We start from the raw sequence: 111548 nt of genomic DNA on the forward strand, positions 1-111548 counted from the left end.
ATGGTACTGCAGGAGGGATCCTGTGGGAGAGTAGGACGCCGCCGGACATACATTGGTTGAGGGCCACCCCACACGGGGTGGCCCTCAGTCATTTCTGGACCTTTTCACCCGCGGTCCGCGGTAACGCGGCCGGCGCCTGTCCGGCAGACGGTGAGGTCGACTAACTCGACGGCAAGGCCCGGTCGAATGGCCGGGGTGGCACTCGCAGTCGGGTTGCTCGGTGCGGCGATGGCCTCCTGCGCGGCGAGTGCAGCGAGCGCGGCCAGTACGGCGAGTACGACAACGGGTGCGAGTTCGGTGACCGGCGCATCGACGGGCGTGGGGCGCCGCGGCGGGCGGTTGTGAGCTCTGGCGCGGGTACGGATCGATCGACGGTCTCGGCTGTGTCGGCCGACGCGAGCGGACAGCCGTACGCGCCCAACTGGTTGCCGGACGAGCTGCTCGCCTGGAGCCCGACCACCGATCCAGACGCGCCGTACAACCGCAGCACCAGTCCCCTGGCCGGCCAGGTCACCGACCGGCTGACGACAGCGAACGCGCTGGCCGGGTCGAGGTGGTCCCGGTCGGGGCCGACGGCCGGCGCGGTGCCGCAGGTCCCGACCGCCCGTGACCGGCGACCGGGCAGGTACACGCCTCCGCGTGGCTGGGCGGTAGTTCCGTCCGAACGCTCGATCCGGTTGCCGGGAAGCCGGCTGTTGGGGAGCCCGGGTCAGGACCGGTGGGTCGAGCTTCGCGATCAGGCGTGGTCGGAGACGGGCCGGCGCTCGTCCGGGTCGCTCGGCTCGTCGCACGGCTGAGCCTCCGCCGGCCAGCGGTAGACGTCGCGGGCGATCTCGAGGCGCCGGGCGCGGTAGGCCGGGGAACTGTCCGGCAGCACGTGCTCGACCGGGTGGTCGCCACGCAGCTGGGCCGGGTCCAGCCGGTCGGTGACGCTCGGCCGGACGGCCAGCGGGCGCGTCGGTCCGGGGACCGGTAGCCGGCCCAGTGCGCGGCGTACGGCGGAGGTTCCGGCCGGGCCGAGCGCCCGCATCACCCCGGCCCGGGCCTCCAGGTCGAACGCGCGCAGGCGTTCGGCTCGGCCGGCCCGGTGGCCGGTGAAGCCGCCGAGGTCGTGTAGCCGCTCCGCGGTGGCCAGGTCGCCGGTCGGCGCGGGCAGCCGCGCGCACGCCAGAGCCAGCTCGGCCCGCCGGGACGGCTCCAGCAGGAGAGCACACGCGGCGGCCACCGCCGGCGCGGTGTCGTCGGCGGCCAGCACGGCGAGCCCGTCCCGGGCTACAGCCGCGGCTCGGGTCAGCTGGTCGTCGGTGGCGGTGGCGGCGTTCGGCACCAGAACGGTCGGCACCCCGGCCGGCAGCAACTCGTGCACCGCGTTGTAGCCGGCCGCGCTCACCGCCACGTCGAACGCCGCGAGATATCGGGCCAGCGGGTAGACGCCCACGAGCTCGTGCACCCGGCCCGCCTCCGCGGGCAGCAGCCCGGACCGCGCCAGCGGTGCGCGGGTCACCGCCACCTGCCAGTCCGGGCGGTCGAGGAAGGTCCGGATCGCGGCCCGCGCGGGCGTGACCGCGTCGTTGATCGAGCCGGCGCCGAGGGTGACCAGGGCAGTCGGCCGTTCCGGGTCGAGGCCGAGCGCGGCCGCCGCCTCCGGACGCGGCAGTGGCCGGCTGCGGGGCCACACGCTGATCGGCGGGACCCGTACGGCGTTCGGTCGCCGGGCCGTGGCGCCGCGGTCGGCCTCGGCGGCCAGGTCGCCGGGCTCGACGACCAGGTCGAAGAACGGTTCGGCGGCGAGCGCCCGCCGGTTGGCGCCGGGCCGCCACATGCCGCGGCGTACCCAGACGAACGCCACGTCCGGGTGCGCGGCCCGGGCGCGGAGCAGCCCGAGGTAGGGCGCCACCCCGTCGAAGACGAAGGTGTCGGCACCGGTCTCGGCCAGCAGGGCGCCGACGCGCGCGGCGAGGTACCCGTGCCAGGAAAGGTGTGGCATCCAGTGGCGGTGGTGGCTCGGGCAGTACTCCGCCCGCAGCCCGTGCCGGGTCACGACGTGCACGGCCTGGGACAGGGAGAAGACGAGCGGCTCGGCATCCACCGTGTCCCGGAGCGCGAGCGCGACGGCGGCCTGCCGGGCCAGGTGCCCCATACCGGTGCCGTTGCTGGTGGCCAGGACGATCCGGCGCGCCGGGGCCCGCCCACCGATCGCGGAGGTGTCGCTCATCCGGTCGCGTTGGCCGCACCCGTGGAGCGTCCGGCCAGCCAGGAGGAGACGATCGCGGCGATCCGCGGGCCGGCCTGCCCGTCCCACAGCGGCGGCACCGGCCACGACGACGGGCGCCCGCGGTCGGCGATCTGCGCGAGCTCGGCCGGCAGCGTGTCCGCGCGTACCAGCCGGTTGGTGCCGTGGGTGATGGTCGCCGGGCGCTCCGTGGACGGGCGCAGAGTGAGGCAGGGTACGCCGAGCACGGTGGTCTCCTCCTGCACGCCTCCGGAGTCGGTGAGGACCGCCTCGGCGCCGCGGACGAGCGACATGAACTCGACGTACCCCAGCGGGTCCACGACCCGGATGCCCGGGTGGTCGGCGAAGCCGAGATCGAGCAACCGGGCCCGGCCGCGTGGATGCAGCGGGACCAGGATGGGCATCAGGTCGGCGCACTTGTGCATCGCCTGCACCAGCGTGAGGGCCTGTGCCTCGCTGTCGACGTTGCCGGGCCGGTGCAGGGTGGCCACGGCGTACCGGCCGTCCAGTCCGTGCGCCTCCCGTGCCGGGCCGGGGTCGAACCGATCCAGGTGGGTGAGCACCGTGTCGATCATCGGGTTTCCGACCAGGTGGATCCGGTCGTCGGGAACGCCCTCGCGGGCCAGGTGGCCGATCGCTTCCGGGCTGGTGACGAACGCGAGATCGGACAGCGCGTCGGTGACCTTGCGGTTGATCTCCTCCGGCATGGTCGGGTCGAAGCTGCGCAGACCGGCTTCCACGTGCCCGAGCGGTACGCCGATCTTCGCGCAGACCAGGGCCGCCGCCATCGTGGAGTTGACGTCGCCGTAGACGAGCACGAGCTCGGGTGGTTCGCCGGTGAACAGTTTCTCCAGGGCGACCATCACCGCGGCCGTCTGGCTCGCGTGCGAGCCCGAGCCGACGCCCAGGTTGACGTCCGGGCGGGGCAGGTCGAGCTCTTCGAAGAAGATCTCCGACATCCGGTCGTCGTAGTGCTGCCCGGTGTGCACCAGCCGCTGCTCGACTCCCAGCCCGGCGAGTGCGGCCAGGACCGGTGCGGCCTTGGGAAAGTTCGGACGGGCGCCGGTGACGTGCACGACGGTCACGGTGTTCCTCCTTGGACGTGTTCTGGGTCCTGTCCCTGGATGTGCTTCGGGAGGTGTTCCGCGGCGACCTCGAGGCCGAGCCATTCGCGCACGGCGGCGGCGAAGGCCGCCGACACCCGGGCGGGGGCCAGCCGGGCGGCCGTCGCGGCGGCGCTCGCCCGGGCCTGGGGCGTGGTGAGCACCCGGCCGGCCTCGCCGAGCGCTTCCAGCAGGCCGTCGACGCTGCCGGCCGTCGAGTTGGCGGCCGTCGAATCGACGAGCGTGCCGCCGGTGTACGCGGGATCGCCGTGCGCCGTCCTCCCGTCGTACCGCAGTGTGTGGTTCGCCTCCAGGCGCAGCCCGGGAGCCGCGTCGTCACGGACCACCGCGGGCAGCCCGAAGGTGAGCGCGAGCGCGCGGGCACCGGAGTTCAGCGAGCGGCGGTACGGCAGCACCGCGATGTCGGCCGCCCGCAGGTAGACCTGCATCTCCTCCACCGGGATCTTCCGCAGCGACGCGTGCGCCGTGGGGTGGGCCCGCAGCCGGTCCCGGAACGCCAGCGTCTCCGGCTCCGCCCCGGCCGGTCCGGCGACGAGCAGGGCGTACCGCCCGGGTTCGCGTTCACACAACCGGTCGAACGCGTCCAGCAGTTCGGTGATCCCCTTGTACGGCTGGACCCGGCCGAGCAACAGGAAGACGGTGACGCCGTCCGGCAGCCCGAGCTCGGCCCGCGCCTGGGCGCGCGGCATCCACGACGGGTAGGCGTCCTGGTAGCACGGGTGCGGGACCGACAGTTCCTTGTGCGCGGGGATGTCGAACCACGGCGCGACGAGTTCGCGGGTGCGCGGGCTCATCACGTGCACGCGCTCGGCCAGGGAGACCACACCCTGCCGCAGCCCCGCGTCCAGGTCGGGGTAGCGGGTTTCGTGCGGAAGGATGTTGTGCACCGTCCACAGCAGTCGAGCGCCGGTGTCGCACAGCTGTGCCAGTTCGTCGAGGAACGCCTTCACCCGGCCCCGGGCGTCGGTCTCGTCGGGTGCCTTGGCGAGCACGAAGTTCAGCCAGTGCAGGTGCACAACGAAGTCCACCCCGGCGCCGGCGACCATGGAGGCGACCTGCCCGGTGGTGGCGAGGTCGTACGTCGGCAGCGGCGTCAACCCGCCCGGGCGCAGCCGGGAGTAGAGCATGTCCTGGAAGGGGTTTCCACGCGCGACCGGGAAATAACCAAACAGCGCGCCGTCGGGGCGGGTCCAGTCGTGTGCGGCCAGCGCGCGGGCCGCGTCGTCGGTGGCCAGGGCGGGTTCGTGGCCGAGACGCCGGGTGATCAGCACGCCGATCCCTCCTGTGCGGCCAGCAGGTCGGCGTACGCCTGGCCGAACGCACCGGCCACCGCGTCCCAGGAACGCTCGGCGGCGACCCACTCCGCAGCACTGTCAACCAGAAATTGACGGGTGGACAGGTCGTCCATCAGCTCCGCGGCCGCGGCCGCAAGCGCACCCGGGTCGCCCGCACGGAACGCCAGCCCGCGGTGGCCTCCCACCCCTCCGGGCGTGCAGCCCACGATCTCGGTCAGCGCGGGCAGGTCGGCGACCACGACCGGAATCCGCATCGCCATCGCCTCGAACGGCTTCATCGGCGAGACCATCCGGGCCGCGCGTTCGTCCACCCGGGGCACCACGAACAGGTCGATCTGGGCGTAGTGCCCGGCCACCTCGTCGAAGGGCACGTTGCCGGTGAAGACGACGTGCTCGCCCACCTCGAGCCGCTCGGCGAGGGCTTCGAGCGCGGGTCGCCGGCCGCCGTCGCCGACCAGCAGACCGGTCACCGCGCGTCCCCGCGCCCGCAGCCTGGCCACCGCCTCGATCAGCACCTCCTGCCCCTCACGTGGGTGGGACAGGTTGCTCACGTAGCCGAGGGTGAACGTGTCCGTCAGTCCCAGCCTGCGGCGCAGGCCGAGATCACGCGGACGGGGCGCGAACCGGTCCAGGTCGACGCCGTTGGGCACCACCCGCACCTTGCCGGCGGGGATGCCGTGGCGTTCGACGATCTCGTCCCGCATCGGCGAGGACAACGTGAGTACGAGGTCGGCCTCGCGCATCATCGCGGACTCGGTGGCGAACCGGCGGCGGGGATACTCCGCGGTCTCGGCGAGGCCGGCGTCGGAGGTCCAGGTCGTCTCGAAGAAGCTGCGTACCTCGTAAAGCCACGGGATGCCGGCCCAGCGGGCGACCGCGGCGGCGGCCAGCGCGGCCTCGTATCCGCGGTGCCCGGACGAGACGTGCAGCAGCGCGGGGCGTTCGCGGGCCACGACCCCGGCCAGGGCGGCGGCGGACAGGCTGGCGTACTCGTCGTATCCGAGGTCGCGCAGGCGGCGACCGGCGTTCGGCAGCAGATGGTGGTACGTGACTCCCTCGACGACGCTGCGTTCCGGCGCGTCGGTGACGTCCACCGTGCCGGGGAAGCCGGGCTCGGTCACCCCGACGACGTCCCAGCCTCCGCGGGCGAGTGCCCGCAGCGACTCGTGTGACCTGGTGCAGAACCCGTTGTGCAGATAGGGCCTGGACTCCTTGGCGACGTAGAGCACCCGGCCCTCGTGGGCCTGGTACCCCCGCGGAGCCGGTGCGGTGACCACCGGACGCCAGCGTGGGTCGGTCTCCCGCGCCCGGCCGACCGCCCTGCGGGCCTGCCGCCAGTGCGCGGGCAGCCGGGTGCGGTCGGCCAGGGCGACGGCGTACGACCCGGCCTCGGTGACCGCGCCCCGCTTCGTCGCCACCCGGAGCCCCAGGTCGAGTGCGGCCTTGTCGCCGGGGTCGCGCCGCAACACGGCTTCGACGCGCGCCGCCGCCTCGGCGTACTCCCCGGCGCCGAGGCTCGCCCGGGCCGCGCTCAGGCCGGTCCGGGCCACGAGTGCGGTCTGCCGGCCGAGTACGGCCCGCTGGAGTTCACGCAAGCGCCGGCGGGCCTGCGGAGAGAGGCGCTGCCGGGCGAGCGCACGCCCGCGTCGGGCCAGGTCGTCCGCGAAACTCAACCTCCGCCCTCCCAGTCTCGTACGCGGTGCCGCGTCGTCGGTGTGCTCGAAAGTGTGCACAGTGCCGGGCCGGTTGCGCTCGGTGAGCGCGGACCCGGCTTGCTCACTTTGCCAAATATCGGAAGGCGCGGGCGGCGAACAGCGAGATCGGCCGGATCCGGAGCCGAATGTCACCGTCCGTGAGGGGGTTCGTCCTTCTCCGGGGCTTTCGGGCGGGGCGTGAACAGGCCCGGCTTTGCCGGACTGTTCGACGTCGGTGCTCGGCATTGGTGGTGAGTGTCCCTATGCTCCGGTCGTGGCTGACGACAGACCTCTCGGCGTCCAGCAGACGCGGCGGGTACCCGGGGAAGGCCCGGAAGGCTCCCCGGCTCCGGCCGCAGTGGGCAGCGTAGTTGTGCTGTGTGACCCGAACTGGCCCGCTGAACCGGGTGTGTGCTGTTGGCGCGCGAACGTTCATGCCGCCTTCACCGAACTCGGCCTCGACGTTCACCAGGTCGCCTGGTCGCCGCCGCCACCCGACGTCGTGGAGCCGACCACGGCGCCCACCGCGCGGGTGCCCGGCACGGCCGGGGTGGCGGTGCGGTTCGTCGGCCGGGCCGCGCGCGCCGGTGCGTACGCCGTCGCCCGGCGGACCCACACCGCGGCCCGGCGGGTGGGCCACGAGTTCGGCGTGCACGTGGCCCGGCGACGCATGGGTACGCCCACGTCGGTGGAGCCGGTGCCGGCCCGCACCTCCGGCGCCCCCGACCCCCAGCTCGCCGCCCTGGCCGGGGCCCGGCTGGTGCTCGCCGAGTCCGCCGCGGCGGCGCTGGCCGCGGTCGACTCCGGCGTACCCGGCGGCGTCGTGTGGCTGTTCGCCGTACCGCCCGAACGCGCCGCGCCGGGTGAGCCGGTGACCTGGGCCGGGCAGCTCCGGGAAGCCGCTCCGCTGGTCGGCGGAGTGGTCACGGACAGCCTGGACGCCGCGGGAGTAATGGAGCGGGTGGCCGGCCCGGTGCGCACGGTCGTCTTCCCGCCGCTGGCCGCCGACCGGCCCTGCCCGACCTGCGGTGGCCGTCGCGGCGGGCGTTCGGACGGTCGTACGGGCGCGGCGGCGGACCTCTACCCCGAGGACGTCCCCGGCCACCTCGCGTTGTGGCGGCGGCTGCTGGACGAGACCGCGGACGGCGCCGCTCCCGAGCCCACGGCGTACTCCTATCCCGTCGCCCGGCTGCGCGGCGACGCGGGCCCCTGGACCCCACCCGAGCAGGACCGCTGGGGCGGCGAACCGTGGCCGCGGACCGGAGAGCCGCACGCGGAGTGGACCGCGGCCGCGCAGGACACCGGCGCCCGGCAGCTCCTCGCCCTGCTGCCGCCGCTCGCGGACGCCGAGCCGTCCAACGGGCCGTCCACCGGGCCGTCCACCGGGCCATCCATCGGGACGAACGGCGGAAAAGTGCGGGTCCGGGTGTTCGGGCACGACATGAAGTTCATGCGCGGCCTGGCCACCAAGCTGGACCAGCGGCCGGACCTGGAGGTGGCCGTCGACGAGTGGCGTACGCCCGGTGCTCGCAACGACGGCATCACCGAGAACCTCGCCCGCTCCGGCCAGCTGCTGGTCGCCGAGTGGGCCCGGCCGAACGCGGTCTGGCTGTCCCGGACCAAGCGCCCGGATCAGCGGCTGGTCGTACGCCTGCACCGGTTCGAGATCGAGAGCGCCTACCCTCCCAAGATCCAGCTGGACGCCGTGGACGCGGTGGTCCACATCGCGCCGCACATGCGCCGGCGCATCCGGACCGAGCTCGGCTGGCCGGACGAGAAGCTGGTCTACATCCCCAACTACGTCGACCTCGCCGCGCTGGACCGGCCGAAGTACGCGGAGGCGCGGTTCACCCTCGGCATGGTCGGGATCACGCCCGGTCTGAAGCGGTTCGACCTGGCCCTGGACCTGCTGGCCGCGCTGCGCCGGGAGGACCCGCGCTTCCACCTGCTGGTGCGCAGCCGGATGGGCTGGGCGCACAAGCCGTCGTGGGAGCGGCCCGAGGAGCGCCGCGACACCCAGCGCAGTCTGGAGCGGGTGGAGAAGGACCCGCTGCTGCGCGGCGCGGTGGTGTTCGACGCGTTCGGGCAGGACATGCCCGCGTGGTACCGCAAGGTGGGCCACATCCTGTCGCTGTCGGATGTGGAGGGCTCGCACGCCGCGCTGGCCGAGGGCATGGGATCGGGCGCGGTGCCGGTGATCCGGGCCTGGGATGGTGCCGCCGAGGCGTACGGCGAGGACGCCCTGTGCGGCTCCCTGGCCGAGGCGGTGACCTGGGTGACCGAGACCGCCGACCAGGCGACCTGGGAGGAGCGGTCCGACTGGGCCAAGGCCGAGGTCGCCCGGCGCTTCGACCCCGACCAGGTCGTCGCCGCGTGGGCGGACCTGGCGCACGACCGGCTGGACCGGGCGCGGGCGCGGTTCGCGGCGTACGCCGAGGCCGGCGCCTGACGGTCCTTCGTTCGTACGACCGAGCGGCGTACGACCGAGCGGCGTACGACCGAGCGGCGTACGACCGAGCGGCGTACGACCGAACGGCGGTCAGCCGTCGGCCGCCCAGGCGGCGTCCGGGTCGGGCACCGGGATCGAGCTGACCAGCAGCCGGGAGTACTCGTGCCGCGGGTTGTCGATCACCTCCCGGGTGTCCCCGCGTTCGACGATCGACCCCCGGTAGAGGATGCAGATCTCGTCACCGACCTGGTAGGCCGTGGACAGGTCGTGGGTGATGTAGAGGAACGAGATGCCGCGCTCGTCCCGCAGTCGCAGCATGATGTCCAGGATCAGCGCCCGCAGGGACGCGTCCACCATCGACACCGGCTCGTCGGCGACGATCAGGCGGGGCTGGATGAGGTACGCCCGGGCCATCATCAGCCGCTGCCGCTGACCGCCGGACAGCTGGTGCGGGTGCTTGTCGAGCACCTCCGCGCCGCGCATCCCGACCACCCGCAGCGCGTCCTCGACGAGGTCGCGGGCCTGTGCCTTCGACGTCGCCAGCCGGAAGTGCCGCACGGCCAGGTCGAAGACGTGGCGTACGCGGTAGAAGGGGTTGTAGACCCCGAACGGGTCCTGGAAGATCGCCTGCACCTCGCGGCGGTAGGCGAGGAAGCCCTCCTTGTCGAGGGTCGACACGTCCCGCCCCCGGTGCAGCACCTGGCCGGACGTCAGCGTGGTGAAGCCCAGGATGGCGTCGGACAGGGTCGTCTTGCCGCTGCCGCTCTCCCCGGCGATGGTGGTGATGCCGGCCGGTGTCTCGTGCAGTGTCAACGACACATTGTCGAGGGCGGTGGTCCGCTCCTCGCCCTTGCCGTACACCTTCACCGCCGACCGGACCTCCAGCAGCGGCGGCACCGATGCCTGCTCGGCCGCGTGGTCGGCCGTCTGCTCTGCCCTCTGGTCAGCCGTCTGGTCAGCCATCGACCGTCACCTCCAGGTCGGACGTGGCCACCAGGTGACCGGGGGCGACCTCGACCATCGCCGGCGTCGGCCGTCTGGTGCGCAGGTCGGGCGCGCGGACGTCGCGGACCACCAGTGGCCGGCGTTCCCGGATGGACGGGATGGAGGCGATCAGGTGCCGGGTGTACGCGTGCCGCGGGTCGCGCAGGATGTCGCGTACGGAGCCGATCTCGACGATGTTCCCCGCGTACATCACCGCGATCCGGTCCACGAGCTGGGCCTGCAGCGCCATGTCGTGGCCGATCAGGATCATCGAGCTGTTCAGCCGCTTCTTCACGTCCAGCAGGGTCTGCGCGACCGCCTTCTGCACCACGACGTCGAGCGCGCTGGTGGGTTCGTCGGCGATGATCACCGCCGGGTCCAACGCGATCGCCATCGCGATGCAGACCCGCTGCTTCATCCCGCCGGACAGCTCGTGCGGGTAGAGGTCGACGACGCGTTCGGGCAGGTTGACCAGCGACAGCAGCCGGAGGAGACGTTCGCGCAGCACCTTGCGCGGCTGGCGGCCCTCGTGCGTCTCGATCGCGTCGCCAAGCTGGCGGCGTACCCGGAGCACGGGGTTCAGGGAGTTCATCGAGCCCTGCGGGATGAGGGCGATGTCGCGCCAGCGGCGGCTCCGCAGCTCCGCCTCGGACATCGCCAGCAGGTCGGTGGCGCCCAGTCGGACCGAGCCGCCCACCACCCGGCCGGGCGGCGTGGTCAGCCGCAGGATCGCCATCGCCACCGTCGACTTGCCCGACCCGGACTCGCCGACCAGCCCGAGCGTCTCCCCGCGGCCGAGGGTGAACGACACACCGTTCGCGGCCACCACGTCGCCGCCGGTCGTGCGGTAGTGCACCCGCAGGTCCGTCACCGACAGCACGGGCTCCCCGGCGCCGGGCAGGATGCTCGGGCCGGCGCTCGGCTCGGCGGCGCTCATGCCTTCGCTCCCCGCAGCCGCGGGTTGGCCACCTCGTCCAGGCCGATCGCCAGCAGGAACAGCCCGATGAAGATCACCATCAGCACCAGGGTCGGGAAGCCCCACCACCACCACATGCCGCGCAGGATCGCCGACCCGCTGATCGCGTTGGACACGGTCATGCCGAGCGTCGGGATCCGCTGCGGCCCCAGGCCGAGCGCCTCCAGGCCGACCGCCGCCAGGATGCCGCCGGAGGTCGCGCCGATGAAGCTGGCGGCGAGGTAGGGCAGCAGGTTCGGCATCATCTCCCCGAACATGATGTGCCGCGTGGGCAGCGCGGTGAGCCGGGCCATCCGGACGTATCCCTGCTCGCGCATCGACAGCACCTGCGCCCGGATCAGCCGGGTCGGCCCGGCCCAGGCGAACAACGCGACGATCAGCGCCATCGTGGTGACGTCCATCTGGCGTACGTACGCCGAGATCACCACCAGGATCGCCAGCGTCGGAATGGTGAGCGCGGTGTCGGACAGCGTACGGATCACCGTGTCCACGGCCCCGCCGCGATAGCCGGCGGCGAACCCCAGCACCGTCCCGACCAGCATGCTCGTCACGCCCACGACCAGGCCGACCTGCAGCGTCGTCGGGCCGCCCACCACCAGCAGGGCGAGCATGTCCCGGCCGCTGTTCTCGGTGCCCAGCGGATGCGCGAGCGAGCCGCCCCGCAGCCAGAACGGCGGCAGGTTGAGCGGTGAGCTGGCCGCCCGGGCGAGCGTGGTGTCCCACAGCAGCCGGCCCGCCAGCGTGAGCACCAGCACGCCCACGACCATGCCGGCGCCGGCCAGCAACTTGCGGTTGCGCCACGGCGACGTCGGCCGGCCGCCGGAGTCGGCGGGCTCGTCCGCCCGTTCCTGGATCTGGGTGACGGCGGTCGGGTCCATGGCCGGCCGTCACCTCCTCTCGTAGGAGATGCGCGGGTCGAGCAGCGGATAGACCAGGTCGATGATCAGGACAGCGGTGACCGTGGTGAGGATCAGGATGAACACGATGCCCTGCATCACGGTGTAGTCGGTGGTGGAGATCGCCTGGTAGAGCAGCGCGCCCATGCCGGGATAGCCGAAGAGGTACTCCACCAGCACGGTGCCGCCGACGATCCCGCCGATGCCGAGCACGAGCGCGGTGACCTGGGGCAGGATCGCGTTGCGGATCTCGTACCTGAAGAGGATGTCCAGCGGCCGCAGCCCCTTCGCGCGGGCCAGCGTCAGGTAGTCCTCCCCGGCGACGGTGACCATCATCCCGCGCATGCCGAGCGCCCAGAACCCCATGCTGGCCAGCACGATCGACAACGCCGGCAGGGTGCCGTGCTGCACCACGCTGTTCACGAACGCCAGGCTGATCCCGGGCGTCAGGTCGCCGCGGTAACCGCCGGAGATCGGGAACAGCCGCAGGGTGAAGACGAACACGTAGATCAGGACGATCCCCAGGATGTAGAACGGGATCGCGGTGAACGTCAGCGACACCGGCAGGAACACCCGCAACAGCCTGGGCGTGCGCCGCCACGCCATCAGCGCACCGATCACGCTGCCGGCGAGGAACGACAGTGCGGTCGCGATGACCAGCAGCCCGACCGTCCAGGGCAGCGCCCGGCCGATCATCGTGCCCACCTCCGCCGGGAACTGCGCCAGCGAGTAGCCGAAGTCGAACGTCGCCATGCTCTTGAGGTAGTGGAGGTACTGCACCGGCAGCGGGTCGTCCAGGCCGAACCTCGCCCGCCAGGCCGCGACCAGCTTGCCGCTGCCCTCGACGTAGCCCGCCTGCGAGGTGATCCGGGTGATCATCGCCTGCACCGGGTCGCCCGGCGCGAGCCGAGGAATGAAGAACATCAGCGTCGCGCTCGCCCAGATGGTGAACAGGAACATCCCTACCCGGCGGACGACGTACCCCACGCTCAGTCCGCGCACGACCGGCTCCTCATGCCTTCACCGGGCGCAGGTGGTGGATGATCTGGTGCGCGTTCGCCCAGTCCAGCGTGGGCTGGAGGTAGTCGTTCTTCTTGGTCGCCCAGCCGGTCCAGTACGTCGTGTCGAACGCGTAGAGCTTGCGGGCGTGCGCGATCGGCAGGAACGGCAGGTCACGCAGCCACGCCCGGGCGGCGGCGAGGAACGGCTCGTCCAGCGCCGGGTCGTCCAGCGGGAGGTTCGCCATCGTGTCGACGTTCTTCGTGTAGTCGGCGTTCTTCCAGCGGACCGCGTTGGAGGACGCGGCCTTGCCGACCGGGACGACCGCCTTCGCCGAGAACAGCTGCATCGAGAACCACGGCTCGGTGACCGAGCCGCAGGCGCTCCAGTCGCTCGCGGCCTCGAACTTCCCGTTGCCGAGGTTGTCGCCCCACGTGCCGATGGCGAGCTTGCGGACGGTCGCGTTGATCCCGGCCCGCTGCAGCTGCTCGCCGACCACCTCGGCGTACCGCCAGATCTCGATGAAATCGGTCGGCGCGTCGATCTGCAGCCGGAGGTCCTTGCCGCCCTTCTGGTAGTAGCCGTCGCCCTTACGGGTGTAGCCCTTCGCGGCGAGGATGCGCTTGGTCTGGTCCAGGTCGTGCTTGCCGATGGGGAACTCCTCGAACAGCCCGGCGTCCTCGATCTTCTGGACCCACCGCTGCATCGGCGGGTAGTTGGGGAAGAAGAACCTTGCCGGTGTGGTCGTGCCCTCGTAGGCGATCTTGACGATCTCGTCCCGGTCGAGGGCGTGGTTGAGCGCCCAGCGCATCTGCGGGTCGTTCCAGGGCTCGACGGCGTTGTTGACCGACAGCAGCCGGGTGCACGGGTCCGGCCAGGCGTACGGCTTGTCCGGCAGCCAGGAGATCACCTTCGGGTTGCGGGCCTTCAGGCTCTCGAACGCGCCCGCGGTGAGGTCGGCCACCGAGTCCAGCTGGTGGTCGGCGGCCCGGGCGACCCGGATGTCCTCGGTCTCGTTCACCACCCACTGCAGGCGCTCCGGCTTGGGCAGCGGCAGGAAGCCGGCCTTCGCGCCCCACCAGTCGGCGCGGCGTTCGTAGGTGAACCTCGTCGGGCTCGCCGAGGTGAGGCGGTACGGGCCGGTGAACACCGGCGAGGACTTCTTGTCGTAGTTCTTGAACGTCGTGGGGTCTTTCCCACGCCACACGTGCTCGGGCACGATCACCAGGCCGCTGTGGATCTTCACCGAGAAGTAGTCCAGCTGGAACCTCGGGTTCGGCTTGTTCAACGTGAAACGCACCGTCAGCGGGTCGACCTTCTCGACCGTCTTCACCCACTCCTGGATCGCGGCCGCGTTGTTCAGTTCCGCGCTGCCCTTGCGCAGGAGGTCGATGGTGAACACCACGTCGTCGGCGTCGTAGGCCTCACCGTCGGACCACTTGATGCCGTCCCGGAGCTTCAGCGTCCACACGGTGCTGGTGTCGTTCGGCTCGAACGACAGGCCGAGCCACGGCTCGGTCTTGCCCGTCTCGTAGTCGAGGATGAACAACGGCTCGGCCATCGCCTGGTGGAAGCCGGCGTTGTTGGTGAAGCCGGGTACGAACGGGTTCCACAGGTCCGGGCTCTGCACCCGGCCGCCGTGGTAGTCGAACACCACCGTGCGGGCCCGGGCGCTGTTGCCGCCTCCGCCGCCCGCGCCACCGCCGCCGCCGCCACCGGCTCCGCCTCCGCCGCCGGCCCCCTCGCCCTCGCAGGCGGCCAGCAGGGCGGGCAGGCCGCCGACCGCCGCCCCGGCGAGGGCGGCGCGGCGCAGGAACGTTCGCCGGGAAGACGGGCCGGCGTGGTCGGGGCCCACCTGGTCGGGTCGGACGTGGTCGGGGCCCTTGTGGTCCGGTCCTGTCGTGGGGTGCTGGGTCATCGCGGCGCCGGCCTTCCTCGTCGGGTGTCGGCCGGTGAGCCAGCCGTCACCGCCGGTTCTTCGCCGGAAAGACTGGGGGCGCGAAGATCACCGGTCAAGGGAGGGCAGCCACCCTGGCCACCCCGAGCCCGGTTTCGGCCCACGGAGACCGCCCCGGCTCAGCGTCCGGGCCGCTCGACGCCGGTTTCGGAGCGGCGACGGCAAGGTGAACGCGGCCGGGACGCGACATGGACAGATGTCACTGGTCGGGTTTGAACGGTGACGGAAACGGTAACTTTTCCCTAACTCTCCCCGGCCGGGTGCCGTTTTCCGTTTCCGGCCGGGTATCCCCAACCTAGGGTGCGGAGCGTGTCTGACCTCGCTGTCGTCGGTCTTGGATATGTCGGTCTACCCCTGGTCCGTGAGGCCTGCCGGGCGGGACTTCGAGTCGTCGGACTCGATGTTTCCCCGCGCGTGGTCGCGGGCCTGGCCGCCGGTCGTTCCCACATCGACGATCTTTCCGATGCCGACGTGACCGCCATGCTGGCCGCCGGGCTGACCGTGACCACCGACCCCGGGGAGGCGCTGGCCTCGGCGGACACCGTGGTGATCTGCGTGCCGACGCCGCTGGACGAGGACGGCGGGCCCGACCTGACGGCGGTGCGGTCGGCGGCCGCGATGGTGGCCGACCACCTGCGGCCGGGCACGCTCGTCGTGCTGGAGTCGACGACCTATCCCGGCACGACCGATGAGGTGGTGCGGCCGATCCTGGAGAAGTCCGGGCTGACCGCCGGGGTGCAGTTCGCGCTGGCGTTCTCCCCCGAGCGCATCGACCCCGGCAACCCCACCTACGGCCTGCGCAACACCCCGAAGGTGGTCGGCGGGCACACCGTGCACTGCACCGAGCGGGCCGTCGACTTCTACGGCCGGATCTGTGACCGGGTGGTGCGGGCGAAGGGCACCCGCGAGGCCGAGATGGCCAAGCTGCTGGAAAACACCTACCGTCACGTCAACATCGCCCTGGTCAACGAGATGGCGATCTTCTGCCACGAGCTCGGCATCGACCTGCGTGACGCGATCGAGGCGGCGGCCACCAAGCCGTTCGGGTTCCAGGCGTTCCACCCCGGCCCGGGCGTGGGCGGGCACTGCATCCCGATCGACCCCAACTACCTGTCGTACAAGGTCAAACGGCTGGGCTACCCGTTCCGGTTCGTGGAGCTGGCCCAGGAGATCAACCAGCGGATGCCGTCCTACGTCGCCCAGCGGGTGCAGGACCTCATCAACGACGCCGGCCGGTCCGTCCGCGGGTCCACGGTGCTGATCCTCGGCGTCACCTACAAGCCGAACATCGCCGACCAGCGCGAGTCCCCGTCACGGCCGGTCGCCCGCCGGCTGCGCCGGATGGGCACCAACCTGGTCTTCCACGACCCCTACGTCACCGAGTGGCAGGTCGACGGGGAGCCGGTGCCACGGGTGGACGACCTCGACCATGCGCTGGCCACCGCCGACCTGGCCCTGCTGCTGCAGGACCACGCCGTCTACGACGCACCCACGCTGTCGCGCGCACGGCTGTTGTTCGACACCCGCGGCCGGGTCCGCGACGGGACCGCCGAGGTGTTGTGATGCCCAACCTGCGCGTCCTCGTGTGCACGGTCGTACACCATCCGCAGGACGCGCGCATTCTTCACCGGCAGATCCGGGCCATGCTGGACGCCGGTTACTCCGTGACCTACGCCGCTCCCTTCTCGGCGTACGCCACGACGGCCTGGCCGGAGCTGACGGCGATCGACCTGCCCCGGGCACTGGGCCGGCAGCGCTCCGACGCGCTGCGCGCGGCCCGGCACGTCCTGCGGACCCACGGTGCGGACGCCGACGTGGTGCTGCTGCACGACCCCGAACTGCTGCTCGTCCTGCCCGGGCTGGACCTGCCCGGCGCGGTGGTGTGGGACGTGCACGAGGACACCGGTGCGGCGCTGGTGGCCAAGAGCTGGCTCCCCGGCGCCGTTCGGCCACTGGCCCGCGCGGGCGTGCGCATGGTCGAGGAGTGGGCCGAACGCAACCTCCGGCTGATCCTCGCCGAGCCGGGCTACCGCGGCAGGTTCCGGCGGATCCACCCGGTGGTGCCGAACACCACCTACGTGCCCGACTCCGTGGCACCGTCCGGTGCGAACCGGGTCGTCTACGTCGGTCACCTGTCGGTCGCCCGCGGCGTCGACGTGATGCTGGACGCCGCCCGGCTGCTGGCCGGCAGCGGCCTGGACATCGACGTGGTGGGACACGCCGACTCCTACTCCCGCCGGGCACTGGTGCGCGCGCAGCAGGAGGGGTTCCTGCGCTGGCACGGGTATGTTCCCAACGACAGGGCGCTGGCCCTGGTCGACGGCGCCCTGTGCGGGCTGTCGCTGCTGCGCGACCTGCCCAACTACCGGCACTCGATGCCCACCAAGGTGCTGGAGTACATGGCGCACGGCGTCCCCGTGGTCTCCACCCCGCTGCCGGCGGCGGTGTCGCTGACCGAGGTGAACAAATGCGGCCTGCTGGTCCCCTTCGACGACGCCGAGGCCACCGTGGCGGCCATCCTGCGGCTGCGCGACGACGACGAGCTGCGGGCCTCGATGGGAAAGCGCGGGCACGCGGTGGCGCGTACCGGCTACCACTGGCCGCAGACCGCCCGGGAGTTCCTGATGCGGCTGGAGGCCTGGGCGCAGGCGGCCCGGCCGCACGAGTGCATCACCCTCGGCACGCTCTGACCACCCGCGTGACCCGTGGCGCCGGCCCGCCAGGTCAGAGCAGGGCCTTGATGATCCCCAGCAGCGAGGCGAACCGCAGCAACCGGCCGACGAACCCGACCACCACGAACAACGCGAGCGGCACCCGCAGCTGTCCGGCCACCACCGAGACCACGGCGAACGGCGGGAACCCCAGCGCGGCCGACACGAGTAGCAGGAGCGCGGCCAGCCACGGGCGGCCACCGATCCGGCGCTGCCAGGTGAGGAAGGTCCGCTGCCACTTCGGCGACTCGATCTTCTGGCGTACCCACCTCCACCGCAGGGAGTTGCGGCCGATCAGGAAGTACGCCACCTTGCCCACCATCTGCCCGCCGGCCGCCGCGGCGGCGACCAGCCAGATGGACCGGCCGGTGAACGTCGCGGCCACCGCGCCGACGTACGCCTCGGCGTTGAGCAACGGGATCAGCGCCGACGCGATGCAGTAGCAGAACGTCGCGGCGAGCAGCCCCATCAGGGGGCCTGCCCCACCCGGGTGGCCGAGTCGGAGGAGCCGGCCACCTGCGGGAGCGGCAGGCCGAGCCGGTCGAGCCGGACCAGCGACCAGATCTTGACCGCGAGCAGGCACAGCGCGACCGCGGTGCACAGGGGCACGGAGTGGGTGACCACCATGAGCACCGCCACCGCCGAGGAGTTGGCGGCCTTGCCCGGCTTGGACCAGTTGGCCGCCCAGATGGGCCGGTCGACGAGGTGGAAGTAGTTGGGACTGCGCAGCGGCCAGGCCAGGAACGCCAGCGACACGAACGTGTCCACGACCGCGAACTCGAGCAGGAAGACGCCCACCGGCAGTGCCATCGCCGGCTCCAGCCAGACCAGGCCGACGTAGAACGCGCCCGCACACAGCCGGTCGCTCACGATGTCGAACACCGCGCCGATCCGGGTCTCGGTGTCGGTCAGCCGGGCCAGTGCGCCGTCGGCCATGTCGCCCACCCAGTAGACCGCCAGCGCGACCAGCAGCAGGACGAGCGACCGGTCGTACGCGGCGTACAACGCGATGCCCACCGAGACCACGGTGCGGACGAAGGTGACGACGGTGGCGCCGGTGAGCAGGCGTTCGGCCTCGGGGCGCTGCCATCCGCGTTCCGGGCGGGCCGAGGTGGTCATGGTCGCCATCAGTCCCACCCCCTCTGCGGCACAGCCCGTGACGTCGTAAGGCCCACACCATAACGGGTGATCGACCGCGGACGGCGCGTGCCGGACCGGGACGGGGAGAGGGAGCAGAGGGGAGTCAGCCCGCTTCCAGCGCCTCGACGGTCCGGCGCGCGGCCCGGCCGTCGCCGTAGGGGGTGCCGCGTCCTCCGGTCGGGGCCGGCCGGGCGGCCAGCTCCTTGACCTGGGTGAGGTGCGGGTCGAGGACGTTCCAGCCGCCGGCCAGCGTCTCGGTCCACTCGGTCTCGGTCCGTAGGGTCGTGCAGGGTACGCCCAGCAGGAACGCCTCCTTCTGCAGGCCGCCGGAGTCGGTGACCACGCCGCGGGAGCCGAGGACGGCGCGCACCATGTCGGGGTAGGCGAGCGGCGGAAGGACCCGCAGGGACGGCCGGGCCAGGTCGATGCCGTACTCCTCGCACCGCGCGACCAGCCGGGGATGGGCGAGCAGGGCGACCGGTGCGTCCAGCCCGGCGAGCGCGTCGACCACGGCGGCGAGCCGGGCCGGGTCGTCGGTGTTGTCGGCGCGGTGCACGGTCGCGACCAGGTAGCCGTCCGGCTGGTCGCCGACGGCCTCGGCGAGTTCGGCGGGCAGGGGCCTGCCGGCCACGGCGTCGCGTACGGCGAAACACACGTCGGTCATCACGTCGCCGACCAGAACCGAGCGGCCGGCCAGCCCCTCGCCGGCCAGGTGGGCCATGGCCGTGTCGGTCGGCGCGAGCAACAGGTCGGCGGCGTGGTCGGTGAGGACGCGGTTGTGCTCCTCGGGCATCCGCCGGTTGAACGACCGCAGCCCCGCCTCCAGGTGCGCGACCCGCAGGTGCTGCTTCACCGCCGACAGCGTGCCGGCCAAGGTGGAGTTGGTGTCGCCGTACACCAGCACCCAGTCCGGCTGCCGCTCGGTCAGCACCGGGTCCAGGGCGGTCAGCATCGCACCCGTCTGGGCGCCGTGGGTGCCCGAGCCCACGCCGAGATGGACGTCGGGCGCGGGGATCGCGAGGTCGGTGAAGAACACCTCCGACATCCGGGTGTCGTAGTGCTGGCCGGTGTGCACGATCACGTGCCGGTGGCCGGTCGCTGCGAAGGCGGCGGCGACCGGCGCGAGCTTGACGAACTGCGGGCGGGCGCCCACGACGCTCAGCACCGTCAGCGGGCGCCGGGTCTGGCCGGGCCGCTCGGGTTGGCCGGATTGCACGGTCACTGCGCCTCCTCGAGGTGAGCCGGCTCCAACGATCCGGAACGTTGGTGGCGCGTCACACTCCGTACCGGACTTCGCGGCAGGTTACCCTAGCCAGCGACCCGCCGGAGAACCTCGGATCCCTTCCCAGGAAGACGTGTTGCCCGTGAAGATCACCGTTGTCGGCCTGGGCAAGGTCGGCTTGCCTCTGGCCGTCCAGTTCGCCGGAAAGGGCCACAGCGTCGTCGGCGTGGACACCAACCCGCGCGTGGTGGAGTCGGTCAACGCCGCCATCGAGCCCTTTCCCGGCGAGGCGGAGTTGGAGGTACGCCTGAAGCAGGCGGTGGCCGACGGCGTGCTGACGGCCACGTCCGACTACTCCCGGGCCGTTCCGCAGGCGGAGTACGTCGTCGTGGTGGTGCCGCTCTTCGTCGACGACGACGGCCTTCCCGACTTCGGCTGGATGGACTCCGCCACCACCGCGATCGCTGCGCACCTGCGGGCGGGCACGACCGTGATCTACGAGACGACCCTGCCGGTCGGCACCTGCCGAACCCGCTGGAAGCCCGCGCTGGAGCAGGGATCGGCGCTCACCGAGGGCACCGACTTCTGGGTGGCCTTCTCACCCGAACGCGTCCTGACCGGTCGCGTTTTCGCGGATCTGCGGAAATATCCGAAACTGATCGGCGGGCTCGACCCGGCCGGAGCCGAGCGTGCGCGGGCGTTCTACGAGGCGGTGCTCGACTTCGAGCCGCGCACCGACCTGCCACGGCCCAACGGCGTCTGGGACCTGGGTTCGGCCGAGGCGGCCGAGCTCGCCAAGCTCGCCGAGACGACCTACCGCGATGTCAACATCGGGTTGGCAAACCAGTTCGCGCGGTTCGCCGAGGCCAACGGCATCGACGCGCTCGCCGTGATCGACGCGGCCAACTCCCAGCCCTACAGCCACATCCACCGCCCGGGCATCGCCGTCGGTGGGCACTGCATCCCCGTCTACCCCCGCCTGTACCTCTGGAACGACCCGGACGCCACCGTCGTCCGCGCGGCCCGCGAGGCCAACGCCGCGATGCCGGCGTACGCCGTCGACGTGCTCGCGCAGACCTACGGCGACCTGTCCGACGCGCGGGTGGCGGTGCTCGGTGCCGCCTACCGGGGCGGGGTGAAGGAGACCGCGTTCTCCGGGGTGTTCGGCACGGTCGCCGCCCTGCGCCGAAGGGGCGCCCGGGCCGTCGTGCACGACCCGCTGTACGACGACGACGAACTCTCCGCACTCGGGTTCACTCCGTACCACCTCGGCACGCCCGTCGACGCGGCGATCCTGCAGGCCGACCACCCGGACTACCGCGCGATCGGGCCGGCCGACCTGCCGGGCGTACGCGCCCTGGTCGACGGGCGTGCGGTCACCGACGAGACCCGCTGGGCCGGGGTGCCCCGCCGGGTGATCGGCGTCGCACCGGCAGCCGACCCCTCCGTGTGATCCGTGTGATCCGTGCGGGTCAGCGGGGCCAGCGCTGGTTGGCGAAGGTCTTCAGGTCCGCGTACGACCCGTTGAAGTAGTTCTTGTCGATCGGCGTCTCGGTGTACTGCCAGAAGGTGTGTCCCTTCTGCCAGCCGCCCGGCATCGGGCCGGGCTGGGGGTTGTAGCTCGCGATCCACAGCGGGTTGCGGCCGAACGCGGTGCTGTTGCCGACGCACTGCTGCCACCATGAGCCGTTGGTGTAGATGACCGGCAGCCGGCCGGTGAGCCGCTTGTACTCGTCGCTGAAGTCGCGGACGAAGTTGACGATCTCGTTCGCCGACCGGTCGTAGCAGGTCGACACCCCGACCGCCTCGCCGAACTCGATGTCGAGCTCGCCGGGCAGGGTCTTGCCGTCGGGCTTCCAGTCACCGCCGTTGGCGACGAAGAACCGCGCCTGCTCGGCGCCGCTGGACTGGTCGGGCCGGCCGAAGTGATACGTGCCGTGCAACATGCCGACCTTGGCCGATCCGTTGAACTGCTGGTCGAAGAACGGGTTCTTGTACGTCGTGCCCTCGGTCGCCTTGACGTAGGCGAACCGGAAACCCTGGTCCCGGTAGTACGGCCAGTCGACGTTGCCCTGGTGGCTGGCCACGTCGATGCCGGGAGCCCCCCGGATCAGTCCGCGCGCTTCCCACCTGGTCTCGGCCGGCTTCACCGCGGCCTTCTTCGGAGTCTTGAGCGTGGCCTTCTTCGCGGCGGCGTCCTTCGCGGCCGCGGCCTTGCGGAGTTCGGCGACTCTGCGTTCGGCGGCCTTCTTGGCCGTTGCGGACCGCCTGACCTCGCGGACCGCCGCGGCGTGCTGCTGGGAGGCGAGCCGCAGGTCGGTCACCGCCTGCTTGAGTTCGGCCACTTCGCTGGTGCCGGTCACGACTCCGTCGGAGGGTCGCAGGGGGACGGGCCTGGCCGCCGGTTGCCGTGCGACCAGGGCCTCGCCGCCGGGCCGGTAGCGGGCGAAGTAATCCGGCCCGCCGAACGACTGTGGCGACATCCGCAGCCCCGGGATACCGGCCAGGTCGCCTTCGGTCCTCGCCGCGGCCGCCCTGGCTGTCACGGATGCTGTGGCCGTCCCGGCTGTTCCTGCTGCCCGGGCCGGCCCGGAGGCCTCGGCAGAACTGGCCGAGGTGGAGGCGGCGTACGACGGTCCGGCGACCCCGAGGGTGAGCGCGGCGGAGCCGACCACGATGACGGCGCTCCGGGCCAGCGAGGAACGGCGCGAGCGGGGGTGGGACCGCTCGGCGGGGTGGCTGCGCGCGGATGCGGAAAGCCGCACTGAAAACTCCTTCGGTCGGATGCGTCGTTCGCACCGGCCACCCGATCAAAGGAGAAAACTCTCGCAGAATTTCTCGAACTCCGGCGCATCGGACGGCGATGTCGATGCCGTTGATGCGCGGACATGTCAGAGGCCGTGCTCGTTTGTGTCGGCTTTCGGCCCCCGTGGCCGTGCTGCATTGTGCGCGATTTCGGTGAGAGCTTTCAAATTCTGGTCCCGGCATGCGGAAGCGCAGAGTGGGAGTAAAGGGATTATCCCGACGATCTCGACCGGTCGTGAGCGTCGTCTGCTGTCAGGAAGTGGATCTTCCGGATTCGCGGCGAACGGACCCGAACGGCGAAAGCCCACGCGGTAAACGATCTTCGCGCGCATTTCCGCGTGTGTCGCCGCAGCCTGTTCTCGCCGCGCTTGTCTCACCCAACGGGTTTGTCGTGGACAGTAAGGGAAGATCCGCCCTGGGCATCGACGGTCACGTCTTCGGGTATCTCCTGCGACGTGAGAACGCCCACAGAGCTTCGCGGCCGCGAATCGACCGGGTGTTCTCGGGAGCGGCCCGGACAACTGTCCGAAACGTGGTCCTTTCCGCACCAATCCGACAGCCGATCTTATCGCTTCTTCGTCCGCTGAAATCGTCGCCGGGAATCCTCGGCGGACGGCTACCGCACGACGGCCACCGGAACAGGCGCGGTTCGTTTGTCGCCGATGGGAGTGCAGTGAGAAGCCAGGTGGCGCGAGGGGTGAAGCGGGCCTTCGACATCGGGTCGGCCCTCGCGGGGTTGGGCGTCCTCTCTCCGCTGATCCTCGCCATCTGGGTGGTGGTTCGCTGGCGGCTGGGCACGCCGGTGCTCTTCCGTCAGCAGCGCACCGGGATGCACGGACGGCCGTTCGCGGTCCTGAAGTTCCGCACGATGACCGACCGCCGCGACCGCTTCGGCGACCTGCTCCCCGACCACCGGAGGCTCACCCGGCTGGGCCGGCTGCTGCGCGCGCTGAGCCTGGACGAGATCCCGCAGCTGGTCAACGTCCTGCGCGGTGACATGAGCATCGTCGGCCCGCGGCCGCTGCTGCGGAAGTACGACCTCTGGTACACCCCGCACGAACGCCGCCGGTTCGACGTCCGTCCGGGCATCACCGGGCTGGCCCAGATCGCCGGCCGCAACACCGTCAGGTGGAGCGCCCGGCTGAGCCTGGACGTGGAGTACGTCGAGCGGTGCTCGCTGTGGCTGGACCTGCGGATCATCCTGGCGACGGTGAAGATGGTCTGCACCCGCGAGGGCGTCGTGGTCGACTCCCGCGCGCTGATGCCGGACCTGGACGAGGAACGCGGCGAGGCGCTGACCGACGAGCTCGTCCTGGACGCGAAGGCGCGGCGCCTGTTGCGGACCGGCTGAGCTCCCGCCGACGCGGGACCGGCTCAGCGCGCTTGCGGCCGGGCCGGGACGCCGACCACCACGGTCCGCGGGGCCACGTCCCTGGTCACCACCGCCCCCGCGCCGACGAAGGCGCCGGCGCCGACGGTCAGTCCCTGCCGCACGAACGCGTTCGAACCCACGGTGGCGCCGGCGGCGAGGTGTGCCGAGCCGGCGACGTTGGCGCCGGGCAGGACCGTGGTGACGTCGGAGAGCCGGCAGTCGTGGCCGAGGGTGGAGTTGTAGCTGATCTGCACGTGCCGGCCGAGCACGCACGAGGACGAGACGTACGCCATGGCGAGGACGACGCTGCCGGAGCCGAGGACCGTCTCCGGGCCGATCACGGCGCGGGGGTGCACGATCGTGCGGGGGTTCAGGCCGCGGCCCTCGAGTTCGGCCGACAGCCGGGCCCGCACGTCGGGGTCGGAGATCGCCACCACGAAGTCGTCGTCGACCTCGTCCGGGTGGACGACCGGCAGGCCGCGGGTCTTCTCACCGGCGAGCACATGGTCACAGAACACCACTGGCTCGGTCACCGTGCGGCCGTTTCCGAGGGCACGGTTCCCCGGAGCGCTGTCGCGGGCGGCGAGCACCGCGTCGTAGGTCTCCCGGCCGAAGCCGCCCGCTCCCACGATGAACAGCGTCATCGCATCCCTCCCGAGGTCATGCGTACTCCCCCGTCCGTTACGGTCGTGTCAGTCCGGCTGCGTGATGTCCAGGATCCGGTGATGCGGGTGGGTACCCGCAGCGCTGCAGGTACCATCGCTCCGTTCGTCCACGTTGCCGAGATTGCCGAAGTTGCTGCCCGTGGGTGGTCCGCCGGAGGACTCACCTCGACGACCACCTGGTGGTGTTATGCCCCTCGACTACCGTTTGTCCCACCTGCAGGCCCTCGAGTCCGAATCGATCCACATCATTCGTGAGGTGGCCGCCGAGTTCGAGCGGCCTGCGCTGCTGTTCTCCGGCGGCAAGGACTCCTGTGTGATGCTCCGGCTCGCCCAGAAGGCGTTCTGGCCGGCCCGCATCCCGTTCGCCCTCCTGCACGTCGACACCGGGCACAACTTCGCCGAGGTGATCGACTTCCGCGACCGGCTGGTCGCCGACCTCGGCGTACGCCTGGTGGTCGGCTCGGTGCAGGAGGCGATCGACGAGGGCCGGATCACCGAGCGTCCCGGCCAGAGCCGCAACCCGCTGCAGACGCAGGTCCTGCTGGAGACGATCGAGAAGCACAACTTCGACGCGCTCATGGGCGGGGCGCGCCGCGACGAGGAGAAGGCCCGGGCCAAGGAGCGGGTCTTCTCCTTCCGCGACGAGTTCGGCCAGTGGGACCCCAAGAACCAGCGACCCGAGCTCTGGAACATCTACAACGGCCGGATCCACCCCGGTGAGTCGATCCGGGCGTTCCCGCTGTCCAACTGGACCGAGCTGGACATCTGGCAGTACATCTCCGACGACCACGTGGACATCCCGTCCATCTACTTCGCGCACCGGCGCAAGGTGTTCGAGCGCGACGGGATGCTGCTCTCGGAGTCGGACGTCCTGCCCCGGCGGGAGGGCGAGGAGCTGCACGAGGCGACGGTGCGTTACCGCACGGTCGGCGACATCTCCTGTACGGGAGCGGTGGAGTCGACCGCGGCCACCGTGGCCGACATCATCACCGAGGTGGCCACCAGCCGGATCACCGAGCGCGGCGCGACCCGTGCCGACGACCGGGTGAGCGAGGCCTCGATGGAAGACCGCAAGCGGGAAGGTTATTTCTAGTGGATCTCCTGCGCTTCGCCACGGCGGGCAGCGTCGACGACGGCAAGAGCACCCTGATCGGGCGCCTGCTCTACGACTCCAAGGCGATCTTCGAGGACCAGTTGGAGTCCGTCGAACGCACCAGCCGCGACCGGGGGTTCGAGTACACCAACCTCGCGCTGCTGACCGACGGCCTGCGCGCCGAGCGTGAACAGGGCATCACCATCGACGTGGCGTACCGCTACTTCGCCACTCCCAACCGCAAGTTCATCATCGCCGACACCCCTGGGCACATCCAGTACACCCGCAACATGGTGACCGGCGCCTCCAACGCCGACCTCGCCCTGGTACTGGTCGACGCGCGCAACGGCCTGGTCGAGCAGACCCGCCGGCACGCGTTCCTGGTCTCGCTGCTGCGGGTGCCGCACCTGGTGGTCTGCGTCAACAAGATGGACCTGGTCGACTACGACCAGGAGGTGTACGAACGCATCCGGCAGGAGTTCCTGGGCTTCGCCACCAAGCTGTCGACTCCCGACCTTCAGGTGATCCCGATCTCCGCGCTCGCCGGTGACAACGTCGTCGAGCGGTCGACCAACATGCCGTGGTACGACGGCCCGTCGCTGCTGCACCACCTGGAGAACATCCACGTCGCCAGCGACCGCAACCTCCAGGACCCCAGGCTGCCGGTGCAGTACGTCATCCGTCCGCACTCCGACGACTACCACGACTACCGCGGGTACGCCGGTCAGGTCGTCGGCGGGGTGCTCAAGCCGGGTGACGAGGTGATGGTGCTGCCGTCGGGGATGACCTCGCGGATCAAGCGCATCGACACCGCCGACGGCCCGGTCGAGGAGGCGTTCTCGCCGATGTCGGTGACGGTGCTGCTCGAGGACGATCTCGACGTCTCCCGCGGCGACATGATCTGCCGTCCGAACAACAAGCCGACGGTCGCGCAGAACCTCAGCGCGATGGTCAGCTGGATGACCGACACGCCACTGAAGCCGGGGCAGCGGATCTACGTCAAGCACACCACCCGCACCGCGCGGGCGATCGTCAAGAAGCTGCACTACCGGCTCGACGTCAACACCCTGCACCGCGACGAGAGCGCCGACCAGTTGGGGCTCAACGAGATCGGGCGGGTCGACCTGCGGGTGGCCCAGCCGTTGTTCGTCGACGACTACGCGCGCAACCGGCAGACGGGGGGCTTCGTCCTCGTCGACGAGGCCACCAACGTCACCGTGGGCGCCGGCATGGTGATGAACGCCGACTAGATCCGCCCCGCGGGTCAGGGCCGAGCGGGTGCTTCTACGAGGCCGCGCTCGGCCCGGATTCTTCCGCGGAAGAATCGAGCGCGCCCTAGCCGACCTTGTCCCGGGCCTGGGCGAAGGCGGCGGCCGCGTGCTCGAGGTCCTCGCGGGTGTGCGCGGCCGAGACCTGCGTACGGATCCGGGCCGTCCCGTGCGGCACGACGGGGTAGGAGAACGCCGTCACGTACACACCGAGGTCCAGCAGAGCCGCCGCCATCTTCCCCGCAAGGACGGCGTCCCCGAACATCACCGGGATGATCGGGTGCTCGCCCGGGAGCACGTCGAACCCCTCGTCCTCCAGCCGCTGCCGGAAGAACGCGGTGTTGTCGCGCAGCCGCTGCCGCAGCTCGTCGGAGGAGTCCAGCAGGTCGAAGACCGCGATCGAGGCGGCCGCGATCGCCGGGGCCAGGGAGTTGGAGAAGAGGTACGGCCGGGACCGCTGCCGCAGCAGCTCGACGATCTCGGCCCGGGCGCTGGTGTAGCCGCCGCTGGCACCGCCGAGCGCCTTGCCCAGCGTGCCGGTGAGGATGTCCACCCGGTCGGCCACGCCGTGCAGTTCCGGCGTACCCCGGCCGTGCTCGCCGACGAAGCCCACCGCATGGGAGTCGTCGACCATCACCAGCGCACCGTAGGTGTCGGCGAGGTCGCAGATCTCCCGCAGCGGCGCGAGGTAGCCGTCCATGGAGAAGACGCCGTCGGTGGCGACCATCTTGAACCGCGCGTCCGAGGCGTCCTTCAGCTGCGCCTCGAGGTCGGCCATGTCGCGGTTGCGGTAGCGGAACCGGCGGGCCTTGCACAGGCGTACGCCGTCGATGATGCTCGCGTGGTTGAGGGCGTCGGAGATGATCGCGTCCTCCGGGCCGAGCAGCGTCTCGAACAGCCCCGCGTTGGCGTCGAAGCAGGAGCTGTAGAGGATCGTGTCGTCGGTGCCGAGGAACGCCGAGATGCGGTTCTCCAGCCGCTTGTGCAGCTCCTGGGTCCCGCAGATGAACCGCACCGACGCCATCCCGAAGCCCCACTCGTCCAGGCCCGCCTTCGCCGCGGCGATGAGGTCGGGGTGGTCGGCGAGCCCGAGGTAGTTGTTGGCGCACAGGTTGAGGACCCGCTGGCCGCCGGCGACGCCGACGTTGGCGTTCTGCGGCGTGGTGAGCGGGCGCTCGTCCTTGGCGAGCCCGGCCGCCCGGATCTCCGCGAGCTGGGTCCGCAGGTGTTCGCGCATCGTGTCGGCCATGTCAGCCACGTCCGTCCTTCCGGGGTCAGCTCCCCGCCGGTGGGTCCTGTCTCCAGTCGAGGATCACTTTGCCGCAGTTGCCGTCGCGCAGGGTCGCGAAGGCCTGTTCGTACTCGGTGACCGGGAACCGGTGGGTGACCACCGGTGAGATGTCCAGGCCCTCCTCGACCAGCACCGACATCGCGTACCACGTCTCGTACATCTGCCGGCCGTAGATGCCCTGGATGGTCAGCATGGAGAGTACGACCCGGCTCCAGTCGATGCTGATCGGCCCGGACGCCAGCCCGAGGACCGCGATCCGGCCGCCGTGGGACATCGAGTCGACCATGGACGGGAGTGCGCTCGGGTGCCCGGACATCTCCAGCCCGACGTCGAAGCCCTCCTTCATGCCGAGCTCGGCCTGAACCTGCGGGAGGGTGGTACGGGAGACGTCGACGGCCGCGGTGACGCCCACCTCGCGGGCGAGATCGAGGCGGTACGGGTTGACGTCGGTGATCACCACGTGGCGCGCGCCGGCGTGCCGGACGACGGCCGCCGCCATCAGGCCGATCGGGCCGGCGCCGGTGATCAGGACGTCCTCGTTGACCACCGGGAACGCCAGCGCGGTGTGCACGGCGTTGCCGAACGGGTCGAAGATCGTGGCCACGTCGAGGTTGATGTCGGCCGGGTGCTTCCACAGGTTGCCGGCCGGCAGGGTGAGGCGGTCGGCGAACGCGCCGGCCCGGGAGATCCCCACCCCCTGGGTGTGCGCGCACAGGTGCCGCCGGCCGGCCATGCAGTTGCGGCAGCGACCGCACACCAGGTGACCCTCGCCGCTCACCAGATCACCGACGGCCACCCGGTCCACTCCGGCGCCGACCTCGATCACCCGGCCGACGAACTCGTGCCCCACCACCAGGGGGACGGGCACGTGGGTACGGGCCCAGTCGTCCCAGTTCAGGATGTGCTGATCGGTGCCGCAGATGCCGGTCTGGAGAATCTGCACGAGCGCCTCGCCGGTACCCGGCTCGGGTTCGGGGACCTCCTCCAGCCACAGTCCGGGCTCGGCCTTGGCCTTCACGAGCGCGCGCATCGCATGTCTCCGCTGCTGGTGGGTCGTCCCGGTGTGGTGGCCGGGGCCGGTCGCTGTCGGGCCGCGGCCGGGGTCGCCGGTCGGGCCCACCGGTCAGGGCCGCCGCCCGACCAGAGCGATCAGTTGGTCCTGAATGTCGTCGGAGGCGGTACGGACCGGCGGCGCGAGCATACTGCTGCCCTCCCACTGGGGTACCCGCACCGAGGCGTACTCCCAGACGTGCCGCACCGCGCGGGGGTCCAGCCGGTCGTCCAGGCCGGCGCCCCGAGCGAGATCCCAGGCGTGCACCACGAGGTCGGTCAGCATCTGCTCGGCGTACTCCTGCGCCGGGGCGTCGCCGAACGACAGGTGGACGGTGTCGTCGTCCCTCGCCTGCTCCCACGCCGCCAGCGAGGCGGTGATGGCGGCGTCCCAGGCGGCGACAGGGTCCTCGCCCAGGACGTCCCCGTCGTAGCGGTCGCCCACCTGCTCGACGGTCTCGCCGCGAAGCAGGTGCGGCGCCCACAGGTGTTCGGCGACCAGATGGTTGACCAGGTCGTGCACCGACCATTCCGTGCAGGGGGTGGGCGCGGTCCAGCCGTCGGGGGGTACGCCGTGCACCCGGGCGCCGAATTCGCGGGCCGCCGTGGGGATCAGAGTCCGGGCGGAACCTTGGGTCATCGTCATCGAAGCGACCTCCCGGTGACGCTGGCGGGTCGGACGACTAACTGATAGCGTTCGAACATGCTTTCGAATGCCTCTCGCGTGTCGTCGGGCGGGCTCGACGAGATCGACGCGGTAGCCCTCGGCCAGGCCGGCCTGCAGGCTCTGGCGCTCGCCGGCACGGCAATCCTCGCACGCTATGTGACCACCGAAAGTGACGCTGACGGAATGGCCGAACTCGAAGGGGTGGTTCCGCGCCCACAGTGGACCATCCTGATGCGGGCGATCAGCGCGTTCTCCGAGCCGGCGCCGGCCGACGGTGCGGGCCCGGGAGAGTTCGGGGAGTCCGACCCGGGCGACCGGCAGGCGGCGGCGCTCACCGCCATGTGCCGGCGCGCCCGGACCACGCTGACCAGGGAGCACCAGATGGCGCCCCGGCGCAACCAGGGCCTGTCCTGATGCGGGTTCACTCGCCGTCCGTGCCGCCGTTCGGGCCGGACCCGGTCCACCCGGCCGGGTGCACGCCACCCGGGATCGGGGCGCCGAGGTCGTACGGCTGCCGGCTGTACACGAACGTCGCGATGTCCAGGTGGGTCACCCGCCCGTCCGGACCACGGCCCACCCGCAGCGTCTCCCCGGCGTAGTAGCCGTCCAGGCCGGTCCAGGTGCCGTCGGCGTTCGGCCGGAACCGCGAGGCTCGGCCGCCCTCGCCGAGGGGGCGCAGGTCGAGCATCCCGTCCCGCCCGGCACGCAGGGCCGACGCCATCGGGCCCCAGTACCACGGCCCCACCAGGTCCAGCGTCCCCTCGGGCAGTTCCGGCACCGGCGTCCACTCCGGCGCCATCCGCGGCTCGCGCGTCTCCACCACGTCGATCAGGTCCGCCACCAGGCCGAGCGGCCGCAGGCCCGAGGTCGTGTTGGCCAGGCAGACGCCGCCGAGGTTCTGGTCGACGTCGACGTACAACCCGGCGAGGAAGCCCGGCATCGAGCCGCCGTGGCCGACGAGGGTGCGCTCACCGACCCGCAGCACCTGCCAGCCGAGGCCGTAGCCCGCGGTCCAGGTCGGCGCCTGCTCCACCGCGTGCGGCTCGCGCATCTCCGCCAGCGTGTCCGGGCTGAGCACGCCGCCGGTGTCCCCGGCCACGAACGCCGCCCACCGGGCCAGGTCCGCGACCGTCGACCACAGCTGCCCGGCCGGTGCCATCGCGCCCGCGTCGTGGTCGGGTTCGGGGAGTACGACGTCCGCCCACGGGTGGACGGCGAACCCGGAGGCGTGCGGTTGCTGCGGTGAGTACGTCGTACGGCGGAGCTCCAGCGGCTCCAGCACCTCGGTCCGCAGCGCCTCCCACCACGAGCAGCCGCGGTGCCGGGCGACGACCTCGCCGAGCACGCCGAAGCCGAGATTGGAGTAGTGGTAGCGGCGGCCGGCCCGGTGCCTCGCGGTCCCGCCGTCCAGCGTCTCCGCGAGCCCGGGCCACTCCGCTCCCGGCGTGCGCTCCCACCAGGGCCCGTTCGTCTCCGCCTGCAGGCCGGACACGTGGGCGAGCAACTGCGCCAGGGTGCGGTCGCCGAACGGCGTACCCGGCACGTGCCGGTCGAGCGGGTCGGCGAAGTCCAGCCGCCCCTCGTCGCGCAGCCGGGCAACGAGCACGGCGGTGAACGTCTTGCTGATCGACCCGATCCGCGACTGCGTGTCGGCGTCCGGGCGGCTGCCGCCCACCCGGCCGCGCCCGCCGCTCCAGGCGAGCATTCCGTCACGCATCACGCCTGCGGTGAGGGCGGGGATCCGGCCGGCGGACTGCTCCTGGGCGACCCGGCGCAGCAGCTCCGCTCCGGTCTCCGGCCGTACCGGCCCCGGCTGCCCTGATTGCCCTGACTGCCCGGTTGGGACGGACTCGAGAACTCGACGCTGTGGCATCCGCCCAGGTTATGGCGGCCGGACGTACGCCCCGCGCGGGCCGCTCGGGAGGCCTGGTTACACTCGAACCGTGCCGGGCGGCGACGGACTGCTCTCATTCGACCTTCATCCCGACGACAAGACCCCCAAGGATGCCTGTGGCGTCTTCGGGGTCTGGGCGCCCGGGGAGGAGGTCGCGAAGCTTACCTATTTCGGGCTCTACGCCCTGCAGCACCGCGGCCAGGAATCAGCGGGCATCGCGGTCAGCAACGGGCAGCAGGTGCTCGTCTACAAGGACATGGGCCTGGTCTCCCAGGTGTTCGACGAGGCGATCCTCGAGTCGCTCGTCGGGCACCTCGCGGTCGGCCACTGCCGTTACTCCACGACCGGTGCGAGCGTGTGGGCCAACGCCCAGCCGACGTTCCGGTCGACGAGCGCGGGCGGGCTGGCCCTGGCCCACAACGGGAACCTCACCAACAGCGCCGACCTGGTCGAACTCGCCGCGAAACGGGCGGCCGAGGCCGATCTCGCCGAGTCGCCGGGTGACCGGAGCTCGACCAACGACACCACCCTGATCACCCGGCTGCTCGCCACCTACCCCGACCGCTCGCTGCTGGACGCGGCGCAGGCGGTGTGCGCGGAGCTGCGGGGTGCCTTCTCGCTGGTGTTCATGGACGAGGAGACGCTGTACGCCGCCCGCGACCCGCAGGGCATCCGCCCGCTGGTGATCGGCCGGCTGGGAGCCGGCTGGGTGGTGGCCAGCGAGAACGCCGCCCTGGACATCGTGGGTGCCGAGTTCGTACGCGAGGTGGAGCCGGGCGAGCTGGTCGCGCTGGACGGCGACGGCGTACGCACCCGGCGGTTCGCCCCGGCCGAGCCCAAGGGCTGCCTGTTCGAGTTCGTCTACCTCTCCCGCCCCGACACCAAGATCTCCGGCCGCTCGGTGCACGAGACCCGGGTCGAGGTCGGACGCCGCCTCGCCAGGGACTTCCCGGTCGAGGCCGACCTGGTGATCCCGGTGCCGGAGTCGGCGACGCCGGGCGCCATCGGGTACGCCGAGGAGAGCGGCATCCCCTACGGCCACGGCCTGGTCAAGAACAGCTACGTCGGCCGCACCTTCATCCAGCCCAGCCAGACGCTGCGCCAGCTCGGCATCCGGCTCAAGTACAACCCGCTGCGCGAGGTCATCGAGGGCAGGCGCCTGGTGATGGTGGACGACTCGATCGTGCGCGGCAACACCCAGCGGGCCCTCGTCCGGATGCTCCGTGAGGCCGGTGCCGCCGAGGTGCACGTCCGGATCGCCAGCCCCCCGGTGAAGTGGCCCTGCTTCTACGGCATCGACTTCGCCTCCCCCAAGGAGCTGATCGCGGCCGAGCAGACCGTGGACGAGATCTGCGCGTCGATCGGCGCGGACTCCATCGGCTTCATCTCCCTGGACTCGTTGACCGAGGCGAGCGGCGTGCCCGCCGACCGGTTGTGCCGGGCCTGCTTCGACGGCAGCTACCCGGTGCCGATCCCCGAGGCGGCCAGCCGGCACGGCAAGTTCCAGCTCGAGGTCGTCGGCCCGCCCGCGGGCAACTGACGCGAGCCGTCCGCCCACGTCTCGTACGTGAGCCGCATCCACCGAAAGGACACCGACCAGTGACCCAGTCCGCAGAATCCGACCGCGGGCAGACCTCGGGGGCTTCCTACGCCGCGGCCGGTGTCGACATCGAGGCCGGTGACCGCGCCGTCAGCCTGATGCGTACCTGGGTGGAGAAGACCCGGCGACCGGAGGTCGTCGGCGGGGTGGGCGGCTTCGCCGGGCTCTTCGACGCCTCGGCGCTGCGCAACTACCGGCGGCCGCTGCTGGCGACCTCCACCGACGGGGTGGGTACGAAGGTCGCGATCGCCCAGGCCCTGGACAAGCACGACACGATCGGCTTCGACCTGGTGGGCATGCTGGTCGACGACCTGGTGGTGTGCGGTGCCGAGCCGCTGTTCCTGACCGACTACATCGCCTGCGGCAAGGTCGTGCCCGAACGCATCGCGGCCATCGTCAAGGGCATCGCCGAGGCCTGCGTGCACGCCGGCTGTGCCCTGGTGGGCGGGGAGACCGCCGAGCACCCGGGCCTGCTGTCGCCGGGGGAGTACGACGTGGCCGGCGCGACCACCGGGGTGGTGGAGGCCGACGAACTCCTCGGCCCGGACCGCGTACGCACCGGCGACGTCGTGGTGGCGATGGCCTCGTCCGGACTGCACTCCAACGGCTACTCGCTGGTCCGGCACGTGCTCGCGGCGGCCGGCCGCAACCTGTCCGAGCACGTGGACGACCTGGGCCGCACGCTCGGGGAGGAACTCCTGGAGCCGACCCGCGTCTACGCCAAGGACTGCCTGGCGCTCAACCGCGAGGTCGACGTACACGCGATGTCCCACATCACCGGTGGCGGGCTGGCGGCGAACGTCGCCCGGGTGCTGCCGGCGGACGTGGACGTCGAGATCGACCGTTCGACGTGGACTCCGCCGCGGATCTGCACCCTGGTCGGGGAGTGGGGCCAGGTCGAGCAGTCCGAACTCGAGCGGACGCTCAACATGGGTGTGGGCATGGTTGCCCTGGTGAACGCAGACGACGCCGATGCCGCGGTCGGCGTACTTGCCAACCGCGGCATCCACGCGTGGATCGCCGGGAGAGTGCTCGCAGGCGAGGGTTCAGCGCATCTCACGGGCAGCCACGGACAGAGCTGACCGCACATGAAGTCGGCCGCGGTCAGCGGCGACGTGCGATGCGATAGTCCTCGTCGGCCCCGTCTTCGTCAGGCTCGTCGGGGTCGTCCTGTTCGCCACGAACGTTGCCGTTCGCGCCCTCACGACTCGACAGCTCTCGCTGCAGCGCTTCGAGGTCGGTGTCGTGGGTGCGGTACTTCAGCTCCCGGGCGACCTTCGTCTGCTTGGCCTTAGCACGGCCGCGCCCCATGGGTCGACCCCCTCGCACAACATAAACCGGGGCAACACGTCATAGACGTGTGCCCTCGGGCTCACGGTCTCATCTGCTCGTGGGTCAACGGTACCGGCATGTGCCCGGATCGTGCACCTGGGGTGGGTCCGATCATCCCGCGACACCCGGCGACGGCCCGGCGACGGCCCGGCGGGCGGATGCCCGAACCAGGAGAATCCGCGCGCGGCCCCTGCCCGGGCGCCGACCCGGTGCCGCCCGGGCACGGCCCTCGGGTTGCCCGCCTTCCGGCCCCCAACAGGGTCGGAGCGGGCTCTGACGTGATCCTCAGCGCCTCGTGGGCGGCGTTCGCGGGCGTGGGCGCGGCTCTCACGGCCCGACCGCGGGCCCGCTCGGGCGAAACGCAACTGTCGCGGTCGTCCCGGTGAAGAGCGGCGGCCGATGAACTCGGCTGTCCGGTTTCGGGCACGCCCGGACCCGCCGAGAAGCCGTCGGACAGTCCTCGTGGAGTGCGTGCCGGGTCCTCCTGAGGGTCCTCCTGAGGGTCCTCGCGGAGTCCTCGCCGAGTCCACCTGAGTCGCCGCGGAGTCGCCGACGGATGGTCGGGGTGACGAAGTCCGGGATCGGGCACGTCCGTCCGGCCGCCGGAATCGCACCGAACCCTCCCGGCATGGTGCGATAGGTCTGGTCAACGAGACCGACGACCCAACGACACCGGACGGGACGGGCGACCAGCGGATGACCCAGCGCAGGGTGCTGCTCACCGGAGCAGCAGGCAACGTGTCCCGGCTCCTGCTACCCGGCCTCGCCGGCTACCCGCTCCGGTTGACCGACCGGCCGGACCGGGCCGACTCCATCCCGGCCAACTCCGCCGGTACGGCACCGGTGGGAACCGACGCCGCACCGGCCGCCGATCCGGGCTCGGTGGAGGTACGACCGGGTGACCTGGCCGATCCGGCCTTCGTGGCCGACGTGGTCGCCGGCATGGACACCGTCGTGCACCTGGCCGCAGACCCCAGCCCGCGGGCGTCCTGGGAGGACCTGCGCGGCCCGAACTTCGACGTGGTGGCGTCTGTCCTGGAGGCGGCGCTGGCGGCTGGGGTGCGCCGGGTGGTGCTGGCCAGTTCGGTGCACGCGATGGGCGCCTACGTCCGGCGTGGCGAGGTGCCGATCGATCCGGCCTGGCCGCCGTCGCCGTGCTGCCTGTACGGCGCGAGCAAGGCGTTCACCGAGGCGATCGGGCGTACGTACGCCTACCGCACGGACCTGTCGGTGGTGTGCCTGCGGTTCGGGGGCGTCCAGCCCCGGCCGGGCTCGGTCGGCGGACTGCCGTCCTGGATCGGGCCGGAGGACCTGCGGGCACTGGTGGTCGGCGCGGTCGAGGCCGACGCCTCGAAGGTGCCGTTCGGCGTCTACCACGGGATCTCCGCCAACACCCGCCGCGAGTGGGACACCGGGAACGCCACGGCCGACCTCGGCTACGCGCCGGCCCTGGACTCCGAGGCGTTCGCCGACTCGGTGAACCCCGACGAGGAACGCGGCCTGTGCGCGGTCGGCCCACTGCCCTAGCCGTAGCCGTAGCCGTAGCCGTAGCCGACAAGCTTCGCACCACCAGATCCCCGTGAGGCCCGTAGCCGACACACCGGCGTCTCGGCGTTACGTCCTCGCGGTTCCGCCGGCCGGCGACCTTCGACCGCCGGCCACCTCTCGTAGGAGGAAACGTGAGCGAGCAGGGAAAGATCCGCGTCCTCGTCTGGTCCGAGCACACCGCCCCCAAGGAGTGGTACCCGCACGACATCAACGGCGCGGTCGCCGACGGTCTGCGCCAGGACAAGGACCAGGGATTCCAGGTGAGCACGGCCGAGCTCACCGACCCCGACCAGGGCGTCTCGGAGGAGGTGCTCGCGCAGACCGACGTACTGGCCTGGTGGGGACACCTCCTGCACGGGCACGTGCGCGACGCGACGGTCGACCGGATCGAGCGGCACGTCAAGGAACGCGGCATGGGCTTCCTCGCCCTGCACTCCTCGCACATGGCCAAGCCGTTCACCCGGCTGATCGGTGACGACGGCCGGATCGGCGGCGTGAAGCACGACGCCGGCCCGGAGTCGATCAAGGTGCTGGCTCCGGAGCACCCGATCGCCGCCGGGGTGAGCGACTTCGCCATCGACGACGAGGAGATGTACGACGAGGAGTTCGGCTGCGGCAAGCCGGACACCGTGGTGTTCCACTCGACCTTCCCCGGCGGGCACGAGTTCCGGTCCGGGTGCGCCTACACGGTCGGCAACGGGCGGGTGTTCTACTTCCGGCCGGGCCACGAGGAGAACCCCACGTACTACCGCGACGACGTACGCCACATCATTCGCAACGCCGCCCGTTGGGTGGCCGGCCGCTCCTGATCCCGTTCCGGGACAGCCGCGCGGAACGACAGAACATCACCCGACCGCGGGTCCGGCCAGGTGCCGGGCCCGCGGTCGGGTCGCGCGCGGGTGCTCGGGCCGGTCAGCTCAGCCAGAGCGGGCGGTGGCGGCCCGCGTCGGCCATCCGGCGTTCGGCCAGCCGGTCGGCCGCGACCACGGGGGGTACGCCTTCGGCGTCGGCCACCTGCAGAACGTCCCGGGTGGTGTCGAGGATCCGGGCGGCCCGGGCCCTGGCCCGCTCGAAGTCGAAGCCGTGCAGCTCGTCGGCCACCTGGATCAGGCCGCCCGCGTTGACGAGATAGTCCGGCGCGTAGAGGATGCCGCGGTCCTGCAGAAGCTTCTCGATGCCGGGGTGGGCGAGCTGGTTGTTGGCGCCACCGCAGACGATGCCGGCCCGCAGCCGGGGCACGGTGGTCTCGTCCAGCGCACCGCCCAGTGCACAGGGTGAGTAGACGTCGACGTCGGCGTCGACCAGCGCCATGGTGTCGGTCACCACGTCGACCTGGGGGTGCTCCTGGCGTACCCGGTGCACGGCGGCATTGCTGACGTCGGTGATCACGGCCTCGCCGCCGTCGGCGAGCACGTGGTCGACCAGGTGCCGGCCGACCTTGCCGACCCCGGAGACGCCCACGCGGCGGCCGCGCAGGGTGGGCGTACCCCACCGGTGTTCGGCACAGGCGCGCATGGCCTGGAACACGCCGAACGCGGTGAGGACGGAGGAGTCGCCGGCGCCGCCCTGCTCGACGGTGCGGCCGGTGACGTGGCGGGACTCCCGGGCGATCACGTCCATGTCGGGCGAATACGTGCCGACGTCGCAGGCGGTGATGTACCGGCCGCCGAGGGACTCCACGAACCGGCCGTACGCACGAAGGAGCGGCTCGGTCTTGTCCCGGTCGGGGTCACCGATGATCACGGCCTTCCCGCCGCCGAGGGCGAGTCCGGCCAGTGCGGCCTTGTAGGCCATCGCGGTGGAGAGGTTGAGGGCGTCGGCCACGGCCGCGTCCTCGCTGGGGTACGGGTGGAACCTGGTGCCGCCGAGGGCCGGCCCGAGGGCCGTGGAGGAGATCGCGATGATCGCCCGCAGCCCGCTCGTCTCGTCGGCGCAGAAGACCAGCTGCTCGTGGCCGGGGTGCCGGCCGAAAAACTCCGTCACGTTGGTGACTCCTCGCTGAGCGTGCCCGCAGGGGTGGGGCGGGCGTCCGGCTCCACCTTAGAGCGATAACGGCTGCTCAGGATCTCACTGGACAGGTGCCGCGAACGAACGGAGAGGTGCACGATGGGAGCATGCGGACTTCGGTCGTCACGCCGTACTGCTGCTACCTGCGGGTTTATGAGCCGCTGCCCGCCTTCCCGGCGCGGGAGCGGACCTCGTGGGAAGCGCAGGTGCGGGTGCCCGACCGTCCGGAAACGTCGTCTTTGGCCGTGGCCGAGCAACGGGAGTCGCTCGCCGCGTTGTTACCAATGCTGCCACCTGGTGCCGTGTCGCACGCGCGTCGCGCTTATGCGATGGAGGTGGAGGGCAACCTCCTGCTGTGTCCGGACGAATCCGCCCTTCGGGTTCGCCAGGCACTTGGTGATCTCATGATGTCGTTGCCTGAGCCCGTGTTGCGGGTCCTGCTGCCCGCGGGCGGACTGGACCGTGTCGACTTCGACGCGCTCGGTGAGGATGTGTGCCCACCGGACGCCGAACCGCACATCTTGACCGCGCGCTGGCACGTTCCGCTCGCTTGGTTCGTCATCTTTGGTGATGAGGACCGCAGTATCGGGATGGATCCCGTGGAGCTTCGCTACCGCGCACCCATGGTGGAGGCGCGCCGCCGGCTCAGCCGCGCCCACCGGCTGCTGACCCGGGCCCGCCCGGACTGGGAGATGGAGCCGCTTCGCACACTCGGCCGCTGGATCGAGTCGTTCCATCCGCACAGCTGGGTGGAGCTGGACTACGGCGGCCTCGTGCGGTTGATGGGTTCGGAGCGGGTGACCGCGGACCGCTCCGCCAGTGATGTGGCCGCTGCCCTCCAGGCGGTGGCGAAGGGTGACGACGAGGAGGCGAGAACGATCTACCACCGCCTACGGAAACAGTGGTGGGAGATGCGCGAAAAAGAGCGCGCATCGTGAAACACCGGAACAGGTCCGGAAATTCTGGGAAAACTGGGCGGAACGACCGGATTCGGGTTACGGTGAGTCACGCGAGGAGAGGGGTGGACTGGGACCACTACGTCACGTGGGGGATGCATAACGCGGCGTGACAAAAGTGGTGCTTGTCCTGACACAAGCCCCTGTCCTCGATGAGGGATTCGATGCACCATGGAGGGTGCGGGACGGACGAATGTCCGATTCTCGTGGAGGAGGCCGCTCATGACGACACGTACGCCGGAGACCGAGTCTCTGCTGACGCCGGCAGAGGTCGCGGCCATGTTCAGGGTCGACCCCAAGACAGTGACCCGGTGGGCTAAGGCAGGCAAGCTCAGCTCGATCCGGACACTTGGGGGACACCGGCGTTACCGTGAGTCCGAGGTGCGAGCGCTGCTGGCCGGGGTTCTCCCCGAACAGCGCGGGGGAGCCGAGAGCCGCTGAGAAGGTGGTTGTCACACGCTCGGACACGCAGGTACTGCGAGGTGGCGGTCCATCCCGATGAGGGAGGGGCCGCCACTTCTTCTTGTGTGTACGAGCTTGTTCGTGTGTGCGGAAAGTTTCGGCCGCGTCCGCGCCGGCCTCGGTCTGCCGGCCTTCTGCCGGGCCCTCGACGGATCGCCGGATCTCAGCGGCCCCCGGGGCAAACCGTCACGCTGAGTGAACGCCGGGCAGGTCTGCGGGTCCGCTGTCAGGGTCCGGCCAGATCGTTGCGGATTCGCGATTGGCGGTGCCCAGGGGCGTCCGGCAGGCTGACGAAGCTGACCGTCGAGGTGCCGGGGGGCGGAAGGGGCGGGCTGTGCGTGAACGCGGACCGGCGGCCCGCTGGGCCGGCGCGGCCATGGTCGCCATGGTGCTGGTTCTCCTTGCCGCCGGCGCGGTCGGCCTCGGCTGGCAGGACCGGGTCTCCCTGAACTCCCAGCAGATCTCGGCGAGGACGATCGTCGGGATCTTCGGGGTGGTGCTGGGCCTGGGGCTGGCGCTGTTCGTCGCGGCGCTGATCCTCGGCCCGTCACTGCGTCGTAAGGACCGGCCGCAGCGGACCAGCGGGGCCAGCATGGCGATCGGTTTCCTGGTCATGCTGGTGATCGTGCTGGGACTGTTCGCGTTCCGTGACCAGATCCAGGATGTTCTGCACGGCCACGGCGCCAAGCCCACCACCCCGCCCACCGTGCCACCGGTCGGCGCCGGGGCCGCCACTCCCGCGCCCGGGTCGCAGCAGGGCGCTCGCCCCAGCTGGAACTGGCCGATCGCCGTCGCCGCCGGGTTCGTCGTCGGGCTGGTCGCGCTCGCACTGGCCCTGGTCGTCCGCCGCCAGGACCCGCAAGTGCGGGAGGCCGAGGCCGAACCGTCGGCGGCGGAGGTGCACGCGGTGGTCGCCGCCGGCCGGGCCGCGCTGGCCGACCTGGACGAGCCGCGGGCGGCCGTGATCGGTGCGTACGCCGCGATGGAGGAGGCGCTGGCCCGCACGGGTGTGGCCCGCGCCGCTGCCGACACCCCGAGCGGCCTGCTCCGGCGGGCGGTGGACTCCGGGCTGTTCAGCTCCGCGGGCGCCGCGGCGGCGGAGGAGCTCACCGAGCTGTTCCGGCAGGCCCGCTACACCCGGCGCGAGCTCAACCCGCAGGTGCGCATCCGCGCGGTGGAGGTACTCGGCCGGCTGGAGAACGAACTCCGCGTGGCGGCGACCCGGGACGAGGCGGCCAGGGACGAGGCGGACAGGTGAGGCAGCTTCGCCCGATCCTGGTCGTCCTGCTGCTCGGCGCGACCCTCACCCAGCGCCTGCAGGGACTGCTGCTCGGCCTCACCATCCTGGCCGTGTCCGAGGTGGTCGGGGCGTTGCTGCGGCTGCAGGGCCCCGAACGCGTGCGCCGCCGTCCGTTGTGGGACTGGGTGCGGCGGCTGCCGTTTCCGAGGCGCCGTCGCCGGAGGTCGGCCGCGTCGTTCTCGGCGTACGACCGGATCGTCGCCGACATCGGCTGGGCGAGGTTCTCCCGGCGCGACTTCGACGTCGGGCTGCGCGAACGGCTGCTGGCCGCCGCCTCGGTACGGCTGGCCGACGGGCACGGAGTCGACCTGTCCGCGAACCCCGAGGCCGCCCGCGGGCTGCTGGGTGAGGAGGCCTGGGAGTTACTGGGACCGGGGCGGCCGGCGTCGACCGACCGGACCGCGCCCGGCCCCGACCTGCCGACGCTGGACCGGCTGGTCGGCACCCTCGAACGCCTTCGCCCCGCGGCAAGTACTGAGGCGAATACCGGGGCCAGTACCGGGCCGAGTACAGAAACGAACCCCGCGACCGGTCAGGGTGACCGGCCGGAAAGGAGCGCCCGACCGTGACGACACCGCAGAACCCCTCGGCCGCACAGAACCCGGCGACCACGCCCGACGCGTCGACCGCGCCCGGTTCCCAGGGCCTGCCGGCGCTCAGCCCGGAGCAGACCCGGGAACGCGCGCTGGCCGTCCTGGCCGAGATGGAACGCGTGATCGTCGGCAAGCGCGGCCCGCTCACCCTCGTCCTGCTCGGCATCCTCGCCGACGGCCACGTGCTGCTGGAGGACCTGCCCGGCCTGGGCAAGACGCTGCTGGCCCGGTCGTTCGCCCGGACGCTCGGCCTGCGGTTCACCCGGGTGCAGTTCACACCCGACCTGCTGCCCCAGGACCTCACAGGCGCGTCGATCTACCACCAGAAGACCGGTGAGTTCGCGTTCCAGCAGGGCCCGGTCTTCACCCAGTTGCTGCTCGCCGACGAGATCAACCGCACGCCGCCGAAGACGCAGGCCGCGCTGCTGGAGGCGATGGAGGAGCGGCAGGTTTCCGCCGACGGGGTGACCCGCGCGCTGCCCGCGCCGTTCGTGGTGCTGGCGACGGAGAACCCGATCGAGTACGAGGGCACCTATCCGCTGCCGGAGGCGCAGCTGGACCGGTTCGTCCTGCGTACCCGGCTCGGCTACCTCACCGCCGAACTGGAGGCGGACATGGTGCGCCGACGCCTGGACCGGGGCGCCGAGCGGCCGGTACCCAACCAGGTCGTGGAGCCGGCCGAGCTGCTGGCCATGAGCGCGTCGCTGGAGCAGGTGGAGGTGCACGACGACGTGCTGGCGTACGTCGTGGCGCTGGTGCAGGCCACCCGAGAGCACCCGAAGGCGCAGGTGGGCGCCAGCCCGCGCGGCACCCTGGCGGTCACCCAGCTGGCCCGGGGCGCGGCGGTGCTGGCCGGCCGCGACTACGTCACGCCCGAGGACGTGCAGCAGGTGGCCGTCGCCGCGCTCGGGCACCGCCTCGTGCTGCGGCCGGAGCTGTGGGTACGCCGGGTGTCCGGCGAGGACGTGATCACCGAACTGCTCGGCCGGGTGCCGACGCCGAGCACCCGGATCTTCGACCGCTCCGGCGTCGCCCGGTGACCACGGCTGCCACCCCGCCGCCAACTGCGACGGGCCCGACTCGGCCGGCGTCGCCGTTGCCCGGGGTCGAGGTCACGCCGATCTGGCGGCTGAGCAGGCTGGCGATCCGGATGGCGGTGTTCGGCGCGCTGGCGCTGGTGGCCGGCATCGTCGCCGCCCGCCCCGAACCCGTCCTGGTCGCCGCGCCCTGCCTGGTTGCCCTGGTCGTCGCGCTGCGCCGCCCGCGCCCGGAGACGGTCCGGGTGGAGGCGGCGCTCTCGGAGCCGCGCAGCTTCGAGGACGAGGACGTCGAGGTGCACGTCGTGGTGCGCGCGGAGGAGGTGCTCGGCGAGATCGGGCTCGACCTGGCGCTGCCGCCGACGTTCGAGGTCGAGGGTGAGCGGGCCTGCCGGGAGTTCGAGGTGCGGAGCATGTCGCACACCTGGACGGTCCGGGCGCGGCGGTGGGGGCGCTGGCGGGCGGGGCCGCTGCGGCTACGGGTACGCAGCCGCGGGTGGGCTTACGTCGGGACCGCCACGCTGTCCCTGGCCGAGCTCACGGTCTTTCCGCCGCCCTCGGCGGCCCGCGAGGTCGCCGTACCTCCCACGCTGCTGGCCCGGGTGGGCAGCCACGTCGCCAGGCGCGCCGGCCCCGGGGTGGAGTTCGCGGGAATCCGTACGTACGCACCCGGCGATCCGGTGCGGCGCGTCAACTGGCCGGTGAGCACCCGGCGCGGTGAGTTGTTCGTCAACGAGTACGCCGCCGAGCGGGCCGCGGACGTGGTGGCGGTCGTGGACACCACCGTGGACCTCGGGCCGTTCGGGCGGTCCTCCCTCGACCTCGCGGTGCGCGGGGCGGCCACCGTGGTGCAGGCGTACCTGCGCTACGCCGACCGGGTGGGGGTTGTCACGCTCGGCGGTGCGCTGCGGTGGCTGACCCCCGACGTCGGCACCCGGCAGTACTACCGCATCGTGGAAACCCTGCTCGCGTCCCGCGTGGACGAGAGCTACCTCGAGCCCGAGCTCGCCCACTTCCCGCCCCAGGCCCTGCCGCCGCGCGCGCTGGCGTTCGTGTTCACCCCGCTGGTCGACCCGCGCGCCGCCGAGGCCGTACGCGACCTGCGCGAACGCGGCCACCCGGTGATCGTCGTCGACGTGCTGTCCACCGAACCCGAACCCTCGCCCCGCGAACCCGACAGCGAGCTGGCACTGCGGGTCTGGCGGCTGGAACGCGAGGTCCTCCTGCACGGTCTGGTGGAGATGGGGGTGACCGTGCTGGCCTGGGACGAGGAGGTCGGCATCGCCTTGGACCGGGTCCGGCTGGAGCCGCTGCTGGGAGGTGCGCGATGAGGATCGGTCCGCTCGCCGCGGCGGTGGCGGCCGGCGCGTGCGTGCTGGGGTTCGTGGTGGTCCTGCTGGAGGTGCTGCCGCCGTCGGCGCTGGTCTGGGTCGGGCTGCCCACGGCGGTGGCGCTGTGCCTGGGATACGCGGGCGTGGTCGGGGCCTGCGTCCGGGGACGGGCCCCGGGGCTCGGCGGCCTGGCCGACCTCGGGCTGGGTGCGTTCGGCACGGTCGGGCTGGCCCTGGCCGCGCTCGGGGTCATGCTGTCGGCCGACAGCGGGCGGCTGCCGGTGCCCACCGCCGCGGTGCTGGGGCTGCTGGCGCCGGCGTACCTCGTGCTGGTGGAACTGGCCCAGTCGCTGGCAGGGGAGGAGGGCTGGCAGCCGGAAGGCACCCGGGCCTCGGGGTCGGGCGCGAGCACGGCCTGGCTGTCCGGCTGGGTGCGCACCCTCACCCCGCTGCTCGCCGCCGGGCTCGCCGCCGCGGTGGTGCTGTCCGTCGTGGTCGTACTCCCGCTCCCGCCGGCCGCCTGGCTGGTGGTGACCGCCCCGGCGATCCTGGCCGTCGCGGTCATGCTCGTCCTGCCGCGCCACTCCCGCCGCTGAACGGGACCCGGCCCGGCGCGTTCCTCGCGTCGGACCGGGATTCAGGGACGCGGTCAGGCCAGGGTCAGGCGGGGTGGGTCGCGGAGCTCGCGCCGGGCGTGGTCGCGCCGTACCGCCGGATCTCCTGCTCCAGCTCGAGCGGGCGGATGCCGTCCTTGCGACCGGCGAGGGTGGCCTCGTCGAGCAGGGCGGCCGGGACGAACCACGCCACCTCGAACTCGATGCCGTCCGGGTCGCGGCCGTACAGGCTCTTGCTGGTGCTGTGGTCGCTGGCCCCGACCAGCGCGCCGGCGGCGACCAGCCGGCCCCGCACGGCGTCGAGCTCGGCGAGCGTGTCGACCTCCCACGCGAGGTGGTAGAGGCCGACCGTGGACCGGCCGGCCTGGGAGGCGCCGGCCTGCGCGCCGATCTCGAACAGGCCGAGGTCGTGGTCGTTGGCCGAGCCCGCCGCCTGCAGGAACGCCGCGCCGGTGAAGCCCTCCGGGGTCATGTCGACGCGCCGGAAGCCGAGCACGTCGGAGTAGAACGCCACGCTGCGGTCCACGTTCCGCACGTACAGCACGGCGTGGTTGAGCCGGGTGATCGGCATGCCGACCGTCCTCCCTGGAACGAGCCAGTTAGTTGAACCAGCCAGTTAGTTGAACTTTTGATTACCGCAACCGTAACAGAAGACCGTCAAGCGTTCAACCAGTTCGGAGTACGATGGGGGCCGTGACGGACACCAGGTGGCTCGACGACGGTCAGCAGCGGGTCTGGCGGGACTTCCTCGCCGCGACCCGGCTGTTCTTCGAGCGCCTCGACCAGGAGCTGCAGGCCGAGTCGGGGATGCCGCACGCGTACTACGAGATCCTCGTCCGGCTGTCGGAGCATCCGGACCGGGAGATGCGGATGAGCGAGCTGGCCGACGTGCTCGGCTCTTCCCGCAGCCGGCTCTCCCACGCCGTCGCCCGGCTGGAGGAACGCGGCTGGGTGCGGCGCCGGGCCTGCGCCACCGACCGGCGCGGATACCTCGCCGCACTGACCGACGACGGCTTCGCCGCGCTCGAGGCCGCCGCCCCGGGGCACGTGGAGGGCGTACGCCGGCATCTGTTCGACCAGCTCAGCGACGACCAGGTGGCCGAGCTCGGCACGATCAGCGCCACCCTCGCCCGCCACCTGGAAGCCGGTCGCGAGAGCGCGTCCCGGCGGGCCCGCGAGTCGGGCGCGGAGCCGGCGTAGGGAAGGCCCCGGACAGGCATGGCCTAGGGTGCTCGGCGTGGCCTCGACGTACAAGCTGGTGATCTTCGACTGCGACGGCGTGCTCGTCGACAGTGAGCCCCTCGCCCTCCGGGTCGACACCGAACTCTTCGCCGAACTCGGCTGGCCGCTGTCCAGCGAGGAGATCGCGCGGCGGTTCGTGGGCCGGACCACCGACTACATGATGGGCGAGCTGGCCGCGCACCTCGGCGGGCCGGTGCCCGAGGACGTCCACGCCAGGTTCACCGCGCGCTACCGCGAGGTGCTCGCCGCCGAACTCCGCCCGGTCGAGGGGATCATCGAGGCGCTCGACCGGATCACCGGCCTCACCTGCGTCGCCTCCAGTGGCAGCCACGAGAAGATGCGGTTCACCCTGGGCCTCACCGGACTGTACGAACGCTTCGACGGCCGCATCTTCAGCGCCACCGAGGTCGCGCACGGCAAGCCCGCTCCCGACCTGTTCCTGCACGCGGCGCACACGCTCGGCGTCGACCCGGGTGACTGCGCGGTGATCGAGGACAGCGAGTACGGCGTATTGGCCGCGCGGGCGGCCGGGATGACGGCGTACGGTTATGTCGGCGGTGGGATCATCCCCGCCGAACGGCTCGCCGGCCCCGGCACCACGTTGTTCGACGACATGCGCGAGCTTCCGGGGCTGCTCGGGGAGGAGTGACCCGGCGATGTCACTGGTCGGCCGGAAGGGTTCTGGCGCGCAGGCCCGGTTGGCCGACGCCCAGGCGGGCACGGCCCGCCTGCAGGGCTGACGGAGGGCCGTCATCGGTCGGCGCGGACGATCGCGGCGAGCTGGGTCCGCGAGGTGACGCCGAGCTTCGGATAGGCCTTGTAGAGGTGGTATCCGACGGTACGCGGGCTCAGGAACAGCCGGGCCGCGATGTCGCGGTTGGAGCTCCCCTCCGCGGCCAGCCGGACGATCTGCAGCTCCTGCGGTGTGAGGGTGGCCAACAGGTCCGGGTCCTGGCCGGCCTGCGGGCCGCTCGGCCCGGTGGGCACGGTCGGTGCTCCGGCAGCTCGCAGCTCGGCCCGGGCGCGGGCCGCCCACGGGTCGGCGGCCAGATGCTCGAACGCGGTGAGCGCGGCTGCGAGTTGGGCGCGCGCGTCGGCCGGGCGGTGGGCCCGGCGCAGCCACTCGCCGTACAGCAGCCTGGTGCGCGCGGCCTCCCACTGCTTCGCAGACGACTCGTGCAGCTCGAGCGCCGCGGCGAAGTTCGCCTCCGCCTCGTCGTCGGACGCCACCAGTGCCCGGCACCGGCGGACGAGAGCGTCGACCCAGGGCTGGCGTACCCACGAAGCCCATTCGGTCAACCGGGCAAGGGGTTCGGCTGCCCGCTCCGGTGCGGCGAGGCGAACGGCCGCCTCCACCAGGTCGGGTGCGCTGCGGGTCGCGGGAATCTGGTGCCGGGCAGGACCGCGTGCGAGCGTCTCGAGCCGGGTCAGGCTCGCCTCGGTGCGACCGGTCGCGAGGTCGTACGTCGCCAGCGCCCACCGGGTCCACGACGGGCCGGGTGAGGAGTCGCCGGCGGTAGCGGCGCGCACGGCGTCGACGAGTTCCCGTAGGTGTGCTTCGTCGCCGCGCACGGCGGCGAGATAGGCGCGGACGCCGCCGAAGTGGCTCACCGCGTGTGCCTGGCCGGTGTCGGCGCCGATCCGCATCGCCTCGTCCAGCCGGGCGGCGGCGTCGCGGTGCCGGCCGAGGAAGAGTTCGGCCTCGCCGAGGGAGCCGAGCGCGCCGGCGAGCCAGCCGATCCGGCCCTGCGCCCGAACCTGGTCGACGGAGGACGCGAACACGTCGTACGCCAGGTCGTCCTGGGCGAGGATCCAGGCCGAGCCGCCGATCATCACCGTGGTGCCGGGATCGCCGGTGCCGAACCGCCCGAGCGCCTCGGCGACGATCGCCGGCCGGGGACCGTCGTCCCTTTCGCCGGCGGGGTCCTCGGCTCCGCTGGCCAGCCGGGCCAGCAGGATCATCAGTGGCAGGATCGCCCGGTGCGGATGGCCGGCGGGCAGCCGTACGTCGCGCAGGCGGTCGGCCGTCGAGCGGCTCAGGTCACGGTCGCCGGTGAACCACGCGACGTACATCGCCTGCATCACCAGCCAGGCGGCCAGCGGCTGGTCGTGCGGGGCCACCGCGGCGGCTCCGTCGAGCAGGACGCGGTGTGCGGCGGGAAAGGCGCCGGCCCAGAAGTGGGTGTTCGCGCGGACCAGCGCGAGCCGGGCGTGTTCGGTCGAACGACCTCCGTCCTGGCCGTGCTCGGCGTCCTGGTCGGCAGGAGTGTTCGGGACCCGGTCGGCGAGAGCGAGCGCCCGGGCGAAGTCGCCGGACTGGGCGGCGGCCTCGGCGGCCAGCAGCATCCGCCGGGCGCGGTCGTGCGCGGTGGTGCTCGAGCGGGCGGCGCGTTCGTACGCCGTCGCGGCGGCAGCGTCCCCACCGCGCTCGGCCGCACGGGTCGCGGTGGCCTCGAGCTCGGCGGCGACCTGCTCGTCGGGGCCGGTGCTCGCCAGCGCGAGGTGCCAGGCTCGGCGGTCGCGGTCGGCGGGTTCGCCGAACGCCGCGGCCAGCGCCCGGTGCGCCTTCAGCCGCAGCCCGAGCGGAGCCCCTTCGTACACTGCCGCGCGTACCAACTGGTGACGGAACCGGACCGTGCCGGCGTCGGCGACCACCAGCCCGGCGGACTCGGCGTCGGCCAGGTCCTCCAGCCCGGCGCCGAGTTCGCCTGCCGCCCGGAGCACGACGTCGAGGTGGCCGGCCTCCTCGGCCGCGGCGACCAGCAGCGCGAGCTGCGTCCTCGGCGGGAGCCGGCGTACCTGCCCGTCGAAGGCGACCCGCAGGCGTTCGGTCAGCGGGAGCGCGCCCGGCCGGATCGCCTCTCCGGGCGGCGCGGCGGCGAGCGCGGCGGGTAGCTCGGCCAGCGCCAGCGGATTGCCGTACGCCTCGGCGAGTACACGGGCGCGCACCTGGGTTGTCAAGCGCTCCTTGACAGGGTGGGCGTCGAGCAGGGCGTTCGCTGCATCGGAGTCGAGGCCTTCGAGGCGAAGCTCGGCGACCCCGGCCGGGGGGAACGCGTCCGCCGCGTCCCGGGCGGCGACCACCAGGGCCACGCCCTCGGCGTCCAACCGGCGGGCGGCGAACGACAACGCGTCCGCCGACGCCTGGTCCAGCCACTGCGCGTCGTCGACGAGGCAGACGGCGCCGCCGTCCTCGGCAACCTCCGACAGCAGGGACAAGACGCCGAGCCCGACGAGGAACCGGTCGCCTCCCGCCGGGGCCTCCGACAACCCGAACGCGGCGGCGAGCGCGCTCGCCTGGGGGGGTGCGAGTGCGCCGATCCGGTCCAGTGCCGGGTGCAGCAGCAGGTGGAGGCCGGCGTACGGCAACGTCGCCTCCGCCTCGATCCCGGCGCCGCGCAGGACGCGCAACCCCGCGGCGCGCGCCCGTTCGGCCACGTCGTCGAGCAGCGCGGTCTTGCCGATGCCCGGCTCGCCCCGCAGGACCAGCACGCCGCTGCGGCCCGCGCTGGCGCCCTTGACCAGGGCGGCCAGGCGTTCCTGCTCGCTCGCCCTGCCGTACAACACCGCTGCACGGTACCCGGGTGATCCGCATCAGTCATGCGCCGGTCATGCGCCGGTCGCGCGGCGGACCAGTCATTCGACAGATGCCGCGTACACCCCGGGATTCCTAACGTGTGAGGCACAACGACAACGCACCACACACTTCACGAACGGCTGAAAGCCAGTAGGAGGTCACCACCATGAGCGACTTCACCGAACTCGTCGAGCGCTACATCGCCACCTGGAACGAGACCGACCCGGCCGCACGCCGGGCAGGTGTCGAGGCGGTCCTCGCCGAGGACGGCACCTACACCGACCCGCTGGTCGACGTGGCCGGGCACGACGCGTTCGACGCGACGATCGCCGCGGTGCAGGCGCAGTTCCCGGGCCTTGAGTTCCGGCTCGGCGGCGGCGTCGACACCCACCACGACATCGCGCGGTTCACCTGGGAGCTGGGGCTGGCCGGCGGCGAGGCGCTGGTGGTCGGGTTCGACGTCGCGGTACGCGGCGAGGACGGGCGGATCCGGGCGGTGCTCGGGTTCCTGGACAAGGTGCCCGCCGGCGCCTGAGGTCCCGGGCCGCTGATCCCTCCGTTCGGTACGAGTTCCGGCCGGGCGCCGTACGCCCGCCACCCGAATGGTTTGACCTGAACCAAGGTTGAGCCAGCAGGGTGGCGGGCGTGGGCGCGTTCCGACCCGGAGCGCTCGTGGACGGAGGAGGAGACGTGGATCGGATGTGGGCGATACGGGTGAGGGCGTTCGGCGGGCCGGAGGTCCTGGCGCCGGAACGGGTGCCCGCACCGGTTGCCGGGCCGGGCCAGGTGGTCGTCGGGGTCGAGGTGGCGGACACCGGCTTCGTCGAGACCCAGATCCGCCGCGGTGCCTGGCAGAACTACTTCCCGATCGAGCTCCCGTGGGTGCCCGGCAACGCGGTGGCCGGCCGGGTGCTCGCGGTCGGTGCGGACGTGGACCCGGCTTGGGTCGGCCGTCGCGTGGCCACCGCGACGGCCGAATGGGGCGGGTACGCCGAACAGGCACTGGCTCCTGTCGAGACGCTGATCGCGGTGGCCGACGACCTGGAGACGACCGTCGCGGCCGCGCTGCTGCACGATGGGGTCACCGCGCTCGGGGTGTTCGAACCGGCCGCGCCCGCGCCGGGGGAGACCGTGCTGGTCACCGCCGCCGCTGGCGGGATGGGCGTACTCCTGGTCCAGTTGGCCCGGTCGGCCGGCGCCCGGGTGATCGGGGCGGCGCGAGTCTCGGCCAAGCTGGACCACCTGCGCACCTACGGCATCGACGTGGTCGACTACGGCCGACCCGACTGGGCGGCGCGGGTCCGGGCGCTGGCCGGGCCGCGCGGTGTGGACGTCACCTTCGACGGTGCCGGCGGCGACATCGGGCGGGCGGCGTTCGAGCTGACCGCGGAAGGGGGGGCGCATGTCCGCCCACGGTGCGCCCGGCGGCGCCTTCGCCACCGTCGATCCGCACGAGGCCGAGCGCCGCGGGGTGAAGCTGCGCGGCATCACCGACGTGCAGTTCGCGCCGGTGGAGGCGGCCCGGCTGGCCGGCCGGGCACTGGAGCTGGCGGCCGCCGGCCGGATCGCGCCGGTGATCGGGGCGAGGTTCCCGTTGGCGCGCGCGGCCGACGCGCACGCGGCGATCGAGGCGCGGACGGTCGTGGGCAAGACGCTGTTGACAGTCGGCTGAAGGCTTCGCCGGGTCAAGAGTTCACCGCTGTACGACGTACTCGGGCGGGGGAGGGAGCCCGCCGCTCCCTCCCCCGCCCTTCCTTCCCCCCGGCGCCGGCTCGTCCGCGACGGCTCCGGCAGCCGTCATGATGTGCGGACGTGACCGACGCGTCCTGGCGGGATCGGCCGGGCAGCTGCCCGACGGCTGAGGTCCGGTCTCAGCCGAGCGCGCTGCCGGCCCTCCATTGCGACCAGGAGAGGTTCCAGTCGCCGTAGCCGTTGGTGAGTTCCATCCGCGGCCCGGCGGGGTTGTGCACCTCGACCGGATCGCCGATGCGGGTGTGGTGGAACAGCCAGTCGGAGTCCTCGAGGTTCATGCCGACGCAGCCGTGGCTGACGTTGGAGTTGCCCTGGGACCCGGTGGACCATTCGGCGGTGTGCAGGAACTCACCGCTCACCGTGACCCGGATCGCGTACTGCGAGAGCAGGCTGTAGCTCTCCGGAACGTTGATCATCTCGTTGGTGAAGACGTAGTCGGTCTGCTTGTCGATGATCACCTTGATGCCCTGCCGGGTTTCCCAGCCGGGCTTGCCGCCGGTGACCGCGATGGTGCGCTCGAGCTTTCCGTCGACGTACGCCCGCGCGTGGTGGTCCACCAGGTCGACCTTGGTGACCACGGAGTTGCCGATCTCGAAGTTGCGGGTGAGGTTCGCCGTACCCCACACGTCCGCACCGGCGTTCACCTTGTCCAGGTCGGCGGACAGCGTCACCTTGGTGTGGGCCGGCCAGTACGCCTTTGGCCGGTAGTGGATCTCGGAGGGGCTGATCCAGTGCCAGGCGCCCACGACCGGCCTGGAGGCCTTCACCTGCAGGCGCTTCTCCACCGCGGCGCGGTCGCGTACGGCCGTGGAGAACCGTACGGCGATCGGCATGGCCACGCCGACCTCGGCGCCCTCGCGCGGCATGACGTCGGTGCCCAGCGTCTTCGTCGGCTCGGTGGTACTGAACGTCCGGGACGTCTGCGAACTCTTCCCGTCGCTGTTGACCGCCTGTGCCTGCACGCTGTAGACCTCGGTCGGCACGAGCGCGCCGGTGGCCGTCCACGTCGTTCGCGCGGGGTTCAGCGCACCCGTCAGCGCCCGCCCGTAGTGGTCGGTCACCCGGACCCGGGTGAGCATGCCTCCGGATGCCACCACCTTGACCGGGGTGTGCAGACCGACCGCCACCGCGTTGTCGAGCGGGTTGGTGGCGATCCGGGCCAGTGGCGCCGAGCCGCGCTGGTCCTTTTCCCCGCCGGACCCCGTGCAACCCGCGGCCAGGGCGGTGCACGTCGCGAGCACGAGAATTCCGAGGCCGCGAACTCCGATCCTGCTGCCGTTACCGCGGCCGTCTTTCCGTCCGCGAGGACGGGTGAATTCGGCAGATCCGGTGAATTCGGCGGACCCGGTGAATTCGGGCGAACCGGAGCGTTGTGTCGGTGTCGAACCGCTGGTCTGCGCCGGATGTGCCGGGCGCCCTCGTCGTAGGACCATCTCGACCCCCTGTACCGGCAGGCTTCGGGCGAGGTATGGACTTCCTTCAGCAGGGCCTCGGCGCTGAGGTGGTGCACCTGTCTTGGGGAAGGTCATCGCTGTGGTGCCACACAAAGATTACCCAACGACAGAGGTCGGCAACTGGCAGTGAGAGTTTTTCGTCGCGCGGTGGCGTCACCCGCTCACCGGCCCTTCGAAATGTCGGTGACAAAGAGGGTCGGATCCTGTTCGGGGATATCGAAGAATAGGAGGGAAATGCGTGGCGTCATTCCTCTCGCTGTGACCCGAATGCCCGCCAACTCGAAAAATGCGCGCCGGCCGGGCGAAGTGGTCGGATAGCATCCCGCGCATGCCCGGTGATCACGGCGGCTCCGTTCCGCCCGTTCGCTATCGCTCCCCCGACGAGGACAGCGCCCGCTGGCTGGACTTCGCGTTCCGGCCCGGCGACATCGTGATCAGCACCCGCTCCAAGAGCGGTACGACCTGGATGCAGATGATCTGCGCGTTGCTGGTCTTCCACACCCCCGACCTGCCCGCTCCGCTGGCCGCGCTGTCACCGTGGGTGGACTGGCTGGCCGAGCCCGCCGACGATATGTTCGCCAGGCTCGCGGCGCAGCGGCACCGGCGGTTCGTGAAGACCCACACGCCGCTGGACGGTGTGGTGCTCGACCCGCGGGCGACGTACGTCGTGGTCGCCCGGCACCCGCTGGACATGGCGGTCTCGCTCTACCACCAAAGTGCCAACATCGACCGCGACCGGCTGCGGGAGCTCACCGGCCGGCCCGCCCCCGCGCCATCTCCTGGGTCGTCTCCCGAGCCCGCCCGGCCGCCCCGGCCACGGCCGGCACTGCGGGAGTGGCTGCTGTCGTGGGCCGCGAGCAGGGCCGACCCCCGGGAGGAGATGGACTCCCTGCCCGGGGTGGTGTGCCACCTGTCCGACGCGTGGGCACGCCGCGACGAACCGAACGTCGTCCTCGTTCACTACGACGACCTGTCCGCCGACCTGGCGGGGCAGATGCGCCGGCTCGCGGACGTTCTCCGGATCGAGGTGCCCGACCGGACGTGGCCGGCGCTCGTCGAGGCGGCGACGTTCGACCACATGCGGGCCCGCGCCGACGAGCTCACCCCCAACCCGGCCGGCGTCCTGAAGGACAACGCGGCGTTCTTCCGCCGCGGCCGGTCCGGTGCGGGCCGGGAGGTTCTCGGTGAGGACGAGTGGGCCACCTACCGGGCACGTACGCGGGCGATGGTGCCGGCCGACCTGTGGGAGTGGCTGCACCGGGAGCCGGCGGCGGGGTGACTCGCAGCGTCCGCCCGGACGCGGGCGTCAGTCGCGGTGGACGTTCGTCAGGTTCTGTGTCGTCACGTGAACCGGGCCGGCGCACCGGGCCGCCAGGCCAGCCCGTGGTCGATCCGGATCCGCATCGACGGATGGATGTCGAGGGACGGCAACTCGCTCACCGGCACCCAGCGGGCCTCACTGGTCTCGCCCGGCTGCGGCCGTAGCGAACCACCGACCGGCTCCGCCCGGAAACAGACGCTGAACTGCTGGCGTACCTCGCCGTCGTCGTACCGCATCACGTGCCTCGGGTCGGTATACACGCCGACCAGCCCGGTGACCGAGACGTCGAGTCCGGTCTCCTCCGCGGTCTCGCGTACGGCAGCGTGCATGGCGGACTCGCCGCGGTCGACACCGCCACCGGGCAGTGCCCACCTGTCGTTGTCCACCTTGTGGATCAGCAGCAGGTGCGCTTCATCGGTGACGACAGCGGTGACCGACGGGACGATGCCGGTGGGAAACGGCGCGTTCGGGTCGTCCCAGAAGTCGACGCGTGCCACGGGCGGCCTCCCGCTCTCGTTTGCCGGCACTCGTTGTCCGGCACTCGTTGCCGTGCTGTCGAGCCAAGCTCTCCCGACCGATGAGTTCCGGCCGGTATGCCGGTCCACACCGCAGAGCGTTTCACGCCGCTCACTGACTCACCCGCTGCGCCGCCACACCCGTTGCACCGCGTCGTCCGAGCCAGTGCCCCAACCCTTCCACATCGCTTACCTGCAAGGAGTTTCCCATGCACTCGAAGACCGTTCCGGCCGGGACGAACAGACTGTCCGCAGCGTTGGCGGCCGTGCTCGCGACGCTCGCGCTGCTGGCCGCGTCGGCTGGGGTCGTCGTCGGACCGGCGACGACCGCCCGCGCCGACGACCGATCACCGAACGACGGCCGGCACCAGCCGGTCACGCGCTGGACCGCGGCGTGGGCCGCCGCCGTGCACCACCCGTTCCTGATGCCGGACGTCTTCGGGCCCAACTGGTCGGAGGAGGGGTTCGCCGACCAGACGGTGCGTCAGGTCGTCCGGGTCACCACCGGCGGCGCACGCCTTCGGGTCCGGCTGTCCAACCGCTTCGGCACAGCGCCGCTGCGGGTCGCCGGCGTCACCGTCGCCAGGGCGGGCGACGGAGCGGCGGTCCGGCCAGGGAGTCTGCGCCCGGTGACGTTCGGCGGCCGGACGAGCACGACGATTCCGGCCGGCAAGGACCTCGCCTCCGACCCGGTGCGGCTGCCGACGCGGGCGCTGCAGCGGCTCGCGGTGACGACGTACTTCGCCCAGCCGACGGGCACCACGACGTTCCACGAGGGCGGGCTGACCACCACCTACCGCGCAGCCGGTGACCAGCGCTTCGCCATCGCGGGCGGGCCGTTCGGTGGCGAGACCACCCACTCGTACTACTTCCTCACCGGAGTGGACGTCACCCGTGGAGCCGGTCGCCAGGTCGGCACCGTGGTGGCCTTCGGCGACTCCATCACCGACGGCGCCTACTCCACCGCGAACTCCGACAACCGCTACCCGGACGAGCTCGCCGAGCGCCTGGTGGCCGCCGGGCGACGGCTCGGGGTCGTCAACCTCGGCATCAACGGCAACAAGGTCCTCGGCGAGTCGACCTGTTTCGGCGAGCGGGGAGTCACGCGGTTCGGCCGGGACGCACTCGGCCAGCCTGGCGTCCGCACCGTGATCGTGCTCGAGGGCATCAACGACATCGGTGCCGGTGGGCTGCCGGACTTCGGCTGCGGCGCCTCGCCGAAGGTCACCACCGAACAGCTCATCGCCGGCCACCGCGCCATGATCGCGGCCGCGCACGCCCGTGGGGTCAAGATCCTGGGGGCGACGCTCACTCCGGTGAAGGGCAACAAGTACGGCTACGACACCCCGGAGAACGAACGCATCCGTGACGAGGTGAACCACTGGATCCGGACCAGCGGAGAGTACGACGGGGTGGTCGACTTCGACCGTGCGGTCGCCGACCCGGACGACCCGGACGCGTACCTGCCCGCCTACGACGGCGGCGACGCCCTGCACCCCAACGACGCGGGCATGCGGGCGATGGCCGAGGCGATCGACCTGGCCGATCTCTGAACCGATCTCCGAGCCGAGTTTCCGGACCCTGAACGGGCGCGGGTCCCGGGCGCCGTCGATCGGCACCCGGGACCCGCGCTCTACGTCGGCCCGCTCAGCGGGCCCCGCTCGTCATCAGGCGGTTCGTCAGGCGCGGGGGCCGTTCCAGTCGACGAGCTGGACGATCACGCCGTTGGGGTCGCGTACCTGGAAGGCGCGCTCACCCCACTCCTCGGCGGTCAGCGGCATGGTGATCGTCACGCCCTCCGCCTGCAGCCGGGCGAGTTCGCCCTCCAGGTCCTCGACCACGAAGGCCAGGATGATCCCGCCGGCGTGATCATCCTGCTGGTCGTCGGGCAGGGTCTCCAGCCCGCGCCGCAGGAAGATGACGTTCATGCCGGCGTCCTCCCGGCTCAGCGAGACGAATCCGGGTGCGGCCATCTCCTCCACGAAGCCGAAGTGCCTGGTGAGAAACGCGCCGGCTGCCGACACGTCGTCGACGTTCAGCGACACGGCGGACGAGGTGATCTTCACGGGACTCCCTGTGGCGCTTGTGCGATCGCTGTGCTGTACGTCGTACATGGTACGGCGTACATCGTACGATGCGCAAGAATGATTCCCGTGCCGATCGAACGCAGCAGCGCCGGCGACCCCGCCCGCACCCTCGCCCTGTTGTGGCGGGACCCCTCCGTGGTGCCGCGCCGGGGCCCCGCGCGCGGCCTGAGCCTGGACACGGTGGTCGACGCCGCTACCGAACTCGCCGACGAGGAGGGCCTGGCCGCGGTGACCATGCGCCGGGTGGCCGAGGCGGTCGGCGTCGCGCCGATGACGCTCTACACCTACGTCCAGGGCAAGGCGGAGTTGCTCGACCTGATGCTGGACGCGACGTACGCCCGGATGCGCCGCGCCGACACCGGCGGCGAGCCGTGGCGACGGCGGCTCACCGCGGTGGCGGAGGAGAACCGCGCGCTGTACGACGCACACCCGTGGGCGGCCCGCGTCTCCACTCTCCGGCCGCCGCTGGGACCCGGGCTGGTCGCGAAGTACGAGCACGAGCTCGCTGCCTTCGACGGGCTCGGGCTCACCGACGTCGACCGGGACGACTGCCTGACGTACCTCCTGGCGTTCGTCCAGGCCAACGCCCGGGCCCGGATCGAGGCCCGCGCCGCGGCGGCGGACAGTGCGATGAACGACGAGCAGTGGTGGGCGGCCGCGGGCCCCCTGCTGGCCAGGGTGCTCGACCCGCAGACCTACCCGCTGGCCACCCGGGTCGGTTCGGCCGCGGGTGCGGCACACGGCAGCGCGCACGACCCCGACCACGCGTTCACGTTCGGCCTGGAACGGGTCCTCGACGGTCTGGCCGTGGTCGTCGACCACCAGGCGAAGGAGCCGGAAGAGCCGAGCCGACCGGAACGGTCCAGACGGTCGCGCTGACCGGTGCCCGCCGCGGGGTGGAGACCTTAGGCGCCGATGCGCTCGGAGAGCTCCAGGAGCCGGTTCGCGAATCCCCACTCGTTGTCGTACCACGCGAAGATCTTGACCTGGTCGCCGACGACCTGGGTGAGGGGTGCGTCGAAGATCGCCGAGTGGGGGTTGCCCACGATGTCGGCGGAAACGAGCGGCGCCTCCGAGTAGGCAAGGTAGGGCGACAGTCCGGGGGTCGCCGCCGCCGCGCGGAAGGCCTCGTTGACCTCGTCCACGGTCGCGGTCCGCGTGAGCCTGGCGGTGAGGTCGGTGATGGAGCCGACGGGCACGGGCACCCGTAGCGCGAGGCCGGTGAGCTTGCCGTCGAGTTCGGGGATGATCCGGCCGATCGTGCGCGCGGCGCCGGAGGAGGTCGGGATGGTGGACAGGCCGGCCGCGCGGGCGCGCCGGAGATCGCTGTGCGGGGCGTCGTGGAGGCGCTGGTCGCTGGTGTAGGCGTGGATGGTCGTCATGAGCCCGGACTCGATGCCGAACGCCTCGTGCAGCACCTTCGCCATCGGGGCCAGGCAGTTGGTGGTGCAGGAACCGTTCGAGAACACGTCCCCCGACACGTCGAGCGCGTCGTCGTTGACTCCGAGCACGACCGCCGGAACCTCGCCGTCGGCCGGGGCGGAGATGAGGACCTTGCGCGCTCCCGCGGTCAGGTGCCGGCGGGCGCCGGCCGAGTCGGTGAACCGGCCAGTGGACTCGACGACGACGTCGACCTGCTCCTCACCCCAGGGGATGTCGGCCGGCTCGCGTTCTGAGGTGACGCGGATGCGCGCGCCGTCGACGACAATCGCGTCCTCGTCGGTCTTCACGCCGTCGAGGTGCCCGGCCAGCGAGTCCCACTCCAGAAGTGAGGCGAGAGTGGCGGCGTCGGCGATGTCGTTGATCGCGACGATCTCGACATCCACCTCGCTGCGCAGGGCGGCCCGCAGGTAGCTGCGGCCGATGCGGCCGAAGCCGTTGATTCCGATCCGAACGGTCATGGGGTCTGTCTCCTTCTCGGGTTGGTCAGGTCAGTGGCCGGAGTCGCCGGGCTCGTCGGCGTCGGCGTCGGCTGCGACGGCGGCTGCGTGTGCGGCGTCGAGTAGACGAACGGCTCCGCGGACGGCGGCGTCCATCGGTCCCTGCTCGCCCTTCGCGCGGGCGAGTACGTAGCCGCCCTGGAGGACCGCGGCCAGCGTCCGGGCGAGCTCGGCGGGGACTGTGTCCGCCGGGAGTTCTCCGGCTGTGACCGCCGCCGCGATCGCCTGCTCCCAGCGGCCGAGCATCGTGTCGAACGCGTCCGCGACGATCGCGAGGAGCTCCGGGTCGGCGACGACCTGCGGGTCCTGCGTCATCCGGCCGACCCGGCATCCCCGGGTCCCCGGCCGCGGCCGCGAGAGGTAGCTCTTGATCCGCTCCAGCGGGGAGCCTTCTCCCTCGAGGACCGAGGACTCGCCCGCCATCTCACCCGTGACTGCCGACAGCACCTCGACCGCCAGCGCGTGCTTGCCGCTGAAGTGGTGGTACATGCTGCCCTGGCCGACCCCGGCGCGTGCCATCACGTCGCGCGGGCTCGTCGCGGCATAGCCACGCTCCCACAGCAGGTCCGCCATCGCGCTCGTCAACTGGTCACGTGAGCTCATGCGGCCACTGTAACAACTAGTATGTACGCAACGCCATGAGCCCGCGGCGACGCGGGCTGAGTCGACGCCCAGGCCGTGTCCTAGCCTGACCTGGTGGAGGATCCTCGCCACGAACTCCGTGCCGACTGCGCGCGCTGCTTCGCCCTGTGCTGCGTCGTGCCGGCGTTCGCGGCGTCGGCGGACTTCGCCATCGACAAGCCCGCCCGGACGCCCTGCCCCCACCTGGAGCAGGACTTCCGCTGCGGCATTCACGACCAGTTGCGGCCCCGGGGTTTCCCCGGCTGTACGGCGTTCGACTGCCTCGGCGCGGGCCAGCAGGTGGCGCAGGTGACTTTCGGCGGCCGTGACTGGCGTGCGCATCCGGACACCGCGCAGCCGATGTTCGATGCGTTCGTGGTGATGCGGCAGCTGCAGGAGTTCCGCTGGTATCTCACCGAGGCGCTCGCGCTGGCCGAGGAGCTTGCGCTGACCGGTGAGCCGGCGGCAGCCGAGACGGCCCAGGAGAGCGAACCGAGCAAGCGTCAGTGGGAGTCGGTCTCCGCCACGGCCCGCGCCCTGCGCGAGGAACTCCTCGAGGTGTACGACCGGACCGAACGCCACACCCACGCAGATGCCGGCACCCTGCGTCAACTCGACCTTGACGCACACCGGTCCGCTGTCAACCCGCTGCTGCGGCGTACCAGCGAACTCGTCCGGGCGCAGTCGCCGGCATCCGCACGCCGGGTGGGCACGGCCGATCCGGCGGAACGACGTGAGCCTGGGCGGGGTCGTGGGCGAGGCAGGCGTTCGCGTGCTGCCGGGCCGGGCCGGGCGGACACGCACCGACGTCGTGGGGACCTGCGCGGAGCCGAACTCCCCGGGGCGGACCTGCTGGGTGCGGATCTGCGAGACGCCGACCTACGCGCCGCGGACCTGCGCGGCGGCTACCTCATCGGTGCCGACCTGCGCGGGGCGAACCTCGCCCGGGCGGACCTGATCGGCGCCGATCTGCGGGCGGCCGACCTGCGCGGAGCGCATCTGGGCGAGGCGTTGTTCCTCACCCGCACCCAGCTCGCGGCGGCCAACGGCGACAGTGAAACCGAGGTGCCGCCGTGGTTCACTCCGCCTGCTCACTGGCTGCGCTGACCGCCGCGCCGGCAGCGTCGGTCCCGCCGGTCCCGCCGGTCCCGCCGCTCTCACCGGTCCCGCCGGTCGTGGCCGCCGCGCGCCGCTGACGTGCGTACGCGAACGGCACGGCCACCAGCAACGCCACCGAGACCACCGCCAGTACGGCCATCAGCGGGTTGAACCACACCGGGACGATCTCCTGGCCCCGGCACACCGTGCTGAGTGGCAGCAGTTCGGAGGAGTCGGGGAAGACCCGCGCGCCCATGGTGAAGTAGCAGGTCTTGTCGGGGAAGAGTCCCGGCGAGTACCTCAGCGCGCCGAAGGTGTACGCCTCGATCGTCCCCACCGACACCAGCGTCGCCAGCCAGCCGAGCGAGGAGGCGGCGGCGAGGCCGGGCCGATCAGCGCGGTCGCGGTCCCCGGCGCGGTCCCCGGCGCGGCTGCCCCCGGCGCGGCTGTCCTCCACCCGGAGCCGGGCCAGGCGCACCACCCGGGTGACCAGCACTCCCGCGGCGACGAAGCAGACGGCCGGTCCGCCGACGGCCAGCGCCAGCAGCCCGACCAGAACGACCGCCTTGAACACGCCTACCCTCCGGCCCGCGCGTCGGCCCCGGCCACGCCCATCCCGGTCGCGCCGACCGGCGGCGTACCCGCGCCGCGCCGGGCACCGGACCAGGCGACGACCGTCGCGAGTACGCCCGCGGACAGCGACACGAAGAACCCGGCGCTCGCCCCGTGGCCGTCGATCACCCGCCCGGCGACGGCGCTGCCGAGGGCGATCCCGCCGACCAGCGCGCTCGTGGACCAGGTGATGCCCTCACTGAGCCGGCTGACGGGAACGGTCTCCTCGACCCGCGCGACACTCGCGATCATCGTCGGCGAGATCGTCAGCCCGGTGAAGAACACGATCGGCGCCAGCAGTCCCAGGTGCGAGACGAACGGCAACGGCACCATCGCCGCGGTGATGGCCGCCGCGCCGATCCGGAACCGTGTCAACGGCGGCTTGCGCAGGGTCCGGCTGCCGAGGACCGCCGCGGAGAGCATCGAACCCGTCGCGGTGATGCCGAGCAGGACACCGGACCACGCCCGGGCGTCGGCCTGGGTGGCCAGGGCGATGACAGAGATGTCGAACGCGCCGAAGAGGATGCCGATCCCCACGCTCGCCCCGACCACGGGGAACAACGCCGGCCAGCCCAGCGGCGCCGCTGCCGTACCGCTTCCGCCGCGACCGTGGGCGGGCGGCTCGGTGTCGCGGAGCGCGGCCAGCAGCAAGGTGCCGGCCAGGCCGCAGGCCAGGGCGACCAGGAGACCGGCGTTCGGGCTGATCCCGGTGGCGAGGAACGTCACCACCGGCGGCCCGATCATGAACAGCAGTTCGTCGGCGACCGCCTCCAGCGCGAAGGCGGTCTGCAGCTTCGGCCCCCGCCCGAGCAGATGGCTCCACCGCGCGCGGACGTAGGAGCCGATCGACGGCGAGGTCGCCCCTGCCACCCCGGCCAGCACGACCGGCACCACGAGCGGCGCGTCCACCTCGACCGCGACCACCAGCCCGCCCAGCGCGGCCCCGTTCAGCCCCGCGATCGCGGGCAGGGTCCGGTGCTGGCCGTGCCGGTCGACCAGGCGGGCCTGCATCGGTGAGCAGACGGCCCGTAACACGACGAAGGCCGCGGACACCACGCCCGCCAGGCCGTACGAACCGGTTCTGGCCGAGACCAGGATGACCAGGCCCAGCGACACCATCGAGATCGGCAGCCGGGCGAGCAGTCCGCTGGCCGAGAACCTCAGGGCGCCGGGTTGGCGAAGCAGACCGCGATAGGGGGCGAACACACCCTCGACACTAGATCCCGCTTCGCGCGGAGCGTGCCCAGGTTGGCGACCTATGTTGGACGGTGGCGCGGGGGTGGCGCGCCACCGTGACGGCGGGGGCCAGGTCGCGACGAGTGGGCTCCCGGACCGAGCCGGTCGGCGGAAGCCGGCCCGGAGCGAAGGGGATGAACGCCTGCATGTGTGGCATCACCGGCTGGGTGGACTTCGAGCGCGATCTGAACCACGAGCGTGCGGTGCTGGCCGCGATGACCGCGACCATGACCTGCCGGGGACCCGACGCCGAGGGGATGTGGACCGACGCGCACGTCGCGCTCGGGCACCGCCGGCTCTCGGTCATCGACCTCCAGGGCGGCCGGCAGCCGATGGCGGCCGAGAGCGGCGGGGACGAGGACCCGGGGGCGCCGGGCGGTGGAAAACCGGGCGGTGAAACGCCGGCGGCCGTCCTCACCTACAGCGGCGAGGTCTACAACTTCCGCGAACTCCGCGAGGAGCTGGCCGCGGCCGGACACCGGTTCCGTACCCGCAGCGACACCGAGGTCGTCCTGCACGCCTACCTGCAGTGGGGCGAGGACCTCGCCGCCCACCTCAACGGCATGTTCGCGTTCGCCGTGTGGGACACCCGGACCGAGCGTTTGCTGCTCGTACGCGATCGGATGGGCGTCAAGCCGCTGTACTACTACCCGACGCCGCACGGCGTGCTGTTCGGTTCGGAGCCGAAGGCGATCCTCGCCAACCCGGCCGCGAGGCGGGTGCTGGACGCGGACGGGATGCGGGAGTTGCTGTCGTTCGTGAAGACGCCCGAGCGCTCGCCGTTCGCCGGGATCCACGAGGTACGCCCGGGGTCGGTGGTCCGGATCGACCGAGCCGGCCTGCACAAGCGGCGCTACTGGCAGCTCGAGGCGCGCGAACACCCCGACGACCTGGACACCACCATCGCGACGGTGCGTGAGCTGCTGGACGACATCGTCACCCGCCAGCTGATCTCCGACGTTCCGCTGTGCACCCTGCTGTCCGGCGGGCTGGACTCCTCGGTGATCACCGCGCTGGCGGCGAAGGGGCTGGCGGAGCGGGGTGCCGGGCCGGTCCGGTCGTTCGCCGTCGACTTCGTGGGCCAGACCGAGCGGTTCGAGGCCGACGCCATGCGGGACACTCCGGACGCGCCGTACGTGCACGAACTCGCCAAGCACGTGGCCGCCGACCACAGCGACATCGTGCTGGACACCCGGGACCTGATGGACCGTGGTGTGCGGTCGGCCGTCCAGCGGGCGAACGACGCCCCCAACGGCATGGGTGACATGTTCACCTCGCTCTACCTGCTGTTCAGGGCGATCCGCGAGCACTCGACGGTGGCGCTGTCCGGTGAGTCGGCGGACGAGGTGTTCGGCGGCTACCCGTGGTTCCACGACCCGGAGGCGGTGCACGCGGACACGTTCCCCTGGCTGGCGATGTTCGGGCGCGCGGGTGGGGAACGGCTGGGGGTGCTTGACCCCGGGCTGACCAGGGCGCTGGACCTGCGGGCCTACCGCGCCGACTCCTACCGCCAGGCGCTGGCGGAGGTGCCCAGGCTGCCCGGCGAGGAGGGGCTGGAACGCCGGATGCGAGAGGTCAGCTACTTCCACCTCACCCGGTTCGTGCAGTACCTGCTCGACCGCAAGGACCGGATGAGCATGGCAAGCGGCCTGGAGGTGCGGGTGCCGTTCTGCGACCACCGGCTGGTGGAGTACGTCTTCAACGCGCCGTGGGCGATGAAGACCTACGACGGACGGGAGAAGAGCCTGCTCCGGGCGGCCACCGTCGACCTGCTGCCGGGGTCGATCTCCGCCCGGCGCAAGAGCCCGTACCCCTCGACCCAGGACCCGGCCTACGAGCGGGCGCTGCACGAGGAGTTCGGCAAACTGCTCGCCCGGCCGGACGCGCCGGTGCTGCCGCTGATCGACCGGAAGCAGGCCGACGGCATCCTCACCGAGTCGGTCGGGTCGGTGAGTTCGGAGTTCAGCCGGCGGGCGGTCGAACTCGTGCTGGGCCTCGACCAGTGGCTGGAGGAGTACGAGGTGGAACTCGACCTGCCCAGCTGAGATTGCCTGCCGTGGTCGCCTGCGGGGCCGCCTGCCCGGCTTCCCGGGCTGGGCCGCCGGCGGTCAGGCGGGCGCGGCGTAGCAGTGGACGGTGACCGCCCGGCCGGCTCCCCACACCTGCTCCACGCTCCCCAGCCGGAGCCAACCCAGCCGCTCGTAGAGAGCGACCGCGGACCGGTCGGAGTCGACCACGTCGAGGACCGGACGCAGGCCGTGTGCCCGGGCGTACTCGACCGCCCGGGTCACCAGGCTCGTCCCGACACCTTTGCCGCGCGCGCCAGGGTCGGTGGCCAGCCGGCCGAGGACGACGGGCCGCGGGCCTCGATCGCGGTCGCCGGCGTCCCGCTCGCGGTCGCCGGCCTCCCGCTCGCGGAGCAGGTCCGGAGCAACGTCCCCGGGGCCGCACCGGGACAACCCGACGTGGCCAACGACCTGCCCGTCCAGGAGTGCGACCCAGGCCGCGAGCCGTGCCGGGCCGACCAGCCAGTCGACCGGCTGCTCGGGCCAGATCAGCGGGTAGCCGTCGCGTTCGTGCACCTCGGCGAGCAGGCGTACGCAGCCGGGCAGGTCGGCGTCCTCCCGCGGGCGTACGAGGACCCGGCCGTCGGGGGCTGGAGCGTCGTTCACGTCCCATCCAACCTTCCGCGCACTTCCGCGCACCGCCGGGTCCTGCACCGGGCCGGGTCGCCGCCGACCGCTCGCGGCCGGTCCCCGCACTACCAGGACGCAAGCTCGCGCGCGTGCCATCATGCGGCATCACTGAAGGGGGGGATCATGGACGACCTCAGCGACTCCGACGACTTCCTGCCGTCCGCGGTCGAGGACCACCTGCGCGCACGGATGGATGAGCACCACATCCCGGCCCTGGGGCTCGCCGTCGTCCGCGACGGCACGCCGCTGGCCAGGGCGTACGGCACCGCCAACCTGGAGTGGGACGTCCCCGCGACGACCGGTACGGCGTTCCAGCTCGCGTCGGTGACGAAGCTGCTGACCGCCACCCTGCTGATGCTGGTGGTCGAGGACGGAACGCTGCGGCTGGACGCTCCGGTGGGGGAGTACCTCCCCGATGCGCCGTCGGGCTGGGGAGAGGTCACCGTACGCCGGCTGACGTCTCACACCTCGGGCCTGAGCGACGACGTGGGCAGTCCGAGCTCGGTCGAGGAGGCGGTGCAGGCGGCGTTCGAGCGGCCGCTGGAGTACGAGCCGGGCACGCAGGTGCGGTACGGCCTGTCGGACTACGTGGTTCTGGCGTACGTCCTGCAGGCCGTGACCGGGCGGCCCTTCCCCGACCTGCTGCGCGAACGCCTCACCGAACCCCTCGGCATGACCTCCACCCGGTTCGACAACGCGCTGGACGACGGAACGGCCCGCGTCAGCGACGTCATCCCCCGGCGCGCGACCGTCTACGACGTACGCGACGACCGCCGGCAGGTGTACTCCTTCCTCTTCCCCGCCTGGACCTACGCGGCCGGCGGGCTCTACTCCTCACCCGCCGACCTCGCCACCTGGGCAGCGGCGCTGCGAGGTGGTGAGCTGCTCTCCCCGGCCTCGGTGCGGGAGATGTGGACGCCGGAACGGCTGCGGGACGGTTCGGCCGGGCCGTTCGGAGTCGGCTGGATCGTCGACCAGCGCCACGGGATGCCAGCAGTGGGCCACAGCGGCGGCCCCGCGCTGGCCGACGTGATGCACCTGGTCGACGACGACCTGACCGTGGCCGTGCTGACGAACCAGCAGAACCTCCGGCCCTACCTCGCCGGTGAGGTCCTCGACCTGCTGCGCTCGGCCGGCTAGCGGGAGCCGGCCGGGGGAAGTTCGGGCTGGGGAGAGCCGCGCGGGAAAGATCGAGACCGGGCAGCCTCGTACGGTTTCGGCTCGCTGCGTCGGGTAGCGGTTCCCCATACAGTCGTCCGAGCAACGACTGCGAGCAACGACTGCTCCGACACCACGGTCCAACCATGACCGGTCGTACCACGCGGCACACGAGTTCGCCGGTGCGACGGTCCAGCCGAAGGATGAGGGATGACGACACACGCTGGTGGCAACGGCGCGTCCGGCAGGGACGCGCCTCCGGCGGACGCGGAGGAGAAGCCCGACAGTCCGCTCGACCTGAAGTCGCCGACCCGGAAGTTCATCCTCAAGAACACCTTCCGGGAGTTCCTCGACGACGAGTGCACCGACCTCGCGGCGGGACTGACGTACTACGCCATCCTCTCCCTCTTCCCCGCCATCCTGGCCCTGGTGTCCATCCTCGGCCTGGTCGGGCAGAGCAAGCAGACCACCTCGATGCTGATGGACATCCTGCGTGGCCTCGGCGCCGACAAGGCCGTCAGCACCATCCAGCCCGTGGTGGAGCAACTCACCCGCAGCCAGTCGGCGGGATTCGCCCTGGTCATCGGCCTGGCGGTGGCGTTCTGGTCCGCGTCGGGTTACGTCAACGCGTTCAGCCGGGCGATGAACCGCGTGTACGAGGTCGAGGAGGGCCGGCCGATCTGGAAGCTGCGCCCGGTGATGCTCGGCATCACGGCGCTGGTGCTCGTCCTGGTGGCGATCACCGCGGTCGGTCTGGTGATCAGCGGGCCGCTGGCGAAGACGATCGGCGGAGTGATCGGGCTCAGTGATGTCGCGGTCACCGTGTGGAGCATCGCCAAGTGGCCGGTGATGCTGTTCATCGTCATCTTCATCGTCGCGGTGCTCTACCACCTCACGCCCAACATCAAGCAGCCGAAGTTCCGCTGGCTGAGCATCGGCGCCGTCGTCGCCATCGTCACCTGGGTGGTCGTCTCGGTGGCGTTCGGCTTCTACGTCGCCAACTTCGGCAACTACAACAAGACCTACGGCTCGCTCGGCGGCGTCATCGTCTTCCTGCTGTGGATCTGGCTGACCAACCTGGCGTTGCTGTTCGGCGCGGAGCTGGACGCGGAGATGGAGCGCGGCCGGGAGCTGCAGGCCGGTCTTCCCGCCGAGGAGGAGATCCAGCTGCCGCCTCGCGACACCACCAAGATCGACAAGGATGCGAAGAAGGAGGAGAAGGCGATCGACGAGGCGCGCGAACTCCGCGAGGAGGCGGCCGCGTCCGACGAGACGTGACCGGGTGACGCCACATCGTCAGGTCAACGGTGACCTCCGACCGGGTGCTGCGGGTCCTTCCGATCCGGATGAGACCGTGAGGACGACCGCACCCGTGAGGAGGATCGGCGAAATCTCATGCAACTGACCGCTGCCGCCGCTGCCATCAGCACTGCCGTGCCCGACCCGTTGCACACCCTCCTCGTGCTGGGCTGCACCGCGGTAGGGGCGCTCCTGGTGACGCTGCTCACCGGCAGGATCACCGCTCGTCTGGCCCGCTCGGAGAGCCGGCCCTTCTGGGGACGGCTGCGCAACCGCTGTCATCGCCCGTGGACGGTGACGCTGCTGTCGGTGGCCCTGCTGGCCGCCCAGCCGAGCGCGGGCCTGCGCGGTCAGTTGGACGACGACGTACGGCACCTGCTGGTGATCATCACCATCGCAGCGGTGTCCTGGCTGGCCACCGCTGTGCTCTTCCTCGCCGAGGACGCCGCCCTGCGCCACATCCGGGTCGACGTGACCGACAACCGCCGGGCGCGTAAGGTGCAGACGCAGTTGACCGCGCTGCGACGGTTGACCGCCGTGGTGGTGACCCTGGTGGCCGCGTCCGCGATCTTCATGACGTTCGACGCGCTGCGCACCTACGGCGCGTCGATCCTGGCGTCCGCCGGTGTCGCCGGCGTGATCGCCGGTCTGGCCGCGCAGACGACCCTGGCGAACGTGTTCGCGGGCCTGCAGCTGGTTTTCACCGACGCGCTGCGAATCGACGACGTGGTGGTGGTCGAGGAGGAGTGGGGCCGGGTCGAGGAACTCACCCTCACGTACGTGGTGGTCAACCTGTGGGACGAGCGGCGGCTGGTGTTGCCGGCGACGTACTTCACCACCACGCCGTTCCAGAACTGGACCCGCTCGGAGTCCCGCGTCATCGGCGCGGTCGTCTTCTATCTCGACCACAGCACGCCGGTTCCCGAACTCCGTGCGGAGACCCAGCGGATCATCGCGAAGAACCCGCTGTGGGACCGGCGCGAGTGGACCCTGCAGGTCGTCGACACGACCGAACACTCGATCGTCGTCCGGGTGCTCGCCTCCGCGGCGGACTCCGCCTCGGCCTGGGACCTGCGCTGTGACGTGCGCGAGCACCTGCTCGGGTGGCTTCGGGACAACCACCCGAACTCCCTGCCCCGGCTGCGGACCGAGCGGTCCGGCCCTGGCGGTCCGGGCGGCTCCGGTGGCGCGGGTGACTCAGGCCCGCTCGTGGTCGGCGAGGACTTCTTCGACCACGTGCAGGTTGCCCGCCGCTAGCGGCCCGCCCTGCTCGACGTCCCGGGCAAGGCCGAGCAGCGCCTTCCACAGCGCCCACCCGCGGGCACGGGCCCAGGTGCCGGCGTCCTGCGCAACCGTACGGCGGAAGGCCTCCCGGCTCGGTCCGTCGAACATCGTCCACGCGATCACCAGGTCGCAGGAGGGGTCGCCGACGCCGCAGGTGCCGAAGTCGATGACGGCGGCCAGCCTCCCGTCGCGGACCAGCAGGTTGCCTTGTGCGACGTCGCCGTGGAACCACACCGGATCGCCTCGCCACTCGACGGCGAGTGCGGCGTCCCAGACGGCCGCGGCCCGGTCGGTGTCGAGGTGGCCGGTGAGCGTGCGCAGGCAGGCCCGGGTCTCGTCGTCGTAGTACGCGGGCGGAGCGCCGCGGTGGAAGCTGTGCGCTCCGGCCGCCGGCCCGCCGGTCGCGTCGACCCGCTGCAGGGCGAGGAGGAACTGCGCCACCGAGGTCGCGAACCCTGCCAGGTCGGCGATCCGGTCCGGACGAGCGGTGGCTCCGTCCAGCCACCGGCGGATCGACCAGGGATGCGGGTAACCCTCGCCCGGCCCGCCCAGCGCCACCGACACCGGGATCGGAACGGGCAGGTGCGGAGCCAGCACACTCAACCAGCGGTGCTCCTTCTCCACCGCCGGGACGTATCCCGGCGCCGTGGGCAGGCGCACCGTCAACTCGTCGCCGAGGCGGTATGTGCGGTTGTCCCACCCGTCCACCTCGACCGGGGTCACCGGGAGTTCGCTCCACTGCGGGAACTGCGCGGCGAGCAGTCGCTTCACCAGGTTCGTGTCGATGCCGGCGCGACCGTCGAGATGGGTGTCCGAAAGCACCCGGGAAGTGTTCCAGCGCCGCCGACGGCGGGCAACACGTTTGCCGTACGTAGGCACAGTCGCCGTACAGGAACCGACGGGCACCTACGGCCGCTGAACGTTCTGGTGCGGATCCACCCACTCGGGCGGGATGTATTCGGGGTGCCCGTGGCTGCCCATTCGGACCTGCCAGCCTCGGTGGTGGACGAAGGTGTGGTGGGTTTTGCACAGGAGGACTCCGTTGTCGAGGTCGGTCGGCCCGAAGTTGTCCCAGGGGTTCATGTGGTGGGCGATGCAGCGGCGTTCGGGGACTTGGCATTCGGGGAAGTGGCAGTGGCTGCCGTCGCGGACGGCGAGGGCGCGGCGTTGTGCTTCGGTGAAGAAGCGGTCGGCCATGCCGACGTCGAGGACTTCGCCGTTGCCGCCGAGGACGACGGGGATGATGTTGGCGTCGCAGGCCATCCTGCGGATGGTGGCGACGGAGATGGGTTCTCCGCGTAGGCCGAGGATCCTGGCTGATCCGCCGCCTCCGCATTTGCTGCAGCCGTCGTGCGGGTCGATGCGGCCGGCGGGGTCGTTGGGGTCATCGGGGTCGCTGGGTTCGTGGGCAGCCTCCGGTCCCGCCGCACCCTCGGGCAGTTCGGTGTCGGCGTCGTCTTGTGCCCCGAGGTCCCAGTCCTCGGGTCCGGTATCTGTTTCCGGGTCGGCTCCGAGACCCGTTCCAGCTTCCCTTCCGGCGTCGGGGTCAGTTCCGGTATCGGGGCGGGTTCCGGTTGCGGTGTTCGGTTGTGGGTGCTGGCCGGGTTCTCGCGGTTCGGGTATCCGGTCCGCGAGGCTCGTTGTATCCGGTGGTGGTTTCTCCTTGTCCGGTTGACTATTGCGGCTACTCGTCGTCCTCTGGCCGCCGGGACGACCACGGTCCTCGGCGTCGGCCGCCTCGGTCGGTTCGCGCGGGTCTGTCGTCTCGCCCGGGTCGGCGTCCGTGTGTGGGTCGCTGGTGTCGGCTGGCCGGGTTGTCTCGCCGGGGCCGTCCGCCAGGTCCGGATCGACGACCCCTTCGTCAACGCCGGGTTGCGCCGTAGCCCCCGCGGTGGCGTTGGCGCTCGCACCGGGCGCCGCCGCGGGCGTGACGTTGTCGCTCGGCTCGGCGTTGTCGCTCGGCTCGGCATTGTTGCCGGGCTCGGTGCCGCCGGTGCCTCCGGTGCCGTCGGTCTTCTTGGTGGGGTTGGAGCCGGCAGGCTTGGTCTCTGCGGTGCCGCAGCGGCTCGTGCCCGATCCGGCCTGTGCCGGCCCGGGCTCTCCCGCCTCAGAATCCTTGGTGTGCTTGGAGGTGTTGCTCTCGGCGGCTCTGCGCTTGGTCTTTCGTTGGGCTTGGCGTTTAGCGTCGGGGGTTTGGCAGCCGCACGGCATGGGGCGGACGGTGTTGAGGTCGTCGATGGTGCCGTACCCGACGCCGTTCATCAGGTTCTGCAGATCGATCAGGACGGTGACGCAGTCCCGTCCTCGGCCGCGGTTGGGCGAGGCTTCCCATTCAGCCCACCTGGCGACCAACTCCGCGAACGCGTCGCCACGCTTTTGGTCCAGGGGACGGTCGTCGGGCTCGGGACGGGTGTCACGGGCGACCAGCGCCTCGATGATTTTGCGGAGTTGTTCCATCTCCAGCACCGGCAGTTTGATCACCACGGTTTCCGACCCGGGGATCCCGTTCGGCGCGTATTTCAGGGAGCGGGAGCGTTCTGCGGCGCGTTCGGCGTCGTCGAGTTCCTTGCCCAGCCGGCGTTCGGATTCCTCCGGCGCCAGGTAGTGCAGCAACGCCCGGCCCAGCAGGCGCACGTCGTCGGGGTTACGCCGCTTCGACTCCTCGATCAGGTACTCCTCGGCCTGGACGCGCTGTTCGAGGCTGACCCACTTGGGCAGGTCCTTGATCGCAGCGGCGATCACCTGCGCATGCCGGAACGACAGCTCCCCACGCGCCAGCGCACGGGCGGTCAGGGTGATGGTGCGGTCCAGATCCCGGGACAGTGCGACGGTGGCGTAGGAGTCCTTCTTCCCCATCCGCTGGGAGTTGCGCAGCCAAGCCGCCGTGGTCGCCGCACCGGTCGTCTTGCCGATGTCGCAGGCCTCGGCCTGGCGAACCAAGGACAGTGTCAGCGCGTCGAAGCGGGAGTCCTCGACCCCGAGTTCGCCGATCAGCGCCCCCATCTGGGCGGCTTCCACCGAGGTGGTCGGGGTGGACAGGGCCTCGTCGAGTCCGGCGCGGATGGTGGCGATCGCAGCCCTCAACCGGGCAGCGGCGCCACTGCCGCCTGCGCCGGGAAGATCCTGCGTCGTCGAATACATGTTCGAACTCTACAGGCTGCAACCGACAGAAAACACGTTGTCCACAAGGCGCCCCCGAAGAAACGCCGATCGGCTACCTGTGGACAAAAACCTGGCACCGGCCGAGCGGCGAAAACACCCGGTGCACCGTCAGCCGCGAACTTCTTCGTCCGTACGGTCCCAGATTCGACCGGTGGCCCAGGCGTACTCCCACGCCTGGATGTCCGGCGGCTCGATGCCCAGGCCGGTGAGGATCGCGCAGACCTGTTCGCGGTGGTGGTTGGCGTGGTTGAGAGCCTGGGCGATGAAGACGCCGGCGCGACACGCACGTAGACCGTCGTCGACGATCACGACGCGTTCGACATCGATCGGTGCGGCGAGTACGCCTTCCCAGACCTGCTCGGCGTCGGTCGCCCAGCCGGCGAGCGTCGCGAGGTCGACCCTGCCCTCGGTGCCGTTCCCGCCACTGTCGACTCCGTTCGGAGGGCGATCGACCCATCCGAGCTCGCGTCCAGCCAGCCGTCGTACGTAACTGCCGTCGCAGGTCACGATGTGATGCAGGGTGGCGAGAATGCCGCCGAAGGTGCCGACCCCAGTTGCCTGCACCAGTTGGTCCTCGGTGAGGTTCTGTGCCTGGCAGAAGGCGATCAGTTGCCTCGTCGCCCACGTGTTGTGACGTACCGCGTCGAACAGGATCTCGTTCACGATCGCTCCCGGTGTCTGCGGTGGAGCGCGTGGCCACAGCCACGCGCCGGACGGGTGCGCGGATGGTACTTCGCCACCCGCGTTGATCTCCTCTGCTTTTCCACCTTGACCACCGGTCGGCCAGGGCCTACTGCTGAGGGCGTACGACCGACAAGGAGGGCCTGATGGGGCTCGACCCGAACTACCCTGCCGTCACGATGAACGACCCGAACGGACACGTGCCGGTCTACAACCAGGACCACATGGTCATCGGCACTCTCGGCCCCACTCCCTACGAGTCGCCTTCGGTCAACGTCACCTGCCGGCTCAAGAAGTGGGACGACGCGTACTGGTACCGCCTGCTGAACCCCGACGGGTGGCCTCTCCCGGCGACGAGCGCGTACGTGTCCGCCGACGAGACGCACGACCTCAACCCGGGCCAGCCCTATCCGATCCCCGATTGTTCCGACGGCAGCTGCCTGTCCACCGTCCGACGGTTCGTTGGGCTGGTGCTGGCTGCACTCGGTGCGGTCACCGGCGCGGGCGTCCTCTGGCGTCGTCGTCGCCGCTCCACAGGTCGAGGAAGCGGCTGAGCGTCGGCTGGTACGCACTGCCGGCGGGCGCGCCGTAGCCGACGACGAGGGCCTGTTCCCTCACCCGGCCGGGGTCATACCAGTAGTCACCGAGACCGTTCAACGCGATGCCGAGGCTTCGTGCCCGCGCCAGGACGTCGGATTCGGTACGTCCCAGGTCGAGGGGGACCACCGCGTGCAGGCCGGCGGCGATCCCCGTCGGTGGCGGCCCGCCGCGTTCTCGCAGACCGGCGACGAGCAGGTCGCGGCGTCGGCGGTAGGACTGGCGCAGGAGCCGCAGATGGCGGTCGAGGTCCCCGCGTTCGATGAGGTCGGCGAGGACGAGTTGGTCCAGTACGCCGCTGCCACGGTCGGCCAGGGACTTGGCCTCGCCCAGCGGCTCGACGAGCCAACCGGGCAGAGCGAGCCAGCCGAGGCGGAGCGCCGGGGAAAGAGTCTTGCTCGCCGTACCGACGTAGACGACCCGGTCCGGGTCGAGGGCCTGTACCGCGCCCACCGGCTGGCGGTCGTACCGGAACTCGCCGTCGTAGTCGTCCTCGACGACGATCGCGCCGGTACGCCCGGCCCAGTCGACCAGCCGGGTCCGGCGAGCCGGCGCGAGCGTGACCCCGAGCGGGTACTGGTGAGCCGGTGTGGTGACCACCGCGGCGACGTCGAGTCCGCGCAGGACGTCGACCCGCAGCCCGTCGTCGTCGCACGGAACCGCGACGACCCGCAGCCCGGCCGCCTCGGCGATACGGCGGTAGCGCGGGGCGCACGGATCCTCCATCGCCACCGCCTTTGCGCCACGGCTGCGCAGCACCCGGCAGAGCAGGTCGAGCGCCTGGGTGTAGCCGCTGCACACGAGCATCCGGTCCGGTCGGGTTCTCACCTCGCGGGCACGGCCGAGGTAGCCGGCGAGCGCACGCCGCAGGTGGAGGTGCCCGAACGGATCGCCGTACCCGAACGCCCCGGTCGCCGCGCCCCGCAGCACCCGCCGGGTCGCCGCCGCCCACGCCTGACGCGGGAAACTCGCCGGATCGGGCCAGCCGGCGCGCAGGTCCCAGCGTTCGGTGGGTACGGGGTCGCCGCCCGCCTCCTCCGAGGCGAGGACGTCCGGACGCCACCGCACCCGAGTGGGCGCTCCCTGCCGGGCGGCGAGGTATCCCTCGGCCGTCAGTTGTGCGTACGCCGCCGTCACCGTGCCGCGCGCGACCTCCAGGTCCGCGGCCAGCGTCCGGGTCGACGGCAACGACGTGCCGACCCGCAGCCTTCCGGACCTGATCGCCTCCCGCAGCGCGGCCTCCAGCCCGTGCCTCAGCCCCTGGGAACGGTCGAGGTGCAGGACCAGATCCAGGCTCGGGCCGCCGTCGGACGGCGGCCGCGCCTGCGTACTGGACCACTCGGTTGACATCGAACTGGAGCATATCCGTGAGCCAATCCAGGCTTAGCGTTGTGGCGTGACCAGCCATCGCGACCCGATCAGCTCGACGAGCCGGACGAGACTTCGCCGCAAGCCGGACAGAGGCCGCTTCGACCGGGCGAGCATCGAACGCATCCTCGACGAGGGATTCGTCTGCCACGTCGGTGTGGTGGACGTCCAGACGCCCCGGGTGATCCCGACCTGCTATGGCCGGGCCGCCGATCTCCTGTACCTGCATGGTTCGACCGGGAGCACGCTGCTCCGTGCTCTCGCCGCCGGGACCCCCCTGTGCGTCACCGTCACCCTTGTCGACGGCCTCGTGCTCGCGCGCACCCAGCGCACCCATTCGGTCAACTACCGTTCGGTGGTGATCTACGGGCAAGCCAGGCTTGTCAGCGACCCGAACGAGAAGGCACGTGGGCTCGCCGCCATCGTCGAGCACGTCGTACCCGGCCGGGCCGCAGACGTACGGCCGCCCAACCGCCGGGAGCTCGCCGAAACCCACGTCCTGGCGATCGGGATCGACGAGGCGTCCGCCAAGGTACGCAGCGGCCCACCACTGGACGGCCTGGAAGATCTCGAACTGCCCGTGTGGGCAGGGGAACTGCCGCTGCGCACCGTTGCCGATGAGCCGGTGCCGGACCCGTCCACACCTGCAGTCCTGCGGGCCGGTCCGCCTGTCTATGTCCGTGACTATCGCCGGCCCGGAGGATGATGCCGGCCCGCCGCGGCCCGCCCGTCGCGGTCGGGACCTGTCGGCGGCCTCCGTAGAATCCGACGGATGGACTCCCTCCCCGACGTGCAGACCGAATCGCCGCTGGCGGTGCTCCGGCGAATCTTCGGCTACGACACCTTCCGGGGCGAGCAGCGGGAGATCATCGAGCACGTCGTCGCCGGTGGGGACGCTCTCGTGTTGATGCCCACCGGCGGGGGCAAGTCCCTGTGCTACCAGATTCCGGCGCTGGTGCGGTCAGGTGTCGCCGTCGTCGTCTCACCGTTGATCGCGTTGATGCAGGACCAGGTTGACGCGTTGACAGCGGTCGGGGCGCGGGCCGGTTTCCTCAACTCGACGCAGGGCCTGGCCGAACGTCGCCGGGTCGAGGCGGCGTTCGTCGCCGGCGAGCTCGACCTGCTCTACCTGGCGCCCGAGGCACTGGGCAGTCGGGCGACGGTCAACCTGCTCGACCGTGGCGCCATCGGGTTGTTCGCCATCGACGAGGCGCACTGCGTGGCGCAGTGGGGGCACGACTTCCGCCCCGACTACCTGGCGCTGTCCATGCTGCACGAGCGCTGGCCCGACGTACCCCGGATCGCCCTGACCGCCACCGCGACCACCGCGACCGCCGCCGAGATCGCCACCCGGCTGGACCTGACGGCGGCCCGGCACTTCGTGGCCAGCTTCGACCGGCCCAACATCCAGTACCGCATCGTGCCGAAGCGGGAGCCGCGTAAGCAGTTGCTCGACCTGCTGCGCACCGAGCACCCAGGGGACGCCGGCATCGTGTACTGCCTGTCCCGCGCGTCCGTCGACAAGACCGCCGAGTTCCTGGTGCGCAACGGCGTCACCGCGTTGCCCTACCACGCGGGCCTGGACGCGGCCACCCGCGCCACCAACCAGCAGCGGTTCCTGCGCGAGGACGGTCTGGTGATGGTGGCCACCATCGCCTTCGGGATGGGCATCGACAAGCCCGACGTACGCTTCGTCGCCCATCTCGACCTGCCCAAGTCCGTCGAGGGCTACTACCAGGAGACCGGCCGCGCCGGCCGGGACGGGCTGCCGTCCACCGCCTGGCTGGCCTACGGTCTCCAGGACGTCGTCCAGCAGCGCAAGATGATCGAGTCCTCCGACGGCGATCCGGCCCGCCGGCGGGTGCTTGCCGCCCACCTGGACGCCATGCTCGCGCTCTGTGAGACCGTCGACTGCCGCCGGGTCCAACTACTGCGTTACTTCGGCCAGGACGGCTCGCCGTGCGGCAACTGCGACACCTGCCTCACCCCGCCGGAGTCCTGGGACGGCACCGTCCCGGCGCAGAAACTGCTGTCGACCGTCCTGCGGTTGCAGCGCGAGCGCAACCAGAAGTTCGGTGCCGGGCAGTCCATCGACATTCTGCTCGGCCGGCACACCGACAAGGTCAAACAGTACGACCACGACTCGCTCACCGTGTTCGGCATCGGCGGCGAGCTGTCCGAGGCCGGATGGCGTGGCGTGGTGCGGCAACTGCTCGCCCAGGGACTGCTCGCGGTCGAGGGCGACTACGGCACGCTGGTGCTCACTCCTGGCAGCGCCGAGGTACTGAGCCGCCGTCGTACGGTGTTGATGCGACGTGAGCCCGAGCGGCCGACGTCCCCTTCCCGGGCGGCGAGGGCCCGGTCCGCGGGCACCGCGGCCGTCGAGTTGCCCGCCGACGCCGAGCCGGTGTTCGAGCGGCTCCGCGCCTGGCGGGCGGCCGCCGCCAAGGAGCAGGGAGTCCCGGCGTACGTGGTGTTCCACGACGCGACACTGCGGCAGATCGCCGCCGATCCGCCGACGACGCTGGCTGACCTGTCCCAGGTCAGCGGGGTGGGAGAGAACAAGCTGGCGAAGTACGGCGAGCAACTCCTCGCCGTCCTCACCGGCTGACCGTGCCTGCTGCCGACGGGCAGAACGGGGTCGGGAATCCGTCGTCAGCCGACCTTCGGCACAGCACGCAGGCCGAAGTGGGCGTACACCGATCCGTCCTCCAGCGTCGAGAACGCCACCGGTGTCCACGACCTCGCGTCCGCCTGCCGGGTGAGGAACAGGTCCTTCTCCACCGGCACCAGGACGTACTCCTCGACCGGTTGGTCGACCACCTCCGCCAGCGCGTCGGTGGCACTGACCCTGGCCACCAGGCCGCGGTCCTCCACGGTGAGCTCGACCCGGCGGCCGACGGTGGCGTACGTCCCGGCGTACGCGGTGAGGTCGAGGTCGACGGGCACGTCGGGTGGCGTCGGCCGCGGCGGCAGCGCGAGATCGCAGAACTCCGCGAGCAGCCCGTCGAACAGCTCCTGGTAGAGGTCCTCGGCCCGGCCGCCGTTGGTGAGCAGGGCGATCGCCACCCCGGCGTCCGGCACCACCCGCAGGAACGACGACTGCCCGATCGTCCCGCCGTCGTGGCCGAACGCCCGGCGCCCGTTCCAGTCGTACAGCGCCCAGCCGAGACCCCAGCCCGCCGCGGTCGAGCCGCGGTGCAGGAGCACCGAGCGGGTGCGCATCGCGGCGACCGAGGCGTCGGTGAGCACCTCCCGGCCGTTCACACCGAGCCCGCCGTCCAGGTGCACCCTGGCCATGCCGACCACGTCCCGGGCCGTCGCGCACAGGGTGCTCCCGGCCGGTGCGGTGGAAGGGGGCAGCTGCCACCGGGCGACGAGGGTGGGTGGCCGGTCGCCGTCGACGTCGTGGCCGTACGCCACTCGGAACCGCAACGCGTCCTCGGGCAGTGACACGGTCTCGTGCAGCCCGGCCGGCTCGAGCAGCCGGGTCCGCAGCGCCTCCCGCCAGGGCTGGCCGGTGAGGCGTTCGACGATCCGGCCGGCCAGCACGAACCCGGTGTTGCAGTACGACATGAGCGCACCGACCGGGTGGACGAGCCCGAGGTCGGCGCAGGTCTCGGCGTACTTCGCGACCGCGTCGTCGCCCCTGCCGGTGTCGACGAAGTGGTCGCCTGGAATGCCGCTGGTGTGGGTGAGCAGGTGACGGACCGTGATTCTGCTGAGCGCGTCGGCGTCGGCCAGCCGCAGCTCGGGCAGAACGGTCGCGACCAGTTGGTCGAGGTCGAGCAGATGTTCGTCGACCAGCCGCATCACCAGCGTGGTGGTGAAGATCTTGGTGATGGACCCGATCTGGAAGACCGAGGCAGGGGTGGCCGTCACACCTGCCTCGACGTTCAGGGTGCCGGAGGCCGCGGTCGACACGTCACCGTCGGCGAGAACGGCGAGCGACGCCCCGGGAACTCCGTGTCGGCGCACCAGCTCGTCCAGGCGTTGCTGCCACTCCACGAAACGTCTACCGGGCATGGGGCACTCCATTCGGTCGACAGATGAGGAAAGCGTAATAAATGAAGAGGGTCTGCTTCAGCCGCTCAAAGAACTCCAGATGCGGACGTTCGCCGATGAGGGTCGCGCCGCGTTGCAACCGGGGTCACGCACAACGACACGGGCGGCAGGGGAGGAAAAGGACCTTGAGGCCAGGGACGTTCGACTACTCCGAATGGGGACATCGGTAGCAGCCCGGACGGAGGGATCAGCGGGACCCTCTATGGACCTAGTTCACGTCTGGCAGAAAGAGGGCGTCATGTCCGCCGAAGGCGCATCCGGGCAGAGGCGTCCCCATGATCGCGCGTGAACTCGACGCGACCGAACGCGAACTTCTCGTCCGCGCCGCGATCCTGGCACCGAGTGCGGACGAGGTCCGGCCGTGGCGGTTCGGCGTCGACGGCGACACCGTCGACGTGAACCTGGATGCCGGCGGGCAGTCCGACGGTCACTTCGCAGGCTCCGGCTCCGGTTCCGGCTCAGGCAGACGGCGGGTGATGGTCGGCGTCGGTGCGGCGCTGTTCAACCTCAGGGTCGCGGCGGCGGCGCTGGCGCGGGGGACGACCACGAGGCTGCTTCCTGACCCGGGCCGGCCGGAGCTGCTCGCGCAGGTGCGGGTCTGGCCCGGGCCGGGCACGGAAGTCTGCCTGGCCGGGCTTCTCCTCCATCTGTACCGACCACGGCCGGGCCGGCGTTCGTACGCCGACCGCCCGATCCCGCCCGCGATCCGGCGGGAGCTGGAACGCGCGGCGGCCACGGAGGGAGCGACCCTGAGCTGGGCGGACGACGGACACCGCGAGAGGCCGTGGGGCCCGGCCGGGTACGGCTGCCAGGACGGCGTACTGGCCGGTAGTCCGTATCAACCGTCGTACGAGGACCACTGGACGCGGGCGGTTCTGACCACGTCCGCCACGTCGAGCACAGCAAACGCCGGCCCGCGCGACTGGCTGGTCGCGGGGCAGGCGCTGCAGAGGGTGTTGCTGGTGGCAGCCCGGCACGGACTGTCGGGTTCGGCGTTCGGTGAACTCGGCGGCTTCGACGAGCTCGGCGGGTTCGGCGGGTTCGGAGGGTTCGGCGACCTTGGCGAGTCGGCGGGCTGGCAGGGCACGTTCGGACTGTCACACCGACCGTGTACCGGCGGGCCCGCTCACGTCGGACTGCGGCTCGGTTGGGGACCGTCGATCACGCGTACGACAACCCGCCCACTCGCGGACTTCGTGGCCGACGACCTGTGCTCGTGAGCGACCTCAGCTCAGGCCCTTCCCGGCCGCCCACTGCTTCGCGACCTCCCACAGCTGGGCGTCGTCGACCGCGGTGCCGGGACCGGGATCGGGGCCCGGGTCCGGGCCGGGGTCGGGGGTGACGAGGGCCCAGGTCGGAACGGTGACGTCACCGTCCTGGGACAACAGCCACTTCAGGTCGTCGGACTTCAGGTAGCCGATCCCGTCGACGCCCCAACTCGTGCTCCAGGAGTTGGTGAGGGTGTAGGTGCCGGTGTCCACGTCCAGGCCGTTCACCACGAGCTCGTGACCACCGGCGATCCCGGAGGAGCGGTCGACCGGGATCAGCCCCTCGGAGTCGGGCTCGAACATGCTGTTCATCCACACGATGCCGATCATCACCGGCGCCGTTTGCAGCGCGGCGTTCATCGCGTCCAGGCTGAACGCGTGTTGGTACGACGTGGCCAGCCCGAGCGCCTTCAGCGCCTTGGCCACACCGAGTCCGGACGATCCGGTGTCGTCGGGCGGGTAACTGCCGGAGAACTCGTCCAGCCGTGTCGCCAGCGAGTACAGGCGTACGGCGAAGTCCTCGTTCAGAGGGTACGAACCCGCGGTGAACGTCCCCTGCGACGCGGCGGCGGCTGCGGCGGTGATGTCGACCTTCACCAGGCCCTGCCGCGCGGTGGAGTCGGTGCCGAGGAGGCCGGTGCCGGCGTTTCCCGTGCACGACCCCAGGGTCCCCTGGTCCAGGATGTCGATGCGACGGCCCCAGTGGACGGTCTTGATGGCGGAGCGGGGGAGGACACCGACTGCGAAGGCCAGCGATCGTTCGTCGTGCTCGACGTTGCGGCCGAGCCGGGGATCCTGGCGGTCGTACTCGTAGAGGTCCATCAGAGCCTGCCTTCCACGGATGTGCGGGGAAGCGGAAGTTGTGGCGTCAAACGGTGAACTACAGGAACGGACCCAGATACAACGATGTCAGGGTACGTCCGAAACCGCGCCCGGTCGCCGGTTCGACCCAAATCCGCCACCCGTCACAGCCGCCGGAGGGGTGGTCAGGCGAAGTACACGCGGTGGTCGAGGAACGCGTCCACGTCTGGGTGCCGGCCACCCTCGCAGAGCAGCATCCAGAAGCGGCAGTACGTCCGGACCTCCTGCATGGGTGGCAGCGGCAGGACCGACTCGTACCCCCGACGGAAGTCCTCCGGGCGGGTCAGGCACATCTCCGCCACGGCCAGCTCCAGCTCGCGCGGGCCCACGACATAGGAGTCGAGGTCGACCACGCCGGCCAACGTGCCGTCGCGATAGACGAACTGGTTGCCCGAGATGTCGGGCATGATCGGCGCCACGTGCCCGGAGAAGACGTCCGGGTCCATCGCCTTCGCATGGCGTTCGAACCACGCGCCGACCTCCGGCTGATGCGACCAGAACCGCGAGATCATGCGCTGCATGCTCGCGTTGCTGCGAGTCACGAACTCGACCGGGTCGAAGGCCTGCTCCGTAAGCGTTCCGTACCTGTCGTAGGTGCGCAGGTGCAGGCGGGCGACGTACTCCCCGAGACGTTCGTTCACCGGCCCGGAGTCCGGGAAGTCGTCCGGCTCCCACGCCGTCCCGTCCACCCAGGTGAGGATGTACGCCGGTCTGTCGCCGACCGTGGTGGAGGCGACCGGACGTGGCGCCTGGAGCAACCCGTCCTCGTCGACGGCGTGGAGGATCGGGTCGACGTTCAGCAGCTGGGTGCCGTACCGGAGCCCGAAAACGTCCTGTAGGTGCTGCCAGAACGGCGACAGGGCCGAGGCACGTAACCGCGGGACACGCAGCGAGTACGACGCGCCGGAGGTCGTCCGCAGCCGATAGAGGAAGTTGGAGCTCCTCGCCATCAGGTCGACGGAGGTGACGGTTTCGCCGAGAGCTGCCTCGGCGCTCTTCCGCACCAGCTCTTCGGTGGGCTCCGTCATGCGGTCAGGTCCTCTCTCTCGCCGACGGCCACAATCGCTCGATTGTCGCCGATGCCTTGTCCCCGTTGTATTCTCGGTCCCGTGCCGCACAGGTAGCGGCCTCCAGCCCGTACGAAGCGCCCTTGTGTGCGCTCTCCTTTGGAGGTCCGCTCATGTCGTCCATTCAGGTGCGCCCGTTCCGCCGCAGCGATCGCGACCAGCTCACTGCCCTGGTCAATCGCCACATCCAGGCGGTGATCCCGGGTATGTCGGTGTCGGCCAACACCGTGCTGAGCCAACTCGAGCGCGAGCCGGATGAACTGGTCGTCGACCCGTGGGTCGCCGAGCGCCGCACGCTGGTCGCGGTCCAACACGACCGGCTGGTCGCCGCGGCTCACCTGCTCCGCTACGGCGACACCGAGCCGGTTGGAGAGGGCTACCGCGGCCTCGGCGAGATCCGCTGGTTGGTCTGCCGGCCGCCGGACTTCCCGTGGAACGACGCCGAGCCCGTGGGTGACGCGCTCGCGGCTGCCAGCCACCAGCAGTTCGACGCGTGGCGGGTTCGTCGGCTCACCTGCTCCGCTACGGCGACACCGAGCCGGTTGGAGAGGGCTACCGCGGCCTCGGCGAGATCCGCTGGTTGGTCTGCCGGCCGCCGGACTTCCCGTGGAACGACGCCGAGCCCGCGGGTGACGCGCTCGCGGCTGCCAGCCACCAGCAGCTCGACGCGTGGCGGGTTCGTCGGCGGTCCGCCGACGGAGGGCTGCCCGCGCCGGGTGTCTACGGAGTCCCGGAGCAGTGGCCGCACGTGCGCGGGATCTACGAGCGCGCCGGCTTCACGTACGACGGGCAGCACACCGAGGTGGTTCTGCTCGTGCGCGTCGAGGAGCTGCCCAGGGCGGGTGAGCCGCCGATCCCCGGACTTGCCCTACGCCGATCACTGGGCATCAACGGCACCCGCTTCTCCGCCCACCTCGGCGACCTGCGCGTGGGCTACATCGAGGTCGAGAACCTCGCCGACGCCGGACGGGTGGCCCGGCACGACGGCTGGGCCGACATCGGAAACCTGCACATCCTGGAGGACTACCAGCGGCGCGGGGTCGCGACGTGGTTGTTCGCCCTCGTCGCGGACTGGCTCCGGATGGCGAACGTCGACCGGTTGCTGGAGTACGCCCTCTCGACCGCCGACGCCGAACTCGCGCTGTTCCGCAAACTCGGCTTCGTCGAACTCACCCGAACCGACCGCGGGTTCACCGCCCACCGCTGATCGAGGCGTTCGTGTCCTCGGGGTCAGCGGGCTGCCATCGCTCATGGCTGTGCTGGTCGCGCTGTTCGCGTCCAAGATCATGCTCGTCGGCTTCGAGTTCCGCCAGGCTTACCTCGAGGATGCGGGGATCGTGGATCCTGTGTGAACGGAAGTGACGCGATCCGGGCCTCGTGCACGCTGTCCCGCCGCGGACGATCCGCCGGGGAACTGATACCGAAGGGGAGACTCGATGACCGGCAAGAACATCATGTGTTTCGGTGATTCCCTCACCTGGGGCTGGGTGCCGGTGGCGGAGGGCGCACCGTCGTGGCGGTACCCGCGCGAGGTGCGGTGGACGGGGGTGCTGGCCGATCGGCTCGGCGACGGCTACCACGTCGTGGAGGAGGGGCTGAGCGCGCGCACCACGACGGCCGACGACCCGGCCGACCCGCGGCTCAACGGTTCGACGTACCTCCCGTCCGCGCTGGCCAGCCACCTGCCGCTCGATCTGGTCATCGTGATGCTCGGTACGAACGACACGAAGTCCTACCTGCGGCGCACGCCGAACGAGATCGCGACCGGCATGTCTCTCCTGCTGTCCCAGATCCTCACCTCGGCCGGTGGGGTCGGGACCGCCTATCCCGCGCCGAAGGTCCTGCTGGTCTCCCCGCCGCCGCTGGCCGAAATGGGCCACCCGTGGTTCGAGGTGATCTTCGAGGGCGGCCGGGAGAAGACGATCGAGCTTGCCAGGAAGTACGAGGCGCTGGCGAGCTTCCTGAACATCCCGTTCTTCGATGCGGGCTCGGTCATCAGTACGGACGGTGTGGACGGGATCCACTTCACCGAGGACAACAACCGCGTGCTCGGCGAGGCCATGGCCGGCGAGGTGCGACGCATCCTCGGCGACTGAGCGTCGGCGGCTTACCCAGTGGTGGCTGGCGGGTCAGGCGAGCGGGGTGTCGTCCAAGGCTTCCGCGACGTCGCCGGGGGTGTCGTAGATGGCCACGGCCCCGGCCCGCTCGAGCTCGTCGTCCCCGAACCCGCCGGAGCGGACGGCGATCGCCGGCATCCCGGCCTTCTTGGCCGCCTCGATGTCCCAAACCGAGTCACCAACCATCACGCTCTTCGCGTCCGACGGCGCTCCGAGCTTCTTCAGCGCGACCTGCAGCAGGTCCGGTGCCGGCTTGGAAGCTTCGACATCCGCACTGGTGGTGTAGTCGTCGATGATGTCCCGGGCGTCCAGTTTGTCGATGAAGGCGTCCGCCTGGCTCTGCTGAGCGGAGCTGGCCAGCACCAGCCGGTGACCGCGGTTCTTGATGGCCACGAGCAGGTCGCGGGCACCGGGCAACGGGGCCATCTCCTCGATCATCGCGGCGACCTCCTTGGCCTGCTGCTCCCGGGCCCGGTCGCCCACCCGGCGCTCGAGATCCTCCCCGCCCACAGCTGTGACCACCTGGTCCCCGCCCATGCCGATCAGCCGGTGCAACTGCCACACCGGACGGATCTCGCCCACCGACCGGAGTGCTCGGTACCAGGCGAGCGCGTGCTGGTAGTTGGAGTCGATGAGTGTCCCGTCGATGTCGAGGACGGCGATGATGGAGTCGGTCACACCTGACGGCTACCCGCCCTGCCCGTGCCCAACCGCATGGTCTCGGCAGGCACTCGGAGGAACTCCCGCTACCCTGCCTGCGTCGGCCGGGGCACGCCGTGACTGCCGGGAACGGATGTCGAGATGACGAGGACGCGGGCAACACCTGCGGCGAAGGGGGCGGCGGACGCGCCGCCCGTCGCCTCTCTGGCGCATCGAGCGCTGCTGGAGCACGCGGCTGGATACCGGCCGTTCCGCGGCGGTGGACTGTTCGAACGGATCGGTGGGCAACCGACGGTTGACAGGCTGGTCGACATTCTCTACGACGGGTTCGAGGGTGACGAGGCCCTCCGGCCTCTGTTCCCGCGGGACCTTGCCGATGGACGAGCGATGCAGAAGCTGTTCTTCGCCGAGTGGTTGGGCGGTCCGCGGCGCTACAGCGAGGAGGCCTACGGCAGCCTGCACCACAAGCACGAGAGTGTCCCGATCACGCGTGCCGCTGCCGGCCGGTGGCTCTGGCACTTCCGGCAGGCGGTGCGCGTCACGATCGCCGCGGAGGACGACCAACGGACGATTCTCGACCAGGCCCACTCACTGGCGCTGGCGCTCGTCAACCGCTCCTCGCCGAAGAGTGACCAGCGTCAAGATCATGTTGCGCTGCACGGTGTCGGTGGACGAGTCGTCAAGCGGGCAACGACTCTTGCTCGTCGTGGTGACGTCGCCGGAGTCGAGACGGTGTTGGCGGAGGAGCCGGACCTGTTGCTTCCCACGTACGCCGCGGCGATCATGCAGGAAGCCGCGCTTGCCGGGCGTGCAGATGTCGTCCGGTCGCTCCTGCGCCACGGGGTCGGGGCCGACATACCCTTTCGCCTTCCGGTGGGCCTCGTCGGTCGTGCGTACGAACGAGTGGTGTTCGCGACACCGTTGTGTGCGGCGCGGCTGAAGCGCAGGGCGGCGGTCGAGTCCCTGCTCCTCGAAGCCGGCGCCAAGGAGGACGTCTTCACTGCTGCGTTCCTCGCTGATGTTCCTTCTCTGGTACGGATGCTCGCTGCGGAGCCGAGTCTCGCGCAGGCACCCGATCCGGCGGTCGACGTCCTGGACATCACCCCCGTTGATCATGCGGTCGCCGGTGGCCAGGTCGAGACTCTACGAGTGCTCGTTGACCGAGCGACGGACGGGTTGGGCGGCGGAGTCCGCGCCCTGCGAGGTGCCGCCGAGCGCGGGAGCGTGCCGATGGTCGAACTCCTGCTGGAACGCGGCGCGGACGCGACTCGGATCGGCACGGGGCGCTGGGTGCTGCATCCCGTACTCGCTCCGCTGCTCGCCGGTCACGGGGCGTCGATAGGTTCCTCGGGGGCGTGGATCGGTGCAAGCTGTACGGGGAACCAGGGCCGCAAGGACGATCCGGACTATGTACGAGCTCTGCTGCGCTATGGCGCTCGCGTCGACGACCGCCGGACCGGCGAGCCTGGTCGTACCAGCGGAGTGGAGGCGCTGAACGCCACGGCTCTGCACTACGCAGCCAAGGCGGGCTTCCGGAAGACGATCGAGGTGCTGCTGGAACACGGCGCCGATCCTCGCGCTCAGGACAGCCGCGGCCGGACGCCGCTCGACTGGCTGGAGGAAGCGGCACCATCCGTCGACAGGGCAGGCGTCCGGGACCTCCTCACCCGCGGATCGTGAAGCGTGCCGGAGGCCGCCCAGTTGACGGTCTACAAGGATGGAATGAAGGTCCCCTGTCACGGACGGCCGAGCGCCAGATATCGCTCGTCGGAGATCTCGCGTCCCCAGAACACCGGATCGTCGAGCCGCTGGACGTGGACCGACTGACATTGCGTGCGCAGCAACGTCTCGCACTCTTCTGCCGTGATGCCACCGCCGGTCTCCCACCTGCCCTCGACCAGTACGAGCCGGCCACCTGGGCGGAGTAGTTCGACCCAGCGTGCGAGCGCGGTGGCAGGGTCGGGGAGTGCCCACAGCACGTGCCGCGTGAGGACGACGTCGAAAGAGTGCGGCTGGTGAGGTGGTCGAGCCGCGTCACCCTGGTCGAACCTGACGTCGACGCCGGCCGCGGAAGCCTTGGCTCTGGCCGCCTCCACCATCTGCTCGGCAAGATCGACACCGGAAACGCGATAACCGGCCTCGGCGAGGAGCACCGACAAGCTACCGGTCCCACAACCGAGGTCAAGCACGTCCGCGGGGCTCGGCGGTAGGGCGTCAAGGAGAAGATCCTGCCAGGCGCGGCGTACGAGAGGGTCGCGAAGACCGTGGTCGGGCTCCTCGTCGAACCTCGGAGCGAACGCGTTCCAGTACTCACGCATGTCGGCGGTCATGGAGCGCATCCTGCCAGGGCCCACCCCCACGTCGCCTCCACCGTGCGGGCTGAGCCTACCGTTCATCGACGAACGCCTCGACGGTGAGCGCGACCGAACTGCCGAGCACACGCGGGCGGACCTCTACCGGGGAAGCCTCGACCGCAACGGAAATCAGATCGCCATCGCCGTGGGCGCGGTGGCAAGCTCGGCCGAGGGCGCCGTCGTGGTGCACTGCCTGTCCGGTGTCGACCATACGGGGCGGGCTTGGTGGACACTGTGCGGATGATCGTTTGGCTGAACGGGCCCTTTGGCGCGGGCAAGACGACTATCTTCGATGCGCTGGGCGCGGAGGGCGTCGAGGTCAGGCACTTCGTGCTGGACGCCGTACCCGACGAGTTCGTACGGCGCATCGAGAACGACACCGAACTCCGGCAGGCAAAGGAGTGGCGGCTGCAGCGGTTGGCGGACTACCAGGCCGCGTTGCCGTGGCTGCGCGACTCGGCAAGTGTCGTGGACACCAACCACAAGACACCCGTCGACGTAGCTGCGGAGATCGCGGGATGCCTCGAAAACTGTTAGCTGCAAACGAAGTCGGCGGCTAGCGTTGCGCCGGTGGAATTCGTTGTGACGCTCGACTGCCTCGACACCGAAGCGATGGCCGGTTTCTGGGAGGCGGCCCTTTCCCCGCTGGCGTACCGGCGTGCATTCGATGCTCCGCCGTACCTGAGCCTGGTGTCCGAAGAAGGCCCGACCCTCCTCCTCCAGGCGGTGCCGGAGCCCAAGAGCACCAAGAACCGGATGCACCTCGACCTCGGTGTGCAGGACCTGGAACCGGAGGTCGACCGCATCGTTGGCCTGGGCGCCAGTACGGTCGCGACGGACATGACCGAACACGGCTTCCGGTGGGCGGTGCTCGCCGACCCGGAGGGCAACGAGTTCTGCGTGTTCGTCAAGCCGTCCAGAGGTTGAGCGCGGTGTCGGTGATCGCGTCGTGAGTGGCGCGGTCGCCGATCGACAGGTGCCAGGACGCCGCCTGGACGCCGAGCGCGAACAGCCACCTCCGGGTCCGCTCGCGGTCGAGGCCCAGCCGGTCGGCCAGCGCGTCGGCCCGGGCGGAAGTAACAGCGCCGTCCATGTCGTGCTGAAGGAACAACGCGGCGTCGTACGACGGATCACCCACCAAGCCATGCGGATCGATGGCCAGCCAGCCGCGCTGTGACAACACGACGTTGCGCCGGTGGAAGTCGCCGTGCAGCAGGACGGACCGATCCGAGGACGCCGGCAGCGCACCGAACAGCCGTGCTACCTCCCGATAGGTGCCGGTGTCCACGACGTTTCCGAACTGCTCGGCTCGTTCATCCATCAGGCGGGCACGCTTCGCTGCTGCCGTGTCCAGGGACTCCAGCCGGTCGGGCTCGACCAGGCCGGACAGATCGGCGGCCCACAGTTGCGGCAGCACCGTCGCCGCGACGTCGTCCGCTGCGGCCGGCGAGAGATGCTCCGCGTGCGTGCCGGGTACGCAGCACTCCATCAACGTGGCCCGGATCGCCTCGTCGTGGGCGAACAGGCGTACGGCTCCCCGACCCGCCCACGCCTTCAGGGCGGTGACGCGGTCACTGGTGACGGGCATCGGCACGGTGATCTGGAGCACCCCAAGCTCGCCGTCCCCGAGCCGCACGGGAGCGGTCCAGCTGGAGTCGCCGCCGGGCTCGAACGCGGGCAGCAGGGTGAGGTCCCACCTGCGTGCGCAGGTCGCGATCAGCCGGGGGAGTTCGTCCAGCCAGGCGGCGCCTGCCGGGTAGTACGCCCGAATCCTCTCCGCGAGGCCGACCGGGACGAGACGGGTGGCGTCGCCTGCTCGGGCGCCGTCGGCGACCTCTGTGTGCGTGGCCTCGGTCACGGGGCTCCCCATTTCTGGCCGACCGGATCAGGGGAAGTATGCCGGAGCGCGGTCAGTTCGGGAGGCGTTCGGCGAACGTTCTGCGGGCGTGGACGCGTTCGATGGCGCCGAGGGTGAGGCGCTCGGACTCCTCGATGTCCACGCCGAGCTCGGCCAGGGTGGTGAGAGGTCGGCGGGTGTAGTGCTCTCCCTGCAGGGGAACGCTCGCCAGCTCCACCGTACGTTGCGCCGCACGGAACCACCAGGTGGACGAGACCACGTGGTCGGCCAGCAGGAGATTCCCGTCCGGTCGAAGCACCCGCAGCGCCTCGACGAGGGCGGCGCGTTCGTCGGGTACGCAGCACAGGGAGAACGTGGCGACCACGGTGTCGAACGTCTCGGTGGGGAACGGAAGTGCGCCCGCGTCGGCGCGGTGGAACGCGACGGTGCGCCCAACCTCGTCGGCCCGGTGTCGTGCGGCGTCCAGCATGGCCGGGCTCCAGTCGACCGCTGTCAACTCCACCTTGCGGGGATAGTGCCGCAGATTGGCCCCCGTACCTATGGCGATCTCCAGCGTGGATCCGCGGGCGCGGCCACAGACCCAACGGCGGCTGTCGGCGAGGTAACGGCGTTCCACGCCGGCCGTCTTCGTGTCGTACGTGGGTGCGCGACGGTCCCAGTAGCCGACGAGCCGGCGGGAGGAACGGCTCACGAGGCCGCGGCCTTCGCCGTGCCGGCACCGGTCGTGCCGTCGCAGGATCCGCCGGCGATCCGGGCCAGTGCCGACTTCACGTCCGCGAGCCGGTCGTCGCCGAGCGCGTCGACCCAGCGGGACTCCAGGTCCGCGAAGTACTTCGTCGCGACCTCGGCGGCCCGCATGCCACGGTCGGCGTAGACGACGACGCGCCCCCGGCCGTCGGTCGGGTCGGGCACCCGGCGCACATAGTCGTGGCGTTCGAGGTAGCTGACGAGTTCGCCCATCGCCTGCGGCGTCATCCCGGCGCGCCGGGCCAGCGTGGTGGGCCGGGTGCCACCGCAGTCCATGAACCGGAAGACGTTCAGGCAGTGGGTGGGCCGCAGGTCGTCGTAGCCGGACTCCACGAGGTGCCGGACCAGGTCGTCCATGAGCCGCGCGAACGCCTGGGCGATGAGCTGCGGCAGGGACGGCGCCGGGGTTGTGTCTTCTGCTGGCATTTCTTAAGCTTACCTTCTAAGGCTTCCTGAGTACATCCGGAGGGTGAGGACGTGAGGCCGTCGTGAACGTAGGCAAGATCGCGCGGATGCTGGTGGGTGCGGTCCTGGTCGCCCTGGGCGCCCTGTGGGTGCTGCAGGGCGCCGACCTCGTACGCATCAAACCCGTGCTGTGTGTCGCCGACTGTCAACCGCTGGTTGGCGGATCGCCTGTATGGCTCGCCGTCGGCGTGGTCGCGTTCCTCGCCGGTCTCGCGTTGCTGACCGTGCACCGGCGGCGGGGCCGCCTCGGGCGGGGTCAGGAGTAGAGGCAGAACGGGTGGCCCGCGGGGTCGAGCATCACGCGAACGTTGTCCTGCGGCTGGAAGTCCGCGACGACCGCGTGCTCCACCGCCGCCTCGAGGTCCTGCACCTCGATGTCGAGGTGCGACATCATCTGCTGTTGACCCGGCGCGCTCGGCCACACCGGTGGCACATGGTCGGGCTCGCGCTGGATGGCGAGATACGCCACGCCCTCACCGGGATAGAGCGTCACCCAGTTCGGCTCGTCCCCCTTGATCTCCCAGCCCAGCACGTTGGCGTAGAAGGTGCCCAGCACCTGGGGATCGGGCGCGCCCAGCACGACACCCCAGTAGTCACCCCTCGTCGCCGGATCGGCCGACGGGTCGGGCGTGGCACGTCCGCGCAGCATGCCGGCAAGCAGACCACCCGCGACCGCGGACGGTCAAGAGGTCGCGGTGAGGGAAGCCCGGGCGTCAAGCCCGTCCTGCGGGGTCGGCTGGTTCGGAGGCGCTACCGTCGGACGGGTGACAACAGTCGAGATCGCCGTCGCCAGCCCGGCCGACCGTGACCGCGTGCTCGGTTCGCTGGTCGCCGCGTTTCCGGAGGACCCGGTCCTGCGGTACCTCTTTCCCGACGAGGACACCTACCCGGCCTACGCGGCGGCGTTCTTCGGGGACCTCTTCGACCGGCGAGTTCACAGCCGGACGATCTGGACGGTCGCCGACGGCGCCTCGGTCGCGATGTGGGAGCCACCCTCGACCGCAACCGGCCCGGCCGACCCTGCCGCCTCGCCCGGCGACGGGCTCGACACACGGTTGCCCGCCGAGGTGTGGGCTCGCGTCCGCGCCTACGACGAGGCCGTGCACGGCGCGCTGCCGACCTCGCCGTTCTGGTATCTGGGCGTCCTGGGCACCCACCCCGACAGCGCGGGGCGGGGCTTCGGGCACGCCGTCATGAACGCCGGGCTTCGCCGTGCCGCCGCCGACGGCCTCCCGGCGGTGCTGGAGACCAGCAACCCCGCCAACGTCGAGTTGTACCGCCGCGCCGGCTGGCAGGTGACGCGAACCGTCGACGCGCCCCTGCCCATCTGGGTCATGACCCAACTACCGCGCTGAGGTCCCCCGCGTCAGCTCCCCGCGTCCGCGGCCGGGAAGACCGTGAGCCGCAGGAGAGTGTTGCCGTACGGCACGAGCTCGATCCGTTCGGTCTCCTCCGCCAGGCGCTCGGCAAGGGTGTCCGGCGCGGGCAGCGGCGGGGTCAGGGTGAACCGGCCCTCGACCTCGCGCTCGACCATGCGGAACCGGCCGTTCTCGAACGACGGCAGCAGGCGGCTCACCCGTTCGGTCTCGACCAGAGCCCAGTCACGGACGCGGCGGGCCGGCACGCTGACCCGTACGGCCGGAGCGTCGACGTCCAGCGGGAACGCGTCGTTGTCGTCGGTGTTCGTCCACACCACCTCGGCGGCGTCGGCAAGGTTCCTCTCGTCGACCGCCAGCGCGTACGCCCACTCACTTTCCGGCACCAGCTTGTACGCGGGGAATTCGGGCAGCCGGTGCTGCGGTCCGGACAGCCGGAACTCCACCGGCGTCTGCTCCCAGTCGTCCTCGGTGTCGACCGTGAGGGTGGTGGAGACCGGCAGACTCAGGGTCAGCGGGCCGAGTTCGAGGCTGATCCCGCCGTCTGCCCAGCGCCTCGACGTCAACGGGAACGGCAACTTCACCTCGACCCGGTCACCTGGCTGCCACTCGCGGTCGATCCGGCAGAGGGTGCCCGGGGTGGGAGTCTGGTCGACCGGCTCACCGGCGACGGTGACAACCGGTTCTTGACACCACTTGGGGATGCGCACCGTGAAGGTGAAGCGGGCGGGACGTTGCGGGGTCACCGTGAAGGTGACGCCCTGCTCGAAGGGGTACCTCGTCTGCGCCTCGATCGTCACCGGGGTCCCGGCAAGTGACACCTCGATCCGGCTCGGGCCGAACAACGCGGCCACGATCTCGTCGTCGTCGCCTGGGCCGCGCATCCACATACGCTCGACGTAGTTCGGCAGCGCCCGCTGCACGTTGCCGGTACAGCACTGCACGGGGTGACCCGGACGGAACGACATCCGGTTGTCACCGCGCGACATCGGGTTGTGGTTGCTGGCGTTGGTGGCGACCACCTGGTTGGTGCAGGAGAAGTACTGCAAGGCGGTGAAGTCCTTCGTCACCGCGCCGGGAAGCGCGTTGAAGACAACGCGTTCGAGCCGGTCGGCGTAGCGCGGGTCTCCGGTGATCTGCAGCAGGTGCCCGAGCGACCAGGTGTGGTCGGAGATGGTGCAGGTCTCGTGGGACTCCAGCGGTCCGTTGCCGCTCATCGCCTCAGCGCCGGAGTGAAGTCCGTCGGCCAGCAGGTGATCGCGTTCGACCTTGGCGTACGCGTGCACCGTCGCGTCCAGGTTGTCGCGGTCACCGGTCGCTGCGTACATCAGCGCGCCGAGCTTGGCGAGTTCGTTGAAGCTCACCCCGTGCGTGGTGACCGGCCGGTCCGAACGCATCCCGGTCAGGGTGAAGTCGCGGCCGTGCTCGCTGTCCTGGGCGTTGAACCGCGCGTACAGGTCGGTCGCCTGCTCCAGCAGGTCGGGCTCACCGGTCTCGGCGTACAGCGCGAGCAGGATCTCCACCCCGGACACATCGCGCGCGAAGCCCATCGGATGCGGCGTACTGCGGTAGTGGCGGACAAGTGCGTCGAGCAGCCGCCGGTCACCGGTGAGGGCGTACTGCGTCAGGACGGCGCGGAAGAAGACGAGGTACGCCCACCGGTGGCGGTCGCGGAACATCTCCGGGCCGATGAAGCCGTCCGGTGCCGCGTTCGCGATCGCGCCCTCGACCTGCGCCACCGCGAGCTTGCGTACCGACTCGTCCCCGGCGAGGAATCCTGCCTTGAGCGCGCCGTCCACCCAGTACGCCGTCTGTTCGTACGGCCACCAGGCCATCGCCGGGTCGGCCACGTCGGGCAGCCGGGACGGGTCGTCCCAGAACGTGTGATCCAGCGGATAGCCGCTGGCCTGCGGGTGCCCGGTGATCCCGGCGCACTGGCGCCGGAGGAACTCCAGCAGCCAGCCCCGCGGACGGACCTGGGCCAGCCGAACCGGCTCGTACCGGGCGTGTGGCAGTGCGGCCATCGCAGGCTCCCGAACGTGGTCAAGGGGGTGGCGATCTCCGCCAGTCTCCCAGAGTGCCGTCACAGGTAGGTGCTGACCGGTGTCCACGAGGTCAGGACCGGCCAGAACCCGGTCGGCAGGTAACCCGATGGAAGGAGCGGCTTTCATGTCCGTGGCGCATCTCGTGGTCACCCTCGCGACAGCCGTCTGGGTGGGCTTCTCCGCACTCTCCGTCTTCGTCCGTGCGAAGTGGGTGGTAGGGCCGCTCGCGGAGTACGGCGTTCCACGGTCCTGGTGGCCGTGGCTGGGTACGGCGAAGGCGGCGGGATCCGTCGGGCTCGTGGTCGGGCTGTTCGTTCCGTTCGTCGGTGTGGCGGCGGCCGTGGGCCTGGTTCTCTACTTCACCGGGGCGGTGATCACGGTCCTGCGGGCCCGCTCGTACGCGCACGTCCCGTTCCCGTTGCTGTATCTCGCCCCGGTCGTGGCCGTGCTGGCACTGGGCCCGGGGAGCTGAGCGGCCCGTGAACGCCCTGCTCGGGTCGCCGCCTACGAGCCGTAGGTCAGGTCGGAGCACGGGTTGTCCGCGGCCGTGCGGGTCTGGGTCGCCGGTAGCGACCGGTGGGCGGAGCGCACGCCGGCCGCCTTCGTGGATGCCGGCCGGTAGTCGGTGCCGAGTACGAGGTCGACTCCCTTCCCGGTGATCGGCTGCAGTGGGGCGTGGGGGACGACCGCGGCGAGTGCACTCGCGTCGGCCCTCCGTCCCGGGCCGTACTCGATCAGGGTGGTGCCGTGGTCCTGTGACCGCGCGTTGGTGGTCCGGGTGACCCTGAAGCCGGCCGCTCGGAGCCGACCGGCCGCACCGGCGGCGAGGCCTGAAGTCCTGGTGCCGTTGAAGACGGAGATCGCGATGCCGTGCCCGGTGTTCGTGGTGCGGTGGGCGCTGCCGGCACCCACAGGTTGGTCGGCCCGCAGCGCGAACCACAGATCCTCGGCGTCCGGATAGACCAGCCGAAGGTGGGAACCTTCGAACCGCCACGGCACCGTGACGAACCTGATGTCGTGCAAGCCGAGGTTGCGCATCGACATGGCGAAGCCGAGCAGCTTCGTCGCCGACCCCAGACCGGGATCGACGGTGAGGGCCTTGGTGGCCGCATCCGCCAGCGGTGCCAGCCTGGTGGGGTCGAACCCGGTCGCGTGGATCTTCGCGGCAAGGCTGGACAGAAACGCCTGCTGGCGTTTGATCCGGCCGATGTCGGATCCGTCGCCGATGCCATGGCGGACCCGCACGTAGTCCAGTGCCGTACGTCCCGAGACGGTCTGCATGCCCCTGCCGAGAACCAGGTTGCCGCGACGACCGAGGTTCGGGTTCAGGTCGCCTGCGTACACCTTGTTGGGGACGCAGACGCGTACCCCGCCGACCGCCTTGGTGAGGGCGGCGAACCCTTCGAAGTTGACGACGATCGTGTGGTCGACACGCATCCCGATCAGCTTCTCGACGGTGTTCTGGGTGCACGCCGGGTTGCCGGCGGCAGTGAGCCCCATCGTGAACGCGGCGTTGAACATCGTCCGGGACTGCGGTGCGGACCACGTGCCGTCGGGTAGGCGGCATCGTGGAATGTCGACGAGGGTGTCCCGCGGAATCGACACCGCCACCGCGTGCCGGTGATCGGCGTACACGTGCACCAGAACGGCCGTGTCCGAGCGCCCGATCGCGGCACCTCCGCCGCCGAGGGTGCGGTTTCGGACGCCTGTGCGCGAGTCGGACCCGAGCACCAGCACGTTCTCCGGTGTGCCGCCGGCGGTGTTCGCCTTCAGTGGTGGCGGTCGGTGGGTGGCGATGCCGCTGGCATCGAAGGTGCTGACGTTCCCGCTCAACCGCGACAGGGCGAATCCGGTGACCACGGCGATGATCACCAGTACGGCCGCGAGCACCAACGCGGTCAGACGTAGGGCCCGGCTTCGTCGGTGTGAACGATATGGAGGTTGTGGACGGAACGAGTGATCTCCCTGCGCGCCATCACTCATGCCCTGGTCCTTTCGCCTACGCCTCCTGCTTCCCGGCCGCCCGACAGGTCGCCCGCTCGGGGGGATGCCGGGAAGGCGCGCAGCCTACAAGCTTTCTGCGTGCCGCCTTCGTCCCGGCAACGGGTCGAGGGCACCCGACGTGATCGCGCCGGGTGCGCGCCGTGGCAATCTATGTGGCGATGTTGTGGGTCTCCTGTGCGTCGTGGGCGACAGCACCTGTGAACTTCACAAAGAGCCGGCAAACGAAGGGCAATTTCCTCGCCGACGACCAGTGACGAGATCGCCGGCCACTACGACCGGGAGGTTCTGGGAACGATCCCACAACCGTGACGGGTCAGGGCGTGGGCGCGTCGTCGAGCAGACGGGCCAGGGTGCGTAGAGCCATGGTGCTCATCGCCGGATTGGTGTGCTGGTAGTACCACCCGGCACCCATCGCCTGCTCGAACGCCCACGCCTTGCCGCGTTCCCACTCCAGGTCGTCGCAGCCGAGTTCGCGACGCAGAACCTCCCGCGGACCGGCCTCGAGCAGGTGCCAGGCGCCGACCAGTTCCAGGGCCGGGTCGGCGGGGCCCAGACCGCCCACGTCGAGGACGCCGGCGAGCCTGCCGTCCGCGACGAGGACGTTGCCGGGAATGAGGTCGCCGTGGCTGATCACGTCCGGGACGTCGCCGCGGGGCAGGTCCCGCCATTCGGCCCACAACCGGCGAAGCCGTGGGACGTCGAGCAGGTGCTCGCTCTCCCGGAAGCAGGTCTCGATCCACTCCTCGTGGTCGGAAATCGTGCCGCCGCGTCCGGAGCCGCCGAACGTGCGACCGCGTACGTCGATCGTGCGTACATCGCGGATGAACTCGACCAGGTCGTGGGCGAAGGGCTCCGACGCCGAAGGGTCGGCCTCGGTGGCGATGACTCCGGGAACCCAGGTCTGGACCGCCCACGGCATCGGATAGCCGAAACCTGGTTCACCGAGGCCGAGCGGCTCGGGGGTGGGGAAGCGGGTCCGTCCCAGTAGTTCGCGGGCCGCGTCGGCCTCGCTCTCCAACCAGCGCCGCGCCTCCTCGGTTTCCTTCGGCTGCAACGGAAACCGCGCGGTCAACCGTTCGCCGAGGCGAAAGATGGCGTTGACGGTACCTGTCGAGGCGAGCTGCCGGATGGGCAGGTCCCCCCACTGCGGGAACTGGCTGCGAACGAGTTCGGAGACGACGTGCGGCGAGATGGTGAGCTGGTCGGTATGCATCTGCACGCGTGGAGGATGCCGTTCGCCGCCGTACGGCCGCAAGCTCGTTTACGGCACCGGTTGCGTATTGACCAAACGGCCAATACTGTTGGCCGCATGGTCAATAGGGTGCCGGCCGGACGCGCCCAGCCCGCGGTGGCGTCCGCACTGATCGGGATCTACGCCGTGCTCGCACTGAGCACGGTCGCGGCGCTCGTTGTCCTCTCCGAGGCGGCGCCGGCGCGGGCGACGCAGGAAGCCTGGAGCCACGCGGTGATCGTGGCGGTCTTCGCCGTGGTGCTGCTGCTGCGGTGGCGCGCCGCGCGCCGGGGCAGTGACCGCGCCTTCCGCGCGGTCCGGATCATCGCCGGTGTGCTGCTCGCGGCGAACCTCGTCGAGGCATGTCTGCCCGTCTTCCCCGGCTGGATGCGGGTCGAGATGGTGGTCATCGCCGCGGTGATGCTGACCGTCTTCGTCGCCCTGGCCCGCCATGCACGTAAGCGCTGAGCGGGTGACTTGCTCGCCGGCGCAGTCTGGCCCAGGGTGGACCCCGTGACGTCCACCCGCGGCCCGCGCCGGCGACTGAGTGAGGACACCAGGCGGGGCCAGATCGTCCAGGCCACCGTGAAGGTGGTCGCCGAACGCGGCTACGGCAATGCCTCGCTCTCGGCGATCGCCGAGCAGGCGGGAGTCTCCAAGGGCCTGGTCTCGCACTACTTCACCGACCGGGACACCCTGATGGAGCACACCGCACGCGCCACTCTGGTGGAGTTGCGGAGGACCGTCGTCGACGGCCTCGACCTGTCCGACCCGGTACCCGAGATCCTTCGGGCCGCGATCCGCCGCGTCGCGCATCTGCGTGCCACCCACGCGCCCCAACTCGATGCCATCGAGCAGATCGTGCTCAACCTCCGCGACCCCGACGGGACGCCCCGCATCGGCATCGACGCGTACGAGGAGACCTACCAGGGGCAGGAACAGCTGTTCCGGCGGGGACAACGCGAGGGGGACCTGCGTGCGTTCGACACCCGCGTCATGGCCGTCACCTACCAGAGCGCGGTCGACGCGATGCTCGGCCAGCTCGCGGCCGACCCGAAGGCGGATCCGGATCAGTACGCCGACCACCTGACCGACATCATCCTGGCGGCCATCCGTGCCTGAGCTTTCGACTGTGGACGTCGGCGAGGTGCGTCTCGCCTACCGTGTCAGCGGCGACCCGGAGTCCCCGCCACTGGTCTTGTTGCACGGCGTCGGGTCCGACGGGTCCAGCTGGGACCCGGTGGTGCCGGGCCTCGCCGCGGACTGGCGGGTGTACGTACCCGACCTTCGTGGGTTCGGCCGCAGCGACTGGCCGGGCCGTTACTCGTTCGAGCTGATGGCAGCCGACGTGCTCGGCTTCCTGGACGCACTCGACCTGGACCGGGCGGTGCTCGTCGGTCACTCGATGGGTGGAGTCGTCTGCTACCTGCTGGCCCAGGACCACCCGGACCGGGTGAGCGCTCTCGTCCTGGTGGAGACGCCGCCACCGCTGCCGCAGCGTCGTCCCGAACCGCGGCGGCCGGACGGGCCGCTCGGGTTCGACTGGCCGGTACGCCCCGCCATCGTCGGACAGGTCAACCGTCCGGACCCGCGCTGGTGGGAGCGGCTCGCCGAGATCGGTGCGCCCGCGCTGGTGGTCGCCGGAGGACCCACGAGCCCGTTCTCCCAGGAGGAGATCGAGGCGATGGCGGCACGGCTGCCGGCCGGTGAGTTCGTGACGGTCGCCGTCGGCCACGGGGTGCACAAGGAGGCGCCGGAGGAGTTCCTCGCAGTGGTACGCCGCTTCCTGGCCGGCGTAGGAGTTCGGTGAGGTCCCTCGCCCGGGGGAGGGAACTCCTGCGACCGGGCGACGGCGTGACCGGCCTCTCCACGCAGGATGGGAGCCATGCGTACCGCGACGTGTGTGGCCCGGAACGGGACCTTCGAGCCGCGGCCGGGAGTCCTCGGCCCGAGGGACGGGCGGCGACCTCCGCGATGGGCTGTGCGTACGGCGCACCTGATCACGGTGATCCTCCTCCCGTCCGGGCTGTGGCGCGTGGCCGTGGCCCTCGGGCTCTCGATGGGCATCAGCAACGCCGCCGGCGTCGACGCCTCCCTGGGATTCGTGCCCGGCTGGCAGGCGGTCGCCATCCTCGGGCTCACGGCGCTGTCGGAGGGAGTCGGCCTGTTGTCGCTGGGGCTGGTCCGGCCGTGGGGCGAGGTGTTCCCGCGATGGATGCCGTTGATCGGTGGCCGTCGCGTCCCGCCCTTGGGGGCCACGGTTCTGGCGGCCACGGGTGCGGTCGCACTGACGGCGATCTGGACCTTCGCCACCGTGAACTTCTTCGTTCTCACGGTGTTCGGCCCGCCTGGAAAGGGTTTCGCGTTCGTCAACGGCTGGTGGGAAGCTCTACTCATCGCGTGCTACCTGCCCCTCCTGCTGTGGGGGCCGCTGCTGTTCGCTCTCACCTGGGCCTACTACCGCCGCAGGTACCATGACTGATCACCACGTGACAACCACGTCTTGACGGGAGACCTCGCCGTGCCCCACTTCTCCACCACCGACGGAACCCGCCTCGCGTACGAGGACTACGGATCAGGTTCGCCGATCCTCTTCATCGCCGGTTGGTCGCTGTCGGCGGACATGTGGGAGTACCAACTGCCCCACTTCGTCGAGGAGGGCTACCGATGTGTCCTGCTCGACCGTCGCGGGCACGCCCGGTCCGATCGGCCTTCGACGGGGTACGACCTGGACACGCTCAGCGCCGACATCGCCGCCCTGCTGGAGCATCTCGATCTGCGCGAGGTGACGCTGGTCGCGCACTCCTTCGGCGGAGTCGAGGTGGCGCACTACCTCGGTGCGTACGGCACGGAGCGGGTCAGCCGGACGGTGTTTCTGGCGGCGTGCCTGCCGTCGATGCGCCGCAGCGAGGCGAACCCGGAAGGACTGCCGCAGGAGGCGATCGACGCCACCATGGCGGGCCTGCGCGCGGACCGGCCGCGGTGGCTCTACAACGGCAGCCAGGCCTACTTCGCCACGCAGTTCGGCAACACGGTCATGCCCGGGATGATCGAGGACACGATCCGGCAGATCATGAACACCGCGCCGATGGCATCCCTGTGGGTGCAGCAGGCCAACCTGGAGGCCGCTCACGAGGACGAGCTCGCCAAGCTGGACATCCCGGTGCTCGTCCTGCACGGCGCGGCCGACGCGTCGGCGCCGGTGCACTTCACCGGGCGGCGCACTGCCGCGATCGTTCCCAACAGCGTCTACCGCGAGTACCCCACGGCCGGCCACGGGCTCTACGTCACCCACGCGGACGCGGTCAACGCCGACATCCTGAGCTTCATCCGTACCGGCGGACTCTCCGAGGACTAAGGTCTGCCGGGCGTTTTCCGACGCGGACCACGGCGTACCGTCAACCGGGGTTCGAGCCGCCGAAGACGATGCAGAACGGATGACCCACCGGGTCGACGAAGACCCGGAACCCCGACTCGCGCTTCGCCGGCACGCGCCGGGCACCGAGCGCGAGGAGTTGCTGCTCGGCCACGTCGGCGTCGCTCACCCGGACGTCGAGGTGCATCTGCTGCGGATGGTCCGGATCCGGCCAGCGCGGCGGAACCCACTGCTCGGCTCGCTGGAACGCCACCTGTCGCATGCCGGGCTCCGAACCGATCACGACCCAGTCCTCGCTGTCCTCGTTCACCCGCATCCCGAGGATCCGGCAGTAGAAGTCCGCGAGAGCGCGCGGGTCGGGGCAGTCGATGACCGTCTTCTCGAATCGTCCGATCATCGGCGCAGTATGCACCCGTCAGAAGTCGATGCGCATGACGGCGCGGTTCTTGGTGGGCCTGCTCACCTCGGCCATTCCGGCGGCCGCAAAGGTTGCCCGGGTGCCGAGATGGCTGGGCTCGGTGAGGTGAGGATAGGCCTCCAGCGCGCGGGCGCCGCGGCGGCGGGCGAAGTCGACGGCAGCGCCGGCGAGTGCCAGGCTGATTCCGCGGCGGCGGAAGCCTGCCCGGGTGAGGAGACAGGTCACCGCCCAGACGCTGTCGTCGTTCTTGTCCTCGGTCCGGCCAACCCAGGGGATCGGAACGTTGCGGAGCAAGCGTGGGTTGGCAGAGCGCGGATCGACAGCGCACCAGCCCACGGGTTCGCCGTCGAGGTAGGCGACCAGCCCACTCGTGGCCGGAGCGTTCGGGTGACCGCCGGCGGTCTGCTCGCGAAGGCGCGCGGCGAGGCGCTCTGGTCCGAGGTTTGCCCACGTCTCCTTGGGCAGCATCTTGTACCGCTGGCACCAGCACCTGGACGGATCTCCGCTCGATCCGAAGATCGCTTCCAGGTCCTGCCAGGACGCCTCGTTCGCCGGGACGATCGTGAGTTGGTCGTCGGTGACCCGCGGTCCCCTGGGGCCACCCGGACGGGCGGAGGGTGCGGCCGGCCTGCGTGGCGCTTCCGTCCTGCGCTGCCGTCGGCCGGTCGGCTGATCGACGGTGGTGAGCCGGACCGTCACCGCGTCACCGATGCCGAGCCCCAGCGGCTTGCGTACGGCGTCCTTGAGCGGGAGGACGTAGCCGCCGTCCTTGGGCCACAGCGACGTCGACCACTCGGTGGAGTCGATGCGCGCCCGGACCGGGAGCATCCCCCATCCGTAGCTCGCGTCCGGTGAGGACCCGTGCAAGGAGAGGCTTTCCTCCTTCGGCACGGTGACGAAGTAGTACGGCGCCGGGCCGCGCCACTCCCAGATCTCGCCGCTGACCTCAAGATCCATCTCCGCTGCCTCTCCGGTCGCCGCTCCGGCCGCATCCCGCGTGGCGTCGAGTATCGCGCACCGGAACGGTCCGAAGCGATGAGTTCGGGCGGCGCGGGCGGTCGAAGGCACGAGACGGTCGTCGACCGACGGGCAGTCGATCTTGTTCCCGTGGAGCTGTAAGGAGCGGCACCGATGACGAAACCCACGACCGCACCGATCCGGCTCTACATGTCGATGTCCCTGGACGGCTTCGTCGCCGGTGTCGACGACCGGCCCGGCCAGGAACTCGGCCGCGGCGGCGGACGGTTGTTCAACTGGCTGGACGACCGGATGTCCCCCGGCGTGAACGGACAGATCTACGACGAGGCGCTCGCGACCGGGGCGTTGATCTCCGGGCGGCGTACGTTCGAGCTCGCTGGTCGCTGGAACGGCGACCATCACGACGGCGTTCCCATCCACGTGCTCACCCATCACGTCGACGAGGGGGACGAACCACCGGGCACGGTGAAGTTCCACACCGACGTCGTTGCCTGCGCCACCGAGGCCCGTGCCTCCGCGGGCGACCGCGCGGTCATGGTGCACGGTGCCGGTGCGGCGCAGGCGTTGTTGCGGGCCGGTCAGCTCGACGAACTGGAGATCCACCTCGTTCCGGTCCTGCTGGGCGCGGGCCGCCGGCTGTTCGGGCCGATGGACGGCAGCGTCGAACTCCAGCTCGTCCGGCAGCTGGAAGGCGCAGACGCGACGCACCTGCGCTTCCGCGTCCTACGCTAGATCGAGCGTCGGGCCAGGATGCGTCACACGTCGCGTCTCGGCCACCGGCGACGACGGATCGCAGGCGAAAGTGGCTTGCTCGGGCTCGTCATACGGATGAGGCTAGGCAGATCGTCATATCCGTGTGAATGCGCGTTCCCAGGTCGTCGGCGACGGACGAGGAGAGCAGATGAGCTACGGACAGGACATGTTGTCACTGACGCTGCGGCGACGCGACGACGGCGGAGAACCGGCGACATCGACGGCGGAGGTGTCCGCTTCCCAGACCGCGCTGGTGCTCTGCGACGTCTGGGATCACCACTGGAGCCGGGGTGCGGCCGAGCGTGTCGACCTGCTGGCGCCGGTCATCGACCAGGTAGCCCGCCACCTGCGAGGCGCCGGCGTACTGATCGTGCACGCGCCGTCGGACACCCTGGACTTCTACGCCGCACACCCGGCACGTCAACGGGTGCTCGACGTCCGGACCGTGGAGCCGCCGGACGCACCGGCCCTCCCGGAACCACCGCTTCCGATCGACGACTCCGACGGCGGTTCGGACACCGGCGAGACCTCGTGGTCCCCGGTCTGGACCCGCCAGCACCCTGCCATCGCGGTCGAGGACGAGGACGCCATCTCCGACGACGGCGGTGAGATCTACAGCCTGCTCCGCCAGGAGAAGCGTGATGTCGTTCTGGTCGCGGGGGTACACACCAACATGTGTGTGCTGCGCCGGTCGTTCGGGCTGAGAAACCTGGTGCGGTGGGGCCTGTCGCCGGTTCTGCTGAGGGACCTGACCGACGCGATGTACAACCCCGCCATGCCGCCGTACGTCAGCCACCAACGCGGGACCGAACTCGTGGTGGAGCACATCGAACGCCACCTGTGTCCGACGGCGCTCGGTGCCGATCTGCTTCCACAGGCCTGACGAGCCGAGCCGGAGAGGATCGCATGGCCTTGGCGACACTGACCACGACGTACGTATGTGAGGTGAGCCGGGTTTCCGCGCGTTGATGGAGCGCTGGCGGGAGCAGGCCGAGACCGTGGTGCGGCTCCCGCACCGGCCGATCCACCCCGACGCGCACGTGCACAATTATGTGATCGCCGTCCTGACGGTCAGAGCAGGAACGCCTTGTCCAGCGCGGAGCAGCACGTGTCGACGATGAGCCGGGTGACGACGTAGGGATCGGCGTTCGCGTTCGGGCGACGGTCCTCGATGTAGCCCTGCTTGTCGACCTCGACCTGCCACGGAATGCGGACGGAGGCGCCGCGGTCGGAAACGCCGTAGTTGTACTCGTTCCACGGAGCGGTCTCGTGGGCGCCGGTGAGGCGAGCCTCGATCCCCGCGCCGTACTGCTGGATGTGCTCGCGCGGCTTGTCGTCGCGGCCGAGAGCCTCGCAGGCCTCGATGATCGCGTCGTATCCCGAGCGCATCGCCTTGGTGGAGAAGTTGGTGTGCGCACCCGCGCCGTTCCAGTCTCCCTTGGCGGGCTTGGGATCCAGCGTGGCGGAGATGCCGAAGTCCTCGGCCGTGCGGTACAGCAGCCAGCGCGCGATCCACAACTGGTCGGCGACGTCCAGCGGGTTCAGCGGGCCGACCTGGAACTCCCACTGGCCGGGCATGACCTCCGCGTTGATGCCGGAGATCGTCAGGCCCGCGGCGAGGCAGTTGTCGAGGTGCTTCTCGACGATCTCCCGGCCGAAGATCTCATCCGCCCCCACGCCGCAGTAGTAGCCTCCCTGCGGAGCCGGGTATCCGGCCTCGGGAAAGCCGAGAGGGCGGGAACCCTGGAAGAAGGTGTACTCCTGCTCGATGCCGAAGAGCGGCTCCTGGTCCGCGAACTGCTCGGCGACCGGACGTAGCAGCGAACGCGTGTTGGACCGGTGCGGCGTGTCGTCGACCGTGAAGACCTCGCAGAGGACGAGAACGTCGCTGCCGCCGCGGATGGGATCGGGGTACGTGGCGACCGGCTTGAGTACGAGGTCGGAGAATCGGCCGGTGGCCTGGTTGGTGCTCGAACCGTCGAAGCCCCACGTGCCGGGCTTCTCGCCGTCGCCGACGATCTTTGTCTTCGAACGCAGCTTGGCGGTCGGCTCCGTACCGTCGATCCAGATGTACTCAGCCTTGTAACTCACGGGGCACCATCCTCGGGGCGCGCGGAATCTCGCGGGGAACTCGGTCACCTCAGCGTCACAACGCGCGGTTTCGCACCCGTTGCCCCTGTGTTACGCGGGTATGAACCAGTTGGCCGAGTCCGCGGTCCACGGGGGACCGACGGCTTATCCGGTTGACGGCTGCGGCCGGGCTGACAAGTGTCTGTCCCATGCTGTCCGAGGAGCAGATCTCCGCCTTTGTCCGCGACGGCTTCGTTCGGGTGCCGGCGGCTGTCTCGCTTTCGACCGTCGAGGCGTGTGTCGACGTGATCTGGGACCGGCTCGCCGAGCGCGGTCGCTCGCGTGAGGACCGGTCAACCTGGTCGTCGCCGGTCGTACGCGTCGACTGCCCCGAAGGCGGGAGCGACGGTGCGCCGTTCGCCGCAGCCGGAACCTCGACGGTTCTGTGGGAGGCGTACGACCAACTGATCGGGCCGGACCGCTGGTGGAAGCGCCAGGGCGTCGGCGGCACCGTCCCCGTCCGCTTTCCCTCCAACGAGGATCCCCGCGACACCGGATGGCACGTGGAAGGAAGTTTCCCGGTGGGTGACGCGTGGCACACCAACCTGCGCAGCCGAGACCGCGGGTTGCTCGCGCTCTTCCTCTTCACCGACGTGGGGCCCGACGACGCGCCGACCCGGGTCCGCGTCGGTTCCCACGCGGACGCGGCGCGCGTGCTCGCCCGGCGAGGCGACGAGGGCTTCGGCGGGGTGGAGTTGGGCACACTGGTGCAGCGGGCAAGTGCGGACCGGCCACTCGCCCATGCCACCGGATCGGCCGGGGACGTCTACCTGTGCCACCCGTTCCTGGTTCACGCGGCCTCCTGGCCGCACCGCGGGACGACGCCGCGCATCATGGCGCAACCCGGCGTTGCGCTGCTGGGATCGTTCCCACTCACCGACCGCGAGGGTGCCTACCCGGTGGAGGCCGCCATCCTGGACGCCATCGACGGGATCACGTAGGGCAGTCACTCGCGGGACGCGGAGGCCTCCTGTGTACGGAAGTCGAAGTCCTCCCGAGCGTTCTCGATGTCGTCCATGTGCTCGCGCCGCCGGGAGTCAGCGTGTTGGCACCGGCGGCCCGTAGGAGAGGTCCTCGCACGCGTCGTCGGCGGCGGTGCGCGGCCGGACCGCCGGGACGGAGGTGGGCGGCGTCTCGGCCCTGGTCGTACGGGCCGCGTAGTCGCGGCCGAGGACGAGGTTCACGTCCGTGCCGTCCCCCTCGCTCGGGCCGCTCGTCGGCAGCAGCCGAGCGTGGGGGAACAGCGCGGCAAGGGCGAACGCGGCGGCCTGCGAGCCGGGAGCGTAGGTGATCGTGGTGGTGGCGACATCGGCTGTCCCGGCGTCGACCACGTCGCCGACGGTGAACCCGACCGTCTGCAGTTGAGTCGCGGCGGCCCGGGCGAGGCGCGGAATGCCGGTGCCGTTGTAGACGGCGACCTGCGTGCCCAGGCCGGGCCCCGGGGCGCGGTTGTTGCTCACCCCTCCTGCCGGGGCGCGCGGAGCTGTCAAGGGGCGGTTGCCACCGGAGGGTTGCTCTCCACCCGACGGTGCGACGGCGCCCACCGGGCGGTCGGCTCGTAGCGCTGCCCACACCCGGCCGGCGGCCGGCCGGACGAACGCGACCTTCGTCCGGCCGGCGTAACGGGACGGCACGGTGACGAACTCGATGTCGTGCAGCCTCAGGTGGCGTAGGGACATGGCGAAACCGATCAGCTTCGGCGCGGATCCGAGTGCGGGGTCGACCGTGAGAGCTCTGGTGGCCGCTTCGGCAAGTGGCGCCAGCGTCCTGGGATCGATGCCAGACCCGCGGATCTTCCTGGCCAGGGCGGCGAGGAACGCCTGCTGGCGTTTGATCCGGCCGATGTCGGAGCCGTCGCCGATGCCGTGGCGAAGACGTACGTAGTCGAGGGCGCGGCGTCCGGACACGGTCTGCATGCCCTTGGCGAACAGCAGGCTGCCCCGGTCAGGAAGATAGGGGTTCAGGTCGCCGGCGTACACGTCGTTGGGCACGCACACCCGGACCCCGCCGACCGCCTCCGTGATCGCGGCGAAGCCCTCGAAGTCCACGACGACCGTGTGGTCGATGCGAAGACCGGTCAGCTTCTCCACGGTGTTCTGGGTACACGCCGGGTTGCCCTCGGCAGTTGATCCGGTGTTGAACGCGGCGTTGAACATCGCCTGCCGGCGTGGTGCCGCCCAACCGCCGTCCGGCAGCCGGCACCGGGGAATGTCGACCAGGGCGTCGCGCGGGATCGAGACCGCGACGGCACGCCTGCGGTCGGCGTACACGTGCACCACGATCGCGGTGTCGGAGCGGCCCGCCGCCTGGGTGCCGCCGGCAAGCCGGTCGTTCCCCCCGGCCCGTGAGTCCGAGCCGATCAGCAACAGGTTCACCGGAGTGGCCCCGGCTCGGCCGGGTTTGGCCGGCGGCGGGCGATCGGTGTCGATTCCCCGTCCGTCGAAGGTCCGGAGGTTGTCGCTCAGCCGGGTCACGACCGCACGGGCCGCCGCGCCGGCTGCGACCATCACCATCACGAGCACCAGCCCGACCAGGCAGCGGCGCCGCCGGCGGGTGCTGGCGGAGCGGTACTCCCGCGCGACGCCGCCGGACATCCCCGAACCCCCGTACCGTCGCGATCGTTCCGCCCGATTCACGCTTCCTGGACCGGGCCCTGCTGACAGGGTCGCATCGTCGCCGAGGTGTCGTGCATCTATGCGTGCATCGCCTTCCCGCACAGGGGTGAACGTGCAGGACCTGCCGCCGGACCCGCCCGGGACAGGGCCGTTCGGCAGTCGTTCGACGCACTCCCGGGGGACACTGGGCGGGTGGTCCTGGGCGATCCGAAGGCGGCGTACGAGCGGCTGCGAGCCGCGCACCTGCACGTCGTGCGCGCCTCGCTCGCCGATCATGTGGCGCGGCTGGCGTGGCCACGCGAGCGCATCGATCTCTACCGGACCGAACGGCTGCGGTCGCTGCTCGGTGTCGCCCGCGAGCGTTCGGCCTTCCATGCCGCTCGGATCGGTGACCTCGATCCGGCCACGGTCACCGTCGAGGATCTCGCCCGCCTGCCGGTGATGCTCAAGCAGGACGTTACAGACGAGTGGGACCGGATCGTCACCGTGCCCGACATCGACCTTGCCGGTGCGGAACGGGTCCTTGCCGACCAGCCGTGGTTCTCCTACACGCCCACGGGCCTGCAGGTGTTCAGCTCGGGTGGCTCCAGCGGTGTGCGCGGGGTGTACGTGTGGGACTGGGACCAGTTCGCCACCTTGGCCTGTCTCGCCTGGCGGTGGCAGACCCGAGCCGAGCATCCGTCGGGCACTGGCGGGGGAGGCGGTCAAGCGCGGCTTGCGGTGCTCGAGGCCGGCGAACCACCCCATGCCAGCACGCCGCTGTTCGACGTCGCCACCCTGCCGTGGATGGAGACGTTCGTGGTCCCCGCGGCGGCGCCGTTCGAGCAGGTACTGCACGCGGTGGCGCAGGTGCGGCCGACACATCTGGTGGGCTATGCGTCGGTGGTCGGACGCCTCGCCCGGGCAGTGGTCGCAGGGGAGCTCGACATCCGCCCCGTACGGGTGAGCACGAACTCCGAACCACTCGGCGAGGAGGACCGCGAGGCGATCGACGCCGCCTGGGGCGCACCCCTCCACAACCTCTGGGGATCCACCGAGATCGGTGTCCAGGCGGTCGGTTGCGGTCTGGGCGAGGGCCTGCACATCAGCGAGGACGAGGTGATCCTCGAACGCGTGGACGCTGCCGGGAAGCCCGTCGGGCCGGACGAGCCGGCCGTCCGCACGCTGGCCACCGGCCTCGCCGGCCGCACATTTCCCTTCATCCGTTACGACCTCGGCGACGAGGTCACGCTGCTGCCCGGACGGTGCGAGTGCGGGAGCGCGATGCGCCGGGTCGCCGACATCGCCGGCCGCCGCGACGACGACTTCCGTTACGGCGAGCAGTTGGTCCCGGCAGCCGCGTTCCGGCACGTGCTGGGCACCGATCCGCGCATCTCGGAGTACCAGGTACGCCAGACTGCAACGGGCGCGGACGTGCTGGTGGTCGGATCGCCCGACGTGACGGCCGTGGTCACGGCGCTGGGCGAGTCACTGCGGCCGTACGGCATCCCTGCCGCCACGATCACGGTGCACGCCGTCGAGGAGATCCCGCGCACCGCCGCGACCGGAAAGCTCAGGCGGTTCGTCGGCCGCCGGCGGTCGACCGGGTAGCCGGGGCTCCTGGCCGCTCGGTGCGTACGGCGTCAACCTCCGCTTGCGAGCTCGGCCGGCAGCGGCCGGGCGTGCAGGACGGTGAGGGCGGAGACCGCGCGGGTGAGAGCGACGTACAGCCGGTTCAGCCCTCGTGGCTCGGCGTCGACGATCGTCGCGGGCTCGACCACGACCACACCGTCGAACTCCAGGCCCTTGGCCAGCGAGGCGGGCACGCACACGAGCCGGAAGTGTTCCAGGGCGTTCTCGGTGTCGCCGAGCATGGCCGGTGTCAACCCGGACTTGTCGAGGGCCGATCGCGTCGGGTCGGCGCGGAGGTGGTCGAAGATCCTCCTGATCTCCCCGTCGGCGGCGATGACACCGATCGAGCCCGCGCGGCCACCCTCCTCGTCGATCCGCAGGCAGGCGTGGAGGACGTCCTCGGCAGCCACTGCCGACCCGGCGGTCGCGGTGATCTCGAGTCCGCCCGCGGCTCGCCGGAGGCTGACCGGCTTGGCGAGGTCCGGCTGCAGTGACGGGAGGAGTCTCGCGGCGTACTCGATGATGGCAGCCGGGACCCGGAAGCCCCGGGTGAGCTCCACGATCTCGCTCGCCTCGCCGGAGCCGAGTTCGGCCAGGACGCTCTGCCAGGAGGTGGAGGCGTACGGCGTGGTGGCCTGGGCCAGGTCGCCGAGCACGGTGGCCGTACGGCACCGCCGGCCGAGCGCCCGAAGCTGCATGGCGGACAGGTCCTGCGCCTCGTCCACGACCAGGTGGCCGCGGCGGGGTTCGCGTTCGAGGAGTTCGCCCAGCTCGTCGAGGAGGACCAGGTCCGCCTCGGACCAGCGGGCCGACTTCACCGAGCGGTACGGCTTGCGCCAGAGCAGTGCCTTCCGCTCCTCCGGGGTGAGGTCGTCGCCGGCCGCCTCGGCGAGGAAGTCGGCGTCCGACAGCAGCCGGTGCAGTACCTGCTCCGGCGTACGCTGCGGCCAGACCTGGTTGAGAATCTTCCGGACCGGGGCCGACCTGGCCACCGCGTTCTGGGTGCGGTCGTCCGGGGTCCCACCGCGTTGTTCCATCCGCAGCAGCACCGCGTGCGCCAGCCGTTGTGCGAGCGTGGTGCGGCCGGGGGCATAGCGGGTGGCGGTCTCCACCACACCCGCGGCGATCTCGCGCACTTCGTAGTCGGGCACCCGGAAGCGGTTCGCGCCCTTGCTGTAGACCAGCGCCTCGATCTCGTCCCCGACCTCCACACCCGACCACAGTGCGCGCCGTAGCACGGCCGCCATCCGGGCGTCGCCCTTCACGGTGACCGTGACGGTCTCCTCCTCACCTTCGGCGATCGGATGGTCGGGGTAGTAGCGCCGGATCAGGTCCGGGAACGTGAGCTGCTGGACGAAGACCTCGCCGAGCGCCGGCAGCACGTGCCGGATGTACTGCAGGAACGAGCGGTTCGGTCCGATGATCGCGATCCCGCCGTCACGGGCCAGCCGGGTGCGTTCGGCGTAGAGCAGGTAGGCGACCCGGTGCAGGCCGACCGCCGTCTTGCCGGTGCCCGGCGCTCCCTGCACGCAGATCGTGGTGTCCAGCGGCGCCCTGACGAGTACGTCCTGGTCGGGCTGGATGGTGGCCACGATGTCGCGCATCGGTCCCGACCGCGGCCGCTCGATCTCCGCGGTCACCAGCTCGGAGAAGCCCTCCGCCGCGCCGGCCTGCGCGCTGCTCACCGGCTCGTCCTCGTACGCCGTCACGTCCACGAAGCCCTCGGGCCCGGGCTCGTGGGCGAAGCCGTGCCGGCGGCGGACCAGCACCTGCTGGGGATCGGCGGGCCCGGCCCGGTAGAACGGCATCGCGACCCGGGCGCGCCAGTCGATCACCAGCGGTGTGCCGTCGGGTTCGCGGATGTGGCGGCGGCCGATGTAGATCCGGTCGACCTCACCGTCGGGGCTCGGTACGCGGCCGGCGTGGTCGGCGTGGTCGAACACCGCGCCCGGCTCACAGTCCAGTCGCCCGAAGAACAACGGGATCTTCGGCAGGTCGAGCAGAACCTCGGCGCGGTGCTCCCGCGACCACTCGTAGAACTTGTTGTCCCAGTAGCTGTCGGTGCCGGAGTTGACGATGACCGGCGTCTCGGTGTCGACCACCTCGCCGTGCATGCGTTCCAGGGCGGCCCGGGCCACTCGCAGGTGCGCGCGTTCGGCGGCCAGTTCCGGGTCTACGGCGGGGTCGGACGGAGCAGGGAATTCGGGGGATTCGGACGGGGCAGCGACGTTCGACGAGGCGGAGGGGGTGGACGGGGCAGGGGCCATGAAGGAGCCTCCACGATGGTTGTCAGGCACTCGTCAGCAGTGGGCGCGGGCCCCCGCTCCAGGGCCGCCCTCGAAGGGGCGGCGCAACCGGCTCGGTTCGGTCCCTGCTCTCCGGCACTACTGTCCGTACGACAAGCCATCGCACGCTACCAGCGCGCCCCGGCGAGCGGAAGCCGTTTTCCCGCTCGTGGCCGCCCGGCCGGGATTCCGGGGTGACCGGGCTCGTGCCGTGCGCCTAATCTGCCCGATGGCAGCCCGGCACCTGCGAAGGTGCCCCAGGGTATGACCCCGCCCGGCGAGATTTGGTGGGCCAGCTCTGCGCCTCGCGCATTGACGCTGCCCGGTCCGAACCCTCAGCGAAATCTCGAAAGCGGTGCCACCCGTGACATCGATTCACGCCTCCCCCGACCGACCCGCGGTGATCTCGGCAGCCGGGCTCACCAAGACCTACACCTTCCACGACCAGGGCGCCGGGCTGGCCGGCGCGGTCCGCAGCCTCGTCCGGCGCAGGTACCAGACGCGCCTCGCTGTGGACGGCATCGACTTCACGATCGGACGCGGCGAGGTCGTCGGCCTGCTCGGGCCGAACGGCGCCGGCAAGACCACGACGCTGAAGATGCTGTCCGGTCTGCTCTACCCGACCTCCGGTGAGCTGGAGGTTCTCGGGCACACACCGTCCCGGCGCCGCCCGGACTACCTCCGCCGGATCGCGCTGGTGATGGGCCAGAAGACGATGCTGTGGTGGGACGTTCCGGCGATGGAGAGCCTGCTGCTGCACAAGGAGATGTACGACCTGTCCGCGGCGGAGTTCGGCCGCAACGTCGACGAACTGGCCGACCTGCTCGAGGTGCGCGACCTGCTGAACGTCCAGGTACGCAAGGTCTCCCTCGGCGAACGGATGAAGCTCGAACTCATGGCCGCACTCGTCCACCGGCCGGAGATCCTCTTCCTGGACGAGCCGACGATCGGCCTGGACGTGGTGGCCAAGGCCCGTGTCCGGGCGTTCCTCGCCGAGGT

The 111548-nt window shown here is 71.1% G+C and carries 107 protein-coding genes and 1 pseudogene (1 of these 108 running past the window's edge); 55 read left to right on the forward strand and 53 right to left on the reverse strand.

The annotated features are described in order from the left end of the window. Positions 1 to 736: 736 nt before the first annotated feature. The 4 genes from ABZV93_RS21390 to ABZV93_RS21405 are packed head-to-tail and all read right to left on the reverse strand — an operon-like array spanning position 737 to position 6325. Positions 737 to 2215 carry a glycosyltransferase gene (locus tag ABZV93_RS21390; protein WP_354938871.1) on the reverse strand — a complete coding sequence of 493 codons (1479 nt, stop codon included), beginning with the start codon at positions 2213 to 2215 and terminating at the stop codon, positions 737 to 739. Next, entirely contained in the window at positions 2212 to 3318 is a 1107-nt protein-coding gene (wecB, locus tag ABZV93_RS21395; RefSeq protein WP_354938873.1) for a UDP-N-acetylglucosamine 2-epimerase (non-hydrolyzing), read from the reverse strand. The genes ABZV93_RS21390 and wecB (ABZV93_RS21395) overlap by 4 nt, the downstream gene beginning before the upstream one ends. Next, on the reverse strand, positions 3315 to 4628 hold the full coding sequence (locus ABZV93_RS21400; RefSeq protein WP_354938875.1) for a glycosyltransferase: 1314 nt from the start codon (positions 4626 to 4628) through the stop codon (positions 3315 to 3317). The genes wecB (ABZV93_RS21395) and ABZV93_RS21400 overlap by 4 nt, the downstream gene beginning before the upstream one ends. After that, a complete protein-coding gene (locus ABZV93_RS21405; RefSeq protein ID WP_354938877.1) occupies positions 4622 to 6325 on the reverse strand; it encodes a glycosyltransferase family 4 protein in 1704 nt (567 codons plus the stop codon). The genes ABZV93_RS21400 and ABZV93_RS21405 overlap by 7 nt, the downstream gene beginning before the upstream one ends. A gap of 430 nt (positions 6326 to 6755) precedes the next feature. Here ABZV93_RS21405 and ABZV93_RS21410 point away from each other — a divergent pair, with 430 nt between their 5' ends. After that, a complete protein-coding gene (locus ABZV93_RS21410; RefSeq protein ID WP_354938879.1) occupies positions 6756 to 8795 on the forward strand; it encodes a hypothetical protein in 2040 nt (679 codons plus the stop codon). A 90-nt stretch (positions 8796 to 8885) separates the two neighbouring features. On the opposite strand, the gene ABZV93_RS21415 is transcribed toward ABZV93_RS21410, so the two are convergent. From ABZV93_RS21415 to ABZV93_RS21435, 5 genes are read right to left on the reverse strand one after another with little or no spacing between them, the layout of a single operon-like run. Further along, positions 8886 to 9758, reverse strand: a complete 873-nt coding sequence (locus ABZV93_RS21415; protein WP_354938881.1) for an ABC transporter ATP-binding protein — start codon at positions 9756 to 9758, stop codon at positions 8886 to 8888. After that, positions 9751 to 10716, reverse strand: coding sequence for an ABC transporter ATP-binding protein (locus tag ABZV93_RS21420; protein WP_354938883.1), 966 nt, complete (start codon positions 10714 to 10716; stop codon positions 9751 to 9753). The genes ABZV93_RS21415 and ABZV93_RS21420 overlap by 8 nt, the downstream gene beginning before the upstream one ends. Then, on the reverse strand, positions 10713 to 11633 hold the full coding sequence (locus ABZV93_RS21425; RefSeq protein WP_354938885.1) for an ABC transporter permease: 921 nt from the start codon (positions 11631 to 11633) through the stop codon (positions 10713 to 10715). Before ABZV93_RS21425 ends, ABZV93_RS21420 begins: the two co-directional genes overlap by 4 nt. A gap of 9 nt (positions 11634 to 11642) precedes the next feature. Next, positions 11643 to 12653 (reverse strand): ABC transporter permease, encoded by a 1011-nt coding sequence (locus tag ABZV93_RS21430; protein WP_354938887.1) that lies wholly within the window; start codon positions 12651 to 12653, stop codon positions 11643 to 11645. A gap of 10 nt (positions 12654 to 12663) precedes the next feature. Then, positions 12664 to 14568, reverse strand: a complete 1905-nt coding sequence (locus ABZV93_RS21435; protein WP_354938889.1) for an ABC transporter substrate-binding protein — start codon at positions 14566 to 14568, stop codon at positions 12664 to 12666. 348 nt (positions 14569 to 14916) lie between these two features. On the opposite strand from ABZV93_RS21435, the gene ABZV93_RS21440 reads away from it, so the two are divergent. Together ABZV93_RS21440 and ABZV93_RS21445 are read left to right on the forward strand one after the other, a co-directional pair. Continuing rightward, positions 14917 to 16170 carry a nucleotide sugar dehydrogenase gene (locus ABZV93_RS21440; RefSeq protein WP_354938891.1) on the forward strand — a complete coding sequence of 418 codons (1254 nt, stop codon included), beginning with the start codon at positions 14917 to 14919 and terminating at the stop codon, positions 16168 to 16170. Further along, positions 16170 to 17297 carry a glycosyltransferase family 4 protein gene (locus ABZV93_RS21445; RefSeq protein WP_354938893.1) on the forward strand — a complete coding sequence of 376 codons (1128 nt, stop codon included), beginning with the start codon at positions 16170 to 16172 and terminating at the stop codon, positions 17295 to 17297. The genes ABZV93_RS21440 and ABZV93_RS21445 overlap by 1 nt, the downstream gene beginning before the upstream one ends. 34 nt (positions 17298 to 17331) lie before the next feature. On the opposite strand, the gene ABZV93_RS21450 is transcribed toward ABZV93_RS21445, so the two are convergent. The 3 genes from ABZV93_RS21450 to wecB (ABZV93_RS21460) all read right to left on the reverse strand — a co-directional run bounded on the left by ABZV93_RS21450 (position 17332) and on the right by wecB (ABZV93_RS21460) (position 19629). Further along, on the reverse strand, positions 17332 to 17787 hold the full coding sequence (locus ABZV93_RS21450; RefSeq protein ID WP_354938895.1) for a VTT domain-containing protein: 456 nt from the start codon (positions 17785 to 17787) through the stop codon (positions 17332 to 17334). Then, positions 17787 to 18446, reverse strand: a complete 660-nt coding sequence (locus ABZV93_RS21455; protein ID WP_354938897.1) for a CDP-alcohol phosphatidyltransferase family protein — start codon at positions 18444 to 18446, stop codon at positions 17787 to 17789. The genes ABZV93_RS21450 and ABZV93_RS21455 overlap by 1 nt, the downstream gene beginning before the upstream one ends. Positions 18447 to 18561: 115 nt before the next feature. Next, positions 18562 to 19629, reverse strand: coding sequence for a UDP-N-acetylglucosamine 2-epimerase (non-hydrolyzing) (wecB, locus tag ABZV93_RS21460; protein ID WP_354939276.1), 1068 nt, complete (start codon positions 19627 to 19629; stop codon positions 18562 to 18564). 193 nt (positions 19630 to 19822) lie between these two features. On the opposite strand from wecB (ABZV93_RS21460), the gene ABZV93_RS21465 reads away from it, so the two are divergent. After that, a complete protein-coding gene (locus ABZV93_RS21465) occupies positions 19823 to 21133 on the forward strand; it encodes a nucleotide sugar dehydrogenase (RefSeq protein ID WP_354938899.1) in 1311 nt (436 codons plus the stop codon). A gap of 19 nt (positions 21134 to 21152) precedes the next feature. Here the strand turns inward: ABZV93_RS21465 and ABZV93_RS21470 are convergent, their stop codons facing one another. Continuing rightward, positions 21153 to 22445, reverse strand: coding sequence for a GH25 family lysozyme (locus ABZV93_RS21470; RefSeq protein ID WP_354938901.1), 1293 nt, complete (start codon positions 22443 to 22445; stop codon positions 21153 to 21155). Positions 22446 to 23170: 725 nt separating this feature from the next. On the opposite strand from ABZV93_RS21470, the gene ABZV93_RS21475 reads away from it, so the two are divergent. After that, positions 23171 to 23836: a sugar transferase gene (locus ABZV93_RS21475; protein ID WP_354938903.1), complete on the forward strand. Its 666-nt coding sequence runs from the start codon at positions 23171 to 23173 to the stop codon at positions 23834 to 23836. A gap of 23 nt (positions 23837 to 23859) precedes the next feature. Here ABZV93_RS21475 and ABZV93_RS21480 read toward each other — a convergent pair whose 3' ends face one another. Then, on the reverse strand, positions 23860 to 24501 hold the full coding sequence (locus ABZV93_RS21480; protein ID WP_354938904.1) for a hypothetical protein: 642 nt from the start codon (positions 24499 to 24501) through the stop codon (positions 23860 to 23862). A gap of 208 nt (positions 24502 to 24709) precedes the next feature. On the opposite strand from ABZV93_RS21480, the gene cysD reads away from it, so the two are divergent. Both cysD and cysN read left to right on the forward strand, forming a co-directional pair. Next, entirely contained in the window at positions 24710 to 25615 is a 906-nt protein-coding gene (gene cysD, locus ABZV93_RS21485; protein WP_354938905.1) for a sulfate adenylyltransferase subunit CysD, read from the forward strand. After that, the gene (gene cysN, locus ABZV93_RS21490; RefSeq protein ID WP_354938907.1) at positions 25615 to 26865 is read left to right on the forward strand and encodes a sulfate adenylyltransferase subunit CysN; all 1251 of its coding nucleotides are present in this window, start codon (positions 25615 to 25617) and stop codon (positions 26863 to 26865) included. The genes cysD and cysN overlap by 1 nt, the downstream gene beginning before the upstream one ends. Positions 26866 to 26950: 85 nt before the next feature. On the opposite strand, the gene ABZV93_RS21495 is transcribed toward cysN, so the two are convergent. The 3 genes from ABZV93_RS21495 to ABZV93_RS21505 all read right to left on the reverse strand — a co-directional run bounded on the left by ABZV93_RS21495 (position 26951) and on the right by ABZV93_RS21505 (position 29870). Next, complete coding sequence (locus tag ABZV93_RS21495) at positions 26951 to 28120, reverse strand: glycine C-acetyltransferase (RefSeq protein WP_354939277.1); 1170 nt, start codon at positions 28118 to 28120, stop codon at positions 26951 to 26953. A 37-nt stretch (positions 28121 to 28157) separates the two neighbouring features. Further along, positions 28158 to 29204 carry an L-threonine 3-dehydrogenase gene (tdh, locus tag ABZV93_RS21500; RefSeq protein ID WP_354938909.1) on the reverse strand — a complete coding sequence of 349 codons (1047 nt, stop codon included), beginning with the start codon at positions 29202 to 29204 and terminating at the stop codon, positions 28158 to 28160. Between the two features lie 93 nt (positions 29205 to 29297). Further along, positions 29298 to 29870, reverse strand: a complete 573-nt coding sequence (locus ABZV93_RS21505) for a TIGR03086 family metal-binding protein (protein ID WP_354938911.1) — start codon at positions 29868 to 29870, stop codon at positions 29298 to 29300. A gap of 57 nt (positions 29871 to 29927) precedes the next feature. On the opposite strand from ABZV93_RS21505, the gene ABZV93_RS21510 reads away from it, so the two are divergent. Further along, complete coding sequence (locus ABZV93_RS21510) at positions 29928 to 30305, forward strand: hypothetical protein (protein WP_354938913.1); 378 nt, start codon at positions 29928 to 29930, stop codon at positions 30303 to 30305. A 7-nt stretch (positions 30306 to 30312) separates the two neighbouring features. Here ABZV93_RS21510 and ABZV93_RS21515 read toward each other — a convergent pair whose 3' ends face one another. Further along, complete coding sequence (locus tag ABZV93_RS21515; RefSeq protein ID WP_354938915.1) at positions 30313 to 31764, reverse strand: serine hydrolase domain-containing protein; 1452 nt, start codon at positions 31762 to 31764, stop codon at positions 30313 to 30315. 70 nt (positions 31765 to 31834) lie between these two features. Here ABZV93_RS21515 and purF point away from each other — a divergent pair, with 70 nt between their 5' ends. Together purF and purM are read left to right on the forward strand one after the other, a co-directional pair. Then, positions 31835 to 33325, forward strand: a complete 1491-nt coding sequence (gene purF / locus ABZV93_RS21520; RefSeq protein WP_354938917.1) for an amidophosphoribosyltransferase — start codon at positions 31835 to 31837, stop codon at positions 33323 to 33325. Positions 33326 to 33384: 59 nt separating this feature from the next. Beyond that, positions 33385 to 34467, forward strand: coding sequence for a phosphoribosylformylglycinamidine cyclo-ligase (purM, locus tag ABZV93_RS21525; RefSeq protein ID WP_354938919.1), 1083 nt, complete (start codon positions 33385 to 33387; stop codon positions 34465 to 34467). 22 nt (positions 34468 to 34489) lie between these two features. Here purM and ABZV93_RS21530 read toward each other — a convergent pair whose 3' ends face one another. Further along, complete coding sequence (locus ABZV93_RS21530) at positions 34490 to 34696, reverse strand: DUF3073 domain-containing protein (protein WP_354938921.1); 207 nt, start codon at positions 34694 to 34696, stop codon at positions 34490 to 34492. Positions 34697 to 35413: 717 nt separating this feature from the next. On the opposite strand from ABZV93_RS21530, the gene ABZV93_RS21535 reads away from it, so the two are divergent. Continuing rightward, on the forward strand, positions 35414 to 36244 hold the full coding sequence (locus tag ABZV93_RS21535; RefSeq protein ID WP_354938923.1) for an NAD(P)-dependent oxidoreductase: 831 nt from the start codon (positions 35414 to 35416) through the stop codon (positions 36242 to 36244). Between the two features lie 152 nt (positions 36245 to 36396). Further along, complete coding sequence (locus ABZV93_RS21540; protein ID WP_354938925.1) at positions 36397 to 37074, forward strand: ThuA domain-containing protein; 678 nt, start codon at positions 36397 to 36399, stop codon at positions 37072 to 37074. A 103-nt stretch (positions 37075 to 37177) separates the two neighbouring features. Here the strand turns inward: ABZV93_RS21540 and ABZV93_RS21545 are convergent, their stop codons facing one another. Further along, positions 37178 to 38248: a Glu/Leu/Phe/Val dehydrogenase dimerization domain-containing protein gene (locus tag ABZV93_RS21545; protein WP_354938927.1), complete on the reverse strand. Its 1071-nt coding sequence runs from the start codon at positions 38246 to 38248 to the stop codon at positions 37178 to 37180. Positions 38249 to 38379: 131 nt separating this feature from the next. On the opposite strand from ABZV93_RS21545, the gene ABZV93_RS21550 reads away from it, so the two are divergent. The 7 genes from ABZV93_RS21550 to ABZV93_RS21580 all read left to right on the forward strand — a co-directional run bounded on the left by ABZV93_RS21550 (position 38380) and on the right by ABZV93_RS21580 (position 44547). After that, positions 38380 to 39210 carry a hypothetical protein gene (locus ABZV93_RS21550; protein WP_354938929.1) on the forward strand — a complete coding sequence of 277 codons (831 nt, stop codon included), beginning with the start codon at positions 38380 to 38382 and terminating at the stop codon, positions 39208 to 39210. Positions 39211 to 39450: 240 nt separating this feature from the next. After that, a complete protein-coding gene (locus tag ABZV93_RS21555) occupies positions 39451 to 39669 on the forward strand; it encodes a BldC family transcriptional regulator (protein ID WP_092651690.1) in 219 nt (72 codons plus the stop codon). Between the two features lie 355 nt (positions 39670 to 40024). Next, on the forward strand, positions 40025 to 40948 hold the full coding sequence (locus tag ABZV93_RS21560; protein ID WP_354938931.1) for a DUF4129 domain-containing protein: 924 nt from the start codon (positions 40025 to 40027) through the stop codon (positions 40946 to 40948). Next, the gene (locus ABZV93_RS21565; RefSeq protein ID WP_354938933.1) at positions 40945 to 41559 is read left to right on the forward strand and encodes a hypothetical protein; all 615 of its coding nucleotides are present in this window, start codon (positions 40945 to 40947) and stop codon (positions 41557 to 41559) included. The genes ABZV93_RS21560 and ABZV93_RS21565 overlap by 4 nt, the downstream gene beginning before the upstream one ends. After that, on the forward strand, positions 41556 to 42623 hold the full coding sequence (locus ABZV93_RS21570; RefSeq protein ID WP_354938935.1) for a MoxR family ATPase: 1068 nt from the start codon (positions 41556 to 41558) through the stop codon (positions 42621 to 42623). The genes ABZV93_RS21565 and ABZV93_RS21570 overlap by 4 nt, the downstream gene beginning before the upstream one ends. Positions 42624 to 42679: 56 nt before the next feature. Beyond that, positions 42680 to 43951: a DUF58 domain-containing protein gene (locus tag ABZV93_RS21575; RefSeq protein ID WP_354938937.1), complete on the forward strand. Its 1272-nt coding sequence runs from the start codon at positions 42680 to 42682 to the stop codon at positions 43949 to 43951. Beyond that, entirely contained in the window at positions 43948 to 44547 is a 600-nt protein-coding gene (locus tag ABZV93_RS21580; protein ID WP_354938939.1) for a hypothetical protein, read from the forward strand. The genes ABZV93_RS21575 and ABZV93_RS21580 overlap by 4 nt, the downstream gene beginning before the upstream one ends. 64 nt (positions 44548 to 44611) lie before the next feature. On the opposite strand, the gene ABZV93_RS21585 is transcribed toward ABZV93_RS21580, so the two are convergent. Next, entirely contained in the window at positions 44612 to 45136 is a 525-nt protein-coding gene (locus ABZV93_RS21585; protein ID WP_354938941.1) for a VOC family protein, read from the reverse strand. Between the two features lie 122 nt (positions 45137 to 45258). Between ABZV93_RS21585 and ABZV93_RS21590 the strand changes: the two genes are divergently transcribed. Together ABZV93_RS21590 and ABZV93_RS21595 are read left to right on the forward strand one after the other, a co-directional pair. Continuing rightward, positions 45259 to 45765 (forward strand): MarR family transcriptional regulator, encoded by a 507-nt coding sequence (locus tag ABZV93_RS21590; RefSeq protein WP_354938943.1) that lies wholly within the window; start codon positions 45259 to 45261, stop codon positions 45763 to 45765. A gap of 37 nt (positions 45766 to 45802) precedes the next feature. Next, a complete protein-coding gene (locus tag ABZV93_RS21595; protein WP_354938945.1) occupies positions 45803 to 46456 on the forward strand; it encodes an HAD family hydrolase in 654 nt (217 codons plus the stop codon). 101 nt (positions 46457 to 46557) lie between these two features. Here ABZV93_RS21595 and ABZV93_RS21600 read toward each other — a convergent pair whose 3' ends face one another. After that, entirely contained in the window at positions 46558 to 49374 is a 2817-nt protein-coding gene (locus ABZV93_RS21600; RefSeq protein WP_354938947.1) for a LuxR family transcriptional regulator, read from the reverse strand. A gap of 176 nt (positions 49375 to 49550) precedes the next feature. Here ABZV93_RS21600 and ABZV93_RS21605 point away from each other — a divergent pair, with 176 nt between their 5' ends. Next, the gene (locus ABZV93_RS21605; protein ID WP_354938949.1) at positions 49551 to 49919 is read left to right on the forward strand and encodes a nuclear transport factor 2 family protein; all 369 of its coding nucleotides are present in this window, start codon (positions 49551 to 49553) and stop codon (positions 49917 to 49919) included. Positions 49920 to 50241: 322 nt separating this feature from the next. Here ABZV93_RS21605 and ABZV93_RS21610 read toward each other — a convergent pair whose 3' ends face one another. Next, entirely contained in the window at positions 50242 to 50616 is a 375-nt protein-coding gene (locus ABZV93_RS21610; RefSeq protein ID WP_354938951.1) for a hypothetical protein, read from the reverse strand. Between ABZV93_RS21610 and ABZV93_RS21615 the strand changes: the two are divergent. Continuing rightward, positions 50543 to 50725: pseudogene (locus ABZV93_RS21615) on the forward strand (zinc-binding dehydrogenase); the annotation flags it as partial. The gene ABZV93_RS21610 and the pseudogene ABZV93_RS21615 sit on opposite strands and share 74 nt — an antisense overlap. Positions 50726 to 50786: 61 nt before the next feature. Further along, positions 50787 to 51056 (forward strand): zinc-binding dehydrogenase, encoded by a 270-nt coding sequence (locus ABZV93_RS21620; RefSeq protein ID WP_354938953.1) that lies wholly within the window; start codon positions 50787 to 50789, stop codon positions 51054 to 51056. Between the two features lie 199 nt (positions 51057 to 51255). On the opposite strand, the gene ABZV93_RS21625 is transcribed toward ABZV93_RS21620, so the two are convergent. Continuing rightward, entirely contained in the window at positions 51256 to 52377 is a 1122-nt protein-coding gene (locus tag ABZV93_RS21625) for an Ig-like domain-containing protein (protein ID WP_354938955.1), read from the reverse strand. Positions 52378 to 52918: 541 nt separating this feature from the next. Here ABZV93_RS21625 and ABZV93_RS21630 point away from each other — a divergent pair. Further along, the gene (locus tag ABZV93_RS21630; RefSeq protein WP_354938957.1) at positions 52919 to 53869 is read left to right on the forward strand and encodes a sulfotransferase domain-containing protein; all 951 of its coding nucleotides are present in this window, start codon (positions 52919 to 52921) and stop codon (positions 53867 to 53869) included. Between the two features lie 62 nt (positions 53870 to 53931). Here ABZV93_RS21630 and ABZV93_RS21635 read toward each other — a convergent pair whose 3' ends face one another. Next, on the reverse strand, positions 53932 to 54408 hold the full coding sequence (locus ABZV93_RS21635; protein WP_354938959.1) for an NUDIX domain-containing protein: 477 nt from the start codon (positions 54406 to 54408) through the stop codon (positions 53932 to 53934). Positions 54409 to 54635: 227 nt separating this feature from the next. On the opposite strand from ABZV93_RS21635, the gene ABZV93_RS21640 reads away from it, so the two are divergent. Beyond that, the gene (locus ABZV93_RS21640) at positions 54636 to 55979 is read left to right on the forward strand and encodes an SGNH/GDSL hydrolase family protein (RefSeq protein ID WP_354938961.1); all 1344 of its coding nucleotides are present in this window, start codon (positions 54636 to 54638) and stop codon (positions 55977 to 55979) included. A gap of 126 nt (positions 55980 to 56105) precedes the next feature. Here ABZV93_RS21640 and ABZV93_RS21645 read toward each other — a convergent pair whose 3' ends face one another. Then, positions 56106 to 56492, reverse strand: a complete 387-nt coding sequence (locus tag ABZV93_RS21645; RefSeq protein WP_354938963.1) for a VOC family protein — start codon at positions 56490 to 56492, stop codon at positions 56106 to 56108. Positions 56493 to 56570: 78 nt separating this feature from the next. Here ABZV93_RS21645 and ABZV93_RS21650 point away from each other — a divergent pair, with 78 nt between their 5' ends. After that, on the forward strand, positions 56571 to 57392 hold the full coding sequence (locus ABZV93_RS21650) for a TetR/AcrR family transcriptional regulator (RefSeq protein ID WP_354938965.1): 822 nt from the start codon (positions 56571 to 56573) through the stop codon (positions 57390 to 57392). 26 nt (positions 57393 to 57418) lie between these two features. Here ABZV93_RS21650 and gap read toward each other — a convergent pair whose 3' ends face one another. After that, entirely contained in the window at positions 57419 to 58414 is a 996-nt protein-coding gene (gene gap, locus ABZV93_RS21655; RefSeq protein WP_354938967.1) for a type I glyceraldehyde-3-phosphate dehydrogenase, read from the reverse strand. Between the two features lie 30 nt (positions 58415 to 58444). Beyond that, positions 58445 to 59056: a TetR/AcrR family transcriptional regulator gene (locus ABZV93_RS21660; RefSeq protein WP_354938969.1), complete on the reverse strand. Its 612-nt coding sequence runs from the start codon at positions 59054 to 59056 to the stop codon at positions 58445 to 58447. Between the two features lie 93 nt (positions 59057 to 59149). Between ABZV93_RS21660 and ABZV93_RS21665 the strand changes: the two genes are divergently transcribed. Further along, a complete protein-coding gene (locus ABZV93_RS21665) occupies positions 59150 to 60181 on the forward strand; it encodes a pentapeptide repeat-containing protein (protein ID WP_354938971.1) in 1032 nt (343 codons plus the stop codon). Here ABZV93_RS21665 and ABZV93_RS21670 read toward each other — a convergent pair. Continuing rightward, the gene (locus ABZV93_RS21670) at positions 60153 to 60746 is read right to left on the reverse strand and encodes a hypothetical protein (RefSeq protein WP_354938973.1); all 594 of its coding nucleotides are present in this window, start codon (positions 60744 to 60746) and stop codon (positions 60153 to 60155) included. The two genes, ABZV93_RS21665 and ABZV93_RS21670, sit on opposite strands and share 29 nt — an antisense overlap. A gap of 2 nt (positions 60747 to 60748) precedes the next feature. Continuing rightward, entirely contained in the window at positions 60749 to 61990 is a 1242-nt protein-coding gene (locus ABZV93_RS21675; protein ID WP_354938975.1) for an MFS transporter, read from the reverse strand. 176 nt (positions 61991 to 62166) lie between these two features. Here ABZV93_RS21675 and asnB point away from each other — a divergent pair, with 176 nt between their 5' ends. Next, positions 62167 to 64065 carry an asparagine synthase (glutamine-hydrolyzing) gene (asnB, locus tag ABZV93_RS21680; RefSeq protein WP_354938976.1) on the forward strand — a complete coding sequence of 633 codons (1899 nt, stop codon included), beginning with the start codon at positions 62167 to 62169 and terminating at the stop codon, positions 64063 to 64065. Positions 64066 to 64128: 63 nt separating this feature from the next. Here asnB and ABZV93_RS21685 read toward each other — a convergent pair whose 3' ends face one another. Beyond that, a complete protein-coding gene (locus ABZV93_RS21685; RefSeq protein WP_354938978.1) occupies positions 64129 to 64692 on the reverse strand; it encodes a GNAT family N-acetyltransferase in 564 nt (187 codons plus the stop codon). Between the two features lie 147 nt (positions 64693 to 64839). Here ABZV93_RS21685 and ABZV93_RS21690 point away from each other — a divergent pair, with 147 nt between their 5' ends. The 3 genes from ABZV93_RS21690 to ABZV93_RS21700 all read left to right on the forward strand — a co-directional run bounded on the left by ABZV93_RS21690 (position 64840) and on the right by ABZV93_RS21700 (position 68430). Then, on the forward strand, positions 64840 to 65856 hold the full coding sequence (locus ABZV93_RS21690; protein ID WP_354938980.1) for a serine hydrolase domain-containing protein: 1017 nt from the start codon (positions 64840 to 64842) through the stop codon (positions 65854 to 65856). Between the two features lie 228 nt (positions 65857 to 66084). Continuing rightward, positions 66085 to 67152, forward strand: a complete 1068-nt coding sequence (locus ABZV93_RS21695) for a YihY/virulence factor BrkB family protein (protein WP_354938982.1) — start codon at positions 66085 to 66087, stop codon at positions 67150 to 67152. A 117-nt stretch (positions 67153 to 67269) separates the two neighbouring features. Further along, positions 67270 to 68430: a mechanosensitive ion channel domain-containing protein gene (locus tag ABZV93_RS21700; RefSeq protein ID WP_354938984.1), complete on the forward strand. Its 1161-nt coding sequence runs from the start codon at positions 67270 to 67272 to the stop codon at positions 68428 to 68430. Here ABZV93_RS21700 and ABZV93_RS21705 read toward each other — a convergent pair. From ABZV93_RS21705 to ABZV93_RS21715, 3 genes are all read right to left on the reverse strand, one after another. Next, entirely contained in the window at positions 68371 to 69279 is a 909-nt protein-coding gene (locus tag ABZV93_RS21705; protein WP_354938986.1) for an aminoglycoside phosphotransferase family protein, read from the reverse strand. The two genes, ABZV93_RS21700 and ABZV93_RS21705, sit on opposite strands and share 60 nt — an antisense overlap. 84 nt (positions 69280 to 69363) lie before the next feature. Next, on the reverse strand, positions 69364 to 71598 hold the full coding sequence (locus ABZV93_RS21710) for a DUF222 domain-containing protein (RefSeq protein WP_354938988.1): 2235 nt from the start codon (positions 71596 to 71598) through the stop codon (positions 69364 to 69366). A gap of 129 nt (positions 71599 to 71727) precedes the next feature. Next, positions 71728 to 72282 carry a DinB family protein gene (locus ABZV93_RS21715; protein ID WP_354938990.1) on the reverse strand — a complete coding sequence of 185 codons (555 nt, stop codon included), beginning with the start codon at positions 72280 to 72282 and terminating at the stop codon, positions 71728 to 71730. 164 nt (positions 72283 to 72446) lie between these two features. Here ABZV93_RS21715 and ABZV93_RS21720 point away from each other — a divergent pair, with 164 nt between their 5' ends. Then, positions 72447 to 72854, forward strand: coding sequence for a hypothetical protein (locus ABZV93_RS21720; RefSeq protein ID WP_354938992.1), 408 nt, complete (start codon positions 72447 to 72449; stop codon positions 72852 to 72854). Here ABZV93_RS21720 and ABZV93_RS21725 read toward each other — a convergent pair. Then, positions 72793 to 74247 (reverse strand): PLP-dependent aminotransferase family protein, encoded by a 1455-nt coding sequence (locus tag ABZV93_RS21725; protein ID WP_354938994.1) that lies wholly within the window; start codon positions 74245 to 74247, stop codon positions 72793 to 72795. The genes ABZV93_RS21720 and ABZV93_RS21725 overlap by 62 nt on opposite strands. Before the next feature lie 46 nt (positions 74248 to 74293). Here ABZV93_RS21725 and ABZV93_RS21730 point away from each other — a divergent pair, with 46 nt between their 5' ends. Together ABZV93_RS21730 and recQ are read left to right on the forward strand one after the other, a co-directional pair. After that, on the forward strand, positions 74294 to 74971 hold the full coding sequence (locus tag ABZV93_RS21730) for a pyridoxamine 5'-phosphate oxidase family protein (protein WP_354938996.1): 678 nt from the start codon (positions 74294 to 74296) through the stop codon (positions 74969 to 74971). Positions 74972 to 75037: 66 nt separating this feature from the next. After that, positions 75038 to 76876: a DNA helicase RecQ gene (gene recQ / locus ABZV93_RS21735; protein WP_354938998.1), complete on the forward strand. Its 1839-nt coding sequence runs from the start codon at positions 75038 to 75040 to the stop codon at positions 76874 to 76876. 44 nt (positions 76877 to 76920) lie between these two features. Here recQ and ABZV93_RS21740 read toward each other — a convergent pair whose 3' ends face one another. After that, positions 76921 to 78291 carry a serine hydrolase gene (locus ABZV93_RS21740; protein ID WP_354939000.1) on the reverse strand — a complete coding sequence of 457 codons (1371 nt, stop codon included), beginning with the start codon at positions 78289 to 78291 and terminating at the stop codon, positions 76921 to 76923. A gap of 314 nt (positions 78292 to 78605) precedes the next feature. Here ABZV93_RS21740 and ABZV93_RS21745 point away from each other — a divergent pair, with 314 nt between their 5' ends. Beyond that, positions 78606 to 79550, forward strand: a complete 945-nt coding sequence (locus tag ABZV93_RS21745) for a hypothetical protein (RefSeq protein ID WP_354939002.1) — start codon at positions 78606 to 78608, stop codon at positions 79548 to 79550. 6 nt (positions 79551 to 79556) lie between these two features. Here the strand turns inward: ABZV93_RS21745 and ABZV93_RS21750 are convergent, their stop codons facing one another. The 3 genes from ABZV93_RS21750 to ABZV93_RS21760 all read right to left on the reverse strand — a co-directional run bounded on the left by ABZV93_RS21750 (position 79557) and on the right by ABZV93_RS21760 (position 82005). Beyond that, positions 79557 to 80420, reverse strand: a complete 864-nt coding sequence (locus ABZV93_RS21750; protein ID WP_354939004.1) for a hypothetical protein — start codon at positions 80418 to 80420, stop codon at positions 79557 to 79559. Between the two features lie 164 nt (positions 80421 to 80584). After that, complete coding sequence (locus tag ABZV93_RS21755) at positions 80585 to 81487, reverse strand: phosphotransferase (RefSeq protein ID WP_354939006.1); 903 nt, start codon at positions 81485 to 81487, stop codon at positions 80585 to 80587. Further along, complete coding sequence (locus ABZV93_RS21760) at positions 81484 to 82005, reverse strand: hypothetical protein (RefSeq protein WP_354939008.1); 522 nt, start codon at positions 82003 to 82005, stop codon at positions 81484 to 81486. Before ABZV93_RS21760 ends, ABZV93_RS21755 begins: the two co-directional genes overlap by 4 nt. A 14-nt stretch (positions 82006 to 82019) precedes the next feature. Between ABZV93_RS21760 and ABZV93_RS21765 the strand changes: the two genes are divergently transcribed. Together ABZV93_RS21765 and ABZV93_RS21770 are read left to right on the forward strand one after the other, a co-directional pair. After that, positions 82020 to 82733: a GNAT family N-acetyltransferase gene (locus ABZV93_RS21765; RefSeq protein ID WP_354939010.1), complete on the forward strand. Its 714-nt coding sequence runs from the start codon at positions 82020 to 82022 to the stop codon at positions 82731 to 82733. 229 nt (positions 82734 to 82962) lie between these two features. Continuing rightward, a complete protein-coding gene (locus tag ABZV93_RS21770) occupies positions 82963 to 83622 on the forward strand; it encodes an SGNH/GDSL hydrolase family protein (protein WP_354939012.1) in 660 nt (219 codons plus the stop codon). A 33-nt stretch (positions 83623 to 83655) separates the two neighbouring features. Here ABZV93_RS21770 and ABZV93_RS21775 read toward each other — a convergent pair whose 3' ends face one another. After that, the gene (locus ABZV93_RS21775) at positions 83656 to 84321 is read right to left on the reverse strand and encodes an HAD family hydrolase (protein ID WP_354939014.1); all 666 of its coding nucleotides are present in this window, start codon (positions 84319 to 84321) and stop codon (positions 83656 to 83658) included. Positions 84322 to 84444: 123 nt separating this feature from the next. Here ABZV93_RS21775 and ABZV93_RS21780 point away from each other — a divergent pair, with 123 nt between their 5' ends. Further along, positions 84445 to 85983, forward strand: a complete 1539-nt coding sequence (locus tag ABZV93_RS21780; RefSeq protein WP_354939016.1) for an ankyrin repeat domain-containing protein — start codon at positions 84445 to 84447, stop codon at positions 85981 to 85983. Between the two features lie 56 nt (positions 85984 to 86039). Here ABZV93_RS21780 and ABZV93_RS21785 read toward each other — a convergent pair whose 3' ends face one another. Further along, positions 86040 to 86633 carry a class I SAM-dependent methyltransferase gene (locus tag ABZV93_RS21785; RefSeq protein WP_354939018.1) on the reverse strand — a complete coding sequence of 198 codons (594 nt, stop codon included), beginning with the start codon at positions 86631 to 86633 and terminating at the stop codon, positions 86040 to 86042. Between ABZV93_RS21785 and ABZV93_RS21790 the strand changes: the two genes are divergently transcribed. From ABZV93_RS21790 to ABZV93_RS21800, 3 genes are read left to right on the forward strand one after another with little or no spacing between them, the layout of a single operon-like run. After that, complete coding sequence (locus ABZV93_RS21790) at positions 86632 to 86901, forward strand: tyrosine-protein phosphatase (RefSeq protein ID WP_354939020.1); 270 nt, start codon at positions 86632 to 86634, stop codon at positions 86899 to 86901. The genes ABZV93_RS21785 and ABZV93_RS21790 overlap by 2 nt on opposite strands. Continuing rightward, entirely contained in the window at positions 86898 to 87194 is a 297-nt protein-coding gene (locus ABZV93_RS21795; protein WP_354939021.1) for a hypothetical protein, read from the forward strand. Before ABZV93_RS21790 ends, ABZV93_RS21795 begins: the two co-directional genes overlap by 4 nt. A gap of 33 nt (positions 87195 to 87227) precedes the next feature. Continuing rightward, positions 87228 to 87584, forward strand: coding sequence for a VOC family protein (locus tag ABZV93_RS21800; RefSeq protein WP_354939023.1), 357 nt, complete (start codon positions 87228 to 87230; stop codon positions 87582 to 87584). On the opposite strand, the gene ABZV93_RS21805 is transcribed toward ABZV93_RS21800, so the two are convergent. From ABZV93_RS21805 to ABZV93_RS21815, 3 genes are read right to left on the reverse strand one after another with little or no spacing between them, the layout of a single operon-like run. Beyond that, entirely contained in the window at positions 87565 to 88515 is a 951-nt protein-coding gene (locus tag ABZV93_RS21805) for an aminoglycoside phosphotransferase family protein (protein WP_354939025.1), read from the reverse strand. The genes ABZV93_RS21800 and ABZV93_RS21805 overlap by 20 nt on opposite strands. A gap of 52 nt (positions 88516 to 88567) precedes the next feature. Beyond that, positions 88568 to 89206, reverse strand: coding sequence for a class I SAM-dependent methyltransferase (locus tag ABZV93_RS21810; protein ID WP_354939027.1), 639 nt, complete (start codon positions 89204 to 89206; stop codon positions 88568 to 88570). Further along, on the reverse strand, positions 89203 to 89688 hold the full coding sequence (locus ABZV93_RS21815; protein WP_354939029.1) for a MarR family winged helix-turn-helix transcriptional regulator: 486 nt from the start codon (positions 89686 to 89688) through the stop codon (positions 89203 to 89205). Before ABZV93_RS21815 ends, ABZV93_RS21810 begins: the two co-directional genes overlap by 4 nt. Positions 89689 to 89750: 62 nt before the next feature. Here ABZV93_RS21815 and ABZV93_RS21820 point away from each other — a divergent pair, with 62 nt between their 5' ends. Next, positions 89751 to 89993, forward strand: coding sequence for a hypothetical protein (locus tag ABZV93_RS21820; protein WP_354939031.1), 243 nt, complete (start codon positions 89751 to 89753; stop codon positions 89991 to 89993). Here ABZV93_RS21820 and ABZV93_RS21825 read toward each other — a convergent pair. Further along, positions 89984 to 90376: a VOC family protein gene (locus ABZV93_RS21825; protein WP_354939033.1), complete on the reverse strand. Its 393-nt coding sequence runs from the start codon at positions 90374 to 90376 to the stop codon at positions 89984 to 89986. The two genes, ABZV93_RS21820 and ABZV93_RS21825, sit on opposite strands and share 10 nt — an antisense overlap. A 115-nt stretch (positions 90377 to 90491) precedes the next feature. On the opposite strand from ABZV93_RS21825, the gene ABZV93_RS21830 reads away from it, so the two are divergent. Then, positions 90492 to 91082: a GNAT family N-acetyltransferase gene (locus ABZV93_RS21830; RefSeq protein ID WP_354939035.1), complete on the forward strand. Its 591-nt coding sequence runs from the start codon at positions 90492 to 90494 to the stop codon at positions 91080 to 91082. A gap of 11 nt (positions 91083 to 91093) precedes the next feature. Here ABZV93_RS21830 and ABZV93_RS21835 read toward each other — a convergent pair whose 3' ends face one another. Next, positions 91094 to 93127 carry a beta-L-arabinofuranosidase domain-containing protein gene (locus ABZV93_RS21835; protein WP_354939037.1) on the reverse strand — a complete coding sequence of 678 codons (2034 nt, stop codon included), beginning with the start codon at positions 93125 to 93127 and terminating at the stop codon, positions 91094 to 91096. A gap of 145 nt (positions 93128 to 93272) precedes the next feature. Here ABZV93_RS21835 and ABZV93_RS21840 point away from each other — a divergent pair, with 145 nt between their 5' ends. Continuing rightward, positions 93273 to 93620: a DoxX family protein gene (locus ABZV93_RS21840; protein WP_354939039.1), complete on the forward strand. Its 348-nt coding sequence runs from the start codon at positions 93273 to 93275 to the stop codon at positions 93618 to 93620. A gap of 32 nt (positions 93621 to 93652) precedes the next feature. Here the strand turns inward: ABZV93_RS21840 and ABZV93_RS21845 are convergent, their stop codons facing one another. Both ABZV93_RS21845 and ABZV93_RS21850 read right to left on the reverse strand, forming a co-directional pair. Next, positions 93653 to 95038, reverse strand: a complete 1386-nt coding sequence (locus ABZV93_RS21845) for an LCP family protein (RefSeq protein ID WP_354939041.1) — start codon at positions 95036 to 95038, stop codon at positions 93653 to 93655. A gap of 427 nt (positions 95039 to 95465) precedes the next feature. Then, entirely contained in the window at positions 95466 to 96365 is a 900-nt protein-coding gene (locus ABZV93_RS21850) for an aminoglycoside phosphotransferase family protein (RefSeq protein WP_354939279.1), read from the reverse strand. Positions 96366 to 96461: 96 nt separating this feature from the next. Between ABZV93_RS21850 and ABZV93_RS21855 the strand changes: the two genes are divergently transcribed. From ABZV93_RS21855 to ABZV93_RS21875, 5 genes are all read left to right on the forward strand, one after another. Beyond that, positions 96462 to 96851 (forward strand): hypothetical protein, encoded by a 390-nt coding sequence (locus ABZV93_RS21855; protein WP_354939043.1) that lies wholly within the window; start codon positions 96462 to 96464, stop codon positions 96849 to 96851. A gap of 45 nt (positions 96852 to 96896) precedes the next feature. Continuing rightward, on the forward strand, positions 96897 to 97505 hold the full coding sequence (locus ABZV93_RS21860) for a TetR/AcrR family transcriptional regulator (protein WP_354939045.1): 609 nt from the start codon (positions 96897 to 96899) through the stop codon (positions 97503 to 97505). Next, positions 97498 to 98193: an alpha/beta hydrolase gene (locus ABZV93_RS21865; protein WP_354939047.1), complete on the forward strand. Its 696-nt coding sequence runs from the start codon at positions 97498 to 97500 to the stop codon at positions 98191 to 98193. The genes ABZV93_RS21860 and ABZV93_RS21865 overlap by 8 nt, the downstream gene beginning before the upstream one ends. A gap of 75 nt (positions 98194 to 98268) precedes the next feature. Then, positions 98269 to 98865: a hypothetical protein gene (locus ABZV93_RS21870; protein WP_354939049.1), complete on the forward strand. Its 597-nt coding sequence runs from the start codon at positions 98269 to 98271 to the stop codon at positions 98863 to 98865. Positions 98866 to 98886: 21 nt separating this feature from the next. Next, positions 98887 to 99741 (forward strand): alpha/beta hydrolase, encoded by an 855-nt coding sequence (locus ABZV93_RS21875; protein WP_354939051.1) that lies wholly within the window; start codon positions 98887 to 98889, stop codon positions 99739 to 99741. A gap of 40 nt (positions 99742 to 99781) precedes the next feature. Here ABZV93_RS21875 and ABZV93_RS21880 read toward each other — a convergent pair whose 3' ends face one another. Next, entirely contained in the window at positions 99782 to 100156 is a 375-nt protein-coding gene (locus ABZV93_RS21880; RefSeq protein WP_354939053.1) for a VOC family protein, read from the reverse strand. Between the two features lie 18 nt (positions 100157 to 100174). Then, complete coding sequence (locus ABZV93_RS21885) at positions 100175 to 101134, reverse strand: GNAT family N-acetyltransferase (RefSeq protein ID WP_354939055.1); 960 nt, start codon at positions 101132 to 101134, stop codon at positions 100175 to 100177. A gap of 174 nt (positions 101135 to 101308) precedes the next feature. On the opposite strand from ABZV93_RS21885, the gene ABZV93_RS21890 reads away from it, so the two are divergent. Both ABZV93_RS21890 and ABZV93_RS21895 read left to right on the forward strand, forming a co-directional pair. Beyond that, positions 101309 to 101887, forward strand: a complete 579-nt coding sequence (locus ABZV93_RS21890) for a dihydrofolate reductase family protein (RefSeq protein ID WP_354939057.1) — start codon at positions 101309 to 101311, stop codon at positions 101885 to 101887. A gap of 169 nt (positions 101888 to 102056) precedes the next feature. Continuing rightward, positions 102057 to 102791 carry a hypothetical protein gene (locus ABZV93_RS21895; RefSeq protein WP_354939059.1) on the forward strand — a complete coding sequence of 245 codons (735 nt, stop codon included), beginning with the start codon at positions 102057 to 102059 and terminating at the stop codon, positions 102789 to 102791. A 188-nt stretch (positions 102792 to 102979) separates the two neighbouring features. Here ABZV93_RS21895 and glnII read toward each other — a convergent pair whose 3' ends face one another. Beyond that, complete coding sequence (glnII, locus tag ABZV93_RS21900) at positions 102980 to 103999, reverse strand: glutamine synthetase (protein WP_354939061.1); 1020 nt, start codon at positions 103997 to 103999, stop codon at positions 102980 to 102982. A 188-nt stretch (positions 104000 to 104187) separates the two neighbouring features. Here glnII and ABZV93_RS21905 point away from each other — a divergent pair, with 188 nt between their 5' ends. After that, on the forward strand, positions 104188 to 104979 hold the full coding sequence (locus ABZV93_RS21905; protein WP_354939064.1) for a phytanoyl-CoA dioxygenase family protein: 792 nt from the start codon (positions 104188 to 104190) through the stop codon (positions 104977 to 104979). 96 nt (positions 104980 to 105075) lie between these two features. Here the strand turns inward: ABZV93_RS21905 and ABZV93_RS21910 are convergent, their stop codons facing one another. Continuing rightward, on the reverse strand, positions 105076 to 106632 hold the full coding sequence (locus ABZV93_RS21910) for an LCP family protein (RefSeq protein ID WP_354939066.1): 1557 nt from the start codon (positions 106630 to 106632) through the stop codon (positions 105076 to 105078). A gap of 213 nt (positions 106633 to 106845) precedes the next feature. Between ABZV93_RS21910 and ABZV93_RS21915 the strand changes: the two genes are divergently transcribed. Continuing rightward, a complete protein-coding gene (locus tag ABZV93_RS21915; RefSeq protein ID WP_354939068.1) occupies positions 106846 to 108243 on the forward strand; it encodes a hypothetical protein in 1398 nt (465 codons plus the stop codon). Positions 108244 to 108275: 32 nt separating this feature from the next. Here the strand turns inward: ABZV93_RS21915 and ABZV93_RS21920 are convergent, their stop codons facing one another. Further along, positions 108276 to 110531, reverse strand: a complete 2256-nt coding sequence (locus ABZV93_RS21920) for an ATP-binding domain-containing protein (protein WP_354939070.1) — start codon at positions 110529 to 110531, stop codon at positions 108276 to 108278. A 382-nt stretch (positions 110532 to 110913) separates the two neighbouring features. Here ABZV93_RS21920 and ABZV93_RS21925 point away from each other — a divergent pair, with 382 nt between their 5' ends. Beyond that, positions 110914 to 111548, forward strand: the 5' portion of a protein-coding gene (locus tag ABZV93_RS21925; protein ID WP_354939072.1) for an ATP-binding cassette domain-containing protein. Its footprint extends 445 nt past the window's final position; 635 of the gene's 1080 nt are visible here — the first part of the coding sequence; it begins with the start codon at positions 110914 to 110916; the stop codon falls past the right edge of the window.

The organism is Actinopolymorpha sp. NPDC004070 (assembly GCF_040610475.1).
Taxonomy (GTDB): domain Bacteria; phylum Actinomycetota; class Actinomycetes; order Propionibacteriales; family Actinopolymorphaceae; genus Actinopolymorpha.

What these genes read in the sequence shown, in the direction of transcription:
- ABZV93_RS21390 (WP_354938871.1), bottom strand. Translation starts at nt 2,215, where the DNA reads ATGAGCGACACCTCCGCGATCGGTGGGCGGGCCCCGGCGCGCCGGATC.
- ABZV93_RS21415 (WP_354938881.1), bottom strand. Translation starts at nt 9,758, where the DNA reads ATGGCTGACCAGACGGCTGACCAGAGGGCAGAGCAGACGGCCGACCAC.
- ABZV93_RS21420 (WP_354938883.1), bottom strand. Translation starts at nt 10,716, where the DNA reads ATGAGCGCCGCCGAGCCGAGCGCCGGCCCGAGCATCCTGCCCGGCGCC.
- ABZV93_RS21425 (WP_354938885.1), bottom strand. Translation starts at nt 11,633, where the DNA reads ATGGACCCGACCGCCGTCACCCAGATCCAGGAACGGGCGGACGAGCCC.
- ABZV93_RS21435 (WP_354938889.1), bottom strand. Translation starts at nt 14,568, where the DNA reads ATGACCCAGCACCCCACGACAGGACCGGACCACAAGGGCCCCGACCAC.
- ABZV93_RS21445 (WP_354938893.1), top strand. Translation starts at nt 16,170, where the DNA reads ATGCCCAACCTGCGCGTCCTCGTGTGCACGGTCGTACACCATCCGCAG.
- ABZV93_RS21450 (WP_354938895.1), bottom strand. Translation starts at nt 17,787, where the DNA reads ATGGGGCTGCTCGCCGCGACGTTCTGCTACTGCATCGCGTCGGCGCTG.
- ABZV93_RS21455 (WP_354938897.1), bottom strand. Translation starts at nt 18,446, where the DNA reads ATGGCGACCATGACCACCTCGGCCCGCCCGGAACGCGGATGGCAGCGC.
- ABZV93_RS21480 (WP_354938904.1), bottom strand. Translation starts at nt 24,501, where the DNA reads ATGACGCTGTTCATCGTGGGAGCGGGCGGCTTCGGCCGGGAGACCTAC.
- cysD (WP_354938905.1), top strand. Translation starts at nt 24,710, where the DNA reads ATGCCCCTCGACTACCGTTTGTCCCACCTGCAGGCCCTCGAGTCCGAA.
- ABZV93_RS21495 (WP_354939277.1), bottom strand. Translation starts at nt 28,120, where the DNA reads ATGCGCGAACACCTGCGGACCCAGCTCGCGGAGATCCGGGCGGCCGGG.
- tdh (WP_354938909.1), bottom strand. Translation starts at nt 29,204, where the DNA reads ATGCGCGCGCTCGTGAAGGCCAAGGCCGAGCCCGGACTGTGGCTGGAG.
- ABZV93_RS21505 (WP_354938911.1), bottom strand. Translation starts at nt 29,870, where the DNA reads ATGACGATGACCCAAGGTTCCGCCCGGACTCTGATCCCCACGGCGGCC.
- ABZV93_RS21510 (WP_354938913.1), top strand. Translation starts at nt 29,928, where the DNA reads ATGCTTTCGAATGCCTCTCGCGTGTCGTCGGGCGGGCTCGACGAGATC.
- ABZV93_RS21515 (WP_354938915.1), bottom strand. Translation starts at nt 31,764, where the DNA reads ATGCCACAGCGTCGAGTTCTCGAGTCCGTCCCAACCGGGCAGTCAGGG.
- ABZV93_RS21530 (WP_354938921.1), bottom strand. Translation starts at nt 34,696, where the DNA reads ATGGGGCGCGGCCGTGCTAAGGCCAAGCAGACGAAGGTCGCCCGGGAG.
- ABZV93_RS21535 (WP_354938923.1), top strand. Translation starts at nt 35,414, where the DNA reads ATGACCCAGCGCAGGGTGCTGCTCACCGGAGCAGCAGGCAACGTGTCC.
- ABZV93_RS21550 (WP_354938929.1), top strand. Translation starts at nt 38,380, where the DNA reads ATGCGGACTTCGGTCGTCACGCCGTACTGCTGCTACCTGCGGGTTTAT.
- ABZV93_RS21555 (WP_092651690.1), top strand. Translation starts at nt 39,451, where the DNA reads ATGACGACACGTACGCCGGAGACCGAGTCTCTGCTGACGCCGGCAGAG.
- ABZV93_RS21580 (WP_354938939.1), top strand. Translation starts at nt 43,948, where the DNA reads ATGAGGATCGGTCCGCTCGCCGCGGCGGTGGCGGCCGGCGCGTGCGTG.
- ABZV93_RS21585 (WP_354938941.1), bottom strand. Translation starts at nt 45,136, where the DNA reads ATGCCGATCACCCGGCTCAACCACGCCGTGCTGTACGTGCGGAACGTG.
- ABZV93_RS21605 (WP_354938949.1), top strand. Translation starts at nt 49,551, where the DNA reads ATGAGCGACTTCACCGAACTCGTCGAGCGCTACATCGCCACCTGGAAC.
- ABZV93_RS21620 (WP_354938953.1), top strand. Translation starts at nt 50,787, where the DNA reads ATGTCCGCCCACGGTGCGCCCGGCGGCGCCTTCGCCACCGTCGATCCG.
- ABZV93_RS21630 (WP_354938957.1), top strand. Translation starts at nt 52,919, where the DNA reads ATGCCCGGTGATCACGGCGGCTCCGTTCCGCCCGTTCGCTATCGCTCC.
- ABZV93_RS21640 (WP_354938961.1), top strand. Translation starts at nt 54,636, where the DNA reads ATGCACTCGAAGACCGTTCCGGCCGGGACGAACAGACTGTCCGCAGCG.
- ABZV93_RS21650 (WP_354938965.1), top strand. Translation starts at nt 56,571, where the DNA reads ATGATTCCCGTGCCGATCGAACGCAGCAGCGCCGGCGACCCCGCCCGC.
- gap (WP_354938967.1), bottom strand. Translation starts at nt 58,414, where the DNA reads ATGACCGTTCGGATCGGAATCAACGGCTTCGGCCGCATCGGCCGCAGC.
- ABZV93_RS21660 (WP_354938969.1), bottom strand. Translation starts at nt 59,056, where the DNA reads ATGAGCTCACGTGACCAGTTGACGAGCGCGATGGCGGACCTGCTGTGG.
- asnB (WP_354938976.1), top strand. Translation starts at nt 62,167, where the DNA reads ATGTGTGGCATCACCGGCTGGGTGGACTTCGAGCGCGATCTGAACCAC.
- ABZV93_RS21690 (WP_354938980.1), top strand. Translation starts at nt 64,840, where the DNA reads ATGGACGACCTCAGCGACTCCGACGACTTCCTGCCGTCCGCGGTCGAG.
- ABZV93_RS21695 (WP_354938982.1), top strand. Translation starts at nt 66,085, where the DNA reads ATGACGACACACGCTGGTGGCAACGGCGCGTCCGGCAGGGACGCGCCT.
- ABZV93_RS21700 (WP_354938984.1), top strand. Translation starts at nt 67,270, where the DNA reads ATGCAACTGACCGCTGCCGCCGCTGCCATCAGCACTGCCGTGCCCGAC.
- ABZV93_RS21710 (WP_354938988.1), bottom strand. Translation starts at nt 71,598, where the DNA reads ATGTATTCGACGACGCAGGATCTTCCCGGCGCAGGCGGCAGTGGCGCC.
- ABZV93_RS21720 (WP_354938992.1), top strand. Translation starts at nt 72,447, where the DNA reads ATGGGGCTCGACCCGAACTACCCTGCCGTCACGATGAACGACCCGAAC.
- ABZV93_RS21725 (WP_354938994.1), bottom strand. Translation starts at nt 74,247, where the DNA reads ATGTCAACCGAGTGGTCCAGTACGCAGGCGCGGCCGCCGTCCGACGGC.
- recQ (WP_354938998.1), top strand. Translation starts at nt 75,038, where the DNA reads ATGGACTCCCTCCCCGACGTGCAGACCGAATCGCCGCTGGCGGTGCTC.
- ABZV93_RS21740 (WP_354939000.1), bottom strand. Translation starts at nt 78,291, where the DNA reads ATGCCCGGTAGACGTTTCGTGGAGTGGCAGCAACGCCTGGACGAGCTG.
- ABZV93_RS21745 (WP_354939002.1), top strand. Translation starts at nt 78,606, where the DNA reads ATGATCGCGCGTGAACTCGACGCGACCGAACGCGAACTTCTCGTCCGC.
- ABZV93_RS21750 (WP_354939004.1), bottom strand. Translation starts at nt 80,420, where the DNA reads ATGGACCTCTACGAGTACGACCGCCAGGATCCCCGGCTCGGCCGCAAC.
- ABZV93_RS21755 (WP_354939006.1), bottom strand. Translation starts at nt 81,487, where the DNA reads ATGACGGAGCCCACCGAAGAGCTGGTGCGGAAGAGCGCCGAGGCAGCT.
- ABZV93_RS21770 (WP_354939012.1), top strand. Translation starts at nt 82,963, where the DNA reads ATGACCGGCAAGAACATCATGTGTTTCGGTGATTCCCTCACCTGGGGC.
- ABZV93_RS21780 (WP_354939016.1), top strand. Translation starts at nt 84,445, where the DNA reads ATGACGAGGACGCGGGCAACACCTGCGGCGAAGGGGGCGGCGGACGCG.
- ABZV93_RS21790 (WP_354939020.1), top strand. Translation starts at nt 86,632, where the DNA reads ATGGAGCGCATCCTGCCAGGGCCCACCCCCACGTCGCCTCCACCGTGC.
- ABZV93_RS21785 (WP_354939018.1), bottom strand. Translation starts at nt 86,633, where the DNA reads ATGACCGCCGACATGCGTGAGTACTGGAACGCGTTCGCTCCGAGGTTC.
- ABZV93_RS21795 (WP_354939021.1), top strand. Translation starts at nt 86,898, where the DNA reads ATGATCGTTTGGCTGAACGGGCCCTTTGGCGCGGGCAAGACGACTATC.
- ABZV93_RS21815 (WP_354939029.1), bottom strand. Translation starts at nt 89,688, where the DNA reads ATGCCAGCAGAAGACACAACCCCGGCGCCGTCCCTGCCGCAGCTCATC.
- ABZV93_RS21825 (WP_354939033.1), bottom strand. Translation starts at nt 90,376, where the DNA reads ATGCTGCGCGGACGTGCCACGCCCGACCCGTCGGCCGATCCGGCGACG.
- ABZV93_RS21835 (WP_354939037.1), bottom strand. Translation starts at nt 93,127, where the DNA reads ATGGCCGCACTGCCACACGCCCGGTACGAGCCGGTTCGGCTGGCCCAG.
- ABZV93_RS21840 (WP_354939039.1), top strand. Translation starts at nt 93,273, where the DNA reads ATGTCCGTGGCGCATCTCGTGGTCACCCTCGCGACAGCCGTCTGGGTG.
- ABZV93_RS21850 (WP_354939279.1), bottom strand. Translation starts at nt 96,365, where the DNA reads ATGCATACCGACCAGCTCACCATCTCGCCGCACGTCGTCTCCGAACTC.
- ABZV93_RS21855 (WP_354939043.1), top strand. Translation starts at nt 96,462, where the DNA reads ATGGTCAATAGGGTGCCGGCCGGACGCGCCCAGCCCGCGGTGGCGTCC.
- ABZV93_RS21870 (WP_354939049.1), top strand. Translation starts at nt 98,269, where the DNA reads ATGCGTACCGCGACGTGTGTGGCCCGGAACGGGACCTTCGAGCCGCGG.
- ABZV93_RS21880 (WP_354939053.1), bottom strand. Translation starts at nt 100,156, where the DNA reads ATGATCGGACGATTCGAGAAGACGGTCATCGACTGCCCCGACCCGCGC.
- ABZV93_RS21885 (WP_354939055.1), bottom strand. Translation starts at nt 101,134, where the DNA reads ATGGATCTTGAGGTCAGCGGCGAGATCTGGGAGTGGCGCGGCCCGGCG.
- ABZV93_RS21890 (WP_354939057.1), top strand. Translation starts at nt 101,309, where the DNA reads ATGACGAAACCCACGACCGCACCGATCCGGCTCTACATGTCGATGTCC.
- ABZV93_RS21895 (WP_354939059.1), top strand. Translation starts at nt 102,057, where the DNA reads ATGAGCTACGGACAGGACATGTTGTCACTGACGCTGCGGCGACGCGAC.
- ABZV93_RS21905 (WP_354939064.1), top strand. Translation starts at nt 104,188, where the DNA reads ATGCTGTCCGAGGAGCAGATCTCCGCCTTTGTCCGCGACGGCTTCGTT.
- ABZV93_RS21910 (WP_354939066.1), bottom strand. Translation starts at nt 106,632, where the DNA reads ATGTCCGGCGGCGTCGCGCGGGAGTACCGCTCCGCCAGCACCCGCCGG.
- ABZV93_RS21920 (WP_354939070.1), bottom strand. Translation starts at nt 110,531, where the DNA reads ATGGCCCCTGCCCCGTCCACCCCCTCCGCCTCGTCGAACGTCGCTGCC.